Here is a 115,343-nt window from a genome sequence, read left to right as displayed (position 1 = left end):
CGCGCTCCCCCACCGATACCAGCATCTTTTTCAGGTCACCAAAATCGCCGATGCCCCAGTTGCTGTCAGAGCGCAGGGTGTAGAGTTGCACGCAGGCCCCCCACAGCTTTTTGCCTTCGAGCAACGCCTGCGGCTCATAACAACGTTTTGGCGCCACGATCAACCGGCAGTGAAAGCGCAGTTCGTCCTGGGTGAGCGTTAGGGTGTGGTAACCCTCCGGCAGCTTCGCCGGAAGGGTGAGTGCTTTGCCGCCGGTGGCGTGGCCCTTGTGCTGATGTCCCTCTTCGGTGGTCAGTAGCCAGGTAAACTCGCCACGTCCTTCCACCGCCAGCGACATCTTCTTGCCCGCAGTGAAGACTTTGACGTTCGGTACCGGCGTGGCCGACGCTTTCGCGTCGGTTTTGTGCATGGCATCCAGCAAACGTCTTTTGGTGTCGGCGCCAATAGACTGTGGTTTGCCGTGAGCATTAATGTAACTGAGGCTGATCCCCGCCGCCTGCGCGGCACTGTCCAGACGTTTACTCTCCATCGCGCTTCCTTAGCGTTTTGCCTGCCAGATACGAGCCTGATAATCACGGATTGAACGGTCAGAGCTGAACATTCCACAGCGGGCGGTGTTCAGAATGCACGCCCGGGTCCACGCTTCCTGGTCACGGTACAGCACGTCGACCTGTTTTTGCGCTTCCACGTAGGCCGTAAAGTCCGCCATCACCAGATACGGGTCGCCGCCGTGTTTGTCCATGCTGTGCAGCATCTGGTCAAACGCGTGCTTATCGCCATCGCTGTATTTACCGCTTTCCAGCTCTTTCAGCACCGCATCCAGCACTTTGTCCTTCTTACGCCATTTCACAGGATCGTAGCCTTTGGCCTTGAGGGCTTTCACCTCTTCAACCGTATGACCAAAGATAAAGATGTTCTCTTCTCCGACCTTCTCGGCAATCTCTACGTTCGCACCGTCGAGCGTACCGACAGTCAGCGCGCCGTTCAGCGCCAGCTTCATGTTGCCGGTACCGGACGCTTCTTTACCCGCGGTCGAGATCTGCTCGGAGATATCCGCCGCCGGGATCAGCATCTCTGCGGCAGAGACGCAGTAGTCCGGCAGGAACACCACCTTCAGCTTGTCGCCCACTTTCGGATCGTTGTTGATAGCCGCCGCCACTTTATTAATGGCGAGGATAATGTTTTTCGCCAGGTAGTAGCCCGGTGCCGCTTTCGCGCCGAACAGGAACACGCGTGGCACGCGGTCAGCCTGCGGATTCTCGCGGATCTCTTTGTACAGCGCGAGGATATGCAGCAGGTTCAGGTGCTGACGTTTATATTCATGCAGACGCTTAATCTGGATGTCGAAAATGGCGTTCGGGTTAATCTCTATACCGGTACGCGCTTTCACAAACGCCGCCAGACGCACTTTGTTATCCCGCTTGATGGCGCGGTACTGCTCGCGGAATTTCGCGTCGTCCGCGTATTTTTCCAGATTGATCAGCTGGTCCAGATCGTTGGCCCACTCTTTCTTCAGCGTTTTGTCCAGCAGAGCGGCCAGCAGCGGGTTGCACTGTTTGATCCAGCGACGCGGCGTGATGCCGTTGGTCACGTTATGGAATTTGGTCGGCCACAGCTGGTGATATTCCGGGAACAGATCTTTCACCACCAGATCCGAGTGCAGCGCCGCCACACCGTTCACCGCAAAGCCGCTCACCACGCACATATTTGCCATGCGCACCTGTTTGTCATGCACCACGGCCAGCTTCGCCCAGACCGCTTTGTTGCCCGGCCAGGTTTTATCCACCAGCGTTTTAAACTGGTCATTAATCTTGTTGATGATCTGCATATGGCGCGGCAGCAGCGTTTTCACCAGCTTCTCGTCCCAGCACTCCAGCGCTTCTGGCATCAGGGTGTGGTTGGTGTAAGCAAAGGTGCGGCTGGTGATCGCCCAGGCGTCATCCCAGCTCAGCTGGTGCTCGTCGATCAGCACACGCAGCAGTTCCGGGATCGCAATGGTTGGGTGCGTATCGTTAAGCTGAATCACTTCAAAGTCAGGCAGCTGTGCCAGCTTGCGGCCCGCCAGGTGGTGACGACGCAGAATATCCGCCACGGAGCAGGCGCACTGGAAGTACTGCTGCATCAGACGCAGTTTCTTGCCCGCCAGATGGTTGTCGTTCGGGTAGAGCACTTTGGTCAGCTTCTCGGCGTCGATGCCCTGCTGTTCAGCACGCAGGAAATCGCCGTCGTTAAATTTGGTCAGGTTAAACGGATGCGCATGCTTCGCCTGCCACAGACGCAGCGGTTGCGCCACGCCGTTACGGTAACCGAGCACCGGCAGGTCCCAGGCTTCGCCGATAAACGTATATGCTGGTTCCCAGAGACCCTGTTTTGATACTTTGCCGCCAATGTTCACCTGCACATCCAGCTGCGCGTTGTGGCGGAACCACGGGTAGGTGTTACGGTGCCAGTCGTCCGGCGCTTCCATCTGATGCCCGTCTGCAAATGACTGACGGAACAGACCGTATTGATAGTTCAGGCCGTAACCAATGGCCGACTGCCCAACCGTTGCCATCGAATCGAGGAAACAGGCCGCCAGACGTCCCAGACCGCCATTGCCCAGCGCCGGGTCAATCTCTTCTTCCAGCAGATCGGTCAGGTTAATGTCGTGTTCTTTCAGCACATCCCCTACCTCCTGATACCAGCCGAGGTTCAGCAGGTTGTTGCCGGTCAGACGACCGATCAGGAATTCCATTGAGATGTAGTTGACGTGGCGCTGACCTTTTACCGGTTTTGCCAGAGGTTGAGCATCCAGCTGCTCTGCGAGCGCACCGCTCACCGCCTGCCACCACTGGTGAGGCGTCATCTCGTTTGCAGCATGAAGGCCAAAACGCTGCCACTGACGCGTCAGGGCAGCCTGGAATTGAGCTTTGTTGAAGGTAGGCTGTGACATAGGGGATCGGCATCCTTTAGAAAGAAAACACAAGTTGGCGCTAGTGTGCCTGGCTCATTTCTCCTCTTCCTCCTCCTGCAGGGGATTAGGCAGGGAGGAGTAGCGGGGATGAGCATAAAAGTGTGATCGAGGCCACTCTGAGAGCATAGTCGGAGTGTGTCAGGAAGATAAAAAGATAACCGGGAAGCGTGTCAGGAAAATGAAATGCAGTTTCGGGTGAAATTAAAACGCGCTGAAATGATTACTTACGTAGAATAATATTTCTGCAATCGGGTCAGAACGAAGAAGATTATTAATTTCACTAAACTTTACCCCGCGTTTATTAAATTTGACGTCACTATACCTTTCTGAAACCAGTTTCAGCGTAGCCGCAGCACAGCCATACAAGCCAGCATTGACGCGGCATCACAGCCCTTTCCAGAAAGTTCCATCATCTGTCTGAATGTTTTGTGACAGAGTGCAAATTCAGAACCACCAAATCCAGACATAACTTGCAATAGTTCTCTTTCTGGCCGACCTTATATCTATTAATTACGAAGCGCAAAAAAAATAAATTCTCTCGTTCCCCACAGTGAAGTGAAACCTATGTTGATTCCGTCTAAATTAAGTCGCCCGGTTCGTCTTGACCATACAGTGGTCCGCGAGCGTCTGCTGGCTAAACTTTCCGGCGCGCATAATTTCCGACTGGCGCTGGTTACGAGCCCTGCAGGTTATGGAAAAACAACGCTCATTTCGCAATGGGCCGCGGGTAAGAGCGATCTTGGCTGGTACTCCCTTGACGAGGGTGACAACCAGCAAGAACGTTTTGCCAGCTATCTGATTGCCGCTATTCAGCAGGCCACCAACGGGCACTGCGTGGCCAGCGAAGTGATGGTGCAAAAGCGCCAGTACGCCAGCCTGTCCTCCCTTTTCTCTCAGCTGTTTATCGAACTGGCCGAGTGGCATCGCCCGCTTTACGTGGTCATTGATGATTACCATCTGATCACCAACCCGGTGATCCATGAGTCCATGCGCTTTTTCCTGCGTCATCAGCCGGAAAACCTGACCCTGGTGGTGCTGTCGCGTAACCTGCCGCAGCTGGGTATTGCCAACCTGCGCGTGCGCGACCAGCTGCTGGAAGTCGGTAGCCAACAGCTGGCCTTTACCCATCAGGAAGCCAAACAGTTCTTCGACTGCCGCCTGAACTCACCGATTGAGGCCGCCGAAAGCAGCCGCCTGTGCGATGATGTCGCCGGCTGGGCGACAGCGCTGCAGCTGATTGCCCTCTCCGCCCGGCAAAACAACAGCCCGGCGCATCAGTCTGCACGTCGTCTTGCGGGGATCAACGCCAGCCACCTTTCTGACTACCTGGTGGATGAGGTGCTGAACAGTGTCGATCCTTCGACCCGTAATTTCCTGCTGAAAAGCTCCCTGCTGCGTTCCATGAACGACGCCCTGATTGTGCGCGTGACCGGCTGCGAAAACGGGCAGCTGCAGCTTGAAGAGATTGAACGCCAGGGGCTGTTCCTGACGCGGATGGACGATCCCGGCGAATGGTTCAGCTATCACCCGCTGTTTGGCAGTTTCCTGCGCCAGCGTTGCCAGTGGGAGCTGGCGACTGAGCTGCCGGAAATCCACCGTGCCGCCGCCGAGAGCTGGATGGCGCAGGGCTTCCCGAGCGAGGCCATTCACCATGCGCTCGCCGCCGGTGATGCCAGCATGCTGCGCGATATCCTCCTCAACCACGCGTGGGGATTGTTTAACCACAGCGAACTGACGCTGCTGGAAGAGTCGCTGAAAGCGCTGCCATGGGAGAGCCTGCTGGAGAACCCGCGTCTGGTGCTGCTGCAGGCCTGGCTGATGCAAAGCCAGCACCGCTACAGCGAAGTGAATACCCTGCTGGCGCGTGCCGAGCAGGAGATGGAAAGCGATATGGATACCACCCTGCATGGCGAATTTAACGCCCTGCGGGCACAGGTTGCGATCAACGATGGCGATCCGGAAGAGGCTGAGCGGCTGGCGATGGTCGCGCTGGATGAGCTGCCGCTGGCCAACTTCTACAGCCGCATTGTGGCGACCTCGGTACATGGCGAGGTACTCCACTGCAAGGGTGAGCTGACGCGCTCCCTGTCGTTGATGCAACAAACCGAACAGATGGCCCGCCGTCATGATGTCTGGCATTACGCCCTGTGGAGCCTGATCCAGCAAAGCGAAATCTTATTTGCTCAGGGGTTCCTGCAGGCAGCCTGGGAGAATCAGGAAAAAGCGTTCCAGCTGATCCGCGAGCAGCATCTGGAACAACTGCCAATGCACGAGTTCCTGTTGCGTATTCGCGCCCAGCTTCTGTGGGCCTGGTCGCGCCTGGATGAGGCCGAGAGCTGTGCCCGTCAGGGTGTGGAAGTGCTCTCTGGCTTCCAGCCGCAGCAACAGCTGCAGTGCCTGGCGCTGCTGGTACAGTGCTCGCTGGCGCGCGGGGATCTGGATAATGCCCGCAATCACCTGAACCGTCTGGAAAATCTGCTCGGCAATGGTCAGTACCACAGCGACTGGGTTTCGAACGCCGATAAGGTGCGGGTGATTTACTGGCAGATGACGGGTGATAAGAAATCCGCCGCTAACTGGCTGCGCCAGACGCCAAAACCGGAGTTTGCCAATAACCACTTCCTGCAAAGCCAGTGGAGGAATATTGCCCGCGCGCAGATCCTGCTGGGTGAGTTCGAGCCTGCTGAGATTGTGCTGGAAGAGCTGAACGAGAACGCCCGCAGTCTGCGCCTGATGAGCGATCTCAACCGTAACCTGCTGCTGCTTAACCAGCTCTACTGGCAGGCCGGGCGTAAAAATGATGCCCAGCGCGTGCTGCTGGAGGCGTTACAGCTGGCAAACCGCACCGGGTTTATCAGTCACTTTGTGATTGAAGGTGAAGTGATGGCCCAGCAGCTGCGTCAGCTTATTCAGCTCAACACGCTGCCGGAGCTGGATCAGCACCGCGCCCAGCGTATTCTGCGCGAGATTAACCAGCACCATCGCCACAAGTTCGCCCACTTCGACGAGAACTTCGTTGAACGCTTGCTGAATCATCCGGAAGTGCCTGAGCTTATTCGTACCAGCCCGCTGACGCAGCGCGAATGGCAGGTGCTGGGGCTTATCTATTCAGGCTACAGCAATGAGCAGATTGCCGGTGAGTTGGCGGTGGCGGCAACCACCATCAAAACGCATATTCGTAATCTGTATCAGAAGCTGGGCGTGGCGCACCGTCAGGATGCAGTGCAGCATGCACAGCAGCTGTTGAAGATGATGGGGTACGGGGTGTAAGTCCTCTGCGGTCTGATGCCCTCACCCCGGCCCTCTCCCACAGGGAGAGGGAGAATGGCTTCTCAACATAACTCTAACTGCAAATTATTATCCTTAATCACCTGCAGCACCCCCGCCGGCGGCATCACGTCGGTGTAGACCGCATCCACCATGCTGATACTGCCCATGTTCACCATCGCGTTACGGCCAAATTTGGAGTGGTCCACCACCAGCATCACGTGACGTGAGTTTTCAATGATCGCGCGCTTGGTGCGCACCTCGTGATAATCAAACTCCAGCAACGACCCGTCGCTGTCGATGCCGCTGATCCCCAGAATGCCGAAGTCGAGACGGAACTGAGAGATAAAATCGAGCGTCGCTTCGCCAATGATGCCGCCGTCGCGGCTGCGCAGTTCGCCCCCGGCGAGGATGATGCGGAAATCGTCTTTCTGCATCAGGGTATTGGCCACGTTCAGGTTGTTGGTCACGATGCGCAGGTTTTCGTGATCCAGCAGCGCATGGGCGACCGCTTCTGGCGTGGTGCCGATATCAATAAACAGCGTCGCCCCGTTGGGGATCTGGGTGGCGACTTTGCGGGCGATGCGCTCTTTCTCTGCCGTTTGCGTGGCTTTGCGGTCATGCCACGAGGTGTTGACCGAGCTGGACGGCAGCGCCGCCCCGCCATGGTGGCGCAAAATACGGTTTTGATCGGCAAGATCGTTCAGGTCGCGGCGGATGGTTTGTGGGCTGACGGCAAACTGTTCCACCAGCTCTTCAGTACTGACGTATCCCTGTTTTTTTACCAGTTCGATAATGGCGTCATGACGTTGTGTTTGTTTCATGAAATATCCCTGGGAATTATGTTCGTTTTCGCGCATGGAGCGTGTCGGCAAACGCCATTGCCAGCCCGACGGCCAGCCCGGTGACGTGCGCACCATTGGCGATAGACATACCAAACAGATCAAACCATCCGGCAATTAGCCATATTAACGCAAAGGTTATCAATCCGCGCTGCAGATAGATGCCACTTTCGGGGTCGCGCTCGCCTCTGAGCCAGACATAGCCCATCAGGGCATACACCACGCCGGATAAGCCACCGAACCACGGGCCGCTGAATTTGTGCTGCACATAGCCGCTCAGCAGGGCGCTAATGATGGTGATAACAATCAGCTTGCCGCTGCCCAGACGCTTCTCCACGGCCCCGCCGAGATACCACCACCACAGCAGGTTAAAGAGAATATGCATCACCGAGAAGTGCATCAGCGCGTGGGTGAAATAGCGCCAGACGTCAAAATCCAGAGACGGATCGTATGGCCACGCAAGCGCGATCATCACGCTCTGGTCGCCCACCACGTTCATAATGATGAAGACGATAATGCAGGCCGCCATCAGCAGCAGCGTAAACGGACCTGCGCGTTCGCGAATGGTGGCAAGAAAAGGGAAGCGCCGGTAATGCAATCCGCTCCCCGTCTGCCCGGACTGCCAGCTCGCGGCCAGGTAGCGGGGATCGGCGGGGTTCTCAAGAAAGCGGGCCAGTTCCGCATTCACGCGATCGGCCTGGCTTTCGTCCGCCAGCCAGACATCGGTTTTCGTGTGCTGCTGAACGGTCAGGATGATGCCCTGGGTTGCCATGTAGTCGACAAACGCCTGGGCGACGCGCGGATTGGTAAAAGAGGTGATCATCAACATGGGCGGCGGTCGCTTATTTCCACACAAAAGGGGACAGTATAGCGGGATCAGCGCTCAAAAGCGTATTCCACTTCTGCCGGGAAATGACGATGCCAGGCATCGAAACCGCCGTCGACGCTGTAGACCGCATCATAGCCCTGCTGAATAAGGTACTGCGCCGCACCTTTGCTGCTGTTGCCGTGATAGCACATCACCATCACCGGCGTATCGAAGTCGTTATCGCGCATAAACGCGCCCAGCGTATCGTTGGTGAGGTGGAACGCACCCGGGGTGTGGCCCATCGCAAAACTCTGCGGATCGCGGATATCCACCAGCACCGCCGTTCCCTGGTGCATCTTCTGGTGGGCTTCTTCTACGTTAATACATTCAAACTGATCCATGGTGTTCTCTTTCTGTTGTTCAGGTTGGGTGCGCTCTGATGCCCTCACCCCAGCCCTCTCCCACGGGGAGAGGGAGAAAAGTTAGTCGCACTATTTTACCCCGTAGTGTACGTCCTGGCGGCGGGTAAACGCCATTATGTTATCCATATCACTCTAAATTGTTTTTTTGATGTTACCAAAAGCGCGTTCCTTTGCTATTATGAGCGATATCGAACATTTCTGAGCTTTAACGAAAGTGCGTGAGGGTGTTATGGAAACCAAAGATCTGATTGTGATAGGCGGTGGCATCAACGGTGCCGGTATTGCGGCAGACGCCGCAGGACGCGGATTATCCGTACTGATGCTGGAAGCTAACGACCTCGCCTGCGCGACGTCGTCCGCCAGCTCCAAACTGATTCACGGTGGCCTGCGCTACCTGGAGCACTACGAATTCCGCCTGGTCAGTGAAGCGCTGGCCGAACGTGAAGTGCTGCTGAAGATGGCACCGCACCTGGCCATCCCGATGCGTTTCCGCCTGCCCCATCGCCCGCATCTGCGTCCGGCGTGGATGATTCGAATCGGTCTGTTTATGTACGATCATCTGGGTAAACGCACCAACCTGCCGGGTTCAACCGGTTTGCGTTTTGGCTCAGAATCGGTCCTTAAGCCTGAAATCGTGCGCGGTTTCGAATATTCCGACTGCTGGGTGGACGATGCGCGTCTGGTGCTGGCCAACGCACAGATGGTTGAGAAGAAAGGCGGCGAAGTGAAAACCCGCACCCGCGCCACCGCTGCGCGCCGTGAAAACGGCCTGTGGATCGTCGAAGCGGAAGACGTGGATACCGGCGAGAAGTTCAGCTGGAAAGCGCGCGGTCTGGTAAACGCCACCGGCCCATGGGTGAAACAGTTCTTCGACGAGGGGATGCATCTGCCATCTCCGTACGGTATCCGCCTGATCAAAGGCAGCCACATTGTGGTACCACGCGTGCACACCCAGAAGCAGGCCTACATTCTGCAGAACGAAGACAAGCGCATCGTGTTTGTAATCCCATGGATGGACGAATTCTCCATCATCGGCACCACCGACGTGGAGTACAAAGGAGATCCGAAAAACGTCGAGATCGACGAGAGCGAAGTGAGCTACCTTCTGAAGGTGTATAACGCGCACTTCAAGAAACAGCTGTCCCGCGATGACGTGGTCTGGACTTACTCCGGCGTGCGTCCGCTGTGCGATGACGAATCTGACTCACCGCAGGCGATTACCCGCGACTATACGCTCGATATTCACGACGTGGACGGTCAGGCACCGCTGCTCTCCGTGTTTGGCGGCAAGCTCACCACCTACCGTAAGCTGGCTGAGCACGCGCTGGAAAAACTGGCGCCGTACTACAAAGGCATTGGCCCGGCGTGGACCAAAGGCGCGGTACTGCCTGGCGGGGAAATTGCCGGTAACCGCGATGATTACGCTGCGAAACTGCGTCGTCGCTACCCGTTCATCACCGAAGGCATGGCGCGCCACTATGCCCGTACCTACGGCAGCAACACGGAATTGATCCTGGGTGACGCGAAAGAGATTGCCGACCTGGGCGAACATTTTGGCCACGAGTTGTACGAAGCCGAACTGCGCTATCTGGTGGAACATGAGTGGGTTCGCCGTCTGGATGATGCCATCTGGCGTCGTACCAAAGAGGGAATGTGGCTGAACGCCGAACAGCAGTCTCGCGTGGCGCAGTGGTTGCTGCAGCATGCGGGAAAGCGTGAGCTGTCGTTGGCGTCGTGATGCGATCGGTGCGGGCTGATGCCCGCACCCTGCCCCTCTCCCACCGGGAGAGGGAACAAACACTAAAAACGGCAACCAGGGTTGCCGTTTTGCTTTTATAACCGCACCGGATCGATATGCCAGATCGTCTCGGCATACTCCTTGATGGTCCTGTCTGACGAGAAATACCCCATATTGGCGATGTTATGCATCGCGACGCTGGTCCACTTCTCCTGCTGACGATACAGCTCGTCCACCCTGTCCTGACAATCCACGTAGCTGCGGTAATCCGCCAGCACCTGATAGTGGTCGCCAAAGTTAATCAGCGAATCCACCAGGTCCCGATAGCGCCCAGGCTCGTCTGGGCTAAACACCCCGGTGGCGATTTGCGTCAGCACCTGACGTAGCTCCTCATCCTCTTCGTAATACTCACGCGGCGAGTAGCCCTTCTTGCGCAGCGCCTCCACCTCTTCCGTGGTATTCCCGAAGATAAAGATATTCTCCGCCCCCACGTGCTCCAGCATTTCGACGTTGGCCCCGTCCAGCGTACCGATGGTCAGCGCACCGTTAAGGGCAAACTTCATGTTACTGGTGCCGGACGCTTCCGTCCCGGCGGTGGAGATCTGCTCAGAGAGATCGGCCGCCGGAATGATCAGCTGCGCGAGGCTGACGCTGTAGTTCGGAACAAAGACCACCTTCAGCTTGTCGCCAATATCCGGATCGTTGTTGACCACCTTCGCCACATCGTTGATGAGGTGAATAATGTGCTTCGCCATGTAGTAGGCGGACGCCGCCTTACCGGCAAAGATCTTCACGCGCGGTACCCACTCCGCCGTCGGATCGGCCTTGATGCGGTTATAGTGGGTGATCACATGCAGCACGTTCATCAGCTGGCGCTTGTACTCGTGAATACGCTTGATCTGCACGTCGAACAGCGCTTTCGGGTTCGCCACCACGTTCAGATGCAGCGCCAGCCAGACTGACAGACGTTTTTTGTTCAACAGTTTGGCTTCCCGTACGGCCTTGTTCACCGCCGGGAAATCAATATGCTGTTCAAGCTCGCTCAGTTGGCTGAGATCGGTTCGCCAGGTGCGGCCAATGTGTTCATCCAGCACCTCAGAAAGCGGCTGGTTTGCCAGCGCCAGCCAGCGACGCGGCGTAACCCCGTTGGTCACGTTGCAGAAACGCGTCGGGAAGATCTTCGCAAAGTCCGCAAACAGCGACTGCACCATCAGGTTCGAGTGCAGCTCTGACACCCCGTTCACCTTGTGGCTGATCACCACCGCCAGCCAGGCCATGCGTACGCGGCGACCGTTCGATTCATCGATGATAGAAGCGCGACTCAGCAGGCCGGTATCGTTCGGATACTGCTCCTGCAACGTCTTGAGGAAGTAGTCGTTGATCTCGAAGATAATCTGCAAGTGACGCGGCAAAATTTTGCCGAGCATATCCACCGGCCAGGTTTCCAGCGCTTCGCTCATCAGCGTGTGGTTGGTGTAGGAGAAGACCTGACAGGTCACCTCGAACGCGTCGTCCCAGCTGAACTTATGCTCGTCGATAAGCAGACGCATCAGCTCCGGGATCGACAGCACCGGATGGGTATCGTTGAGGTGAATGGCGGTTTTTTCCGCCAGATTGGCGTAGGTCTTGTGCAGCTGATAGTGACGGCTGAGGATGTCCTGAATCGTCGCGGAGACGAGGAAATACTCCTGACGCAGGCGCAGCTCACGCCCGGAATAGGTCGAGTCGTCCGGGTAGAGCACGCGGGAGACGTTCTCGGAGTGGTTTTTATCTTCCACCGCCGCGAAGTAGTCGCCCTGGTTAAATTTACCCAGGTTGATCTCGCTACTGGCCTGCGCGTTCCACAGACGCAGCGTATTGGTCGCGTCGGTGTCATAACCGGGAATGATCTGGTCATAGGCGACAGCGAGGATCTCTTCGGTTTCCACCCAGCGGGACTTTTTCCCTTCCTGCTGAATACGCCCGCCAAACCGCACCTTGTAGCGCGTATTGTGGCGTTTAAACTCCCACGGGTTACCGTATTCCAGCCAGTAATCCGGGGACTCTTTCTGACGCCCGTCAACGATGTTCTGTTTGAACATACCGTAGTCGTAGCGAATACCGTAGCCACGGCCCGGCAGGGCCAGCGTCGCCAGTGAATCCAGGAAGCAGGCAGCAAGTCGCCCCAGACCACCATTACCGAGGCCAGGGTCGTTCTCTTCGTCAATCAGCTCTTCTAAATCCAGCCCCATCTCCTCCAGCGCGCTTTTTACATCGTCATAAATACCCAGCGACAACAGCGCGTTAGACAGAGTGCGGCCAATCAAAAATTCCATCGACAGGTAATAAACCTGACGCGTTTCCTGTGAGAGCTGGGCGCGGTTGGAGCGCAGCCAGCGTTCGACCATGCGGTCACGCACCGCAAACAGGGTGGCGTTCAGCCACTCGTGCTTGTTGGCGATAACCGGATCTTTCCCGATGGTGAACATCAGCTTATAGGCGATAGAGTGCTTTAACGCCTCAACGCTGAGCGTGGGTGAAGAGTAGCTAAAAGGAGCGTTCATATCAGTAACTTCGCCTCGTTACATCAAGCGTTGATAGAGATCGCGGTATGACTGCGCCGCAACGTGCCAGCTAAAGTCCATGGACATCGCCTGGCGTTGGACGTAACGCCACAGCGACGGACGGGACCACAAGACGAAAGCACGCCGAATCGCCCGTAGCAGCGACCAGGCATTACTGTCCTCAAAGACAAACCCGCTGGCGATACCGTCCGCCAGGTTTTCCAGCGAGCTGTCAGATACGGTATCCGCCAGCCCGCCCGTACGGCGTACCAGCGGTAGGGTGCCGTATTTCAGGCCGTAAAGCTGCGTCAGGCCGCAGGGCTCGAAACGGCTCGGTACCAGGATCACGTCCGCGCCGCCCATGATCCGGTGCGAGAACGCTTCGTGATAGCCAATCTGCACGCCCACCTGCCCCGGGTGTTCCGCCGCGGCCGCCAGGAATCCTTCCTGCAATACCGGGTCGCCCGCGCCGAGTAGCGCCAGCTGTCCGCCCTGCTCCAGCAGACCCGGCAGTGCCTCCAGCACCAGATCCAGCCCTTTCTGGCTCGTCAGACGGCTCACCACCGCGAATAACGGCACTTTGTCGTTAACCTTCAGCCCCATCGCAATCTGTAGCTGGCGTTTGTTTTCCGCTTTATCTTCCACGGAATCACGGCCATAGCGGGCCGCCAGCAGCAGATCGGTCTCGGGGCTCCAGATCTGCTCATCGACACCGTTGAGGATACCCGAAAGACGCCCTTCACGATGGCGCTGACGGAGCAACCCTTCCAGGCCGTAACCAAACTCAGGCTGCGTGATTTCACGGGCGTAGGTCGGGCTGACGGCCGTGATGTGATCGGCATAATAAAGCCCGGCTTTCAGGAACGAGATCTGCCCGTTAAACTCCAGCCCATGCATGTTATAGAACGACCATGGCAGATCGATTTCATTCATGTGATGGGCGTAGTACATGCCCTGATACGCCAGGTTATGCACCGTAAAGACCGACTTCGCCGGGTGGCCCCGCGCCGCCAGGTACGCCGGAGCGAGCCCCGCATGCCAGTCGTGGGCGTGCACAATGTCCGGGCGCCAGAACGGATCCAGCCCTACCGCCATTTCAGCCCCAACCCAACCGAGCAGCGCAAAACGCAGCACGTTGTCGGTATAGGCAAACAGGTTCGTATCGTGATACGGGCTACCTGGCCGGTCATATAAGTGCGGCGCGTCGATCAGGTAAATGCCCACGCCATTGTAATGTCCATACAGCAGGGTGATGCGTCCGGCAAAGGTGTCACGGCGCGTCACCACCTTTGCATCGGGAATGCCGCGCCGGATATCCGGGAAGGCGGGCAGCAGGACTCGGGTATCGACTCCGCCGGCGATTTGCGCCGCGGGTAATGCACCAAGAACATCCGCCAGGCCGCCCGTTTTTAACAACGGGAACATCTCAGAACATACGTGTAAAACCTGCATCATCGCTCCTGTTTGATCTGCAGTTTCCGCAACATTTCCCGTGTGACTAACACGATCCCCTCTTCAGAACGGTAGAAGCGACGTGCATCTTCTTCCGCGTTTTCACCAATCACCATTCCTTCAGGAATGACGCAGGCACGGTCGATCACGCAGCGACGCAGACGACACGAACGCCCGACCCAGACATCCGGCAGCAGCACCGCCGAATCGATATTACAGAATGAGTTTATACGCACGCGCGGGAACAGCACCGACTGCACCACCACCGAGCCGGAGATAATGCACCCGCCGGAAACCAGCGAGTTCAGCGTCATGCCGTGGCTGCCGGAGCGGTCCTGCACGAATTTCGCTGGCGGCAGGGATTCCATATGGGTACGGATCGGCCAGTTCTGGTCGTACATATCCAGCTCAGGCGTGACGGAGGCCAGATCGAGGTTGGCTTTCCAGTACGCTTCCAGCGTTCCCACATCGCGCCAGTAAGGTTCCGCATTCGGATCTGACTGCACGCAGGACAACGGGAAAGGATGTGCATAGGCCATGCCAGCTTTGGTAATTTTTGGAATGATGTCTTTGCCGAAGTCGTGGCTGGAGTGTTCGTCTTTGTCGTCTTCTTCCAGCAGCTCATAAAGGTAATCTGCATCAAAGACATAAATCCCCATGCTGGCGAGCGATTTGGTGTCATCTCCCGGCATGGTGGGCGGGTTGGCCGGTTTTTCAACGAAGTCGATAATTTTATCGTCCGCGTCCACGTGCATCACGCCAAACGCCGTCGCTTCAGCAACGGGCACCGGCAGACACGCCACGGTGCAGCGCGCCCCTTTTTCGACGTGGTCAATGAGCATGTGGGAGTAGTCTTGCTTGTAGATGTGGTCCCCGGCGAGGATCACGATGTACTCCGCGTTGTAGCGGCGAATGATATCGAGGTTCTGGGTCACCGCATCAGCGGTGCCGCGGTACCAGTTTTCACCGTGAACACGCTGCTGGGCAGGCAGGAGATCGACAAACTCATTCATCTCTTCGCTGAAGAATGACCAGCCGCGCTGAATATGCTGCACCAGGGTGTGCGACTGATACTGCGTAATGACGCCAATGCGGCGAATACCGGAGTTCAGGCAGTTGGACAGTGCAAAATCGATAATTCGAAACTTACCACCAAAGTGAACAGCCGGCTTGGCGCGCTTGATGGTCAAATCTTTCAGACGGGTTCCGCGCCCGCCCGCGAGGATCAGGGCAACCGTTTTTAAGGGGAGCTGGCGTGCCAACATTAAGGGATCGTTCTTCTCTAATCTAACCATGACTAACTCCTTTTTTATCATCTTTGGAATACGCACACTCCGTGCGCAGGCCCGTGCCAGACAGCCATTACTACCGGATTATCCGCTCCGGCAAAGGGGGGAACGGCGCGCCATTCCCCGTCAGGTAAAACAATCTCTGCGACGTCATCCGTCGCGTTCAGCGTAACCAGCCAGCGATCCGAAAGCAGGATCTGCAGGCGCGGTATGCCGTGTTGCCACTCTTGCGCGCTTAACGGTTGCGCGTCTTGATTCAGCCAGCGAACGTTGCCGTCGCCCTCCTCCCACCAGCGGTTGGCGGTGAGCGCGGGGATCTGCTGGCGAAGATGGATCAGCGCCGCGGTAAAGTGAATCAAACCGCTGTTCGCTTCTCCCCAGTCGAGCCAGGTTAAGGTGTTGTCCTGGCAATACGCATTGTTGTTACCGTGCTGGCTGTGGCCATGTTCATCCCCTGCCAGCAGCATCGGCGTGCCCTGCGACAACAGCAGCGTGGTCAGCAGCGCATGCACGCTGGCACGTCGCCGTTCGATAACGTCCAGGCTTCCGCCTAACCCTTCTATACCATGATTAAAGCTATGGTTATTGTTAGTGCCATCGCGATTCTCCTCGCCATTTGCCTCATTGTGTTTCTGATTGAAACAAACGCAGTCCCGGAGCGTAAAACCGTCGTGCGCGGTCACCAGGTTGACGGTGGCAGAAGGTCGTTTGCCATCGCGTTTAAACAGATCGCTGGAAGCGGCAAAGCGTCCGGCGAACTCCCCCAGAGACAGATTTCGCGCCAGCCAGAATCGGCGTACAGCATCGCGATAATGGTCGTTCCACTCGGCAAACAGCGGTGGGAAATTGCCCACCTGGTAGCCGCCTTCACCAATATCCCACGGCTCGGCAATCAGCTTCACCTGCGAGAGCACCGGACAGTTTCTTATCGCCTCAAACAGCGGCGCCTGCTGGCTGAACGCCGGCGTGCGTCCCATCACCGGTGCCAGGTCGAAACGAAAACCGTCAACATGGAACGTTTCCACCCAATATTTCAGGCATTCGTAAGCAAAATGCGTCACCGCCGGATGGCTGAGGTTGAGCGTGTTACCGCAACCGGTCCAGTTGTGGTAATCACCATCCTCTCTGATCCAATAATAGCTACGGTTATCAATTCCGCGCATGGAGAGCGTCGGGCCGTCGAGATCGCTTTCCGCGCTGTGGTTCAGCACCACGTCCAGAATCACTTCGATACCCGCCGCATGAAGCGCCTTCACCGCATCGCGAAACTCATCCCGCGCCTTGTCCGGGTTGACGGCATAGCGCGGGTCGAGCGCAAACATTGCCAGCGGGTTGTAGCCCCAGTAGTTGCTCAGCCCCAGCCGCTGCAGGCGAGGCTCGCTGGCGAAATGGGCGATGGGCAACAACTCAAGAGCGGTGATCCCGAGGTGTTTCAGATAGGCGATCATGGTCGGATGGCCGAGCGCCTTATAGGTGCCGCGCATCTCTTTGGGGATAGACGGATGGAGGTAGGTCAGCCCTTTTACATGGGCCTCATATATAACGGTGTTGCCCCACGGCGTGCCCGGCGGGGCATCGTCTTCCCAGTCGTAGTGGTCACCCACCACCACGCTTTTCGGGACGATATGGGCGCTGTCGCGGTGGTCAGGTTCCCCATAGCCGACGTGGAAAATCGGGTCATCTTTAAATTCGCCCTCCACGCGGTGGGCACAAGGATCAATCAGCAGCTTCGCCGGGTTAAACCAGTGCCCCTGAGAAGGCTCCCAGGGACCATGAACGCGAAAACCGTAGTGCATTCCAGGCCGCCCGCCGGCCAGGTAGCCGTGCCAGGTATCCCCGGTGCGTGCCGGTAAATCGTAACGATGTTCGTTACCTTCACCATCAAAAACACAGAGTTCGACCCGCTCCGCGTGAGCAGAAAAGAGGGTGAAATTGACCCCCTTTCCGTCATAACTCGCCCCGAGCGGTTCGGGTTTACCTGCCGTAAGCTGCGTCATTCGCCCTCCCGCACCAGCCAGATGGTACCGAGCGGCGGCAGCGTCAGGCTCAGAGAGTTGGGGCGCCCGTGGCTTTCGATGGCATCGCTCTGGACCCATCCGCCGTTACCGGCATTGCTGCCGTGGTAATGCATGGAATCGGTGTTGAGGATTTCGCGCCACTTACCGGCCTGATTAATGCCAAAGCGGTAATGATGACGGGGTACCGGCGTAAAGTTGCTGGCGACAATAATCTCGTTGCCCGCTTTATCCCGGCGCACAAAGACAAACACCGAGCGTTCGTTGTCGTCCACCACCAGCCACTCAAAACCGTAGGGATCGAAATCCAGCTCGTGCAGCGCTTTATGGTGGCGGTAGGTCAGGTTAAGGTCACGCACCAGTCGCTGTACGCCGTGATGCCAGTTATCGCCCCCTTCCAGCAGATGCCAGTCGAGGCTGGTATCGTGGTTCCACTCCCGCCCCTGGGCGAACTCGTTGCCCATAAACAGCAGTTTTTTGCCCGGGAAGGCGAACATCCAGCCGTAGTAGGCGCGCAGGTTGGCGAACTTCTGCCACGCGTCGCCCGGCATCCGGTCGAGGATGGATTTTTTACCGTGCACCACTTCATCGTGCGACAGCGGCAGCATGAAGTTTTCGGTGTAGTTGTAGAGCAGCCCGAAGGTGAGTTTGTCGTGATGGTACTGACGATAGACCGGGTCGAGCTTCATATAGTCGAGCGTGTCGTGCATCCAGCCCAGGTTCCACTTGTACCAGAAGCCCAGGCCCCCCATGGACGGTGGACGCGAAACACCGGCAAAGTCAGTCGACTCTTCCGCCATCGTCACCGCGCCCTCAACCTGCTCGCCAATAATGCGGTTGGTGCTGCGCAAAAATTCGATGGCTTCCAGGTTTTCACGACCGCCATATTCGTTCGGGATCCACTCCCCCTCTTTACGGCTGTAGTCGCGGTAAATCATCGATGCCACCGCATCCACGCGCAGGGCATCAATGCCAAAACGTTCGATCCAGTACAGCGCATTCCCGACGAGGTAGTTCGCGACTTCACGGCGACCGTAGTTGTAGATAAGCGTGTTCCAGTCCTGGTGATAGCCTTCGCGCGGGTCGCTGTGCTCGTACAGCTTCGTACCGTCAAACTCGGACAGACCAAAGTCATCAGACGGAAAATGGCCTGGCACCCAGTCGAGGATCACGTTCAGCCCGGCGGCGTGTGCGGCATTGATAAAATAGCGAAAGTCGTCGCGCGTGCCGAAACGGCGCGTCGGGGCATACAACCCGGTTGGCTGGTAGCCCCAGCTTCCATCAAATGGATGCTCATTAACTGGCAGCAGCTCAAGGTGGGTAAAGCCCATCCATTTGGCATACGGCACCAGCTGATCGGCAAGCTCCCGGTAGCTGAGCCAGAAGTTGTTATCGGTGTGGCGTCGCCAGGATCCGAGATGCACTTCATACACGGAGATGGGGGCATCGAAACGGTTGGCCTGTTTGCGCTCCTCGCTCTGCACCACTTTTTCCGGCAGCCCGCAAATCAGCGAGGCAGTATCCGGGCGCATCTGCGCTTCGAACGCGTACGGGTCCGCTTTAATGCGCAGCTTTCCGTGGGCGTCGATCATCTCAAATTTATAGAGCTGACCGTTTTGCGCGCCGGGGATGAACAGCTCCCAGATGCCCGTTTCCCGACGCAGGCGCATCGGATGACGGCGACCATCCCAGTAGTTGAACTGCCCGACAACGGAGACGCGCCGGGCGTTAGGTGCCCACACGGCAAACCGCGTGCCGGTGATGCCGTCCATCGTATCCGCATGGGCGCCCAGCGTTTCGTACGGGCGTAAATGGGTACCTTCAGACAGCAGCCAGGCATCCATCTCCTGTAACAGCGGACCAAAACTGTAGGGATCGTCGATCAGGTTTTGCTGACCGTGCCAGATGACGGCGAGTTGATAACGAAAAGGGTTTTTACGACGGGGCATGACGCCCGAGAAGAAGCCACGCGAGTCGAGGCATTCCAGATTGCCTACCTTGCGGCCGGTTTTAGGTTCGATAACCCACACTTCTGTGGCATCCGGTAACAGCGCACGGACTTCCAGTCCCGCCTCTGTTTGGTGCATCCCCAGCACAGAAAAGGGGTCGGCAAAATGACCCGCAATAAGCGCATTAATCACGTCTCTATCCACACGATCGGACATGGTATTCATCCTGTTTTTTATGTCGCCCTTTTTAAGCGCCTGGGACGACTTTAATGTGACCTGAACGGGCTTCCACTTAGTCCCGTCCTAACCTCAGGTAAGAAATGACTCTTCCTTAAAGCATAGCCAACGCTCTACATGACTCCTGATAAAAAATAAGACATACGCGTTTTACTCCATGTAGTACGCAAAAAAAGGGGGTGAAAATCACCCCCGGTAGTTAACAAATTATTACGCCAGTTGGCGCAGCATGCGGCGTAGCGGCTCGGCGGCGCCCCACAGGAGCTGGTCACCCACGGTGAACGCGGAGAGGAACTCTGGCCCCATGTTCAGCTTACGCAGACGCCCTACCGGCGTGGTCAGCGTGCCGGTGACGGCCGCTGGCGTCAGTTCGCGCATGGTGATATCGCGATCGTTTGGCACTACTTTCGCCCACGGGTTGTGCGCGGCGAGCAGCTCTTCCACGGTCGGAATAGACACATCTTTTTTCAGTTTAATGGTGAAGGCCTGGCTATGGCAGCGCAGCGCGCCGATACGTACGCACAGACCGTCAACCGGAATGGTGTTCGCGGTATTGAGGATTTTGTTGGTCTCAGCCTGACCCTTCCACTCTTCACGGGTCTGGCCGTTATCCAGCTGTTTGTCGATCCACGGGATCAGGCCACCGGCCAGCGGTACGCCAAAGTTATCCACCGGCAGTTCGCCGCTGCGGGTCAACTCGGTGACTTTACGCTCGATATCGAGGATTGCGGACGCCGGGTTTGCCAGCTCGGCCGCAACGCTGTGGTGCAGCTGGCCCATTTGGGTCAGCAGTTCACGCATATGACGCGCACCGCCGCCGGACGCGGCCTGGTAGGTCGCCACGGAGACCCACTCCACCAGGTCCTGTGCGAACAGGCCGCCGAGGGACATCAGCATCAGGCTGACGGTACAGTTACCGCCGACAAAGGTTTTCACGCCGTTGTTGAGGCCTTTGGTGATCACGTCCTGGTTCACCGGGTCGAGAATGATGATGGCATCGTCTTTCATGCGCAGCGAAGAGGCCGCGTCAATCCAGTAGCCCTGCCAGCCGCTTTCACGCAGCTTTGGATAGATTTCGTTGGTATAATCGCCGCCCTGGCAGGTCACAATAATGTCGAGTGCCTTCAGCGCTTCCAGATCGTAAGCATCCTGCAACGTCCCTGTGGTACCACCAAAGGACGGTGCAGCCTGGCCGAGCTGGGAAGTGGAGAAGAAGACCGGGCGGATAGCGTCGAAATCGCGCTCTTCAACCATGCGTTGCATGAGTACAGAGCCGACCATACCGCGCCAGCCGATAAAACCAACGTTTTTCATAGCATTTGTTTCCTGCAGAGGGTGTGTGCTGATTGTGCAAGCCAGTATTGAACTGGGATATGCTTCACATTACAAAATGCTGCCAAAGTCGCAAGCGAAATTAATCGATGATTGCCCGGCAATCAGAAAAAGAGCTAATCATCCTAATAACCATAGAGAAATTCAGGGCTAATTTACATGAGTGAAATCATTTCTGCGGCGGTTTTATTGATCCTGATAATGGATCCTCTGGGAAACCTGCCGATCTTCATGTCGGTGCTGAAGCACACCGAACCCAAGCGCCGACGGGCGATCATGATCCGCGAGCTGCTTATCGCCCTGCTGGTGATGTTTATCTTCCTGTTTGCCGGGGAAAAAATTCTTGCCTTCCTGAATCTGCGCGCCGAAACCGTTTCGATTTCCGGCGGGATTATTCTGTTCCTGATTGCCATTAAGATGATTTTCCCGAGCGCCGAAGGGGGCAGCAGCGGCCTGCCGGCGGGTGAAGAGCCGTTTATCGTACCGCTGGCGATCCCGCTGGTCGCCGGGCCGACCATTCTGGCCACATTGATGCTCCTGTCGCATCAGTATCCCAACCAGATGAGCCATCTGGTGATTGCCCTGCTGATTGCCTGGGGCGGAACGTTCATCATCCTGCTGCAGTCGTCGCTGTTCCTGCGCCTGCTGGGCGAGAAAGGGGTCAATGCGCTGGAACGTTTGATGGGGCTGATTCTGGTGATGATGGCGACGCAGATGTTCCTGGACGGGATCCGGGCGTGGATGAAGGGCTAGGTAAAAGCAAAACGGCAATCCTTGATTGCCGTTTTTAGTGTTTGCTCCCTCTCCCCGTGGGAGAGGGCGAAAATCGGGGTTAGCTCAGCAGCGTAAACGCAATCATCCCGACAATCGCGCCCGTGGTGCCGAGGATAGTTTCCATCAGCGTCCAGGTTTTCAGGGTTTGCGCTTCAGTGGCACCGGTAAATTTACCGAACAGCCAGAAGCCTGCGTCGTTCACGTGCGACACCACAATCGAGCCACCCGCGATACAGATAGACAGCGCCGCCATCTGCGCACCGGAGTAGTTAAGCTGTTCAATCACCGGCATCACCAGGCCAACCGCCGTTAAACAGGCAACAGTCGCAGAGCCCTGAATGATACGCACCGCCGCCGCCAGCACGAAGCAGGTCACCGCGATGGGCAGACCCATTCCGGTCAGCGCTTCACCCAGTGCCGGACCAACACCGGAATCCACCAGCACCTGTTTGAACACACCGCCCGCACCGATCACCAGCAGGATAATACCCGCTGGCTGCAGCGCAGCGCCGCAGATTTCCATCACGCGGTCTTTCGGCATCCCCTGACGCATCGCCAGGCCATAAATCGCCACCAGGCACGCCACCAGGATCGCGGTGAACGGGTGACCGATAAATTCGAACCATTCGTACGCGGTAGAGCCCACCGGTACAAAGCGCGCGGCAATGGTTTTCAGACCCACCAGCACCAGCGGCAGCAGGATCAGAGACAGGCTGAAGCCGAAGGACGGCATTTTACCTTCGCCCAGGTGCGGCTCGGTAATATCATCAGGAATATGCAGTTCAACGTAGCGGCTGATGAAGTTGCCCCACAGCGGACCGGCGATAATCATTCCCGGGATTGCCGCGCACAGGCCAATCAGGATCATCCAGCCAAAGTCAGCGTGCATCTGGGAAGCCAGCAGCATCGGTGCCGGTCCCGGCAGGAGAAACGCCGCCGCCGCCGCCACGCCCGCAAACAGCGGAATAACCAGCTTCACAAGGTTAGTACCGGTATGGCGCGCCATGGAGAACGCCACGCTAATCAGCAGCACCACGGCCACTTCAAAGAACAACGGTAGCGCGCAGATCAGACCGGCCAGGCCAATCGCATAGTGTGCACGACTGTGACCAAACGATTTCAGCATCTTGACGGCAATCTGGTCGACCGCGCCCGTCTCATGCAGGATCTTGCCAAACATCGCGCCCAGCGCGACCACAATAGCCAGGAAGCCCAGTGTGCCCCCCATCCCTTTTTCCATCGTCGCAGCGATCTTGTCGAGCGGCATACCGGAAAAGAGACCTGCACCAATAGAAACCACCATCAAAGCAACAAAAGCATGCATACGCGCTTTCATCACTAAAAACAGCAGCAGCAATACCGAACCCACTGCTGTCAACACTAGCGTTAATGTACTCAAAACTTACTGCCTTTTGTTAATGACCTCGATGGTGCTGGCAACAACACCCTCCAGTGACTGATCGATATCAACCACTAAGACGTCTTTTTCATCTTCACCCGGCTCCTGCAGCGCTTCGAACTGTGTGACCAGCATCTGGGTTTTGAAGAAGTGGCCTTTACGCGCCTTGAGACGGCTTTCAATGACCTCGAAATCGCCTTTCAGGTAGATGAAAGAGAGGTTCGGGTTGCCGTCGCGCAGCAGGTCGCGGTAGGTTTTTTTCAGCGCAGAGCAGACGATCAGGGAAACTTTATTGGTGCGCTGCATGGCAAACGCGGCATCGTTCAGCGCCTGTAACCACGGTTTACGATCGTCGTCGTTCAGCGGCTCGCCGGAAGCCATCTTCATGATGTTGCTGCGCGGATGGAGGAAGTCGCCATCAAGAAACGCCGCATTAAGTTGATGCGCCACTTCGCTTGCCACGGCAGATTTACCGCTACCGGAAACGCCCATCAGGACGTAAACGTGGTGATCATGATTAGTCGTGCTCAAAGGGTGTCCCTCAGTCAATTGTTACGGGTAACAGTTATCGGTAACATTGTCCTGCCGGGGCAAAAGAGAAGCAATATCCAAACGTGCGCGAAGTGAATAAGTGTGAGCTACTTCAAATTTGTCGGATTAAATAGATCCACCCGGTGACAAGGTGAAACCTAAATCTAACATTTTCGGGGTCACTGCTTCACCACGAATGCGCGCCAGCAAGCGTTCTGCGCCAATGCGGCCCATGCGTTCACGCGGTGTCAGGACGCTCGCCAGACGCGGCTCCATCACCTGACCGATGTCATGGCCGTGGAAACCGGCAATCGCCATATCATCGGGGATCTTCAGCCCCAGACGCTGGCATTCGAACGCTGCACCGACCGCAAGGTCATCGTTGGTACAGAAAATACCGTCCAGTTGTGGATACTCGCGCCGTGCCTGGCGCATCAGCTCAATACCCGACGTATAGGACGAGGACTGCTCCACCATCACGCTGTACGGGGTCAGATTTGCGTCAAGCATCGCCTGCTCGTATCCCTTCTGTTTGATGATAGTACGTTCATCAAGACGCGCACCCAGGTAGGCGATATGACGATGACCACGCGCGATGATCGCCGCCGTCATCTGCCGCGCCGCTTCGAAGTTGTCAAACCCCACGGCAATATCAAGGCACGGCGACTGGCTGTCCATCAGTTCCACCACCGGAATACCAGCCACTTCAATCATCTTCAGCGTACGGGGGGTATGAGTACGTTCAGTTAAAATCAGGCCATCGATGTTCCAGGAAAGCATCGATTCAAGACGTTCTTCTTCCAGTTCCGGTTTGTAGCCGTAGTGCGCCAGCATGGTCTGGTAACCAAACGCATCCGTGACGCTTTCAATACCGCGCAGCACTTCGGCAAAGACCTGGTTGGTCAAAGAAGGCAGGAGGACGCCCACCGCACGACTGGTGGCATTGGAGAGAATATCAGGTGCGCGGTTGGGGATATAACCCAGTTCATCGAGAGCAGCGGCAATCTTGCCACGCAACGCTACGGAAACCTGTTCCGGGTTACGTAAAAAACGGCTGACCGTCATTTTGGTCACACCAACACGATCGGCGACATCCTGAAGTACGGGGCGTTTCTTTTTCATCGTCCTGAGAAATCTTGAAGAGAGAGATTTGCTCAGTTTATCACGGACAAAGCCCATCCTTCCCCTGTCAAAGGGAAGGATGGGCATTTATTTATGATTTATTACACCGGTGGCAGATCAAACAGCAGAATTTCACTTTCGCTGTCGGCATGCACGGAGAGCGCTTGCTCATCCCAGATGGCCAGACCATCCGCCGTTGTCGCTTTGGTGCCGTTGATGGACACGTCACCTTTCACCACCTGGATCCAGACGCGGCGGTTTGCGGCAATCTGGTGCACAGACTGTTCGTCTTTCGCCAGTGCCCAGCGGTACAGCTCCATATCCTGATGCACTTTCAGCGAACCTTCACGCGCATCCGGGGAGAGCACCAGCTGTTTGCCCTGTTTGGCGTCAAAGCGGCGCTGTTCGTAGCGCGGCGTGATGCCGGTCTCTTCTGGAATGATCCAGATTTGATACAGGTGCAGTTTTTCCGTTTTGCTCGGGTTGTACTCGGAGTGACGTACACCGGTACCCGCGCTCATGATCTGGAACTCGCCCGCCGGAACCTGCTCTTTATTGCCCATGCTGTCCTGGTGCTCAACCGCCCCTTCCAGCACATAGGTCAGGATTTCCATGTCTTTATGCGGGTGGGTACCGAAGCCCTGGCCTGCATCAATCACGTCATCGTTAATCACGCGCAGTGCGGAGAAGCCCATGAAATTTGGGTCGTAGTAGTCGGCAAACGAGAATGAATGCCATGAGTCCAGCCAGCCATGATTCGCGTGACCACGTTCGTTTGCTTTGCGTAAGTAGATCATTGTTTTCACCCTCAGTTCGTTTCGATGGAGTAAGTGTGGACGCAAACCGCCTGGGATCATAGAGGGTGAAAATTGACTCCTCTGTTCAAAAATTATGAACAAGTACAGAGGAGCCTTTTTTGCTTATTTCGCAAGGGTTACCGTGGCAGGAGAAGCCTGTTCGAAGGCCCGTTCAAGGATTTCGAGGTTAGTCAGAACGTCAGATTCCTTGACGTAATTCGCCGCACCGCGGGTAAGGGTTGCATACAGCGCGTCGTAGACGCGGCCATAGTCGCCGGTTTCTGGCGTAAGCTCTTCTCTGACCGTCACACCTTCTGCGTTCACATACTCCAGTACGCCAACCGAATCATCCGCCGCAAAGCCCGGCTCACCCGGCATGATATTGGCCTTCAGGCTGGTCTCCTGCTGATCGATACCGTACTTGATAAACGAACCTTTCGTGCCGTGAACGATAAATTTCGGGTAGTCGATTTTCACCAGATGGCTGGTTTTGACGATGGCTTTCAGGTCGCCGTAGAACAGCTGCGCTTCAAAAGTATCGTCCGGGTTGGCTTTGTTACGCAGGCTACGGATGTCATACGCCACGTGGTCCGGGCGGCCAAACAGGGAAATGATCTGATCCATGGTGTGCACGCCCAGGCCATAAAAAGAGCCATCCTGCGGCAGGCCGGGTTTGGTCTCCGCCACCGGGCGGTAGTAGTCGAAGTGGCTTTCCATTTCCACGATGTCGCCGAGCTTGCCGCTTTCTATCGCCTTTTTCGCCGTCAGGAAACAGCTGTCAAAGCGGCGGTTCTGATACGGCGTGACGGTCAGCCCTTTGCTCTTCGCCAGCGCGAACAGGGTTTTCGCTTCGGCAATGGTCGGGGTGAAGGGTTTTTCGACCAGCACGTTTTTACCCGCGTCGAGCGCGCGTTTCGCATAGTCAAAATGGCTGTCGGCATGGGTACAGACGATGACCAGTTTAACCTGCGGGTCGTTAAGCACCTCATCCAGATCGCTGGTGAAATGGATGTGGGAATACTGCGGGGACTGCTCTTCTGGCTTCGCGCGGCGACGGTAGATATGCGCCACATGCCAGCTGTCTTTACGGTTGAGAACATACGGAAGGTGATAGCGGGTCGTACTTTTACCAAATCCAATAAATGCGCAATGTAGTGTCATGGCTCAGCCCTTTTGGAAGGTTACCGGGTCTTACCATAACAAAAAAAAAGCCAGCTAAAAGCTGGCTAAAGTAATACTGGAAGCAATGTGAGCAATGTCGTGCTTTCAGGTTCCCGTAGTGGTCTTCCTGAATGCAGAGCAATAATAATCATTCTCATTCGCACTTGTCCAATACTTTTTGCAAAAAATAGCGGTTGACTCAAATTTCAAAGTCACTGATGTTGGAAGGGATGTTTAACTGACTGAGGAACAAGGAATGAGTGAGATAGTGATACGCCATGCGGAACCGAAAGATTATGACGCCATTCGTCAGATCCACGCCCAACCGGAGGTGTACCACAACACACTACAGGTTCCTCATCCGTCTGAGCAAATGTGGCAAGAACGACTCACCGACCAGCCCGGCATTAAGCAACTGGTCGCCTGTATAGACGGTAATGTCACCGGGCATCTGTGCATCGCTGTCGCGCAACGCCCACGCCGCAGCCATGTGGCTGATTTTGGGATTTGTGTAGGCGCGCAGTGGCAAAACCGGGGCGTTGCCAGCGCACTGATGCGCACCATGATTGATATGTGCGATAACTGGCTGCGCGTTGACCGCATTGAGCTGACGGTGTTTGTCGATAACGAGCCGGCGATTGCGGTGTACAAAAAACACGGATTTGAGATTGAAGGCACAGGCAAGCGTTATGCCCTGCGCAACGGCGAGTATGTGGATGCGTATTATATGGCGCGAATGAAGTAGTTTGTTGCCCTCACCCTAACCCTCTCCCACCGGGAGAGGGAATTACACAACAGATTAATACCCCGCCGTTAAATCATCCACCGACCGCGGGTCTGATGCGCCAAACAGCGCCCCGTCCGGCCCCACCATAATGCTCTGGGTGCTGCCCATCGCCTCTTTCACCGCCACCTTCTGTCCGCGCTGCTCCAGCAGTTTGATCGTATCCGGGCTAAAGCCCTTTTCGACGCGCAACTCATCCGGCAGCCACTGGTGGTGGAAACGCGGGGCGTTGGTCGCTTCGGCGACGTTCATCCCAAAGTCGATACTGTTTACCACCATCTGCAGCACGGTGGTGATAATCCGGCTGCCGCCCGGGCTACCGGTCACCAGCCAGGTTTTACCATCTTTCACCATAATGGTCGGTGACATCGACGACAGCGGACGTTTCTTCGGCCCCACCGCGTTGGCATCGCCACCGACCAGCCCGTAGACGTTCGGCACACCCGGTTTGGCAGAGAAGTCATCCATCTCGTTGTTCAGCAGAATGCCGCTGTTGCCCGCCACAATCCCGGTTCCAAAGGTGGTATTGAGCGTATAGGTCACCGCCACCGCGTTACCGTCTTTATCCACCACCGAGAAGTGGGTGGTCTGGTTACTTTCATACGGTGCCAGCTTGCCAGGGCGGATCTCGCTCGACGGCTTAGCCTTATTGATGTCGATCTGATCGGCAATGGATTTGGCATACGCTTTGTTGGTCAGCGCCTGCCACGGCACCTTCACAAAGTCCGGGTCGCCAAGGTATTCCGAGCGGTCGGCATAGGCGCGTTTTTCCGCCTCGGCCATCACCTGCATGGCATCGGCACTGCCGAAGCCGAACTTGTGCATATCGAAGTTTTCCAGAATGTTGAGGATCTGCACGATGTGGATCCCGCCGGAGGACGGCGGCGGCATGGAGAAGACCTCATAGCCGCGGTAGGTTCCGCTAATCGGCTCGCGCTCCACCGCCTTATACTCCGCCAGATCCGCTTTGGTGATCAGCCCGCCGTTTTTTTGCATCTCTTCGGCAATCTGGTCGGCAATCGCCCCTTTGTAGAAGGCGTCCGGGCCATGCTCCGCAATCAGCTCCAGGCTTTTGGCAAGGTTCTTCTGCACCAGCTTATCGCCCTTCTTCAGCGGCTCTCCGTCTTTCCAGAAGATCGCCTTGCTGTTTTCATGGTTCGGAATGACTTCACTGCCGTAGGTTTTAAGGTCATCGGCCAGGGCGTCATTCACCACAAAGCCGTCGCGCGCCAGCTTAATGGCAGGCTGGACCACTTTGTTCAGCGGCATCGTGCCGTATTTTTCCAGCGCCAGCGAGAAGCCCGCAACGGTGCCCGGCGTGCCGGACGCAAGGTGCGAGGTCAGCGATTTTTTACTGTCCGGGTTGCCCTGATCGTCAAGGAACATATCGCGGGAGGCCTGAGCAGGCGCCATTTCGCGGAAGTCGATAGCCGTCGTCTTTCCGTCTTTGGTGCGCAGCATCATAAAACCGCCACCGCCCAGATTCCCCGCCTGCGGGTGTGTTACCGCCAGCGCATAGCCGACCGCCACCGCGGCATCCACCGCATTACCGCCCTGTTTGAGAATATCGACGCCCACTTTCGTTGCCAGCGCATCCACCGAGGCCACCATCCCGTGGGTTGCCCGCACGGGATGAAACACATCTTCCTCCACGCCATAAGAGACCGGAGGTGCCGCTGGCGGGTTAGCCGCCACGCTAAATGTACCGCCTGCCATCAGCGCAGCGATGGCGACCCAGCGCAAAAGGGTTGGTTTCATCATTATTGTTCTCCAGGTGAAGGGAGCCATATTCCCCGCTTAAGCCTGGTTCACAACTCCTAAAAAATCATCGTCATGGTGAATTCAGGGTAAACTTAAGAGAAACCTCACAGAAGGAGATGACAATGAAACGCTTACTTATTCTGACGGCGTTGCTCCCGTTTGCCGCACTTGCACAGCCACTCAATACGATGAATAACCCTAACCAGCCGGGCTATGTCATTCCGAGCCAGCAGCGTATGCAGACAGAGATGATGAGCCAGCAGCAACAGCAAAAAGGGATGCTGAATCAGCAGTTGAACACGCAGACCCGAATGCAGCAGCAGAGCCTGCAAAATCAGATGAACACTAACACCCAGCGCGTGCAGCAGGGGCAAATGCGCGAGCAGCCGCTGCCGAATAAAAACGGCGGGATGTTAGGGGGGATGAGTTCTTCAGGCAGCGGACAGCAGCATATGCTGCCGTCGCAGTCGAATGGCAGTATGCTTAATCCGCAGAACTAAAGTCCGGGCCGATCAGGTCAATCGCATCGGTACAGATGCTGTCCACCCCCCAGCGCAGCAGCTCAGCCGCACGCTGGGGTTTGTTGACGGTATACACCAGAATATGCAGCCCCGCCGCTTTCAGCATCTTCACCCGCGCCTCATCCAGCAGCGTATGATTGAGATGAATAGAGACACACGCTAAGCGGGTGGTCAGCTCACGCCAGTCCTCGCGCCACTCGTCCAGCAGCAGCCCGCGCGGCAGCTCCGGCACCGCAGCCTGTGCCGCTTCAAGGGCATCAATGTCAAATGACGACAGCAGCGGTGGCGTCATGCCTTCCCATAGCTCGCGCGCGGCCAGCGCAATCACGTTGCCCGTGAGCGGCCCGGTACCGGTCGTCGGTTTGATTTCGATGTTGGCCATCATCCCGTGTTGACGACAACGGTCGGCCACTTCCGCCAGCAGCGGCAGCGGTTCGCCTTTGTACTCGCCGCTGAACCAGCTTCCGGCATCCACCTTCAGCAGATCGCGCCACGGCAGTTCCCCCGCCACGCCCCAGCCGTTGCTGGTGCGTTCGAGGTTGTCATCATGCAGCAGGAAAATTTCGCCGTCTTTCGACAGCTTGGCGTCGAACTCAATCATCGTGTGGCCGTAGCGTGCGCCAACATCAATTGCCGCCAGGGTATTTTCCGGCGCCAGTTTACCGCCGCCACGGTGGGCGACGATGTGGGGATAAGGCCAGTTGCTCATACTCGTTGTCCTGTTTCACCGTCAAATAAGTGCAGGTGATTTTCCGGCAGATGCAGCCACAGCGTGCTGCCTGCTTTCGGGCGTTCCTGATGCGGCAGACGCACCACCATTTTTTGCTCGCCCCAGCGTCCGTGCGCCAGGTTATCTGCACCCAACATCTCCAGCGTGTCCATCACCAGCGGCACGCCGCCGTCCGCCTGAGAGGTTAAACCGATATGCTCCGGGCGGATACCGAGCGTCATCTTACGCCCGGCGTAGCCACGATAGTACCAGTTGATGGGTAATGCCATCCCGCTTTCCAGCTCAAAGTGGGTGCCCGCGCTGCTGATCCGCCCTTCCAGCAGGTTCATTGCCGGGCTACCGATAAAACTCGCCACAAAGCGGGTGGCCGGTTTCTCATAGACTTCCACCGGCGTGCCAATCTGCTCGGCGATGCCTTTGTTCATCACCATCACCCGCTGGGCGAGGGTCATGGCTTCGACCTGATCGTGGGTCACGTACAGGGAGGTGGTTTTCAGACGGCGATGCAGTTGCTGCAGCTCCAGACGCATCTGCACGCGCAGCTTGGCGTCGAGGTTAGAGAGCGGTTCATCGAACAGGAACACCGCCGGATCGCGCACGATGGCACGCCCCATCGCCACGCGCTGGCGCTGGCCGCCGGAGAGCTCACGCGGACGACGCTTAAGCAGGCCATCCAGCTCCAGAATGCGCGCCGCCTCTTTCACCCGCTCGTCGATATGGCCTTTGCCCATGCCGCGGATTTTCAGCCCCCAGGCCATGTTCTCTTCCACGCTCATGTGCGGATAGAGGGCGTAGTTCTGGAACACCATCGCGATGCCGCGGTCTTTGGGCTCCATCTCGGTCACGCGCTGGCGGTCAATCCAGATATCGCCGGAGGTGACGCGCTCAAGCCCGGCCACCATGCGCAGCAGCGTGGATTTGCCGCAGCCGGACGGGCCGACCATGACGATGAACTCCCCGTCCGCCACGTCGAGGGTGAGCGGCTGAATCACCTGGGTTTTGCCATCCCAGCTTTTGGTCACTGCCTGTAGTTTTAAACCTGCCATTTTATTTCTCGCTATCGACCAGGCCGCGGACAAAGGCACGCTGCATGGCTAAAACAATGACTACGGGGGGGATAAGGGTGAGCAGCATCGCCGCCATCACCTGGTTCCAGAGGGTGGTGCCTTCGCCGGTGGCGATCATGCCCTTGATGCCCGCCACGGCGGTGCCGAGGTTGACGTCCTGAATAATCAGCAGCGGCCACAGGTACTGGTTCCAGCCGTAGATAAAGGTGATCACAAACAGTGCCGCGAGGTTGGTTTTCGACAGCGGCAGCACGATGTCGCGGAAAAAGCGCATCGGTGAGGCACCGTCAATGCGCGCGGCTTCAATCAGCTCGTCCGGCAGCGTCATAAAGAACTGGCGGAACAGGAAGGTGGCGGTCGCAGACGCCATCAGCGGCAGGGTTAATCCCGCGTAGCTGTCGAGCATCTTCAGGTTGGCGATCACTTCCACCGTCGGGAAGATACGCACCTCCACCGGCAGCATCAGGGTGATGAAAATCATCCAGAAGAAGAGGTTGCGCAGCGGAAAGCGGAACCAGACGATGGCAAACGCCGAGAGCATCGACACCGTGATTTTGCCTACCGTAATGCCGAACGCCATGATGAAGCTGTTGAGCATCATCAGCCAGAACGGCGCGCTGTTGGCCCCCACGCCCTGGGTCCAGATGGTTTTCATGTTCTCGAAAAGATGCGTGCCTGGGATCAACGTCATCGGCGTATCAAACACCGCTTTGGTGTCCAGCGTGGCGGCGACAAAGGCCACGTACAGCGGAAAGAGGATGACGATAATCCCCAGAATCAGCATGGTATGGCTGAAAATCGTCAGCCCGCGACGGTTCTCAATCATTGGTAGCGCACCTTACTTTCAACATAGCGGAACTGCACCACCGTGAGGATGATGACGAGGAACATCAGCACAACGGACTGCGCGGCGGAAGCCGAGAGATCCAGACCGGCAAACCCTTCGCGGTAGATTTTATAAATCAGCGTCGTCGTGGCCTGCACCGGGCCACCGGCGGTGGCCGCGTCGATGACCGGGAAGGTGTCGAAAAAGGCATACACCAGGTTCACCACCAGCAGGAAGAAACTCACCGGGGCAATCAGCGGCAGCGACAGCCTGAAGAAGCGGCGGATCGGGCCTGCGCCATCAATCGCGGCGGCTTCCACCAGCGAACGCGGAATGGACTGCAGCGCGGCAAAGAAGAACAGGAAGTTGTAGCTGATCTGCTTCCACACCGAGGCGAACACCACCAGGAACATCGCCTGGCCGCTGTTCTGGGCGTGGTTCCAGTCGTAGCCCAGTTCGGCCAGGAAATGGGTAATCAACCCGCGACCGGGGTTAAACAGGAAGATCCACAGCACGGCGGCGACCGCTGGCGCCACGGCGTAGGGCAGCAGCATCAGGGTCTGATACAGACGGCTGCCGCGCACCACGTAATCCACCAGCGCGGCGAAGAACAGCGAGGCGACAAGGCCGCTCACGGTGACCAGTGCGCTGAACTTCATCGTCGTCCAGAAGGAGGCCAGGTAGTAGCTGTCGTGGAACAGCGCGGTAAAGTTGTCCAGCCCGACAAACTGGCTGGAGAGCCCGAAGGGATCAACGCTTTGTACCGAATACCACAGCGCTTCGCCCGCAGGCCAGATAAAGAAGATAACGGTGATGACCAGCTGAGGCGCGACCAGCAGGTACGGCAGCCAGCGGGAACGGAACACCGGACGGGATGATGACATAGGTTAGCTCAGGTTGGTTTCCCCTCACCCCGTCCCTCTCCCAAAGGGAGAGGGGGATATGTTCCCTCTCCTTTTGGGAGAGGGTTAGGGTGAGGGTAAAAGATTAAGACTTCGTGGACTGCTCAAAGCGGCGCAGCAGCTGATTCCCGCGCTCTACCGCTGAATCCAGCGCCTGCTGTGGTGTTTTCTTGCCGGTCCACACGCTTTCCAGCTCTTCATCGACGATGGTACGGATCTGCGGCATGTTGCCCAGACGCAGCCCTTTGGTGAACGGCAACGGCGGCTTGTTCAGCATCTGACGCGTCGCGATATCCGCGCCCGGATTCTTGCTGTAGAAGCCCTGCTCGCGGGTCAGGTCATAGGCAGCCTTGGTGATCGGCAGGTAGCCGGTTTTCTGGTGCCATTCGGCCGCGTTTTCAGGTTTCGCCAGGAAGTCGAGGAACTCGGCCACCCCTTTGTAGGTGCCGGCGTCTTTACCCTGCATCACCCACAGGCTCGCTCCGCCGATGATGGCGTTCTGCGGCGCGCCTTTCACGTCTGCGTCGTACGGCATCATGCCCACGCCGTAGTTGAATTTGGCATAGTGACGGATATCCGCCAGCGAGCCGGACGAGGCGGTGGTAATGGCGCAGTCACCGTTGTAGAACTTCTCGGTGGATTCGTCTTTACGGCCGAAGTAGCTGAAATCACCCTTCTTGTTCAACTCTTCCAGCAGCGCGATGTGCTTCACCTGCTCTGGCTTGTTGAACTCCAGTACCGCGTCGGTGCCGTCGAAACCGTTGTTTTTGGTGGCCACCGGCAGGCCGTGCCAGGCGCTGAAGTTTTCAATCTGGATCCAGCCCTGCCAGCCGCTGGCGTAGCCGCACTTCATTCCCGCCGCTTTCAGCTTCGCGGTGTACTCCGCCAGATCCTGCCAGGTTTTTGGCGGTTGCTCCGGGTCTAAACCGGCTTTCTTAAAGGCGTCTTTGTTGTAGTACAGCACCGGCGTCGAGCTGTTAAACGGCTGAGACAGCAGGTGACCGGTTTTAGAATCGGTGTAATAACCCGCTACGGTCGGTACAAACTGGGATTCGTCGAAGTTGATCCCCGCCTCTTTGAACACTTCATAGACCGGTTTGATGGCTTTGGAGGCCATCATGGTCGCGGTACCCACTTCATAAACCTGTAACAACGCAGGGGCGTTACCGGTACGGAAGGCGGCAATGCCCGCGCTCAGGCTTTGCTCGTAGTTACCTTTGTACACCGGCACAATTTTGTAATCCGGATGGGTGTCGTTGAAACGCTGCGCCAGGGAGTCAACCTCTTTACCCAACTCCCCTTCCATGGAATGCCAGAACGGAATGGTCGTCACAGCCATTGCGTTCGTCGCAAAAGCCAGACCCAGTGCCAGACCCAAAGCTGTGTGTCGTAACGATGTCATTGTCATCTCTCTTATTGTGCCGGATGCGCGATATCACGCGTTTTATGCTCGCGAGGTAACATGACATGCTCGAATGACAGAAAAATAACTTTTTGTTTACAGATAAGTGACAACAAAAGGTCAGCGGGATGATGGTTGTGTGAAGGGGTTTGGGTGGGTGGTTGGGTGTGGTGGGGTGCGGTCTGATGCCCTCACCCCGGCCCTCTCCCACAGGGAGAGGGAGAAAAGCGATCGGTTCCCTCTCCCTTGAGGGAGAGGGTTAGGGTGAGGGGGAAATGCAATTAACCGCCTAAATACGCACTCCGCACCGCTTCATTCGCCAGCAGCGCATCGCCGGTATCCTCAAGCACCACGTGGCCGTTCTCCAGCACGTAACCGCGGTCGGCGAGCTTCAGCGCCTGGTTGGCGTTCTGCTCGACGAGGAAGATGGTCATCCCCTCTTTACGCAACTGCTCGATGGTGTCGAAGATCTGCTGAATGATAATTGGCGCAAGACCCAGCGACGGTTCATCCAGCAGCAGCAGGCGCGGCTGGCTCATCAGGGCGCGGCCGATCGCCAGCATCTGCTGCTCACCGCCGGACATGGTGCCCGCACGCTGAATACGACGCTCCCACAGGCGCGGGAAGAGCTCATACACCCACTTGATGCGGGACTGATACTGGTCGCGGTCAGCGAAGAAGCCGCCCATCGCCAGGTTCTCTTCCACCGTCATACGCGAGAAGACGCGACGCCCTTCAGGGACTATCGCCACCGCTTCACGCATGATCCTGGCGGTCTGCCAGTCGGTGATGTCTTTGCCATCAAACACAATCCGCCCGCTGGTGGCGCGCGGGTCGCCGCACAGGGTACCGAGCAGCGTGGTTTTGCCCGCGCCGTTAGCCCCAATCAGGGTGACGATTTCGCCCTGATTGATATGCAGGCTGACGTCGTGCAGCGCCTGGATCTTGCCGTAGTGGGCGTTGACCTTGTCAAACGTTAACATCGCTTTTTCCATCTTATGCCTCACCCAGGTATGCGCGGATCACGTCCGGATTGTTGCGGATCTCTTCCGGCGTGCCGTTTGCCAGCGGCGTCCCCTGGTTCACCACGTAGATACGGTCTGAAATGCCCATCACCAGCTTCATATCGTGCTCAATCAGCAGGATAGTGGTGTCGTGATGATCGCGAAGTTCAGCAATCAGCTCGTCCAGCTCTTTGGTCTCTTTCGGGTTCAGACCCGCTGCGGGTTCATCGAGCATCAGGATTTCCGGCTGCGTTACCATGCAGCGCACGATCTCAAGGCGACGCTGGTCACCGTACGCAAGGTTACTTGCCTGGCGGTTGGCATGCGGCAGCAGACCGATACGGTCGAGCCAGGTCGCCGCACGATCCAGCGCTTCGCTCTGCGCCCGGCGAAAGGCCGGCGTTTTCAGCAGGCCGGAGAACAGACCGGTTTTCAGCTGCTGGTGTTGCGCCACCAGCAGGTTCTCAATCACCGTCATCTCGCGGAACAGACGCACGTGCTGGAAGGTACGCACCACGCCCATGCGGGCAATCTGCTGGCCCGGCAGCCCTTCCAGGTGCTGGTCGCGCAGCATGATGGTGCCGCCCGTCGGCTTGTAGAAACCGGTCAGGCAGTTAAAGACCGTGGTTTTTCCCGCGCCGTTCGGGCCAATCAGGGAGACGATCTCTTTCTTGTGCAGATCCAGATTCACATTGTTGACTGCCAGCAGGCCGCCAAAACGCATCATCAGACCGTTAACGGATAATAATGGCTGACTCATGCCTGCTCTCCTTTCGCTTGCCCGTTCTTCAGCTTCAGCTGTGGACGGGTCATCGGCAGCAGCCCCTGCGGACGCCAGATCATCATCAGCACCATCAAACCACCCAGCATCAGCATGCTGTATTCGTTAAAGTCACGCATCAGTTCGCGCGAGACCACCAGCAGAATGGCAGCGAGGATCACGGCGAACTGCGAGCCCATCCCGCCGAGCACCACAATCGCCAGCACAAAGGCGGATTCGGCAAAGGTGAACGATTCCGGGCTGACAAAGCCCTGACGCGCGGCAAACAGCGTGCCGGCAAAACCGGCGAACGCGGCGCTGATGGTGAACGCGGTCAGCTTAATGCGGGTCGGGTTGAGGCCCAGGGAGCGGCAGGCGATCTCATCTTCACGCAGCGCTTCCCACGCGCGGCCCAGCGGCATACGCAGCAGGCGGTTAATCACGAACAGCGTGATGACCACCAGCAGCAGCGCCACCATGTAGAGCCAGATAACGCGGTCGGACGGATCATACTTCACGCCAAAGAAGTTGCTGAAGGTATCCCAGCCGCCTTCACGGGCGGTACGGCTGAACTCCAGACCAAAGAAGGTTGGTTTCGGGATCTGGCTGATGCCGTTCGGGCCGCCGGTCACCTCGGTATTGTTGAGCAGCAGGATACGGACGATTTCGCCGAAGCCTAAGGTCACAATCGCCAGGTAGTCACCGCGCAGGCGCAGCACCGGGAAGCCAAGCAGGAAACCTGCAGCGGCAGAGACCAGCCCCGCCAGCGGCAGACAGGTCCAGAAGCCGAGACCGTAATAGTGGTTCAGTAGCGCAAAGGTATACGCGCCAATGGCGTAGAAACCGCCGTAGCCCAGTACCAGCAGGCCAGAGAGCCCCACTACCACGTTCAGGCCCAGACCCAGAATAACGTAGATCATGGTCAGGGTGGCGATATCTACCGTGCCGCGCGAGACCACGAACGGCCACGCCACCGCAGCCACCAGCAGCGCCACAAGGAACAGCTTCTGCTTCACGGTGGAGCCGTCGATAGCCGGCAGGACAAACTTCGGTCCCGAGACGCCTTTCAGCGTTTTCTGGAACAGCGGACGCAGCAGCTGGAACAGGAACACCACGGCGGTGCCGATAAAGACCCACTGCCAGCGAATGTCAGCGGCGGTGTCGACCACAAGCTTTGTGCCGTTCAGCTCTAACTGAACGCCCATAAAGACGCCCGCCAGCACGAAGAACATGGCGGCAGAGAGCAGCGCCATTGCAAAATGCATCGGTTTCATACTTTCTCTACCTCCGGACGACCCAGAATACCGGTAGGCATCACCAGCAGAACCAGAATCAGCAGGGCAAACGAGACCACATCTTTATACTCGGTACTCAGATACGCTGAGGAGAGCGCTTCTGCCACGCCCAGAATCAGGCCGCCAATCATCGCGCCAGGAATACTGCCAATACCGCCCAGTACTGCCGCGGTAAAGGCTTTCATCCCGGCCATAAAGCCGATGTACGGGTTAATCACGCCGTAGAACTGGCCGAGCAGAACACCCGCCACCGCCGCCATCGCCGCGCCGATCACAAAGGTCAGGGCAATAACGCGGTCAGTGTTAATCCCGAGCAGGCTCGCCATCTTCAGATCTTCCGCGCAGGCGCGGCAGGCACGTCCCATGCGGGAGTAGCGGATGAAGAGCGTCAGGGCGAGCATCGCAATAAAGGTCACCACCCAGATAACCAGCTGCATGGTGGTGATGGAGGCAGAGAAGTTTTCGCTGGCGCCGACGATCCACTGGCCGTTAAACAGGCTTGGCAACGCCACGTCGCGCGAGCCTTCGGTCAGGCTGACGTAGTTTTGCAGGAAGATAGACATCCCAATCGCGGAGATGAGGGCAATCAGGCGCTTGGAGCTGCGTACCGGCCGGTAGGCCACCCGCTCGATGCTCCAGCCGTAGGCGCTGGCAATCACAATCGCGCCGACAAAACCGGCGGCGACCAGCAGCCAGCTGCTGTCGATACCCATCATCATCAGCGCGGCGATGATCATAAAGGAGACGTAGCTACCGATCATGTACACCTCGCCGTGGGCGAAGTTGATCATGCCGATAATGCCGTACACCATCGTATAGCCAATGGCAATCAGCGCGTAGGTGCTTCCCAGCGTGACGCCGTTAAACATCTGCTGCAGGAAATAGAGAAACTGCTCGGACATATGCAAACCTTTTTATACCCGCCCGGCGGTCCGGGCGGCGGGATAATTATTTGGCGGCCGAAGACGAACCGTCGGCGTGCCACTTAAAGACACCAAATTCAAATCCCTTCAGATCGCCTTTCTCATCCCAGTTCAGCGGCCCAATCACGGTGTTCGCCCCGTGTGCTTTTAAATCTTTCACCAGATCCAGCGGTTCTTTGCTGCCGGTGCGATCCAGCGCGGTGGCCAGAGACTGCACGGCCGCGTAGGTGATCCAGACGTACGGACCACTTGGATCTTTCTTCTGCGCCTTGAGCGCCTCTACGATAGCTTTGTTCGCCGGATCCTGGTCATAGCGTTTTGGCATCGTCACCAGCATGCCTTCAGCGGCATCACCGGCGATGTTAGACAGGGAGGCGTTACCCACGCCTTCTGGCCCCATGAACTGGGTTTTCAGACCGACCGAGCGCGCCTGGCGCAGCATCTGGCCCATTTCCGGGTAATAACCACCGTAGTAAACAAAGTCGATATTCTCTTTTTGCAGACGGGCGATCAGCGCGGAGAAATCTTTCTCACCCGCGGTAATCCCGTCGAAGAAGACAATATTTGCGCCACCTTTTTTCAGCCCGTCCTGAACAGAACGCGCCAGGCCTTCGCCGTACTGCTGTTTGTCATGAATAATGGCAATGCGCTGCGGTTTAACCGTCTCGAGGATGTATTTCGCCGCGGTTGGCCCCTGGGAGGAGTCCAGACCGGCGGTACGCATAATGTGCTGGTAGCCGCGCTGGGTCAGCTCCGGGTTGGTGGCACCGGGGGTAATCATCAGAATACCTTCGTCTTCGTAGATATCAGACGCTGGCTGAGTGGATGATGAGCACAGATGGCCGATCACATACTGGATGCCATCGTTCACGATTTTGTTCGCCACCGCGACGGCCTGTTTTGGATCGCAGGCGTCGTCGTACTCCACGCCCACCAGCTTGTCGCCTTTGATGCCGCCTTTGGCGTTGATGTCTTTAATTGCCTGACGTGCGCCGTTGAACTCCATGTCCCCCCACTGGGCAACAGGCCCGGACATGGCACCGACCACCGCAACTTTAATCTCTTCCGCCATAGCTGCATGCGAGAGAGACAATGCAACCATGCCCGCGATTAACGTCTTCGCGTTCCTTTTCATCTCTGAATCCCCATTCGTGATGTCGTGTATATATTTTGTTTTATTATGGTTAAAAAGCATTCTGTACTTTTAATGCACAACGCTATTTTTACCAGTGCCTTTAATGGTTTAGCGCAGGTTTTTATCAAAAACCAGACTAAAATCTCTATTTTTCAGGCGATTAAGCAAAGATAATATTCTGAAATCAGGCAGAGATAAACAAATAAAAGTGCAGTTTGCAGCATAAAATAACGGTACAAAGCGCCGAATAAATCACTGCCATTCAGGTTAAAATTCTGCTTATTTTTCGATCCATGTGTTTTCAAACTGCACTTCGCGCTGGCAAAAAACTAATCCCCTGGCAAACGGGAATAAAAAGAGGAAGCCGCTGAGCGAATAAATTGAGTACACTGCCTCTACTCAATTTGATTTGGACAAGCAGCTAATGAAACTGACTATCGTTCGTCTGGTGACCTTTAGCGACCAGGATCATATCGACCTGGGCAAGATCTGGCCGGAATATTCCCCTTCGTCGCTCAACGTTGATGACACCCACCGTATTTATGCCGCGCGCTTCAACGAGCGCCTGCTGGCGGCTGTTCGCGTGACGCTGAGCGGCGCGGAAGGAGCGCTGGACTCTCTGCGCGTGCGTGACGTCACCCGTCGTCGCGGCGTAGGACAGTACCTGATTGAAGAAGTGATCCGTGAAAACCCCAGCATTACCTCCTGGTGGATGGCCGACGTAGGCGTGGAGGACCGTAGCGTGATGGCGGCGTTTATGCAGGCGTTAGGGTTTACGGCGCAGAAAAATGGATGGGAGAAGCGCTAGATTTGTGCGTCCTGATACCCTCACCCCGGCCCTCTCCCTAAGGGAGAGGGAGAAAACCGGGTAATCCCCTCTCCCCGTGGGAGAGGGTTAGGGTGAGGGCATCAACCCGCACCAGCATTATTTTGCGTCAGTAGCAGTACCGTTGGCATGCCAGTCAAACACGCCGAACTCGAAGCCCTTCAGATCGCCCTTCTCATCCCAGGAGAGCGGCCCCATCACGGTATCAACAGAGTTCGCTTTCAGCCAGGTGGCAATCTCAGCCGGATCGGCTGACTGGTTCAGACCCGCCTGCAGAGACTGCAGTGCCGCGTAGGTGGTCCAGACGAACGCGCCGCTTGGATCCTGTTTCTTCGCCTTGATAGCATCTACGATAGGTTTGTTCGCAGGAACCTGGTCGTAGTTCTTCGGCTTGGTCACCAGCAGGCCTTCCGCAGACTCACCGGCGATGTTAGACAGGGAAACGTTCGCCACCCCTTCCGGACCCATAAACTGGGTTTTCAGACCCGCAGCACGAGCCTGACGCAGGATCTGGCCCATTTCCGGGTGGTAGCCACCGTAGTATACGAAGTCGATATTCTCTTTCTTCAGACGCGCCACCAGGGTGGAGAAGTCTTTCTCACCGGCGGTGATACCATCAAAGAACACGACGTCAGCATTCGCTTTCTTGAGGTTATCCTGTACGGAGCGCGCCAGACCCTCACCGTACTGCTGTTTGTCATGCACAATCGCGATACGCTTCGGCTTCACTTTTTCGACAATGTATTTGGCGGCCGTTGGGCCCTGATCGGAGTCCAGACCGGTGGTGCGCAGGATCAGCTTATAGCCACGCGACGTCAGCTCCGGCGCCGTTGCGGCCGGGGTGATCATCAGGATACCTTCGTCTTCGTAGATATCAGACGCAGGCTGGGTGGAAGAGGAGCACAGGTGACCGATAACGTATTTGATGCCGTCGTTCACCACTTTGTTCGCCACGGCAACCGCTTGTTTCGGGTCACAGGCATCATCATATTTTACGATCTGCAGTTTTTCGCCCTTGATACCGCCCTTCGCATTAATATCGGCAACCGCCTGTTCTGCGCCCGTAAATTCCTGGTCGCCATACTGTGCTACCGGACCGGACATCGCGCCCACCACGGCCACTTTAATATCGGCCTGCGCCATGGTGCTGAATGCCAACGCGATACATCCTGCCAGTAACGCTTTACCCTTCATGTTCATCCTGAGATTCCCCATTATTATGGTTATTACGATTGTTGTGATGTTGTTGTGCAGCGCTTTATTTCAGTTATAGGTGTGCTGTTTGCGCTTTTTCAGCATACTCTGCTAAAACATACCCCATTTTTATGATTTTGGAATAGCAAATTTGAAATGAATATATGATAAGCCCGGCAGGAATTTCACCGGGCTTCTGGCTTTAACGAGTCAGCGACGCAGAAATAATGTCCAGCGCTTTACGGAACTGCACTTCAGGGATTGTGAGCGGGTAAAGGAAGCGGATGACGTTACCGTACACGCCGCAACTCAGAAGCAGAAGGCCTTCCTGCAGGGCTCGCTCCTGCACCTGACGGGTAAATTCCGGCGACGGTTGTCCGGATTGCGGATCGTTAAACTCCACCGCCACCATTGAGCCCTGCGCGCGGATATCCGCGATATACGGGCAGTGTTCCTTCGCTTTGTTCAGCACTTCCACCAGGTGATGACCCAGATGCGCCGAGCGGGTGCAGAGGTCTTCTTCATCAATCACGTCCAGCACGGCATGTGCGGCGGCGATCGCCAGTGGGTTACCGGCATAGGTACCGCCCAGTCCGCCAGGTGCAGGTGCGTCCATCACCTCGGCGCGGCCCGATACCGCCGAGAGCGGCATCCCACCCGCCAGGCTTTTCGCCATGGTGATCAGATCCGGCTTCACGCAGTGGTGTTCCATCGAGAACAGTTTCCCGGTACGTGCAAAACCGCTTTGCACCTCGTCGGCGATCAGCAAAATACCGTGGGTATCGCACAGGGCGCGCAGGGCCTGCATAAAATCCGCCGGTGCGATATTGAAACCGCCCTCGCCCTGAACCGGTTCAAGAATGATGGCTGCCACCTGGTCCGGGGCAATGTCCGCTTTGAAGATACGCTCCAGGCTTTTTAATGCCTCCACCGTACTGACACCGTGCAGTTCATTGGGGTATTGGGCGTGATATACCGAGCCAGGAAACGGCCCGAAGCCCAGCTTGTAGGGTGCGACTTTCCCGGTCAGCGCCATGGTCATAAAGGTGCGCCCATGGAAGGCGCCACCAAAGGTAATCAGGCCAGGGCGTCTGGTGTATGCGCGGGCAATTTTTACCGCGTTTTCGACGGCTTCTGCCCCCGTTGAGAAGAAAGCGGTTTTTGCCGGGCCGTCAATCGGCACGCGCCCGTTGATGCGCTCGGCAAGCGACACATAACCTTCGTACGGCACAATCTGGTACGCCGTATGGGTGAAGGCGTGAAGTTGTTTTTCAATGGCGGAAATGATTTTTGGATGGCGATGCCCGGTGTTCAGCACCGCTATTCCGGCGGCGAAGTCGATATACTCGTTGCCCTCGACGTCCCACACCGTGGCGTTTTCAGCTTTATCGGCATAGAAGTTACACATCACGCCGATGCCGCGCGGCGTCGCCTGTAAACGCCGGTCGTTCAGTTCGTTATTTTTCACCCTGTCCCCCTGAGAAAGTCGCCTGCTTAGCGCATCAGTAAGTGTTTGCCAGGGGGGAGAAATTCGCCAGAGTGGGCGTTAAAAAAACAAAACCCCCGGATTCGCATCCAGGGGCTCTCGTCATACTTCGCGGAAATTACGCTTCAATCGCGGCGCGAAGTTTTTTCATGGCGTTCTTTTCAAGCTGACGCACACGTTCAGCGGAGACGCCGTAGCGGTCGGCCAGCTCCTGCAGGGTGGACTTGTTGTCTTCGTCCAGCCAGCGGGCACGGATAATATCCTGGCTACGCTCGTCAAGGCCTTCCATCGCATAGCTCAGCTTGTTCGCGGCCTGATCTTCCCAGTTGTCCTCTTCAATACCGTCAGCAAAGTTAGAGGTCTTATCCTGCAGATACAGCACCGGCGCCATCGGCTGGCTGTCGGACGCATCGTCGTCAGAAGACATGTCAAAGGTCATGTCCTGCGCGGCCATACGGGATTCCATCTCACGCACGTCTTTGCTGGAAACACCCAGCTCGCGCGCCACCATTTCCACTTCATCCTGATTGAACCAGCCCAGACGCTGCTTGGTTTTACGCAGGTTAAAGAACAGTTTGCGTTGCGCTTTTGTCGTGGCGACTTTCACGATACGCCAGTTACGCAGCACGTATTCGTGAATCTCTGCTTTGATCCAGTGCACAGCGAAGGAGACCAGTCGTACACCCACTTCCGGGTTAAAGCGACGTACAGCCTTCATCAGGCCGATGTTACCTTCCTGAATCAAGTCCGCCTGCGGCAGGCCATAGCCCGCATAATTACGAGCAATGTGAACAACAAAGCGCAGGTGAGACAGGATCAGCTTTTTCGCTGCTTCCAGATCGCCCTGGTAATGCAGCTTTTCAGCAAGCTCCTTTTCTTCCTCGGCCGTTAACATCGGCCAGGTGTTCGCAGCCCGGATATACGATTCCAGGTTACCAACAGGGGCTAAAGCTAAAGTTTGCATTTCTTTGGTCATTCATTCCTCTCAATGTTTCTTCTGGTCCAGGTTGTCCCCATCAGGCAACAACCATGCCAAAGCGTTTGAGCAACGAGATTAGCATTCACTCTTTTATCAGACAGTGATTTTATCCACAAGTTCCAGGTGCAACGGTGAATAAATTACGCACAAAATGTGACATGGAGATGATAACAGGGGAAGAGACAACAGGGACGCTTTCCCTGCAGAGCGAACATCTCGGTGCAGGGAAAAATTATATCACGCTTTTCTTAGTCGGGAGTAAAGTGGCGTAAATGTTGAACCGTCGCCAGCCATGCTGCCACCCAGCCAATCATGGAGCAAACCAGCAGCAGTAACAGGCACTCATCGAACCCTAAGCCACTGATATCAAACTTAGTTCCGAAGACCTGCGCCACCTCGGTCACGGCGGAGGAGAGCCGCATCACCAAAATTTCTGACAATATCAGTGAAAGAAATGCGCCGGAAAAACCGAGCAATGCGCCGCCGTAGAGGAACGGACGCAGGATGAAGCCATCCGTCGCACCAATCAGCTTTTGCACGTTGATGGTGTCGCGGCGGGCGAAAATGCTCAGGCGCACGCTGTTACCGATGACGAGGAACACCGCCGCCACCATCAGCACACCAATCATCGCCGCCACACGACCCACCAGCCCGGTCAGGGCGGCAAGACGCGCAAACCAGCTGTCATCCATGCGCACTTCATCAATGCCTTTAATGGTAGAGATGCGATCGCGCAGCGTATTAAGCGAATCCGTCCCCTGGAAGTCGAGCTTCGGGATCACCACCGCCACGGCCGGTAGCGGGTTCTCTTCGAGCATATCCAGCGCACCGCCAAAGCCTGACCAGTTACGGAACTCACCCAGCGCTTCTTCGCGGGAAAGGTAGTTCACCTTCTCCACGCCCTTCTCGGCCTGGATTTGCCCGACCACCTGCGCCGCCGCGTTATCGTCGAGCGCCTTGTCCAGATAGACCGTGATCTGCGGAGACGGATAATACTGCGACGCCGCCTGATTCACGTTCTTATAGACCATATAGCACACGCTTGGCAGCGTCAGCGAGATGGCGATAACCATCACCGTCAGGAACGTCGCCAGCGGTTTACTTTTCAGATCCTGCAACGCGCCGTGGAAGGCGTAGCGTACCTGTTCATTGAACACGTTGGTTTTGCGGGAGTTTGGCTTCGGCGCGGCTTTTGCCCGCTTCGGCGCATTACGGTTACCGTCACCGCCACCCTGCGGCTTACGGAAACGGTCAAACCGGTTCCCGAACTGCCGAATCTGGTTCATTGCATCACGCTTGTTCACCGTGGCCTCCGTGCAAATGCCCGTCGCTCAGGGTCAGCATGCGGTACGAACGGCGGGAAATCAGCCCGATGTCGTGCGTCGCCATCAATACCGTCACCCCAACGCGGTTGAATTCCTCAAACAGACGCAAAATCCCTTCAGAGAGGGCGTCGTCCAGGTTACCGGTCGGTTCATCCGCCAGCAGTACCGCAGGTTTGTTCACCACCGCACGGGCAATGCCCACACGCTGCTGTTCACCGCCGGAGAGCTGGATCGGGAAGTTCTTCGCTTTGTCCAGCAGCCCGACCTTATCCAGCGCCGCAGAGACGCGACGGCGGATATCATCATAGCTGGCACCGGCAATAATCAGCGGGATCGCCACGTTATCGAAAACGGTGCGATCCATCAGCAGGTGGTGATCCTGGAAAATCATCCCGATCTGACGACGCAGGAACGGCACCTCACGGTTTTTCAGACGGCTTATCTCATGGCCGCTGAAAAAGATCTTCCCGGCGCTTGGCCGTTCAATCCCACAGATAAGCTTGAGCAGGGTACTTTTCCCCGCGCCGGAATGGCCGGTCAGGAATGCCATCTCGCCTGGCTGCAGATGGAAGGTCACCCCCTGCAGCGCTTGTCTCCCACCGAGATAGGCCTTGCTGACGTGTTCAAAGCGAATCATTGTTAGTCCTCTCGGGCAAATAGTGCCTCAATAAAGTCGTCCGCTTTAAACGGACGCAAATCCTCAATACGCTCGCCCACACCGATGTAACGAATAGGAATGCCGAACTGATCGGCCACAGAGAAGATCACCCCGCCTTTCGCGGTGCCGTCCAGTTTGGTCAGCGTGATCCCGGTCAGTCCTACCGCTTCATGGAACAGCTTCGCCTGGCTGACGGCGTTCTGTCCGGTGCTGGCATCGATGGTCAGCATAATTTCATGCGGTGCGTCTTCGTCCAGCTTCTTCATGACGCGGACGATTTTCTTCAACTCTTCCATCAGGTGCGATTTGTTCTGCAAACGCCCTGCGGTATCGGCAATCAGGACATCCACATTACGCGACTTCGCCGCCTGGATGGCGTCAAAGATCACGGACGCGGAATCCGCACCGGTGTGCTGCGCAATCACCGGAATGTTGTTGCGCTGGCCCCACACCTGCAGCTGTTCAACCGCCGCCGCGCGGAAGGTATCACCCGCCGCCAGCATTACCGATTTACCCTGCTGCTCGAACTGACGCGCCAGTTTGCCGATGGTGGTGGTTTTCCCGACACCGTTAACGCCAACCATCAGAATAACAAATGGCGTTTTGCCTTCAATATTAAGCGGTTCGTCAACTTTTGCGAGAATTTCACCCATCTCGTCTTTCAGCAAGCCGTACAGCGCTTCGGCGTCGCGCAGCTGTTTGCGGCTCGCCCCTTCGGTCAGGTTGGTAATGATCTTACGGGTGGTTTCCACCCCAACGTCCGCAATCAGCAACTGCTCTTCCAGCTCTTCAAACAGATCGTCGTCGATCTTTTTGCCGCGGAACAGACTGATAAATCCGGAACCTAAGTTTTCTTTGGTTTTTAACAGGCTGCGCTTCAGGCGGGCAAAGAAACCTTCTTTGGTCGGTTTTTCCTGCTCCTGAACGATCTCCTCTTCGGCCTGCTCTTCCACCGGCACGACGATAACCGCTTCTTCAGCCGCCTGAGCGGCCAGCGCCTGGGCTTCCAGCTCTTCGTCGGTCAGCTCCGGCTCATGTGCCGCTTCTTCTTCCACCGCGTCGACAATTTCCACGGTTTCCGCTTCGGCCTGCCACTCTTCAGGGGAAACGTCCTCCGCTTTTACCTCTTCCGGCAGCGGCAACGCTTCATGTTCGATAACGGCCTGCGGCGCTTCAGTAACCGCTTCAACAACAGGTTCGGGCTTTTCGCTCTCCTGAACCTGTTCGGTGACCTCAACCACCTCTTCAGCAAAGGCTTCAGTCTCTTCTTTGCTGTGCGCATGCTCTTCCGCTTCAACAACCGCGGCGGTTTCTACAGGCGTTTCAGGCTGAGACTGCTCTTCAACGGCTTGTTGTTCTTCGGTTTTCTGTTCTGTTTCTTGCTCTTTTTCACCGAAACCCAGCCAGGAAAAGAAGCCACGTTTTTTTTGTTTTGCCATCTGCGACTACACTCCTCGCGGCGCTATATACATGGAAGCTAAAAAAATGATGAAATAGTCTAACACTTTACTTAATTGACATCACCGCCCGCAATCGCAGGCCAATTGTTAACAGAGCTTTCCTGAGATGAAGAAACCCAACCGCGCCCCAGCCGGTCAAATTCGTATTATCGGTGGCCAGTGGCGAGGCCGGAAACTCCCGGTGCCGGACAGCCCCGGTTTACGCCCAACCACTGACCGCGTGCGTGAAACGCTGTTTAACTGGCTGGCCCCGTCAATGGTAGACGCCCACTGCCTCGACTGCTTTGCGGGCAGCGGCGCATTAGGGCTGGAAGCCCTCTCGCGCTACGCCGCCAGCGCCACGCTGCTGGAGATGGAGCGCGGCGTCGCGCAGACGCTGCAGCAAAATCTGGCGACGCTGAAAGCCAGCAACGCCAAAGTGGTGAACACCAATACGCTCAGCTTCCTCGCGCAGCCAGGCACGCCGCACAACGTGGTGTTTGTCGATCCGCCGTTCCGTAAGGGGCTGCTGGAAGAGACGTTATCCCTGCTGGAAAGCAACGGCTGGCTGGCGGATGACGCGCTGATTTACGTTGAAAGCGAAGTGGAAAACGGGCTACCGCCAGTGCCGGTTCACTGGGATTTACACCGCGAAAAAGTGGCGGGTCAGGTCGCTTATCGTCTGTATCATCGTCAGGCACAAGGAGAATCCAATGCCAGTACTGATTAATCTGGGACGTTTGCTGATGCTGTGCGTCTGGGCGTTTTTGCTGCTCAATCTGGTGCATCCGTTCCCGCGCCCGATGAATATCTTTGTGAACGTGGCGTTTATCTTTACCACGTTCATGCACGCCCTGCAGATGGTGATGCTGAAAAATGGCCTGCCAAAAGACGGCCCGCAGATGACCGGCTGGCAGCAGCTGCGCGTGTTTATTTTCGGCGTGTTTGAACTGCTGGTGTGGATGAAGAAGTTTAAGGCGCAGGTGAAGAAGTAAGGTGCGGTCTGGTGCCCTCTCCCACAGGGAGAGGGGATGATTACTGCGCCGGTTCAAACCCCTCAAACCGCGACCCTTTGTAACTCAGCATCCCTTTCTCACCGACTGTCAGCTGATGGTACTGCTGCGCCTCCAGGCGGAAGGTCATCTCCAGGCCGCCCGTTTCCGGCTTAAAGCTCGCTTCATAGCGCATGGTCGTTCCCGCAGGGGTGACCTGTTGCTGGCGCGAACGCCGTTCGTTAAGCGGTTTCTCGCGTTTGTTGCTGACCACCACGCGTTTTTGCATCAACGGCGCGGCGTCGTTATCCGCCTTCTCGCGGCGCTGCTGCACAAAACGGAACGAGGCGGCAATGACGATAATCGCCACCACGATAATGAAAAACAGCGGCATCTTGCTCATTCAACAATCCCATAAGATTATGCGGAATTCAGGATACCCTGACTCCCCCGGCATTGCCAAACGCCTGCCCGCATCACTACACTGAAGATGAAACTGATTATTCAGCCTTAACAGATACAGGGAGTTAATATGCTTTGGTCATTTATCGCTGTCTGTTTTTCCGCATGGCTTTATGTCGATGCTTCGTACCGCGGTCCGGCCTGGCAGCGCTGGTTGTTTAAACCCGTCACGCTGTTGCTGCTCCTGCTGCTTGCCTGGCAAGCGCCGATGTTTAACGCCGTCAGCTATCTGGTCCTCGCCGGGCTGTGTGCTTCCCTGATTGGCGATGCCTTAACCCTGCTGCCGCGTCAGCGTCTGCTGTATGCCGTGGGGGCGTTCTTCCTGTCGCATCTGCTCTACACCATCTACTTCGCCAGCCAGATGACGCTGTCCTTCTTCTGGCCGCTCCCGCTGGTGCTGCTGGTGATTGGCGCCCTGCTGATTGCGGTGATCTGGTCGCGGCTGGAAGAGATGCGTCTGCCTGTCTGCACGTTTATCGCCATGACGCTGGTGATGGTGTGGCTGGCCGGTGAACTGTGGTTCTTCCGTCCAACAGCCCCGGCGATGTCCGCCTTCTTCGGCGCGGCCCTGCTGTTAATCGGGAATATCGTCTGGCTGGGCAGCCACTATCGCCGTCGTTTCCGGGCTGATAACGCGATTGCCGCCGCCTGCTACTTTGCCGGGCACTTCCTGATTGTGCGTTCGCTGTATATCTAAATAAGCCTTGACTCTGGAGTCGACTCCAGAGTGTATGCTGCGGTTAATGAGAAAATTATCATTACCGGAGAGTGCCATGTCGACTCCAGAAACACCTAAAAAAGTCCCTCAATTTTCCGCACTTAAGCTCAGTCCGGTTCCGGCGAAGGACGACTGCTGCTGTGAAGGGACGTGCGAAACACAAAACGCGCAGCCGCTGCCTGAAAGTGGAAACCGCTACAGCTGGGTGGTTAACGGCATGGACTGCGCGGCCTGCGCCCGCAAAGTCGAAAATGCGGTAAAACAGATCCCGGGCGTCAGCCACGTTCAGGTGCTCTTTGCCACCGAAAAACTGCTGGTCAGCGCCGATAATGACGTCAGCCAGCAGGTAATGTCCGCCGTCAGCAAGGCCGGTTACTCCCTGCGTAGCGAAACGGCCCCCGCCGAAAAAACCGCTCCGCTGCGTGAAAATCTGCCCCTTATCGCGCTCGTGATTATGATGGCCCTGAGCTGGGGTCTGGAGCAGATCAACCACCCGTCCGGCAATCTGGCGTTTATCGCCACCACGCTTGTCGGGCTGTATCCCATTGCCCGCCAGGCGCTGCGGCTGATGAAAAGCGGCAGCTGGTTCGCTATCGAAACGCTGATGAGCGTGGCGGCTATCGGCGCGCTGTTCATTGGTGCCACAGCGGAAGCGGCCATGGTGCTGCTGCTGTTCTTAATTGGCGAACGTCTTGAAGGCTGGGCGGCAAGCCGTGCGCGTAAAGGGGTCAGCGCCCTGATGGCACTGAAGCCCGAAACCGCCACGCGAGTGACCGGAAGCGAACGCCAGACGGTGGCCATTAACGCGCTGCGTCCGGGCGATGTGATTGAAGTCGCTGCCGGAGGGCGCCTGCCTGCGGACGGTACCCTGCTCACCGCCACCGCGAGCTTCGACGAAAGCGCCCTCACCGGGGAGTCGATTCCGGTTGAACGCGCGGCCGGTGAAAAAGTGCCTGCGGGCGCCACCAGCGTCGACCGTCTGGTCCAGCTCACGGTGCTTTCCGAACCGGGTGACAGCGCCATCGACCGTATCCTGAAGCTGATCGAAGAGGCCGAGGAGCGTCGCGCCCCCGTCGAGCGATTTATCGACCGCTTCAGCCGGATTTACACCCCCGCCATCATGCTGGTTGCCCTGCTGGTCACTATCGTTCCGCCGCTGTTCTTTGGCGCGCCGTGGGAAGGCTGGATTTATAAAGGTCTGACCCTGCTGCTGATTGGCTGCCCGTGCGCGCTGGTGATCTCCACGCCTGCGGCGATTACCTCCGGGCTGGCAGCGGCGGCACGTCGCGGGGCGCTGATTAAGGGCGGCGCGGCGCTGGAGCAGCTGAGCCAGGTTCAGCATATCGCGTTCGATAAAACCGGCACGCTGACCGTCGGCAAGCCGCAGGTCACTGGCGTGTATCCGCAGGATATCGGTGAAGATGAACTGCTTACGCTGGCCGCCGCCGTTGAGCAGGGTTCCACTCACCCGCTGGCGCAGGCGATTGTGCGTGAAGCGCAGTCGCGCGGGCTGGCCATTCCGACGGCAACGGCACAGCGGGCGCTGGTCGGGTCCGGGATTGAGGCCGACATCGACGGTAAAAAGGTGCTGATTGTCGCGGCGGGTAAGTCTTCTAACCCAGAGGTTGAGGCGCTAGAACAGACCGGACAAACTGTCGTGACCGTCATGCAGGACGGCGTCGCGAAAGGGATGCTGGCGCTGCGCGACACCCTGCGCGATGACGCCAAAGAGGCCGTGACGGCGCTGCATCAGCTTGGCGTACAGGGCGTGATCCTGACAGGCGATAATCCGCGCGCGGCGGCGGCAATTGCCGGTGAGCTGGGGCTGGAATTCAAGGCCGGATTGCTGCCCGCGGATAAAGTCAGCGCGGTCACGGAACTGAACGCATTCGCCCCGCTGGCGATGGTCGGCGACGGGATCAACGATGCACCGGCGATGAAAGCGTCCACCATCGGCATTGCCATGGGCAGCGGCACCGACGTGGCGCTGGAGACCGCCGATGCCGCGCTCACCCATAACCGCCTGACCGGGCTGGCGCAGATGATTTCCCTGGCCCGCGCCACGCGCGCCAATATTCGCCAGAACATCAGCATCGCCCTGGGGCTTAAGGGGATTTTTCTCGTCACCACCCTGCTCGGCATCACCGGGCTGTGGCTGGCGGTGCTGGCGGATACCGGCGCGACGGTGCTGGTGACGGTCAACGCGCTCCGGTTGTTACGTCGCAAATAACACGCAATGCACGCCTGGCCGGGTAAGGTGTAACAGCCACCCGGCCTTCCTTTCCCACAAATCTAAACCATCGTTTCATAAATTTGCGCTTTTGTGAGGTGCTTCACCTCCGCTTTCCAGGCCATGGTCTAATTTTTAAGCGTACAAAAATAAAACACCGTTTTAACGCTTACCTCACTACCCTGGAGTTGACTCGATGAAAACGACCTTCAAGCCGTTACTGGCTGCCCTGTGTCTGTCTGCTTTTGCCTGCTCTGTCTCTGCGCAAACCATTAAAGCCGCCGACGTACATCCTGAAGGCTACCCGAACGTAGTGGCCGTGCAGCACATGGGGGAGAAACTCAAACAACAAACCGACGGCAAGCTGGAGATCAAGGTCTTTCCCGGCGGCGTGCTCGGGGATGAAAAGCAGATGATTGAACAGGCGCAGATGGGGGCGATCGACATGATCCGTGTCTCCATGGCGCCGGTGGCGGCGATCCTGCCCGATATCGAAGTCTTTACCCTGCCCTATGTGTTCCGCGATGAAGACCATATGCACAACGTCATCGACGGCGATATCGGCACGCAGATTGGCGACAAACTGACCGCCAACCCCAAATCGCGGCTGGTGTTTCTCGGCTGGATGGATTCCGGCACCCGTAACCTGATCACCAAAACGCCGATCGTCAAACCGGAGGATCTGAAAGGCAAAAAAATCCGCGTTCAGGGAAGCCCGGTGGCGCTGGCGACACTGAAAGACATGGGGGCTAACTCGGTGGCGATGGGGGTCAGTGAGGTCTACAGCGGCATGCAGACCGGCGTAATCGACGGCGCTGAGAATAATCCGCCGACCTTCATCGCCCATAACTATATGCCGATCGCCAAAAACTATACCCTCAGCGGCCACTTCATTACCCCGGAAATGCTGCTCTACTCAAAAGTGAAATGGGACAAGCTCAGCGCAGACGAACAGCAGAAAATCCTGACCCTGGCGCGCGAAGCGCAGTTCGAGCAGCGCAAGCTGTGGCAGGCCTATAACGCCGAGGCGCTGGCGAAGATGAAAGCCGGTGGCGTGCAGTTCCACGAGATCGACAAATCGGTATTTATCAAAGCCACAGAGCCGGTGCGCGCGCAGTATGGCGAAAAGCATCAGGATCTGATGAAAGCCATTGCTGACGTTCAGTAAACGGAGAGCGTATGTCCGAACTCTACCTGAAGTGGATGGACCGGCTGTATCTGCTCGCCATGGCCGTAGCGGGGTGTGCACTGCTGGTGATGACGGTGGTGATCCCGATTGGCATCTTCTCGCGCTATGTCCTGAATCGCGGTGAATCCTGGCCGGAGCCGATCGCCATTATCTGTATGGTGACCTTTACGTTTATCGGCGCGGCGGTGAGCTACCGTGCCGGATCGCACATCGCCGTAAACATGCTGACCGACCGATTGCCAGACATGCTGAAAACAGCGTGTGCGCGCGTGGTGGATCTGCTGATGCTGCTGATCTCGCTGATTATGTTCTGGTACAGCTACTGGCTGTGTGTCGAGCTCTGGGAGCAGCCGGTCGCCGAGTTTCCGATCCTGACGTCAGGGGAGAGTTATCTGCCGCTGCCAATTGGTTCGGCGGTGCTGATCCTGTTTGTCATTGAACGTCTGCTGTTTGGCTCACAGGAAAACCGTCCTGTGGTGCTGATCGGCAACCACAGTTGAGGGGTGAACAATGGATGCATTCGTTTTGTTATTCACCCTCGCCATTTTGCTGGCGCTGGGTATGCCGGTGGCGTTTGCCGTCGGCTTAAGCGCCGTCGCGGGCGCGTTGTGGATCGAGTTACCGCTCGAAGCGCTGATGATCCAGATCACCAGCGGGGTTAACAAATTTACCCTGCTGGCGATCCCGTTTTTCATCCTGGCGGGGGCGATCATGGCGGAAGGCGGCATCGCCCGTCGGCTGGTGAATTTCGCGTATGTCTTTGTCGGTTTTATTCGCGGCGGGCTGTCGCTGGTGAATATCGTGGCTTCCACCTTTTTCGGCGCGATTTCCGGTTCATCGGTGGCGGATACCGCCTCCATCGGCAGTGTGATGATCCCGGAGATGGAGAGAAAGGGGTATCCCCGCGAGTATGCGGCGGCGGTCACCGCCAGCGGGTCGGTGCAGGCGATTTTAATCCCGCCCAGCCACAACTCGGTGATCTACTCGCTGGCCGCAGGCGGTACGGTCTCCATCGCCACGCTGTTTATCGCCGGCGTGCTGCCGGGGCTGCTGCTGGGGCTGTGTCTGATGGCGCTGTGTCTGTGCTTTGCCCATAAGCGCGGCTATCCAAAAGGCGAAAAGATCCCCTTTAAACAGGCGCTGAAGATATTTCTCGATGCCCTGTGGGGGCTGATGACGGTGGTGATTATCCTCGGCGGCATATTGTCCGGGATATTTACCGCCACCGAATCGGCGGCAGTCGCCTGCCTGTGGGCGTTCTTTGTCACCATGTTTATCTATCGGGACTATAAGTGGAGCGAACTGCCGAAGCTGATGTGCCGGACGGTGAAAACGGTCACTATCGTGATGATCTTGATTGGCTTTGCGGCGGCGTTTGGCGCGGTGATGACCTACATGCAGTTACCTGTGCGCATCACGGCGTTCTTCACCTCGCTCTCGGATAACAAGTACGTGATCCTGATGTATCTCAACATCATGCTGCTGCTGATTGGCACCCTGATGGATATGGCGCCGATCATTCTGATCCTGACGCCGGTGCTGTTGCCGGTGACCAATGCGTTGGGGATCGACCCGGTGCATTTCGGGATGATCATGATGGTGAATCTGGGGATCGGGCTTATCACGCCGCCGGTGGGATCGGTGCTGTTTGTGGCCAGTGCGGTGAGCAAGCAGAAAATCGAACATGTGGTGCGCGCAATGCTACCGTTTTACGGCATGCTGCTGGTGGTGCTGGGAATGGTAACGTACATCCCGGCGATTTCGCTGTGGCTGCCGGGATTGCTGGGCATGCAGTAAGGGGGTTACCCCTTACGGATCAAATACCGGTACGGCAGCGCTTCGGTCTGCTGTGCCACCAGTTCATGCTCCATAAAGGTACAAAAACCGGGGATATCGCGGGTGGTTGCCGGATCGTCAGCGATAATCAGCAGCGTTTCGCCGGTTTGCATATTGCGCACGGTTTTGCGCACCATCATTACCGGCTCAGGGCAGCGGAGGCCCTGCGCATCAAGGGTGTGGTCTGGAGTGGAAAACAGATCGGTCATGGTGTTCTCGGTCAGATAAAAACGGCTGTAGTTTACGCCCCGTAGCCGGCAATGCAAACCAGGTTAACGGTTGCGTAAAAACTAACCATTGCAAAGTCCCGTCAAAGCAGTATCATGCTGCGGTTTTTATTGGGTTCCCTCACCCCAACGTATAAAAAGGTCACAATATGACGCCGTTTTCTGAATCGCAGCGCGTAAAAGCGTTGTTCTGGCTTTCGCTTTTTCATCTGCTGGTGATCACCTCCAGTAACTATCTGGTGCAGTTGCCGATCGCCATCTTTGGTTTCCATACCACCTGGGGCGCGTTCAGCTTCCCGTTTATTTTTCTCGCCACCGATCTGACCGTGCGTATTTTTGGCGCACCGCTGGCTCGCCGCATTATTTTTGCGGTCATGCTGCCGGCGCTGTTCGTGTCGTACGTTATTTCCTCCCTGTTTTACATGGGAAGCTGGCAGGGCTTTGAAGCGTTAACCCACTTCAACCTGTTTGTCGCCCGTATCGCCACCGCAAGCTTTATGGCCTATGCGCTGGGGCAGATCCTCGACGTGCACGTATTTAACCGCCTGCGTCAGAATCACCGCTGGTGGATGGCCCCCACCGCCTCGACGCTGTTCGGCAACGTCAGCGATACGCTGGCCTTCTTCTTCATTGCCTTCTGGCACAGCCCGGATGCGTTTATGGCCGAACACTGGATGGAAATTGCGCTGGTGGACTACTGCTTCAAGGTGCTTATCAGCATTGTCTTCTTCCTGCCGATGTACGGCGTGCTGCTGAATATGCTGCTGAAAAGACTGGCAGATAAATCTGAAATCACAGCATTGCAGGCTGGTTAAGGGTTCGCTTTATCAGTTGTGATAAGATGGACAAATGAGCCGTTATGGCCGTTTATCGAAAGGAAGAAGTCAATGCGCAATCTGGTTAAATATGTCGGGATTGGCCTGCTGGTTGTCGGCCTTGCAGCCTGTGATAACAGCGACACGAAAACGCCTGCTCAGGGCGCGTCTGCAGAGAGCAACGCAACCGGTCAGCCGGTGAACCTGCTGGACGGTAAACTCAGCTTCTCTCTGCCAGCGGATATGACTGACCAGAGCGGCAAGCTGGGTACCCAGGCGAACAACATGCACGTCTATTCCGATGCAACCGGGCAGAAAGCGGTGATTGTGATTGTGGGCGACGATACCAGCGAAGACCTGGCCGTGCTGTCCAAACGTCTGGAAGATCAGCAGCGCAGCCGCGACCCGCAGCTGCAGGTGGTGACCAACAAGTCCATCGAACTGAAAGGCCACACGCTGCAGCAGCTGGACAGCATTATCTCTGCAAAAGGTCAGACGGCTTACTCTTCCGTGGTGCTGGGTAAGGTGGATAACAAACTGCTGACCCTGCAGATCACCCTGCCAGCGGAAGATCAGCAGAAAGCGCAGACTGCCGCTGAAAACATCATCAACACCATCGTGATTCAGTAACGCGTCAGGATGATGACGTGGCCTCCGGTGCCTGCACCGGGGGCCATTTTTTTAGCCGCCACGTGAGCATCAGGGCCATCACCACCAGACCCGCAGCCGCAAGATAGATTACCGGCACGCCTGCCCAGGCCATGACCAGCCCTGCCAGCGGCCCGGTAATACCCAACGACATATCCATAAACACCGTGTAGGTTGCCAGCGCCGCCCCCTGATTCTGCGGCGGCACGGCTTTCACCGCCACCACGCCCAGCGCCGGGAAGACCAGCGAAAAACCGGCTCCGGCGAAGAACACGCCAATTTTTGCCATCCACGGCGCGGTCGCTATACCGGTCAGCAGCAGCCCGACAATCTCAACGGCAAAGCAGATCATCGCTACATTCAGCCCGCCCAGGCGGTTAATACCGTTCGGAAAGAGCAAACGGGCACCCACAAACGCACAGCTGAACAGGGTTAACGCAAAGGCCGCCCCATCCCAGCCTTTGGCGTCATAAAACAGGGTGATAAAGGTGGCGATCACCCCAAAGCCGGTGGTTGCCAGCGCCAGTGCCATACCATACGGCCAGACGCGCCCCAGCACTGCCCGGAACGGCAGCGGTTTACCTTTGCTGGCCTTCACTTTCGGACGCGGCAGGGCAAACAGGATCGCCACCAGCGCGACCACCATAATGGTGCCCGCCAGGCCGTACAGTCCGCCATACGCATAGCACATCACCCCAAGCGGGGCGCCAAGCGCCATTGCCCCGTAGGTGACAATGCCGTTCCAGGAGATCACCCGGCCAATGTGCGGTGCCCCGACCACGCCTACCCCCCACAGCGTCGAACCGGTTCCTGCCAGGCTTTGCCCAATCCCCAGGATCACCCGGCCCAGGCACAGCAGCAACAGGCTGACCAACGGCCAGTGGCTGGTCGTTGCCGCCAGCAGGTAGCTTAGGCCACTGAGAAAACAGCCGCATAATCCCGTAATCACAATGCTCTTCGGCCCGAACAGATCCGCGTAGCGACCCGCATGTGGGCGGCTCAACAGCGTGGCGAAGTACTGCAGGCTAATCACCAGCCCCGCCCAGAATGCGCTAAACCCCATCACGTCATGGACGTAGCCCGGCAAGACCGCCAGCGGCAGGCCAATCGTCAGGTAACTGGCAAAGTTAAAAATCACAACTGAGACAATGCGCAGATTAAGGCGCAATCCGCTTAATGCCGGTTCGGCGGCAGGTTCGGGCATGGGGTTTTACCTGGATTTTTGCAACAGTGTTTCACTATTACCACGACGCCAGCAGAAAATCAGCAGCGACTTTCAGATTAACGGTGCCAGACGAAGCGGATCCCGCGCACTACACTTAACGGGCAATCACATTAAGGAACACGCATGACCCCTAACCCGCCCGACAAAGCAGGACTCCACATCCTGTTAAAACTCGCCTCTCTGGTGGTGATCCTCGCCGGTATCCATGCTGCCGCCGATATTATTGTCCAGCTTCTGCTGGCGCTCTTTTTTGCCATTGTGCTTAACCCGCTGGTGACCTGGTTTTTGCGCCGGGGTATCAGCCGCCCGGTGGCCATAACCATTGTGGTTATCGTGATGCTGATTGCCCTCACCGCCCTTTTCGGCGTGCTGGCCGCCTCGCTGAGCGAGTTCTCCACGATGCTGCCGCAATACAACAAAGAGCTGACGCGCAAGATCGTGGCGCTTCAGGAGATGATGCCGTTTCTGAACCTGCATATTTCGCCGGAACGGATGTTGCGCCGGATGGATTCCGAAAAAATCATGACCTACGCCACCACGCTGATGACCGGCCTGTCCGGCGCCATGGCCAGCATTTTGCTGCTGGTCATGACGGTGGTGTTTATGCTGTTCGAAGTGCGCCACGTGCCCTATAAGCTGCGCTTTGCGCTGAATAATCCGCAAATTCACATCGCCGGTTTACACCGCGCGTTAAAGGGCGTCTCCAAATATCTGGCATTAAAAACCCTGTTGAGCGTCTGGACCGGCGTGATTGTCTGGCTGGGGCTGATGCTGATGGGCGTGCAGTTCGCGCTGATGTGGGGAGTGCTGGCGTTTTTGCTGAACTACGTGCCCAACATTGGCGCGGTCCTCTCCGCCGTGCCGCCCATGATTCAGGCGTTTCTGTTTAATGGCTTCTATGAGTGCATGCTGGTGGGGGCGCTGTTCCTCGTGGTGCATATGGTGCTGGGGAATATTCTTGAGCCACGGATGATGGGCCACCGGCTGGGGATGTCGACACTGGTGGTGTTCTTATCCTTACTGATTTGGGGATGGCTGCTGGGCCCGGTTGGGATGCTGCTGTCGGTACCGCTCACCAGCGTCTGTAAAATCTGGATGGAGACCACCAAAGGCGGCAGCAAACTGGCGATACTGCTGGGGCCGGGACGACCCAAGAGTCGGCTTCCCGGTTAATCGTCTGGGGTGAGACGGAACATGACTCTACGGGAAATTTTTAGGAGAAACGTTATTCGCAAGCCTGCGACAACACTGTACGATGTACGCTGTAACATCGCGCTTGCGAAGTAAAAATCACAGAAACAGGTTTATCGCGGACGCGCGTAGATGAAATTTACCCTCACCATTATCGACTGGCAGGCCAGAGCGCCAGGACTCAGCGATGCCGGCGCATGGCAGGCATGGTCGCGCCAGTCTGACGCCATCGATCCCGCCGCACCGCTTGCGAAACTGACCGAACTGCCGATGATGACCGCCCGCCGCCTCAATTCGGGCAGTAAGCTGGCGGTGGATATTGGCCTTGCGATGCTGCGCAAACATCGTATCGATGCCGTGGTCTACAGCAGCCGCCATGGTGAGCTGGAACGCAACTACCGTATTCTGCAAGCGCTGGCGACGGAGCAACCCGTCTCCCCCACCGATTTTGCAATGTCTGTGCATAACGCCGCGGTCGGCAATCTTACGATCACCGCAGGTCAGCCGATTGTCTCATCCTCGGTCTCCGCCGGGATGGACACCTTCCAGCAAAGTTTGTGCGAAGTGTTGAGTCTGCTTCACGCGGGCTATTCCCGCGTTTTGCTGGTGGATTTTGACGGCGTCCTGCCCGCGTTTTATCACGCCGGGCTCCCGCCGCAGATGCCCGTCTGGCCTTACGCCCTTGCGCTGGTGATTGAAGCCGGCGACGCGCTCTGCTGTGAAACCCATCGCGAAAGCACAGGGGAAGAGCCCGCACTGCCGCAAAGCCTCCAGTTCCTGCGACATTACCTGAGCGACGCGCGGCAATTTGCCCTGGCGGGCGAGCGTTTGCAGTGGCAGTGGACGCGCCAATGAGCCAGATCCTCTCCCGCCTCGATCGGTTTTGGCGCATGCTGATGACCGGGTTCTGCTTCGCCCTGTTTGGCCTCGGCGGGCTGCTGCTGTCGCTGGTCTGGTTTAACCTGCTGCTGATTTTTCAGCGCGATCGCACGGCACGCCGTCGACTGGCGCGACGCAGCATTTCCGCCAGTTTTCGGCTGTTCCTGGCGGTCGTTCGCGGAACCGGCGTGCTGGATTACCGCTTTAACAATCTGGACGTGCTGCGCGCCGAGCGCGGCTGCCTGGTGATAGCCAACCATCCTTCGCTGCTGGACTATGTGATCCTCGCCTCGGTGATGAACGAAACCGACTGTCTGGTGAAAAGTGCGCTGCTGCGTAACCCCTTTGTCAGCGGCGTGATCCGTGCAGCCGATTACCTGATCAACAGCGAAGCAGAAACACTGCTTCGTGCCAGCCAGCAGCGTCTGGCGCAGGGCGACACCCTGCTTATCTTTCCGGAAGGCACCCGCACCCGCGTGGGCGAAGCCATTACTCTGCAGCGGGGGGCGGCGAATATTGCCGTGCGGTGCAACAGCTCTCTGCGTGTGGTGGTGATCCACTGTAGCGAACGCATGCTGGATAAACAGAGTCGCTGGTACAATGTGCCGCCTAATAAACCCATTTTTACCGTGGATGTTCGCGAACGCATCAACATTCATGATTTTTACGATGCGAGCCAGCACGAACCTGCGCTGGCGGCAAGGCAGTTAAACCGGCATATGCAGCAGCAATTAACATCCGGTCTTCAATCTTTGTCAGGAATGAAAGATGCAAGCGCTCTATCTTGAAATTAAGAATCTCATTATCTCTACGCTGAATCTGGAAGAACTTACCCCAGAGGATATCGACACCGACGCTCCGCTGTTTGGTGACGGACTGGGTCTGGACTCTATTGATGCCCTGGAGCTGGGGCTGGCTGTGAAAAATCAGTACGGCGTAGTGCTTTCTGCCGAGAGCGACGAGATGCGTCAGCACTTCTATTCCGTTGCCACGCTCGCCGCTTTTATTCATCAACAACGCGCCTGAGAATGACCCGCTATGACAGAACAAGAAACCATTTATCAGGAAGTCTCTGCGCTTCTTATTAAACTTTTTGAACTCGACCCTGAGCTCATTACGCCGCAGGCCCGGCTTTACGAAGATCTGGATCTCGACAGCATTGATGCCGTGGATATGGTGGTTAACCTGCAGAAGAAGACGGGGCATAAAATTAAGCCTGAAACCTTCAAAGCGGTGCGTACCGTTCAGGACATCGTCGACGTTGTGGAACAACTCCAGCGCGACGCCTGACGTGCCTGCCATTCCACTCATCCCGATACTGACGGGGCTGATGCTGCTGGCCTGGCCATTTTTGATTGGCTATGGCCTTGCAAGCCACCATTTGCCGTGGATATTGCCCCTGATGGCGCTGGTGTTGCTGCTGCGTGTCTGGCAGACGCGCCAGCAGCGCGGCCCCTTACGCTACGTTTTCCTGAGCGTGACGCTGGCCGGGGCAGTGCTGTGCGTGGCGAGTCTTTTCCACGCTCACCTGTGGGTGCTGTTTTATCCGGTGGTCGTTAATCTGGTGATGCTGGTGGTCTTTGGGGGCTCGCTGTGGACGTCCATGCCGATGGTGGAACGGCTGGCGCGGATACGGGAGCCCCACCTGTCTCCTGCCGGGGTGCGTTACACGCGTAAAGTGACGAAAGTCTGGTGCGGCTTTTTTATCGGCAACGGCGCAGTCGCGCTGTTTACCGTGCTGTACGCCGACCTGCGCCTGTGGACACTGTGGAACGGGATGCTTTCCTACATCCTGATGGGAACGTTAATGGCGGGTGAATGGCTGGTGCGACAACGGGTAATAAAAAACGATGGATAAACCGCTTCCTCTGAGCCAGTGGCTAAACGCCCCGCGTCCTGATGAGACGCCTGTCGCCTGGCTTGACGATCGTATCTGGACGCTGGGCGATCTGCGCCACGATGTTACGCAGCTGGTCGACGCGCTGCGTCAGGAAGAGGGCGAGCGCTGGGCCCTCTGTTTTGAAAACGGCTATCTTTTTATCGTCGCCCTGCTGGCGGCGCTTCATGCGGGTAAAACCCCCGTGCTCCCCGGTCACAGCCGGGCGGCGCAGCTTAACGAACAGCGTGCCATGTTCAGCGGCGTCCTGAGCGACACCACGCTCGAGTTTTCAGGGCGACTGCGGTTGGTCACCGCCACTGCGCCAACAACCCCCCCCTTTTCCCCCTTGCCTGCCATTGACGATACGCAGGTGATCGAGCTTTTCACCTCTGGCTCCACCGGCGCGCCGCAGCGGGTGATTAAGCCGGTGATCGGCCTGGATCGGGAAGCCCGTCTGCTCGCTGATCGGTTTGGCGAACGGCTGGCAGGCTGTAGCGTCGTGGCCTCCGTGGTGTTGCATCATCTGTATGGCCTGACGTTTCGTGTTGTATTACCCATGGCGCTTGGCCTGCCGCTGCACGCCTCCCTGCTGCAGTACGCGGAACAGCTGTCAGCGCTGCCGCAGGACAAACGGTACCTCTTTATCAGCAGCCCGGCATTCCTCAAGCGGCTCGACACCTCGCTGGTGCCGCCTCCGGTTGCCCTGCTGCTCTCGGCCGGGGGCGAACTGCCCTGGCGCGATATCACGCCTTGTCATGACTGGCTGAACGTCTGGCCTGATGAAATTTACGGCAGTACCGAAACGGGCGTTATGGCCTGGCGTCACCGTCAGGATGAGACAACGCTCTGGCAGCCGTTTCCTGGCGTGACGTTCCACGGCGATCGGGTGACGTCGCCACTGCTCCGCGAGGCTGAAGGAATCGTGCTGGATGATATCCTGCATTTCGCGGCTGACGGGCAGTTCAACATCGTTGGACGCCGTGGCCGGGTAGTCAAAATTGAAGATAAACGCATTTCGCTTGATGAGATTGAGCAGCGGTTACTGGCGCTGGATGGCATCTGCGACGCCGCCGCGCTGGCGGTCACGCGCCGTGGTCGTCAGGCCATTGGCGTGCTGCTGGTACTCAGTGACGCGGCGCGTTTGCACAGAGACAACGGGGGTAAAAATGCCCAGGAATCCGCATGGCGTCGCGCCCTTCGCCCCTGTCTTGAACCGGTTGCCGTGCCCCGCTACTGGCGGATCGTCGATGAAATCCCGGTCAACAGCATGAACAAGCGCGTGACTGCACAGCTACAGGAGTTATTTCATGAAGATTCATGAAATCGAACGCCACCAGACTCATCCGGAGCATCTGGAGATCACGCTTTATCTTGATCCTGACCTGCTCTGGTTTAAGGGGCATTTTGCCGTCCAGCCGCTGCTCCCTGGCGTTGCACAACTCGACTGGGTGATGCATTACGCCATCACCCTGATGGCTCCGGGCTACCGTTTTCACAGCATTCAGAATGTGAAGTTTGCGGCCCCGCTGTTGCCGGACAACACGGTGACGCTGATCCTTGACTGGCACCCTGCCCGTCAGATGCTCAGCTTCAGCTACCAGCGTCATGCGGGCAGTGAACGCCATACCGCCAGCAGCGGGAAGATTCGCCTATGTCAGTAACGTTCCGCCCCTGCGTGTTGATCCCCTGCTACAACCACGGTGCGATGATGGCCGCGGTACTCGCACGTCTGGCACCGTTTGACCTCCCGTGCCTGGTGGTTGACGATGGCAGCGAAGAGAACACGCGCCACACCCTGGCGCAGTTAGCAGAGCAGCATCCGCAGGTTACACTGCTGCGTCTGGCGAAAAACAGCGGCAAAGGTGCGGCAGTGATGGCAGGGCTGAAAGCCTGTGCAGAGCGCGGCTTCACTCATGCAATCCAGGTGGATGCCGACGGCCAGCACGCCATTGAAGATCTCCCCCGCTTTCTGGCGCTGGCGCAACGTCACCCCGAGGCGCTGATTTCCGGTCAGCCCGTTTACGATGACTCCATACCCCGTTCGCGTCTCTACGGTCGCTGGATAACGCACGTCTGGGTCTGGACTGAAACGTTGTCCCTGCAGCTTAAAGACAGCATGTGCGGCTTTCGGGTCTACCCGATTGCGCCGGTGATGCAGCTTGCCGCACGTACCCCGCTCGGCAAGCGCATGGACTTTGATACTGAAGTCATGGTCCGCCTCTACTGGCAGGGCACGCCCAGCTATTTTCTGCCCACCCGCGTCACCTACCCGGCAGACGGCGTATCCCACTTCGATGCGCTAAAAGACAACGTGCGCATCTCGCTGATGCATACCCGTCTGTTCCTGGGGATGTTGCCGCGCATCCCCTCCCTGCTGATGCGCCGTCGGCCGCAGCACTGGGCGCAACAGCAGGAGGTCAAAGGGCTATGGGGCATGCGCCTGATGTTACGCGTCTGGCAGTTGCTTGGGCGCAAGGCCTTCACCCTCCTGCTGTGGCCGGTCACCGCCGTTTACTGGCTCACCGCCCGCCCGGCGCGTCAGGCGTCGCGGCAATGGCTGAGGCGGGTTAAACAGGTCATGGCACAGCGACAGATCCCACCGCCCCCCCGGCTGAACAGCTTTTTTCACTTCCTGCGTTTTGGTCATGCCATGCTGAACAAGGTGGCCAGCTGGCGCGGCGAGATGAAGCTGCATCGCGATCTGGTGTTTGCACCGGGTGCCCGCGAGGCGCTGGGGCTGGACGATCCACAGGGTAAACTGCTGCTGGCCTCGCATCTTGGCGACGTGGAAGCCTGCCGGGCGCTGGCGCAGCGTGAAGGGGGGAAAACCATCAACGCCCTGGTCTTTAGCGATAACGCCCAACGCTTTAAGCAGATCATGGAAGAGATGGCGCCGCAGGCGGGCATTCACCTGATGCCCGTCACTGACATCGGCCCGGAGACCGCTATCCTGATCAAAGAAAAGCTGGATCGCGGCGAATGGGTGGCCATCGTGGGCGATCGTATCGCCGTCACGCCACAGCGCGGCGGCAGCTGGCGCGTGATCTGGAGCGAGTTTATGGGCCAACCCGCGCCATTCCCGCAGGGGCCGTTTATCCTGGCCTCCATTCTGCGCTGTCCGGTGGTGCTGATTTTTGCCCTCAGCCACCAGGGGAGGCTGACCCTGCACTGCGAACCGTTTGCCGACCCGCTGCTGCTGCCACGCGGTGAACGCCAGCAGGCGCTGCAACATACCGTCGATCGCTACGCGCAGCGGCTGGAGCATTACGCCTTACTGTCGCCGCTCGACTGGTTTAATTTTTTCGATTTCTGGCAACTGCCCGAAATCAGCGAGAAGGAGTAAAGGGTGTTGACCGATCCCCGCTTTACGACGGAAGTTGAAATCACCGTCCCGTTCCACGACGTCGACATGATGGGCGTGGTCTGGCACGGCAACTATTTCCGCTACTTTGAAATAGCCCGCGAAGCGCTGCTCAATCAGTTTGACTACGGCTATCGCCAGATGAAAGCCTCCGGCTATGTCTGGCCGGTGGTCGATACGCGGGTGAAATACCGCGATGCGGTGACGTTTGAGCAACGCATCCGGGTCCGGGCGCAGATCGAAGAGTATGAAAACCGCCTGCGCATTGCCTATCAAATCTTCGACGCGCAGACCGGTAAACGCACCACCACCGGTTACACCATCCAGGTGGCGGTCGACGAGGCCACCCGCGAAATGTGCTTTGTCAGCCCGGGGATCTTGTTTGAACGTATGGGAGTCACGCCATGAAATGGTTGCCTTTGCTGGCACTGATATTCAGCCCGCTGGTCAGCGCCGTGACGCTGGATGAACTGCAACAGCGGTTCGCAGAGCAACCTGTGGTGCGCGCGCACTTCGAACAGGTTCGCACGATTAAAGACATGCCGCAGCCACTGCGCTCGCAGGGCGAGATGGTGATCGCCCGTGACAGCGGCCTGCTGTGGGATCAAAAGGCCCCGTTTCCCATGACGCTGCTGCTGGATGACAAACGGATGGTGCAGACCATCAACGGCCAGCCGCCGCAGACCATTACCGCCGACAATAATCCACAGATGTTCCAGTTCAACCACCTGCTGCGGGCGTTGTTCCAGGCCGACCGCAAGGTGCTGGAAGACAATTTCCGCATCGATTTTAAAGACCTGGGGGAAGGCCGCTGGTCGCTGGTGCTCACCCCTACAACAACGCCGCTGAATACCCTTTTCACCACCCTCGATTTGGGCGGTGCGACGTATCTGGAGTCTGTTCGTCTCAACGACAAACAGGGCGACCGCACGGATATCACCCTCTCCCGCCACCGACTGACACCCGCCAGCCTGACCGATGACGAACGCCAACGCTTTGCCGCACCGTAAATCGCTGCGCCCGGCGCTGCTGTGGGCCGCGGGATGCCTGATCCTGCTGGGCCTGCTGGTATCGCTGCTGCCCGGCGCGCGCCTGAATAGCAGCGTGCTGGCTATGTTGCCGACACAGACGCTGGGGGCGATCCCTCCGGCGCTTAACGACGGGTTTATGCAGCGGCTCGACCGTCAGCTTGTCTGGCTGGTCAGCCCCGGCAAAAAACCCGATCCGCGCGTGGCGCAGCAGTGGCTGATGCTGCTGCAACGCAGCGGTGCGCTGAGCGAAGTTAAAGGGCCCATGGACGCCACCGGGCAAAAAGCCTGGGGCGAGTTCTTCTGGCAGCACCGCAACGGGCTGATTGACCCCGCCACCCGCGCCCGCCTGCAAAACGGCGGTGAAGCACAGGCGCAGTGGGTGTTATCTCAGCTCTATTCGGCCTTTTCCGGCGTAAGCGGCAATGAGCTGCAAAACGATCCGCTGATGCTGATGCGCGGCGCGCAGCTCGCGCTGGCGCAAAACGGCCAGAAGCTGCGGCTGATGGATGGCTGGCTGGTGACACAGGATGACGCCGGAAACACCTGGTATCTGCTGCACGGCGAGCTGGCCGGATCCTCCTTTGATATGCAGCAAACCCACCGGCTGGTGACCACCCTGAACGCGCTGCAGGCGACGCTGAAAACGCATTACCCACAGGCGCAACTGCTGTCTCGCGGCACGGTGTTTTACAGCGATTACGCCAGCCAGCAGGCCAAACGGGATATCTCCACGCTGGGTGTCGCCACCCTTATGGGCGTGTTCCTGCTGATTGTGGCGACGTTCCGCTCCCTGCGTCCGTTGCTGCTGTGCGCGATCTCCATTGCCATCGGCGCGCTGGCGGGCACGGTCGCCACCCTGCTGTTCTTTGGCGAACTGCACCTGATGACGCTGGTGATGAGCATGAGCATCATCGGGATTTCAGCCGATTACACCCTCTATTACCTGACCGAACGGCTGGTGCACGGTGGCGAAAATTCACCGTGGCAAAGTCTGGATAAAGTGCGTCATGCCCTGCTGCTGGCGCTTCTGACAACCGTCGTGGCGTACCTGATTATGATGCTGGCCCCCTTCCCGGGGATCCGCCAGATGGCGCTGTTTGCCGCCGTGGGGCTGAGCGCCTCCTGTCTGACGGTAATTTTCTGGCACCCCTGGCTGTGCCGTGGAATGCCGGTACGCCCGGTTCCGGCCAGCAGAGCGATGTCGCGCTGGCTGGCCGCCTGGCGACGCAAAAAGACACTCGCGGTTGGCCTGCCCGTCACGCTGGCGCTTCTTTCCGCCGCAGGGATTAGCACCCTGAAGGTGGACGACGATATTGCTCAGCTGCAGGCGCTGCCAAAAACGATTCTGGCGCAGGAGAAAACCATCACCGCCCTGACCGGCCAGCGCGTCGATCAGAAATGGTTTGTGGTTTACGGCGCGTCAGCCCAGCAGACGCTGGAGCGGCTGGAGGCCTTTACCCCGGCGCTGGCGCAGGCGCAAAAAGCGGGTGAGCTGGCAAGCTGGCGAACCCTGCCGCTGAACTCCATGAAGCGGCAAAAAAGCGATCTTGCGCTGCTGCACCACGCTGCGCCTGCGGTAATGAACGTGCTGCACAGCGCCGGACTGAACGCTGTCTCACCGAATCTGACGCCGATGCCTGTCAGCGCGGAGGCCTGGCTTGCCAGCCCGGCCAGCGAAGGCTGGCGTCTGCTCTGGCTGACCCTGCCGGACGGCCAAAGCGGCGTGCTCGTCCCGGTGGACGGCGTCAAAAACAGCGCGGCACTGAGTGAACGGGCGGCGCAACATGAAGGGGTTGTCTGGGTCGATCGCAAGGCCCGTTTTGACAGCCTGTTTGCCCTCTACCGCACGCTGCTGACGGGGCTACTGTGCGTGGCGCTGGCGGTGATCGCCTGCGGCGCGATGCTCCGTCTTGGCTGGCGCCAGGGGCTTATCAGCCTGGTGCCGTCAGTGCTATCGCTCAGCTGCGGGCTGGCGGCGCTGGCCATCGCCGGGCATTCCGTCAATTTGTTTTCACTGCTGGCGCTGGTGCTGGTGCTCGGCATTGGCATCAACTACACGCTGTTTTTCAGTAACCCGCGCGGCACGCCGCTGACGTCGATGCTGGCTATCACCCTGGCGATGATGACCACGCTGCTGACGCTGGGCATGCTGGTGTTCAGCGCGACGCAGGCTATCAGCAGCTTTGGTATCGTGCTGGTAAGCGGTATTTTTACCGCCTTCCTGCTGGCCCCGCTGGCGATGCCAGCCAGGAACGAGAGAAAACCCTGATGAACGCTTTTTACCGCGCCGCCGCGCTGGCTGCGACGCTGCTGCTGGCAGGCTGCAGCCATTCGACCGATACTGAAGAAACTCGCCCGCAGGCCTGGCTGCAACCGGGCACGCAGGTGACGCTGCCACCGCCGGGCATTACGCCAGCCATCCGTTCTCAGCAGTTGCTGACCGGCCGGTTTAACGGCCAGACCCAGTCGCTGCTGGTTCTGCTGAACGCTGACGGGCAAAAAATGACGCTTGCCGGGCTCTCGTCGGTCGGGATCCGCCTGTTTCTCGCGACCTATGACAACACCGGGATCCATACCGAGCAGTCGGTTGTTATGCCCCAGCTACCGCCCGCCAGCCAGGTGCTGGCGGATGTGATGCTCAGCCACTGGCCGCTCAGCGCCTGGCAGCCGCAGTTGCCGAAAGGCTGGACGCTAAAGGATACTGGCACCCGACGCGAACTGCGTAACCCTGACGGCAAGCTGGTCACCGAGATTGTCTACCTGCAACGCAACGGTAAGCGCGAGCCGATCAGCATTGCGCAGCACGTCTTTAAATACCACATCACCATTCAATATCTGGGTGACTGAGATGATTTACATTTCCGCTGTTGGCATGGTCAACGCGCTGGGCAACTCGGCCGATGAGATCGCGGCCAACCTGAACGCCGGGGTAGCGCCGGGGATGCGTCACCGCGCCGGATGGCTGCAAGGCTTACCCGATGCCATGCTGGGCGGCGTTGAGGGTGAACTGCCGCCGATACCGGATAGCCTGGCTGCACACCGCAGCCGTAACAATCAGCTGTTGCTGGCGGCGCTGGCACAGATTCAGCCTGCCGTTGAGGCCGCCATTGCCCGCGTGGGCCGCGACCGCGTGGCGGTGGTGCTGGGCACCAGCACCTCAGGGCTGGATGAAGGTGATGAGTACGTGCGCCTCTCCCTGAACGGCGAACGCAGCCCGCAATGGCAGTACCCGCAGCAGGAGCTGGGCGACCCCTCCCGCTTCCTCGCCAACTGGCTGCAGCTGGATGGCCCGGCGTATACCATTTCGACTGCCTGCTCCTCCAGCGCCCGGGCGATCATCAGCGGGCAGCGTCTGATTGAGGCCGGACTGGTGGACGTCGCCCTTGTGGGCGGGGCAGACAGCTTAAGCCGTATGCCGGTCAATGGTTTTAACAGCCTTGAATCGCTCTCGCCCACGCAGTGCGAACCGTTTGGCCGCGACCGCCGGGGGATCACCATCGGTGAAGCGGCGGCCCTCATGGTGCTGACCCGCGAAGCGGATCAGGTGGCGCTGCTGGGGGCGGGCGAATCGAGCGATGCGTACCATATCTCTGCCCCACATCCCGAGGGGGAAGGCGCCATTCGCGCTATTACTCAGGCGCTGAAGGCGGCAGGCATGACGGCAGACGAGGTGGGCTATATTAATTTGCACGGCACCGCCACTCCCCTCAACGATCGGATTGAGGCGCACGTGATTAACACCCTCTTTGGCGACCGGGTACCGTGCAGCTCTACCAAACACCTCACCGGCCATACGCTTGGCGCGGCCGGGATCACCGAAGCCGCATTAAGCTGGCTGATCCTGACCCGTGACCTGCCGCTGCCGCCGCAGGATTTCTCCCGCTACGCGCCGGACGACACGCTGCCGCCCTGCGGCCTGCTGCATCAGCGTGCGCCCCTGAAAAAACCGGTGATTTTATCGAACTCATTCGCCTTTGGCGGAAACAACGCCAGCCTGCTGCTGGGGAGAGTGTCATGAGTTATTTATCCCCCGCCGACTACCTGCCTCACGACGCACCGATGATGCTGCTGGAGCGCGTTGAGCGTGTCACCGACAGCAGTGCGGTGTGCAGCGTCACGGTCAACGGGCGCGGTGTGCTTGCGCCGTTCCTGAACGTTGACGGCGATCTGCCAGGCTGGTTTGCGCTGGAACTGATGGCCCAGACCGTGGGCGTCTGGTCTGAATGGCACCGCCTGCAAAAAGGGCTGCCCCACAGTCCGCTGGGCATGGTGCTGGGTGCACGCGAGCTGGTGTGTAGCACGGGCCGCTTTGCCGCCGGCACCACGTTAACCATTACCATCGAGCGCCTGATGCAGGACGAACGCTTTGGCAGCTTTGAATGCACGATTCAGGCAGATAACGCCCCTCTTGCCACGGGCCGCGTGAATACGTTCCAGCCCAGCGAAGACGAATTAACCTCACTTTTCACCCAGGGAGCTTCATCATGACACGTTCTGTACTGGTCACGGGCGCCAGCAAAGGCATTGGCCGCGCCATCGCCCGTCAGCTTGCGGCTGACGGTTTCACCGTGGGCGTGCATTACCATCATGATGCTGACGGTGCGCGCGAGACGCTGGAGAGCATTGTTCAGGCTGGCGGAACGGGCCGTTTACTGACCTTTGACGTGGGTAACCGCGAGCAGTGCCGCGAGGTTCTGGAACAGGAAATCAGCACCTTTGGCGCATGGTATGGCGTGGTCAGCAATGCCGGAATCGCCCGCGATGGCGCGTTTCCGGCGCTCAGCGACGAGGACTGGGACAGCGTCATCCACACCAACCTCGACAGTTTTTATAACGTCATTCATCCCTGCATCATGCCGATGATCGCAACCCGCAAGGGCGGACGAATTATTACCCTGTCGTCCGTGTCAGGCGTAATGGGCAACCGTGGGCAGGTGAACTACAGTGCCGCCAAGGCCGGTATTATCGGCGCCACCAAGGCGCTGGCCATTGAACTGGCAAAGCGCAAAATTACCGTCAACTGCATCGCGCCAGGGCTGATTGATACCGGTATGATCGAGATGGAAGAGGCCGCGCTGAAAGAGGCCATGTCCATGATCCCGATGCAGCGCATGGGACAGGCCGACGAGGTAGCCGGTCTGGCGAGTTATCTGATGTCGGACCGGGCAGGCTATGTGACACGCCAGGTGATCTCGATCAACGGGGGGATGTTATGACGCGTCGGGTGGTGATTACGGGGATGGGGGGCGTGACCGCCTTTGGCGACGACTGGCCGACCATTGCACAGCGGCTGCTCGGCTACGAAAATGCCGTACGCACCATGACGGAGTGGCAAGAGTATGCCGGTCTGCAAACCCTGCTGGCCGCCCCTATCGAGGATTTCACCCTCCCGGCACACTATACCCGCAAGCGCATTCGCGCCATGGGTCGCGTGTCGCTGCTCTCTACCCGCGCCACCGAACTGGCACTTGAGCAGGCGGGCCTGATCGATGACCCGGTACTGACGCAGGGGCAAACCGGCATCGCCTATGGGTCGTCCACGGGTAGCACGGGCCCGGTCAGCGACTTCGCCTCCATGCTGATGGAAAAACACACCAATAACATCACCGGCACCACCTATGTGCAGATGATGCCGCACACCACCGCGGTCAATACCGGCCTGTTCTTTGGTCTGCGGGGGCGCGTCATTCCCACGTCGAGTGCCTGTACTTCCGGCAGCCAGGCGATTGGTTACGCCTGGGAAGCCATTCGCCATGGTTATCAGACCGTGATGGTCGCCGGGGGCGCCGAGGAGCTTTGTCCGTCAGAAGCGGCGGTATTTGATACGCTGTTCGCCACCAGCCAGCGCAACGACGCGCCGAAAACCACGCCGTCGCCCTTCGATACCGCGCGCGATGGGCTGGTCATCGGCGAAGGGGCAGGCACGCTGATTCTGGAAGAGCTGGAGCACGCCAAAGCACGCGGGGCGACCATCTATGGCGAAATCGTGGGCTTTGCCACCAACTGCGATGCGGCGCATATTACCCAACCGCAGCGTGAAACCATGCAGATTTGCATGGCGCAATCGCTGGCGATAGCAGGCTTACGCGCATCGGACATCGGATATATCTCCGCCCACGGCACCGCCACCGATCGCGGTGATATCGCCGAAAGCCAGGCCACTGCGGCCATCTTTGGCGACAACGTCCCCATCTCCTCGCTGAAAAGCTATTTTGGCCATACGTTAGGCGCCTGCGGTGCGCTGGAAGCGTGGATGAGCGTGCAGATGATGCGTGAAGGCTGGTTTGCCCCGACGCTCAATTTAAGACAACCGGATGAGCAATGCGGTGCTTTAGATTATATTATGGGGGAAGCCCGTCAGATTGACTGCGAGTATCTGCAAAGCAATAACTTCGCGTTTGGCGGCATCAATACCTCAATCATTATCAAACGCTGGGCGTAACTATGTACCAGTTTATACTGGGAAAAATCTCCACCCTTAGCGCGGACCCGCTGGCGTCAACGCTCGCAGATATGGCACCTCAGGGTGCGCGACACCGTTCCTGGCTGGCAGGCAGGACGCTGCTCGCCCGGGCATTGTCCCCGTCTCCGCTGCCCGATATCGTGTACGGTGAACAGGGGAAACCCGCCTTTGCGAAAGATCATCGGCTCTGGTTTAACCTGAGCCACAGCGGGGACGACATTGCCCTGCTGGTGAGCGATGAAGGTGAAGTAGGCTGCGATATCGAAGTGATACGCCCGCGTGAAAACTGGCAGGCACTGGCGAACGCGGTGTTCAGCGTGGCGGAACATGCAGAGCTGGAACGCGAAGCGCAGGAGGCGAAGCTCTCCGCGTTCTGGGGGATCTGGACGCGTAAGGAGGCGATTGTGAAGCAGCGAGGCGGCAGCGCCTGGCAGATTGTCAGCATCGACAGCACCTCACAGACCCACTCGGTCAGCCAGCTTCAGTTTGGCTCGCTGAGTCTCGCCGTCTGCACGCCCACCCCGTTTACCCTTACCCCCGGGGCGATTTTTCACCACCCGATGTCCGGGGCAGAAATATCACCAGCACGCCCAGCATAATCAACCCGACGCCCGCCAGCCCCTGCCACGAGAACGACTCGCCCCAGCCGGGCAGCAGGATCGCCGCGCCCCACACCAGAATATAACTGAGGCTCAGCAAGGCATACGCTTTGCTGAGTGCCATGCGATGCAGCGCCAGATACCAGCAGCCCATAGAGGCCACATAGCCCATCAGCCCCAGCAGTAGCGCGGCGGTACCGGACGAGAAATGCCAGAGGGCCCTGAAAAATGCCAACGCCTCGCCGACGGGCGGAAGCGCCTGCATGGCACTGCGCAGCAGCAGCTGCGCCACGCTGACTAACACCACGCTGCATAAGGCCCAGAACACCCCTTTCACAGGCTTCCTCCCAGCAACACTATCCCGGTGATGATCAACCCCACGCCCAGCCAGTGATGCCAGGCTACCTTTTCATGCCAGAGTCCCTTCGCCGCCAGTGTCACCCAGACAAAATTGAGGCTCAGCATCGGATAGGCCACCCCGACGGGAAGACGCTGCAACACCCCCAGCCAGACCAGCATGCCGCAGCCCAGCGCCAGCAAGGCGAGCCCCATCCACAGCATAATATGCACGCCACGCCGCCCGGTTGTCGCCGGACGGGTCGCCTGCTTCTGGCAGAGCTGTCCCGCGCAGGTCAGCAAACTTGCCAGCACCAGCCACCACCAGGTCATCATTGCGGAAGATACTGCAGGTAAGCCAGCCGCCCCTGGATATACAGGTGGTCAGGCGCTGGCAGGTTGGCTCGTTTCAGATCGTCGTTCTTCGACAGCAGGATCACCAGCGACACGCTCCCCTGCTGGCGATGCGTCGCCAGCCACTGCGCAAAGTCATCTTTATTGATAAAGCGGTCTTTCACATCCGGGTAATCCAGCCCGTAGCGCAGCTCACCGCTCTGACCAAACAGGATGATGTCGTTACGCTTCAGCTCCCACGCCAGCCCTGCCGCCACGCCGACGTTATCGGCCAGCACGAACCGGCTCTGCTGGAGCGGGTCGCGCACGGTATCCACCAGCGACTGCGGCTGTTTGGAATCCACCACCAGGTTGGGAATGGCAAAGCCAATCAGCAACGCCAGCCCGGCAGGGCACAGCGCCGCCAGCCACCAGCGTTGCTGGCTCCGTCTGAAGCTAAACCAGCCCACCACGGCCCAGACGAGGAAGGCCACCACCGCGCAGAAGACTTTATACAGTTCGACCGACGTCCAGACCGGATGCTTAGCCAGCCCCCACGGAGAGACCACCAGCGCCGCCACCACGCCGATGACGCCAAACGCCAGGTTAATCCCGCCGTTAATGCGTAACGCCCTGGCACCTTTTTCCGCCGCAAGGCAGGCATAGCGCGCCATCAGGATCGCCAGCGGGGCAAAACACGGCAGGATGTAGGTCGGCAGCTTACCTTTGGCGATGCTGAAGAACAAAAATGGCATCACCACCCATCCGAGCAGATAAAGTCCGCCGCCTGCAGGATGTTTTTCACGCCAGCCCAGACGTAGCGCACCGGGCAACAGCGCCAGCCACGGCAGGCAGCCCGCGACCAGGAATGGCAGGTAATACCAGAACGGGGCTTTGTGCTGGGCGTCGCTTTGGGCGAAACGCTGAATGTGTTCAACCCAGAAGAAGTAGCGCCAGAAATCGGGTTCACGCCGGGCAATCGCCAGCCCCCAGGGCAGGACAATGAGCACGCAGCTCAGGATAGCGAGCCCGCCAAAAATCAGCACCTCTTTCCAGCGCTTTTGGGCTATCACCCACGGCAGGACGCCAAGAACCGGCACCGCCAGGGCGAGGAAACCTTTGGTCATCACCCCCATACCGCAGGCCAGCCCCAGCAATATGTAGCCCCCCGCTTTGCCAGCCAGGGTGTGCGCCTGCGAGGCCAGCCAGAAACTGCACATCGCCGCCACCAGCCACAGGGTGATGATGGGATCGAGCACGGCATAGGTGCCAATGCCATACACCAGAAACAGCGTCAGGAAGATCAGGCCGGAGAACAGGGCAACGCGTTTATCACGCCAGAGTTGCCGGGCCATCCAGATGACCAGCAGCGCCGTCAGGCCGGTGGAAAAAATGGCCCCGGCGCGCACGGCAAAGTTCGTGTGGCCAAACAGCAGTTGCCCGAGGCTGTTGACCCAGTAACCGGCAATCGGCTTTTCAAAGTAACGCAGCCCCAGAAAATGGGGCACAATCCAGTCGCCGGAGGCGAGCATTTCACGGCTGATTTCCGCATAGCGCGTTTCATCAGGCTGCCATAACAGACGGATATCAACCGGAATGAGGTAGTAAACAATAAACAGGGCGAACAGCACTAAGCCATAACGGGCGACTTTCATGGTACCGGACTCACGGTTTGTTGATAGCCAAGCCAGCCTTCCCGGCCAGCCATGTCATTACGCACAATTTTGCCGACGGGCAGCGTACTGAGATCGTCTGGCAGCAGGTCGATCAACGGGCAGAACTGAATCCCCTCCTGCGCCGCCAGCGTCAACAGCGCATCGAAATCATGCTGATACGCAATCCCCTCCACCTCGGCGTGGATGGTGTAGACCGGGGTGCCGGTGTCGCGATGCATGCAGTCCAGAATGTAGCGGTTGAAGCCGTCGGCGGTCACCTCGCGCCCCACCACTTCATCCCAGGTGGGAAGCGTGACCGGGATTTGCACCGTGCCAACGCGGTTTTCACCGAGCTGCGGTAAAAACGGTCCGCTACCCCGGCAATCGCTGTTGTAGCGAAACGCGAACGTCTCTTTGGCTTTCACGACGCGTTGATCCGCACGCCATCCCGCCACGGCGGAGCAGCGCACCGGTTGACCGATAATGGCCTCCAGCTCCCGCAGACCACGCTCGATTTCCCGGGCCAGGCGAGGAATATCCCAGACGCCCGCCCAGGCCTGCCAGGCATGGTGATCCCAGGCATGCAGGCCGACCTCATGGTGCTGCGCCGCTTCACGGATGATGGCGTCGTTACCCGCGCCGATACGCCTGCCGGGCCATGCGGTACCGGCCAGCAAAATATCCCAGCCGTAGAGCGATGCTGCGCGCGAGCGCAGCATTTTGAACAGAAATGCCGGTTTAACCAGACGCCATAAATGACGTCCCATGTTGTCTGGCCCCACGCTGAAAAAGATGCTGGCACGCACATCGTGCTTGCTCAGCAGCGTCAGCAGTCCGGGAACGCCGTCACGCGTTCCCCTGAAGGTATCGACATCAATGCGTAAACCGACTTTTTTCATGAGGCCTGTTCCGACAGCTCCACGGTGCGCAGGAAGAAATCGAGCGTCTCATCAATGGTCTGCTCCATCTTCACCGTTGGCGTCCAGTTCAGGCAGCGCTTCGCATTGCGAATGCTCGGTTTGCGGTGCTCAACGTCCTGGTAGCCTTTGCCATAGTAGCTGCTGCTTTCCACTTCGCGGAATCCTGCAAACGGCGGGAACTGGTTACGCAGCGGATGGCGCTCAAAGCTGGCCAACAGCATTTCGGCCAGTTCACGAATGCTCGCTTCGTTATCCGGGTTGCCAATGTTGATAATCTCCCCGTTGCAGCGTCCATCCTTGTTTTCGATGATGCGGAACAGGGCTTCGATGCCGTCGCTGATGTCGGTGAAGCAGCGTTTTTGTTTACCACCTTCAATGAGCTTAATGGGCGAGCCTTCCACCAGGTTCAGGATCAGCTGGGTAATGGCGCGGGAGCTGCCAATGCGCGCCGCGTTCAGGTTATCCAGACGTGGCCCCATCCAGTTAAACGGCCGGAACAGGGTAAAACGCAGCCCTTCTTTCTCGCCGTAGGCCCAAATCACGCGGTCCAGCAGCTGTTTGGAGACGGAGTAAATCCAGCGCTGCTTGTTGATCGGCCCGACCACCAGGTTAGAGGTATCTTCATCGAAGTTTTTATCGGTACACATGCCGTACACTTCGGAGGTGGACGGGAAGATGATGCGCTTATCGTATTTCACGCAGTCGCGGATAATCTTCAGGTTCTCTTCAAAGTCCAGCTCGAATACGCGCAGCGGGTTGCGGGTGTACTCAATCGGCGTGGCAATGGCGACCAGCGGCAGCACCACGTCGCATTTTTTGATGTGGTACTCAATCCACTCGGAGTGAATGCTGATATCCCCTTCCACGAAATGGAAACGCGGGCAGTCAAGGAAACGGCTGATGGCATCGGAGCCAATGTCGAGGCCATAAATTTCGTAGTTATCGTCTTTCAGCAGACGCTCGGTCAGGTGGTTACCAATAAAACCGTTCACACCGAGGATCAACACGCGGGTGCGGCGCTTAATTGCCACCACCGGGGCGCTGGTGATCAAGGCGCCGGGAACCAGCCCCAGAGACTGCGCCAGCTGCGCGCCCTGAACATAAACGCCGTTGTCGGTCTGACCGGTCACGATCTCCAGCGCCTGCTCGCCGCAGCTGACAATCAGCGGAGAGACAGAGACGATGGTGCCCGGTTTCGCGACCGGGACGTCATCGCGCACGTTGGATTTCCAGACGATGAATTTGCTGACGCCGGCAAAGCTATACGCCCCCGGCCAGGGGTCGGTCACTGCGCGCACCAGGTTGTGCAGCTGGCGGGCGGGCTTGTTCCAGTCCAGACGGCCGTCTTCCGGCGTGCGGCGGCCAAAACAACTCGCCTTGCTCTCGTCCTGAGCGGTCTCGCTGAAGGTGCCGTTCAGGATGGTCGGCAGTGCATCGCGCAGCAAGCTTTGCGCCACCGAGCAGAGTTTCTGATGAAGCTGCAGCGCCGTCTCATCCGCGCCGATGGCCACACGCTGCTGCGCAATGATGGCACCCGCATCCGCGCGGTGCACCATGCGGTGCAGGGTCACACCGGTTTCAGTTTCACCATTCACCAGCACCCAGTTCAGCGGCGCGCGGCCACGGTAGGCGGGCAGCAGCGAGCCGTGAAGGTTAAATGCCCCTGTTTTCGCCAGGCTTAAGATCTCGTCACAGATCAAATTGCGGTAGTAGAACGAGAAGATGACATCCGGCGCGAGGGCGCGAATGCGATCCACCCACAGCGGGTGGTTGATATCGTCCGGCGCGTAGACCGGAATGCCGCGCTCGGCGGCAATACGCGCCACGGAGCCAAAGAAATTATTCTCTCCCGCGGCATCCGGATGCGTGAAGATGGCAGCGATATCATAACCCGCTTCAAGCAGGGCAAGCAGGCCCGCGCACCCCATATCGTGATAGGCAAAGACAACAGCTTTCATGGGTGTTTTTCCTCTTGAGAGACTTTGTGTTCCTGGCGGACAACACGTTGAATAAAGTAGCGCGGACGTGCGCGAACATCGTTATAGATACGGCCAATGTACTCACCGAGCAGCCCCATCCCGACAAACTGGGCGCCGATGAACATGAACAGCACGGCAAAGAGCATGAAGACCCCTTCCGCCGCCCACTGGGGGCCAAAGACCAGACGCAGGACGACCAGCAAAACGGAAAGCGCAAACCCGGCCAGCGCGATAATGCTGCCGAAGACGCTCAGCAGGCGCAGCGGCGTGGTGGTCAGGCAGGTGATGAGGTCGTACATCAGGTTGATAAGACGCATAAAGCTGTACTTCGATTCCCCGTGCTCACGCTCGGCGTGCAGCACCGGGATCTCCGTCGCCTTACGGGCAAAGGTATTCGCCAGAATCGGAATGAAGGTGCTGCGTTCATGGCAGTGCAGCATGGCGTCGACAATATGGCGGCGATAGGCGCGCAGCATGCAGCCGTAATCGCCCATCGCTTTGCCGGTGGTGCGCTGGATCAGGCGGTTGATGGTGCGGGAAGCCAGCTTGCGGAACAGGCTATCCTGACGATTCTGCCGTACCGTACCCACCACGTCGTACCCTTCATCGGCTTTGGCGACCAGCCGGGGGATCTCCTCCGGCGGGTTTTGCAGATCGGCATCCAGGGTGATGACCAGATCGCCCGTCACGTGGCTGAACCCGGCCATAATGGCCGAGTGCTGGCCGTAGTTGCGGTTAAGCAGCACCGCAACGACATGGCTGCCTTCGGCCTGCGCAGCCTCGGTCAACATCAGGGCGGAGTTATCGCTGCTGCCATCATCCACCAGCAGGATTTCATAGGCTTTGCCCAGCGTCTCACAGGCGGCGGTGGTGCGGCGGATCAATTCGGGCAGGCTCTCCTGCTCGTTATAAACCGGGATCACCACAGAAACTTTTTGTACAGGCGGTGCACTGAACATATCAATGTCCTGCAAGCTGATGGAGCGCGGTAATGACGCGGGTTGTGTCGTCATGAGTCATGTCCGGGAAAAGTGGGAGAGAACAAATACGCGCGCTGTTCCATTCAGAATGCAGGAGCGATACATCAGGAAAACGCTCGCGGTAGTATTTTTGCGTGTGTGCCGCGCGGAAATGCAGGCCAGTGCCGATGCCCTGCTCTTTCAGGGCCGCCATCAGGTTGTCGCGGGAGATCCCGCAGCGGGCTTCATCCACGCGGATAATAAACAGATGCCAGGCGTGCACATGCGGCCATGACGGAAGCGTTAGCGGCTGGAACGGCGTGTCGGCCAGCTCGCGCAGGTAGCGTTCGGCGATGTCCTGACGGCGTTTGTTGGCCTGTTTCAGTTTGCCCAACTGCACCAGCGCCAGCGCGGCGTTGATGTCCGCGAGGTTGTATTTAAAACCAGGCGCGATCACCTCGGCCTGCGGCGCGCGGCCGTGGGTCTGGCGGTCATAGGCATCGACGCCCAGACCGTGGAATTTCAGGCTGCGGATTTTTTGTGCCAGCTGTTCGTCATCCGTCACCACCAGACCGCCCTCGGCGCAGGTCATGTTTTTAATGGCGTGGAAGGAGAAAATTGCCGTGCCCTGCCAGCCCACGTGGCGATCTTTGTAGTACGTGCCCGCAGCGTGTGCCGCATCTTCAATCACCGGAATACCGTGACGCTCCCCCACGGCGCGAATGGCGTCGATGTCACATGGCGCGCCGGCGTAATGCACCGGGATAATGGCTTTGGTGCGCGGCGTTATGGCGGCCTCAACCGCGTCCGGGGTGACCATCAGCGTGTCTTTGTCCACATCGATCATCACCGGGGTTGCTCCCAGCAGAACAATCATATTCAGCGTGGAGACCCAGGTCAGGGAGGGGGTAATTACTTCATCGCCAGGGCCAATACCCAGCGCCATCAGGGTGACGTGCATCCCGGCGGTGGCCGAACTGACGGCAATGGCGTGGTGATTCCCGGTCAGTTGGCAGAATGCCTCTTCAAGCGCCTGATTTTTCGGCCCGGTCGTGATCCAGCCAGAGGTTAATACCTCCTGCAACGCCGTTATTTCCTCATTGCCCATGGACGGGCGGGAAAAAGGCAAAAAATCGCTCATCATTAATTTCCTTGCAATAAGAATGGCACGCTTTTGATATTAACCAATTACCGGTTCGTTTATTTCAACGGTTCATAAACTCATATCAAGGTAACGCGCATTTCTTAGGGAAAAATTAAGATGCGTATTTAAAGTGTTAAGGAGTGTATTTAATTAACTTTATAAACAAGAGGTTACATAATTATGAATTTTTTATTTTGTGATCACATTCAATTTTTGCAAAATGTAACGTTTAAACCAACCCTCAACAAACAAAAAAAATCCCGGTTATTTCTGTAAAAGCAGAAACAACCGGGAACTTTTCTTTTTAGTTAATTGTCGCGCTTATTTTAAATTATTCGGGAAGTCTTTTGGCAATTCACTGGCAGCACACGCAATTACGCTGTCATCGTTGGCTCCGCAGTCGCGCACAAAGGTAATAGTGGCAAACTCATCAATCACTTCCGTTGGATAGGCCGGGCCCGCATCGCGATAGCTGTTCATCAGCGGAATGTGATCGTTCTGGAAACAGACGGTTTTTTCCGGGTTGTTCATGACCCAACGTGGGAAGAAGATGGTGCCATGGAACAGTTTGTCGCCCAGGTTCACAATCAGGCTAACATCGGTGCCGGTGGGTTCGGTCCAGGAGATTTTATAAATACTCTCACCTACGCGAACAATGTATACCCGCTGATCTTTTACCCAACGATTACCCACCAGACCGCTGTGAATACGGTAGTCGATGGTCTTTTCATTCTTGATATAAATCTCGTAGTTCCAGCCGTTATCGTAGGTATAAACCAGATGTTTGCCGATGAAGCCGCTTAAGTCATGTTTGTCGAAGGTGCTCATAAGATGTCTCCTTTGTTTTGATGAGACGATCGTACCCCTTCAAAAAATGAATGAATAACGCTATGTTTGAATCAAATTCATCCAAATTTTAGATTAATTATGCACAAGACGACGCTCGAACAATGGTCTTTGCTGGAGAGAGTGGTGGACGCGGGCAGTTTTGCCAGAGCAGCGGAAGAGACGCACCGCAGCCAGTCTTCCGTCAGCTATAACCTGTCGCTGTTGCAGGAACGGCTGGGGGTGGCGCTTCTGGTGCAGGAAGGGCGCCGGGCGGTGTTGACCCCTGCCGGGGAACTGCTTCTCAACCAGGTCAAACCGCTGCTGAAAGCCTTTGCCTACGTTGAGACGCGGGCGGCTACCCTGCGCAACGGAATGCGCACGCGACTGGATCTGGTGGTGGACAATATCTTCCCCCGCCGGCGTCTGTTCGCCATCCTGCGTCAGTTCCAGCAGCAGTACCCGCAAACGCAGGTGCGCCTCACCGAAGTGCTGGAAAATACCCGCGCCGATGCCATTAACGATGAAGCCGATGTGATGATCCTCACCCGCCGCCAGGATATTACCGGGCTGGGCGAATGGCTGATGAATATCGACTTTGTCGCCGTGGCCCATCACCAGCATCCCCTCTTTCAGCTCGACGCACCGCTCAATGACGACATGCTCCGCCCGTGGCCGCTGATCCAGATTGCAGACAACCACTCTTCCGCGCGCGCTGCCGGAGGCTCATGGACCTTCTCCACCATTGACGCCGCCATTGAGGCGGTGATGTCGCAGGTGGGTTACGGCTGGCTGCCGGAGGAGCGCATTCAGGCTCAGCTGGATCAAGGGGTGCTGAAGATGCTGCCGCTCAGTCACGGCGTGCGTCGGGCCACGCCGCTGCACCTGATCGTTAAGCGCTCCCTTAACCCGCTGGACGAACAGGTTGAGACCCTGTTGCGCCTTTTTAGCCAGGAGCCGTCATCGTCACCTGCTACGCTTTAAGGTCCAAACGTTAAAACGATAAGGAGCAGAGGATGAAAATCGACTTTACGGGAAAAGTGGCGCTGGTTACTGCCTCCACCGGCGGGATCGGCTTCGCCATTGCCAGAGGGCTGGCCGAAAGCGGTGCGGAAGTGATCGTCAATGGCCGCAGTACGGAGTCGGTGAATAAAGGTATTCAGCAGCTGCAGCAGGTGGTGCCGGGCGTGCAGGTGCGTGCCGCGATAGCCGATCTCAGCACGCCGGAAGGGGTCGAGTCGCTGCTGAAGGTGGCGAGCAACGTCGACATTCTGGTCAACAATGCCGGGATTTACGGGCCGCAGGATTTTTACGCCACCGACGATGACACCTGGGAGCGTTACTGGCAGACCAACGTGATGTCCGGCGTGCGTCTCTCACGCGCGCTGCTGCCCGGCATGGTGCAGAAAGGCTGGGGCCGCGTGGTATTTATCTCCTCCGAGTCGGCCTGCAATATCCCGGCGGACATGATCCACTACGGCGTGACCAAAACGGCGCAGCTCTCGCTGGCGCGCGGACTGGCGAAGTTCGTGGCGGGCAGCGGCGTGACGGTCAACAGCGTATTGCCGGGGCCGACGATATCTGACGGATTCGCGGAGATGATGAAAGACGAGATCGAAAAAACCGGTAAGTCGCTGGAACAGCTGGCAAAAGAGTTTGTGATGGCCAACCGCCCCAGCTCGGTGATCCAGCGTGCGGCCACGGTTGAAGAGGTGGCCAATATGGTGGTGTATGTCTGCTCAGCGCAGGCCTCCGCCACCTCGGGCGCGGCGTTACGCGTCGACGGTGGCGTGGTGGACGACATTATCTGAGTCGTCAGGTCTCACTGCCTGCAACCCGGCGGGCAGTAATATAGCGCGCCTGCCAGTAGCTATCGTTCAGGGTGGACACCGTCACGCCCTGACTGCTTGAGGCATGAATAAACTGGCTACCGCCAATATAGACGCCCACGTGCTTTTGGTTCGGGCCGGTCCGGAAGAACACCAGATCCCCGGCCCGAAGCCGGTACTGTGCCACCTTCACGCCACGATGGATCTGCTCGCTTGTCGTACGCGGCAGACTGAGATGTGCGGCATCGCTGAACAGATGTTGCATCAGCGCGGAACAGTCCACCCCGCGATGCGTGGAGCCGCCCCACTGATAGTGCGTGCCTTTCCATTTCTGATACTGGTCAAGAATACGTGAGCGCAACGGAGCCGCTTGCGGGTGAAGCAGCGCCGATTTCGCCGGCGTTCCCGCGAGGTCGTGGTTCATCGATAGCATGGATGCGGGCAGTTGAAAACTGAACGCGGAAAACGAGGCAAAACTTAACGAAAGTATTGAAATAAGCGATCTGAACGTCATATCAAGAGAGAAAAAGTGAGTGAATTTTTCCTTACCGGTGGAGGCCAACGTTCCTCCCAAATATCTTTCGATGCGGCGATAATATCGACAGCTCACTTTTTACCCAATCTTTATCGGGTCTGTTTTTGGACTCCTCGGTTGGGTCGCAAGAATGAGAAAAAAAAGCGCATGGTTTAAGGACTGTGGCGCCAAAGCAGGTAAACTAATGAGCAGAATGTGTATTTCAGCTAAGACGTATTTATGACCAATATGATTGCCGACGAGGCCGTGGCCAAATCCAACGTGCTCTCAGTCTTCGACTTTGATGGAACGTTAACGCACCACGACAGCTTCATCCCTTTCCTGCGTTTTGCCTTCGGCAAACGTTATTTCGCAGGCCGTCTGGTGCGTATGGCGCTACCGACGCTGCACTGCGTGCGCCGCAAGCTAACGCGCGATGAGCTGAAAGAGGTACTGATTAAGACCTTCCTGACGGGCGTGGATGAGCACTGGCTACGACAGCAGGCGGAAGCGTTTTGCGAAAAATACTGGGACAAGCTGATGCGCCCCGAAGGGGTGCTGGCGGTGGCGGCTGAAGTGAACTCCGGTGCGGAAGTGACGATCTGCTCCGCCTCTCCTGCTCTGGTGCTCCAGCCGTGGGCTGACAAACTCGGCATCAAGCTGATTGGCACGCAACTGGAAGTGAAAAACGGCAAGCTGACCGGGCGCATTACCGGCAACAACTGCCGCTGCGCCCAGAAAGTTGCCAGACTGGAAAAGGTGTATGGCAATCTGAACGCGTACCACCTGCGCGCCTGGGGTGATACGCGTGGCGACCATGAACTGCTGGCGGCTGCGCAGGATCCACACTGGCGGCACTTCCATCATCCGCGCAAGCGCCGCAACTCACCGATTAAGGGTTAGGTGCGGTCTGGTGCCCTCACCCCGGCCCTCTCCCACAGGGAGAGGGAGAAGAGCGGTGCATCAGGCCTCACGTTTCCCAGGGAACATCACGCTCGCAATAATCCCCAGCGCCAGCACGCCTAATACCACGAACAGACTGGTCGTCGCGCCAATGCTGTAGCCGTGGTGCCAGAAGTGGTCCGTCGCATTCAAACCGAGCTTGAACGCCACGAAGAACAGCAGCAGGACCACCGCTTTCTCCAGATGAACCAGATATTGCTTCAGCGCTTCCAGTACGAAATAGAGCGTACGCAGGCCGAGGATGGCAAACATCATGGCGCTGTAGATAATCAGCGGCTCGCGGCTGACGGCGATAATGGCCGGTACGGAGTCAAACGCGAACATCACATCGGACAACTCCACGACCGCCACGCAAAGCAATAATGGCGTCGCGTAACGCTTCGCTTTTTTGACGCGCCCAACCATCACGTCCTGGTTTTCCGGTTTTTCCAGCTCCGCATCCACCTCTTTCTGCGTCAGAATGAAGGCGTGGCTGCTGATTTTCGGCCAGACAGGATAAAAACGCTTCACCAGCCGATAGGCCAGATGCCCGGAGTAATCTTCAACCTCGTCGCTCTCTTCGTTGCGCCTGAGCATCATCACCGCCGTCCAGCCAACAACCAGCGCGAAAATAACCTCCACGTACGGCCCCAGACTCAGCAGGCTGGTCCCAATGGCCACGAAGATACCGCGGAAGACAATGGCCCCCAGTACGCCCCAGTAAAGCACGCGGTGACGGTACTTATCTGGTACACCGAACCAGGCGAAAATCGCCATCATCACAAACAGGTTATCGACCGAGAGCACCTCTTCCAGCGCATAGCCGGTGAGGAACAGGCTCGCCATCTCGGCGCCGTGATGAACATACAGGAACCCGGCAAACGCCATCGCCATCGAGAACCAGAAAACGGACCACATCGCGGCACTTTTCAGCGAGACAGGCTTATCGTGACGGTGCATGAAGAGGTCGATAAACATCGCCCCAACAGCCATCACCACAAAGACAACAACGGTTTCCGTCGGGAAACCGAGATGAGCAGCAGACATACACAACCCTTTTTTAGAGGCAAAACACAAAAACCATGCAGACTGGCATATGCCAGCAGAGAAAAAGATGGAACGGTTTTACACCGGTTCCCCCCCTTCAAACCGCAGCTCTGTGGCTGCGCAAGGCGTGTACTTTACCTCACAATGTGGGGTGACGCATCTGCCGTTTAGGCGCTTTGCGTAACGCGCCTGATATGTGAGTCACCTCTTATTTACATAATTTAAACCTTCCATTCACTGGATAAAAATAACGCAACGTCGCTATAGTGGTTTTGTTAAATAAAACTGAGTTGTACCTGATAAAACCAAGAACAGACCCTGCGAGGACACAATGACAGAACAAACGCGTTATGGCGCTACCACCAGTGAGGGGATAGAAAAGGAGACGATGCGGAAGGTCATCTGGCGTATCCTGCCGTTTCTCATCGTCAGCTATCTGATCTCCATTATCGATCGCGGGAACATCGGCATGGCATCGCTGCAGATGAATGAGGATCTCGGTCTCAGCAAAGCGGCATTTGGTTTCGCCAGCAGTCTCTACTTTGTGGCCTATTTTTTGTTTGAAGTGCCAAGCAACCTGGCGATGCAAAAAGTCGGCGCACGACTGTGGATCCCGCGCATTATGATTAGCTGGGGCATTGTGTCCATGTGTATGTCGCTGGTTCAGAACACCACGTCGCTCTATATCGTCCGTTTTCTTCTCGGCGCCGCAGAGGCGGGCTTCTTCCCTGGCGTCGTGCTTTATCTGACCTGGTGGATCCCTTCCCGCTATCGCGCACGCATTATTGCCTCCTTTATGGTCGCCATCCCACTCGCCAACTTCATCGGCTCCCCGCTTTCCGGGTTGATACTGTCGATGGACGGCTGGCTGGGTCTGCGTGGCTGGCACCTGCTGTTTATCATTGAAGGTTTGCCCGCCGTACTGCTCGGCATTGCCGCCTGGTTTATTCTCCGCGATCGCCCTCATCAGGCGAACTGGCTCAGCAGTGAACAAAAGCAATGGCTGGAAACCACGCTGGAAAACGAGCGCAATCAGCAAAAGAATATTGGACATCAAACGACGTGGCAGTTATTGAAACATCGCCAAATCTGGCTGCTGGCGCTGATTTACGCTGGCGCATCGTCTGCTGGCACCACCATCAGCGTATGGTCTCCTCAACTGCTGAAATCCTTCCATCTCAATAATCTTGAGACAGGCCTGTTCAACGCCATCCCGTACGGTCTGGCATCCGTACTCATGATTGTATGGGGACGAAGTTCTGACCGAACCAACGAACGCCGCTGGCATACTGCGCTGACGCTTTTCATGATTGCCGCAGGCGTATTTGCCGCATTTGTCAGCGTCTCCCTTGCTGCCACCATTGTTATTCTCAGCATCATGCTCATCGGCGCTTATTCAATGAAAGGGCCTTTCTGGGCGCTGGCGTCCGGCTGGATGAGCAGTACCTCGGCGGCTGCAGGACTCGCCGCAATTGGCGCTATTGCTAACCTGATCGGCGGCGCGGTCATGGTCAATGCATACGGTATTATTAATGAGCGGACGGGCAGCTACACGCTGGCGATGCTTCCGCTGGCGGCGCTGTGTGTGGCGGGAGGTATCGCAGTACTCATTATGGGACGACAGGCCCGTAACGCTCAGCTACACGAAAATCAGGTCACGCATTAGCAATGACAAAAGCGGGACGCGTGTCCCGCTTTTCGTTAACGGTTTTCTTCCGCTGTGTCGCTCGTTTCCCCGTAGAACTGCTGACAGAAGGGCTTACTGGCCCCCATTTTCTGTGACAGGCGGCTGGCGGTGTCGTGCATCAACTGACGAATACCTTGCTCCCTGCGATCTTCCGTCAGTCGTGAGATGGGACCGGTCAGTGCCAGCGCCGCAATCAGTTTGTCATGAACGCCGAAGACGGGCATCGCAAACGCAGCGGTATGGGGATCGCGGGCACCTGCCGTGTAGAGCGGAAGCGCAGGCTCACCGCCCGGCAGGGGCTCATTGAGGCCCCAATGGCGTAGAACCTTACTGATAGCAGAATCGTCCAGCGGGAACTGGGTGCCGGGGAGATTGCTGTGACGGAGCCCATGTGACGCTTCTGCCCTAAACAGGCACAGACGTTGCCCGCCTTCTAATACATACCAGCTGGCGCTCTCCTGGGAAGCCAGAGACAAGGCCTGAAGTTCCGGCTGAACCACCCGGGAAAGATGGAAAGACTGTTCATACAGCTTACCGAGATAAAGCAGACGAGGGCCAAGCGCATAATTGCCGTCATCATGCCTGACGACATAGTTCATCCGTTCAAGAGAGTTCATTAAGCGGTAAACCGTGGTTTTGTGGTAACCCGATAGCTGCGCCAGGGCGGTTAACGTCAGGCTTTCATCGCCAGGACGGAAGCAATCCAGTAAAGCCAGCGCTTTTTCAACCGCTACAACGCCTTCATTCCCCATCATTATCTCCTTTTCAGCCCGGCAGAGAGTGTACCTCAAATTTTGTGAGTCACTTCGTGTTTACATCACAAACCCCTTCTCAGGTCTGGCTAAAAGGAAAGCAACACCGCTATAGTTGTTTTGTATTGTACACCTGCATTGTACACAGTAAAACAATATGGAGAGCGTCATGTCCGTTTCTGAAAAATCATTGATCAATCGCCAGTTCGAACGCGTTTCAGCTGAAGAGGTCCGCCAGGCCGCCGAATATCAGGCTGCCATACTGGCGGATGTCGCCGGGCGCCGCGGTACGCTGCATGGACGAATCAAACCGTTGGCATCGCACATGGCCGTTGCGGGTCCGGCAGTTACCGTTGAGGTGCGTCCCGGGGATAATCTGGCCATTCATGCCGCGATGGCCGTTGCCCAGCCCGGCGATGTGCTGGTCGTCGATGGCAAAGGCGATCTGAGCTGCGCGCTAATGGGTGAAATCATGGCAACCCAGGCTCAGGCGAGCGGTATTGCAGGGATCATTATCGACGGAGCGGTGCGTGACGCCGACACACTGAGCAAGGGTAACTATCCCGTTTTCTCTGCGGGTCTGAATCCCTGCGGCCCGACAAAGTCCATTTCTGGCCGGGTGAACCATCCCATTTCCGTTGCCGGGGCGACAGTGCAGGCCGGAGATTTGGTCGTGGCCGATATCGACGGCGTGGTGGTGATCCCACGCGAGGACGTTAAGCAGATAATCCGTCTGGCAAAAGAGAAGCTCGAGATGGAGACCAAACGTCTTGCTGCTATCCGTGAGGGCGATTTACGCCCACACTGGCTCAATGACGCGCTGCGTAAGGCGGGCATGCTGGCAGACGGGGAAACGCTGTAATGACAAATAAGAAGGTAGTCCTGGTAACCGGGAGCGACCTGGCAGAGCAAGCCATGGCGATATTGCACGACTTTGAGGTGGTGTTTGCGGGTCGTCAGCCCACGGAGGATGAGCTGACTGCACTGTGTGAACAGCATAATCCGGTGGCAATACTGGTACGTTACGGCAAGATTAGCGCGAAAATCATGGATGCAGCACCAGCCCTGCAGGTTATTTCCAAGCACGGAAGCGGGATCGATGTGATAGACCAGGTGGCAGCGGCTGAGCGTAATATCGCCGTCCGCTCTGCACCGGGAGCTAACGCGGCGGCGGTGGCTGAACACACCTGGGCGTTGATTCTCGCCTGCGCCAAATCGGTGGTATCTCTGGACACGCGACTGCGCGAAGGCCACTGGGATAAGGCCACGCATAAATCTATTGAACTGGAAGGGCTGACGCTGGGACTGATCGGTCTGGGAGCGATTGGCTCACGGGTGGCGAAGATAGGGCACGTCTTCGGAATGCGGGTTCTGGCTTACGATCCCTTCGCTAAAACAATGCCTGACGTGTGCCAGCGCACTGACACCCTGACCGACCTTCTTTCCCGTTCCGATGTGATTTCGTTGCATTGTCCGCTCACCGACGAAAATCGGGGCATGATCAATGCAGAGACGCTCGCATACGTTAAGCGAAACGCTATTCTGGTGAATACGGCACGCGGCGGCTTGATTGACGATCGTTCATTGCTCGCGGCGCTAAAGAATCGAACCTTGCACAGCGCGGGGCTGGACAGCTTTACCAGCGAACCCCTGACCGCTCCGCACCTCTGGCAGGGGGTCGAGAACGTCATTATCTCCCCTCATATTGGCGGCGTCAGCGCAGCGTCGTATATCAAAATGGGTACTGTGGCGGCCAGCAATATTGTAGACGTTGTGCGTGAAGCTGAAGAAACAACGCTTACCGCGAGCCGCTAATCCAAAATGGACTCCCTCAGGGCTTCTCTGCCAGCGCCTGCGCACACGCCCAGGCACTGGCCCACGCCCACTGGAAGTTATACCCACCGAGCCAGCCGGTCACATCCATCACTTCACCGATGAAGTAGAGCCCCGGCACGTTGCGCGCTTCCATGGTGCGAGAGGAGAGCTCATTCGTGTCGACGCCGCCCAGCGTGACCTCCGCCGTGCGGTAGCCTTCGGTGCCGTTGGGCTGCACACGCCAGTTTGTCAGGGTCTCTACCAACGTCTCCTGCTCGCGGCTGTTAAGCTGCTTAAGGGAAACATCCGGGATCTGCCCTAACCCCTGCAAACACTCCACCAGACGCTTTGGCAACTGCATCGCCAGGGTATTTTTCAGACTCTGATTCGGGTGCGCCGCACGCTGTTCATTGAGGAACGCATCCAGATCGCGCTCCGGCAGCAGGTTAACCGTGACGAACTCGCCCGGCTGCCAGTAGCTGGAGATTTGCAGCACCGCCGGCCCCGAGAGGCCACGATGGGTAAAGAGCAGGTTTTCGCGGAACACCGTTCCGTCTTCGGCGGTAATAACGGAAGGTACAGAAACGCCAGAAAGCGTCTGAAGCTGTTCCAGAAGCGGTTTGTGCAGAGTAAAAGGAACCAGTCCCGCACGCGTTGGCAGCACCTTCAGGCCAAACTGCTCGGCAATTTTGTAGCCGAATGGCGAGGCGCCCAGCCCCGGCATCGACAGACCACCGCTGGCAATGACCAGGTTATCGGCGCTAACGGTTTCACCGTTGAGCTGCAGCGTATAGCCCTGCTCGTCGCGCGCCACCTCCAGCACTTCCGTGCGCAGGCGCATCACCACGCCGCCCTTCTCGCACTCGGCCACCAGCATATCGACAATCTGCTGCGCGGAGTCGTCGCAGAACAGCTGTCCCAGCGTCTTCTCATGCCACGCGATGCCGTGCTTACCCACCAGCCCGATAAAGTCCCACTGGGTATAACGCGCCAGCGCAGATTTACAAAAATGGCGGTTCTGGCTCAGATAGGCCGCGGGTTCGACATACAGGTTCGTAAAGTTGCAGCGACCGCCGCCAGACATCAGGATCTTGCGCCCGGGCTTTTTACCGTTATCCAGCAGCAGCACGCGACGACCCGCCTGTCCGGCCATCGCCGCACAAAACATACCCGCCGCACCGGCGCCAATTACCACGGCATCAAACCTTTCCACGTCAAAACCCTCTTTGTTCACTGCCGCGGATTGTAAAGTTTCCTCTGTGGTCACACCAGCGTAAAAAGATATTACAAAGCCATTTCATTGAAATTTAAAGAATATCCTTTCAGGCACTTTTCCCAAATCAGGTGGTATGTCAAAAAAAGTCTATATTTCACTTTGCCCGCCGCGCATTTGTCCTGGATAATGCGCCGCGTTCATGTCCTCAAAATGGCGTAACGTCCTATGCTACATTTGTTTGCCGGCCTGGATTTACATACCGGGCTTTTATTATTGCTTGCTCTGGTTTTTGTACTGTTTTACGAAGCGATCAACGGCTTCCACGACACTGCAAACGCAGTAGCAACGGTTATCTACACTCGCGCAATGCGATCGCAACTGGCGGTCGTGATGGCGGCGGTATTTAACTTTTTTGGTGTCCTTCTGGGTGGACTGAGCGTTGCGTATGCCATTGTGCATATGCTGCCAACGGATCTGCTGCTTAACGTAAGTTCTGGCCATGGCCTCGCTATGGTGTTCTCAATGCTGCTTGCTGCAATTATCTGGAACCTCGGTACCTGGTATTTCGGCCTGCCTGCATCCAGTTCTCACACCCTCATCGGCGCCATTATCGGTATCGGGTTAACCAACGCCCTGATGACCGGCACTTCCGTCGTTGATGCGCTGAATATCCCGAAAGTATTGGGCATTTTCGGCTCTCTGATCATCTCGCCTATCGTCGGTCTGGTGGTTGCAGGTGGGTTAATCTTCATCCTGCGTCGCTACTGGAGCAACACGAAAAAACGTGCGCGTATCCACCTGACGCCAGCAGAGCGTGAGAAGAAAGACGGCAAGAAAAAGCCGCCATTCTGGACACGTATTGCCCTGATCATCTCCGCCATCGGCGTGGCCTTCTCTCACGGCGCGAACGACGGCCAGAAAGGCATTGGTCTGGTGATGCTGGTACTGATTGGTGTTGCGCCAGCGGGCTTCGTGGTCAACATGAATGCTTCCGGATACGAAATCACCCGTACCCGTGATGCCATCAACAACGTTGAAGTTTACTTCCAGCAGCATCCCGATCTGCTGAAGAAAGCAACCGGCGTTGACCAGCTGATCCCGTCTCCTGAAGCGGGTGCGACCACCGCACCAGGTGAGTTCCACTGCCATCCGGCTAACGCGATTAACGCACTGGAACGTGCCAAGGGCATGCTGGGCGATATCGAAAGCTACGACAAACTGGCCGTTGAACAGCGTGGTCAGCTGCGTCGCATTATGCTCTGCATCTCTGACGTGACCGACAAAGTCGCGAAGCTGCCAGACGTGAATGCTGACGACAAGCGTCTGCTGAAGAAACTGAAAAGCGACATGCTCAACACCATTGAGTACGCGCCAATCTGGATCATCATGGCTGTCGCGCTGGCACTGGGTATCGGTACGATGATTGGCTGGCGTCGTGTGGCAACCACCATCGGCGAGAAGATCGGTAAGAAAGGCATGACCTATGCGCAGGGCATGTCCGCGCAGATGACGGCGGCGGTCTCTATCGGTCTGGCAAGCTACACCGGTATGCCGGTCTCCACCACCCACGTACTCTCTTCGTCCGTGGCAGGTACCATGATTGTTGATGGCGGCGGTCTGCAACGCAAAACCGTGACCAACATTCTGATGGCCTGGGTGTTTACGCTTCCGGCATCTATCCTGCTCTCGGGCGGGTTGTACTGGATTGCGCTGAAGCTGATTTAATTGGCTGAAGGCGACAAAAAAGCGGGTCAGGAAACTGACCCGCTTTTTTTATGCTCAGTGCCAAATCATTAAGGCAATCATACTGACGACGACCAGGCCACACAGGGCGCTGGTCAAAATGAACTGGCGACGCAGGCGCTCGCAGCGGCGGATAAACTCTTCATCATGATGATCCCGGTAACGCTGGTAGTAGATATATCCCACCAGACGCATCTGCTTGCTGGGCTGTCCATGCGAGGTGAAGAACCCTCCACCGTCCACATACTGATAAAGCAACGGATCGCAACCACGAAGTACCACTAACAGCGCACGTAACGATGAGAAGTAGCGCGCCATATTCACTATGCAAACTACGCATAACGCCCAAAACAATGCGACGGTGCTAATCATACATCCTCCCCGGCGTCCGCCCACGAAGCAAGGCTTCTGAGCTACCGCACCCCAATGCCCTGACAGACAGTTCAGTGAAAGAATGACCAAAAGTCGATCCGGTTCGCGTTTTAATATCCGAACGGCTCATTAAATAGTGTAGGAGATCCGTTAATTTTTTTGCCACAAGGTTAATCGTTATCAACACCAAAGCTTGAAAATTTTGTTTAACTGGGCCGTAATGAAAGCATCAGACGACGGCTTTCTGTTTAGTCATCGATAACTTAAGGAAGGAGTAACACTATGGCTTACAAACACATTCTCATCGCGGTAGACCTCTCTCCGGAGAGCAAAGTGCTGGTTGATAAAGCAGTATCCATGGCACGTCCCTACAACGCGAAAGTTTCGCTGATTCACGTTGATGTGAATTACTCCGACCTTTACACCGGTCTGATCGACGTTAATCTCGGCGATATGCAGAAGCGCATCTCCGAAGAAACTCACCACGCCCTGAGCGAACTGTCCACCAACGCGGGTTACCCGATCACTGAAACCTTAAGCGGTAGCGGCGATCTGGGCCAGGTGCTGGTCGATGCGATCAAGAAATACGATATGGATCTGGTGGTTTGCGGTCACCATCAGGACTTCTGGAGCAAGTTGATGTCCTCAGCGCGTCAGCTGATCAACACCGTTCATGTGGATATGCTGATTGTTCCGCTGCGTGACGAAGAAGACGAGTAAGTGCATTAAATTCCCCTCACCCTAACCCTCTCCCACAGGGAGAGGGAAGGATCGAGCCCCTCGCCCCTATGGGGAGAGGGGTTGGGGTGAGGGGATATAAATATCAAACCGGTGCCCTTTGGTGGTCACCGCGTTGGTCGTCGCAACGTCCGCCAGCGGCGGCGCGTAGTCCGGGCGCTTCACCACCACCCGCTTCGTCGCGAGCTGACGAGCAGGCTCCAGCAGGCCGTCCGCATCCAGATCCGGCCCCACCAGCGACTGAAACACCCGCATCTCTTTTTTCACCAGCGCGCTTTTCTGCTTATGCGGGAACATCGGGTCGAGATAGACCACCTGCGGGCGCGGGGAGATATCGGTCAACGCCGTCAGGCTGGAGGCGTGGATCAGCTGTAAACGTTCCTGCAACCACGGGCCGATTTCCGGGTCCGCGTAGCCACGGGTCAGGCCGTCATCCAGCAACGCGGCCACCACCGGATTGCGCTCCAGCATTCGCACATGACAGCCCACCGAGGCCAGCACAAACGCATCACGCCCCAGCCCTGCCGTGGCATCCACCACGTCCGGAAGATAGCTTCCCTTGATACCGACCGCTTTGGCCACCGCTTCACCGCGGCCACCGCCAAACTTGCGCCGGTGTGCCATCGCGCCCCCGACAAAGTCGACAAAAATCCCGCCGAGTTTCGGTTCGTCGCGCTTACGTAATTCGAGATGCTCTGGCGTCATCACCAGCGCCATCAGGTTTTCTTCATCGTGCTCCAGCCCCCAGCGGGCCGCCAGAACAGATAAGGCGCCGTCTCCGGCGCCTGTTTCATCCACTAAGCAGATCTTCACGTAGCAATCAGCCTTTGATCCCGTAATGCTCAAGCATCGCATCCAGCTGCGGCTCGCGGCCACGGAAGCGTTTGAACAGCTCCATCGGCTCTTCTGAACCGCCGCGGGTCAGGATGTTATCGAGGAACGACTGACCGGTTTCGCGGTTGAAGATCCCCTCCTCTTCGAAGCGAGAGAAGGCATCTGCCGCCAGCACGTCGGCCCACAGGTAGCTGTAGTAGCCCGCCGCGTAGCCGCCCGCGAAGATATGGCTGAACGCGTGCGGGAAGCGACCCCAGGTTGGCCCTGGAATAACCGCGACCTGCTTTTTAATCTCAGCCAGGGTTTCGAGGATTTTTGCCCCCTGCTCCGGGCTAAACTCGGCGTGCAGGCGGAAGTCGAACAGGCCGAACTCCAGCTGGCGCAGAATAAACATCGCCGCCTGGTAGTTCTTGGCAGCCAGCATTTTATCCAGCAGCGCTTTCGGCAGCGGTTCACCGGTCTCGTAGTGGCCGGAGATAAACGCCAGCGCGTCCGGCTCCCAGCACCAGTTTTCCATAAACTGGCTTGGCAGCTCGACCGCATCCCACGGCACACCGCTGATACCGGCCACGCCTGCAGTTTCGATGCGGGTCAGCATATGGTGCAGACCGTGACCGAACTCATGGAACAGGGTGATCACTTCGTCGTGGGTGAACAGCGCAGGCTTGCCGTTTACCGGGCGGTTGAAGTTACAGGTCAGGTAAGCGACCGGCTTCTGCAGGGAACCGTCGGCTTTACGCATCTGGCCGACGCAGTCATCCATCCACGCCCCGCCGCGCTTGTTCTCACGGGCGTAGAGGTCGAGGTAGAAGCTGCCGCGCAGTTCGTTTTTCTCGTCATACAGCTCGAAGAAACGCACGTCCGGGTGCCAGACGTCGATATCGGTACGCTCTTTGGCGGTGATGCCGTAGATGCGTTTCACCACTTCGAACAGGCCGTTAACGGCTTTGTTTTCCGGGAAGTACGGGCGCAGCTGCTCGTCGCTGATGCTGTAGAGGTGCTGCTTCTGTTTTTCGCTGTAATACGCGATGTCCCACGGCTGCAGCTCATCCACGCCGAACTCCGCTTTGGCAAAGGCACGCAGCTGGGCCAGCTCTTTTTCACCCTGAGGACGGGCGCGTTTCGCCAGATCCGTCAGGAAATCGAGCACCTGCTGCGGGTTCTCGGCCATTTTGGTGGCGAGGGATTTATCCGCGTAGCTGTCAAAGCCCAGCAGCTGTGCCAGCTCGTGACGCAGGGCGAGGATTTCCGCCATCACCGGGCTGTTATCCCACTTCCCGGCATTCGGGCCCTGATCGGAGGCGCGGGTGCTGTAGGCGCGGTACATCTCTTCACGCAATGCCTGGTTGTCGCAGTAGGTCATCACCGGCAGATAGCTTGGGATATCCAGGGTTAACAGGAAACCGTCCTGCTCTTTCGCTTCGGCCTGGGCTTTTGCCGCCGCCAGTGCGCTTTCCGGCATACCCGCCAGCTCTGCTTCATCGGTGATCAGCTTCGTCCAGCCCATCGTGGCGTCGAGCACGTTGTTGCTGTACTGGTTACCCAGCTCAGACAGGCGCGCCGCGATTTCGCCATAGCGAACCTGCTTCTCTTTTGGCAGGCCAATCCCGGAAAGCTCGAAATCACGCAGGGCGTTATCGACGGATTTTTTCTGCGCGGTGTTCAGTTCAGCATAGTGGTCGCCGTCGCGCAGATCGCGATACGCTTTGTAGAGCCCTTCGTGCTGGCCGACCCAGGTGCTGTACTCGGAGAGCAGCGGCAGGGTTTGTTCGTAGGCTTCACGCAGCTCCGGGCTGTTTTTTACCGAGTTGAGGTGGCTTACCGGGGAGAAGATACGCCCCAGCACGTCATCCACTTCGGCCAGCGGCTGACACAGATTTTCCCAGGTGTACGGCCCACCCTGCGCGACCACGCTTTCTACCGCCGCGCGGCAGTTTTCCAGCGCTTGCGTAACGGCTGGAACCACATGCTCAGGGAGGATTTTAGAAAACGGTGGCAACGAAAAAGGCGTCAGTAATGGATTGGTCATAAACGCTGTCCTGTTGAATTTGATGAATGAAGCGCGCATCCGGCGCTGTGCATATGGTTCAGTAATGGGGTTAAGTGTAGAGGATTTCAATGCCGGGCGTTGCGCTTTCGCGGCCGTGGAAACTTTTCTGTATACTGTGGCGATACGCTCTATTTTGCCCGATGGCGCTACGCTTATCGGGCCACGTTGACTACCCGGAACACATTCATCCATGCTCAGTTATCGCCACAGCTTTCACGCAGGCAACCACGCCGACGTCCTCAAACACACCGTTCAGAGCCTGATCATCGAATCACTCAAAGAGAAAGAGAAGCCGTTTCTCTATCTGGACACCCACGCGGGCGCGGGCCGCTATCAGCTGAGCGGCGAACACGCCGAGCGTACCGGTGAATATCTGGAAGGGATCGCCCGTATCTGGCAGCAGGACGATCTGCCTGCCGAACTGGAGCCATACATTGGTGTGGTGAATCATTTCAACCGCAACGGCCAACTGCGCTACTACCCAGGCTCGCCATTGATTGCCCGTCAGCTGCTGCGTGAGCAGGACAGTCTGCAACTGACCGAGCTGCACCCAAGCGATTTCCCGCTGCTGCGTTCTGAGTTTCAGAAAGACAGCCGCGCCCGCGTGGACAAAGCCGATGGCTACCAGCAGCTGAAAGCCAAACTGCCGCCGGTCTCCCGTCGCGGCCTGGTGCTGATCGACCCGCCATACGAAATCAAAACCGACTATCAGGCGGTGGTGACCGGCATTAACGAAGGTTACAAACGTTTTGCGACCGGCACCTATGCCCTGTGGTACCCGGTGGTTCTGCGCGCGCAGATCAAGCGCATGATCAAAGATCTGGAAGCGACCGGCATCCGCAAAATCCTGCAGATTGAGCTGGCCGTCCGTCCGGACAGCGACCAGCGCGGCATGACCGCCTCCGGCATGATTGTCATTAACCCGCCATGGAAGCTCGAAGCGCAGATGAACAACGTTCTGCCGTGGCTGCATAAAACCCTGGTGCCTGCCGGGACAGGTCACGCCACCGTCAGCTGGATCGTGCCAGAGTAATCGCAGCCATCGGTGGAAACTATTGATTTCAGGTATACAATCGCGGCAATTCACGATTAAGGATAAAAGCTATGACTAAGCATTATGACTACATCGCAATCGGCGGCGGTAGCGGCGGCATCGCCTCCATCAACCGTGCGGCCATGTATGGCCAGAAGTGTGCGCTGATTGAAGCCAAAGCGCTGGGCGGCACCTGCGTCAACGTGGGTTGTGTACCGAAAAAGGTGATGTGGCATGCGGCGCAAATCCGTGAAGCCATCCATATGTATGGCCCGGATTACGGCTTTGACACCACGATCAACCACTTCGACTGGGAGAAGCTGATCGCCAGCCGTACCGCCTACATCGACCGCATTCACACCTCGTACGACAACGTGCTGGGTAAGAACAACGTTGACGTGATCCACGGTTTTGCCCGCTTCGTCGATGCCAAAACGATCGAAGTGAACGGGGAGACGATCACTGCCGATCATATCCTGATCGCCACCGGCGGCCGTCCGAGCCACCCGAACATTCCGGGTGCCCAATACGGCATCGACTCCGACGGGTTCTTCGAGCTGCCTGCCCTGCCTGAGCGCGTTGCCGTGGTGGGCGCGGGCTATATCGCGGTCGAGCTGGCTGGCGTGATTAACGGTCTGGGCGCTGAAGCGCACCTGTTCGTGCGTAAACACGCGCCGCTGCGCAGCTTTGACCCGTTGATCGTCGACACCTTAGTGGAAGTGATGAACACCGAAGGTCCAACCCTGCATACCAATGCCGTGCCAAAAGCGGTCATTAAAAATGCAGACGGCAGCCTGACCCTGGAGCTGGAAGATGGCCGCAGCCAGACCGTCGATTGCCTGATCTGGGCGATTGGCCGTGAACCGGCGAATGACAACTTCAACCTCGGCGTGACCGGCGTGAAAACCGACGAAAAAGGCTATATCGTCGTCGATAAATTCCAGAACACCAGCGTGCCGGGCATTTACGCGGTGGGCGATAACACCGGCGCGGTTGAACTGACCCCGGTAGCCGTTGCGGCAGGCCGTCGCCTTTCCGAGCGCCTGTTCAACAACAAGCCGGACGAGCATCTGGATTACAGCAACATTCCGACCGTGGTCTTCAGCCACCCGCCAATCGGCACCGTCGGCTTGACCGAGCCGCAGGCGCGCGAGCAGTATGGCGACGACCAGGTGAAAGTGTATAAATCGGCGTTTACCGCGATGTATACCGCCGTCACCTCGCACCGTCAGCCGTGCCGCATGAAGCTGGTCTGCGTCGGCCCGGACGAGAAGATTGTCGGTATCCACGGCATTGGCTTTGGCATGGATGAGATCCTGCAGGGCTTTGCGGTGGCGCTGAAGATGGGCGCGACGAAGAAAGACTTCGATAACACCGTGGCGATCCACCCGACGGCGGCGGAAGAGTTTGTGACGATGCGATAATGCCGGACGGCGTTACGCCATTTTTTCCAGGATCGTTTTTTTGACGTCGCGGACAAATGCCTCAATCTGAGGCATTTTTTCTGCCCAATCCACGGTGACCAACCCGAGATACTCAGCACGCGCCTCCGCCAGCAGTTTCGCATGAGCTTTAGGCAGTTGCGGCAGCAGCCAGGCCGCCGCCTCGTCTTTGGAGGCGATCTGACCGGTCTCAACGCTATACCCGATACGTGCCAGCGTCAGAAGGATATGCCTCTCGTCACCCTCCAGATCGTCGGCCCTGTTCCACAGCGCGAGGGTCTGGCGAAACGTATGCTGCAGATCGCGTTCAGGAACCGCCTCAAACAGCGTGCTGGCCGCTTCTCCCCGCAGGGGGAGGCTGTTCTGACGCGCTTTGGTCAGTAAAATCGCCAGATCGGGGTCGGGCTGCGCCGGTTCGTATTCGCCGTTTGCAATCTCGTCCCGTAGCCACTCCCCAAACTGCAGTTCCCGCATGGGCGGAAATTGCCATGGCACAATCTGCGACCAGACAACCACCGTCACCTCCAGCGCCCGGTAAATTTCCGACGTCCCGGGCCAGGCCGAAATGGCCAGCAGCTTCTGCATTAAGGTATGCCGTTGTTCATCCCGCAGCGGCGAACGCACCGTGACCAGCAGATCAATATCGCTCAGCGGTTTCAGACCACCGTCCATCGCCGAACCGTATAAATGAATCGCCATCAGCTCGCGCCCGAGAATGCTTTCGATAAGGGCGCAGGCGGTCTGGATCTGTTTTTGTGCACAGGGGAGCACGTTCATCTTACCTCTTCGTCTGAGGACAACTGCTGATTAAACCGGGTCATCTCTTCCAGCACACGCCCGACGAGGATCTCAATCTCCTGCCAGGTTCGTTCGTCGTGACAGGCTATTTCCAGGGCTTCACAGGCTTCCTGCAACGCTGTCATGTTCATCATGCGCGCGCCGCCGTTGATACGGTGCGCCATACGCCCCACCTTATCGCGATTTTTCTGTGCGAGCCACTGCGTCAGCTGGCTGGCATCCTGGCGGTTAACCTCCACCATTTCGGCCTGCAGCGCCCGCGTAGCATCACTCACAAGATCAGGTTTTGCGCTGCCGACGGCAAAATAACGATCCAGCAGCGTCTGCAGTTTCTCCGCCGTCAGTGGTTTTTCCAGATATTCATTCATACCGGCAGCGATACAGCGCTCTGCCGCTTCGGCACCGCTGATCGCCGTCAGGCCAAAGATCGGGACAGGCGGCAGGCCGGAAAGCTGCTCGGTATGGCGGATCTGCTGTGCCAGCTCATAGCCGTCCATCTCCGGCATGGTACAGTCGGTGATAATCACATCGTAGCGGTCAGGATGTTGCTGCCACATCGACAGCGCCTCCGCCCCCTGTGTCGCCAGCGACACCCGGTGTCCCCAGGACTCCAGCCGCTGCTGCAGCGCCCGGCGTGCTGGCGGATAGTCGTCCACGCCAAGAATATGCAGGCTGCGCATCTGTTCGACCGGCGCAGGGGTCAATACTTTGCTGGCCGCTGGCACGGCGTTAAAGTGAAGGCTCACCACGCAGCCCTCATGCGGTTCACTGTCGATACGCACCTGCGCACCCGCGGCCTGCGCCATATACAGACAGGCCGGCAAACTGAATCCGGTGTCGGTCCACTCTGATTTCAGCGTCACGTGATGCGCACGTCCGGCAATCTCCTCCAGCATCTCCCCATCTATGCCCTCGCCCTGATCGCATACCTCGATGACCAGCGGAATGGCCGTGGCATCTGGATCTCTGCTGCCCTCGTACACCTCAACGTCAATCTCCTGGCAATTTGCATGCTTAATGGCGTTACGCAGCAGACTGGAGAGAATACGAATAATCAGCAGCGGATCGGTGGTAAAGCGCTCGGTAGAAAGCTCGATCAGTACATTCAGGGTGATGCCTTTCGCTTCTGCCTGTTGCCGGTAAAGCGCCACGGTACTGTGGATTAACTGCGGCAGATGCGTGTTGCGCGTCGTTCCGTTCAACTGCGGGTTATCGGCGCGGAAGACATCGAACATATCGCCGATAAGCGAAAGCAGATTGAGGGAAGATTCCCAAATCAGATTCAGGTTTTCATTATGCTCATGCCGCGCATCCAGCGCCTGAAGCTCCATCTCCAGCAGGCCGGTGATCACGCTGAGGGGCGTACGCACTTCATGCCCCATCGTCTGCATAAATGCGTTTTTGCTGCCTATCGCCTGCTCCAGATTACTTTTGGTCTCCGAGAGCTGAGCAATCAGTTGCTCTTTCTCGGTGACATCCAGCCAGCCGCCAATCAGACCGCCAATCTCCCCCTGACTGTCGTGCCACGGCACCACCCAGCCCTGCAGGTAGCGTGTCTGATCGTTGATCGTAAAGCTGTCAGACCAGTTCTGCGGTTGACCATCCTGCAGCGCCTGCTGGTATTTTGCGTCCAGGTTCGCCAGCACCGTGGGTTCAGCAATGTCGATCGCCGTCACCGGCTGCCCCTGGAAGGCATCGCCCGGCTGACCGATGGCATCCGCCCAGGCCTGGTTGTAGCGCAGCAGATGGCCGTTGCGATCGCGAACGTAGAGCGCCACGGGCGAGGCGTCGATCAGCGCCTGGGTAAAACGTAACTGCTCGGTAAGCTGGTGCTGCAGGACGTTGCCACGGCGCAGCGCGGCGCGCAGATACTGTATCCACAGCCAGCACCCGGTCACCACCAGCAGAAGCAACACGCCCCACACCAGGGAATTGAGTAATGAACTTTGGGCCCAGGTTTCGCTATTATCGATGGCCGCTTGTCGCCAGTCTCCCGCCAGCTGCATCAATCCCTGCGGTTGCATATCCGCCAGCGCTTTATTGAGGATATTAATCGGCTGACTGGTGTCGGTCTGCGCGGCAATAACCACATCAATGGGAGGCACGGGTACCGTCACTGCCAGATGAAAACGGGTGGGATGGTGGCGCGTCACCAGATAGTTGGCGATAAACTGCGGCGCAATTACCCCGCGCACATCGCCTTTTTTCAGCCGTGCGAGCGCATCGTCCATATCCGTCAACGACACCAGCTTGATCGTGGGATACCAGGTTTCCAGCCATGGGAGCAGCGGGTCGTCGGCCATAATTGCCAGCTTTTCGCCCTTCAGCTGGGAAAAATCGTCCGGTCGTTTGATCTCCTGATCCATCACCACCACGGTGGGCGTAGTAAGCAACGGCGGGGTCATCGCCACGGAGGCGGCTGTTTTTTGCGATACGTCAGCCAGTTGTCTGAGCACCAGCGCATCCGGGTTGTCCCGCTTTAGCGCGTTAAGTTCGGCGTCGCTATTAGCGGTCAATATTGTGAAGTGAATATCATACTGCTCGCTGAACTGGTTGAGCAGGTCAACCACCAGACCCGCTGGCGATCCCTCCTCCAGAAACGACAGCGGACGCTGGCGGCTGTCCAGGATCACCTGAATCTGACTGTGCTCCCGCAGCCAGTTCTCTTCCTCCTGATCCAGCGCCAGCGGATTGGTGGTGATGACAAAGCTCCGGTTAAGCCCCCAACTGGTGGTGATACGCAAACGGCTGGCTAACGGGATATGTTTAAACACCGTGTCGATGGCTTCCGCCAGCTGCGGCAACTGACGATCCACACCAAAGCTCATGTTCAGATTGGGCAGCGCCGGACTGTAACGCCAGCGTAGCCCCTGAGCCTGATGATACTGGGTGAGGTACTCCGCGCTGGCCCGGTTAATCCACAGCGCGTCTATCTGCTTAAACGCCAGCGCGCTGACGGCCGAAGGATACCAGGACTGGAAGCGGAGCGTGCTGCCGGGATAGTAACGCCGCAGGGCCGGACTGGCGTTGGTATCAGCCATCAGACCTAACGTTTTTGGGCTCTCTTCGGGCGCGTCGTCGGCCCGCTCGCGGGGGGTCATTAAGACCGCCTTATCCAGCAGCCATGGCGGTGTGGTCACCAGATCGGGGTTTGGCCACAGCTCCGGGTTCCACATCGCCACCATCTGAATTTCATGGCGACGCAGCGCCTGGAACGCATCACGACTCTGGCTGTAATAGTGGAGTTTAACGTTGATCTTCAGGCTATCTTCCAGCAGCGCCAGATAATCGGCCGCAATCCCGTTGAAAATCCCGTGCCCCATCCCTTCGCTGAGAGGCGGATGCGGCTGCCCCCAGACGCCCACATGAAGCGTCTGATTGTTATTCAGCCATTGCTGAACATCATCGCTGAACTGGACATGCGGCGCATTGACCTGTACGCGGCGCTGCAGGGTCAGTTCCTGGGCCTGAATCTGCCCGATACTGCAAAGCAGCAAAAAAAGGCTAATTAACCGGGCAGTAATAAAGCGCATCGTTTGAGTCGTTCCCTGAAAGATGAGAGCTGGAAATAGGCAGACGGGTGCAGCCTTAATTTTAGCAACCGCGCGTCGTTCTGCATTGTCTGGATACCCGTCATAATGTGCGGGAATTTTAGCAATAGGCGGGTCAGCCCGGACTAAGGTCGGTCTTGTTTTTAAAAAATTAACGCCCGGGCCCGAATATAAGACCGGACTTGTTGCGAGTCTGTTTTCCCCCGGTAAAAATGCCCGGGATTTGCTATATATAAACAGGTTAATCCGTGATGAGTAAAATGATAGATGACCGCAGCAATAATAACGCTGACGCCAGAACGGATGAGGCAATTAACGGTCAATTTCCGGCGCTGGTGGAGATCACGCCCGGAGATATTCTGATCCAGGGAGAGGAGAACCTTTTTCCTGACCACAGCAGTAAGCAACTGCTGATCAAAGGAACACCGGAGGAGCAGTTCAATCTTTCCGACCTGTTACCGGCAGATGCCGACCCAGGAGAGTGGATGAAAGCGAGAGGCTCCGTCACCCTGGACGGCGTGCAGTATGAGGTTTATCACCATCCGGGGACGGAAACAGAGCTGCTGGTACAGACAGGGGTGCAGGTCACGCAGCTCGCGTAATCGTCATCCAAAGGTAAACCCACAACATAATTGAAGGATTTATGATGAGGCGTTCAATTCTGGCTCTGACTCTTGCAACACCCATTTCCTTTTCTGCCCTCGCAGATTCCGGAGAGGCTCTGTTTACCCCGGAAAAAGTCAGCAGTGAAATAGGTCTGGGCAGCCTGAGCGGCAAGACAAAAGAACGGGTTTACGAGCCGGACTCCGGCGGCCATAAAAACAGCCAGCTCAACTGGAAATACAATAATGCGGCCATAATTAAAGGCTCCATTGACTGGGATCTTCTGCCATGGGTATCGCTCGGCGCTTCAGGCTGGACTACCCTCGCCAGCCGCGGCGGTTATATGGATGATACGGACTGGCAGGACCTCGATCAGGATGCCTGGACCGATCAGAGTAAACACCCTGACACCCGCCTGAACTACGCAAACGAATTTGATGTAAATATCAAGGGATGGCTGCTAAACGAACCCGCTTATCGGGTCGGGGTGATGGCCGGTTATCAGGAGAGCCGCTATAGCTTTAAGGCCTCCGGTGGTTCTTACCACTATACCGATGAGGATACGGGATTACCTGACATCGGTGATTTTCCGGCCGGGGTGACCGTCATCGGTTACAAACAGCGTTACAAAATGCCGTACATTGGCCTTGTCGGTCATTACCGTTACGAACGTTTTGAGTTTGGTGGCAGCTTTAAATACAGCGGGTGGGTACGCTCGTCAGATAATGATGAACATTATCTGACCGATACCACCTTCAGATCGAAGGTTAAAAACCAGAACTATTACTCAATTGCCGGGAACGCCGGTTATTACGTGACGCCCAATGCCAAAGTGTACATTGAGGGAACCTGGAACCGTACCACCAACAAAAAAGGCAGCTTGTCCGCCTATGATTACAGCACCGGCGAAACACAGCGTGCAGACAATAGCAGTGGTATTGAAAACTGGAACGTCATGACCACCGTCGGCCTGAAGTACCTTTTCTAACCACACCGTGCCGGGCGCGTTGCCCGGCTCAGACGCCATTATCCCGGATAACCTCAACCTGCACCTCGCCTGCGCGAAAACCGTCGGCGAGGAAGAATGGGATGGGCAATCGCCATTGTCCATCACGCACCACCGCCGTATAGCGATAGCGCTCTCCCTTAATGCGTAATGCGACAGCCTGCTTTTCACCGCCGGCTTTCTCGCTCGGCCCCGCCAGTACGGTAAACCCGGCGTTGCTGCCCACGTGGAAGTGCTCAGTCTGCCAGCGAACAGGCGGATGTGCAGGCCAGGGTTGAGCATGGTGAAACGCGAAGATCTCATCATGATTCAGAATGCTCTGCCGCACCGTGGGCCAGAGCGCCACCTTGAGGAAATACTGGTCGGTGAAACGGGCGCTCCCCCGGTAGTTCGCCACAAACTGACGCATCATACCTTCCACGTTCGGGATCGTGCCGCCACAGCCGCCCCACATCCCGGCCAGCAACAGTTCGGTATGGGTGAAGTAGTCGCGCATATGGTGGAAATAAAACGGCGAGCGCAGCCAGGCATCCACGCAAACCTGCTCCCGTTCAGAGAGCAGGGAGTCCGCGTCACGCACTAAAAAACGCTCGACCTGCGGGTCATCCATCACCAGAAAACGCCACAGCGTTGGGTAGATGTGCTTTTCCTGGCTCATATCCACCAGCGCGGCCCCCGCCTGCGTCAGCCGCTGCCAGACGTGCTGCGGCACGGAGTCATCCAGATACACGCGACAGCGCCAGGCCGGAAACAGCGCTGCGGCGGCCTCAATGTTTTTAATTAAGGTTTCGCAGTAGCGCGGCTGATCGCCGTACAAACTGAACGCGATGATGTTCTTTTCCGGGCAATCTGCCTGGAAAGGTGGCGGTGGCGTCTGGGGCAGTGGCCAGACGGTACCCTGACGAAAACGCCGGTCAGAGAGGGTTAATGACTCCAGACCACAGGCGCGCATTTCATCCGTTTTGCCCATATGACCGCACAATTCCGCCAGGCCATCGAGCCAGGTTTCTGACGCTTCATGACGGCGCGGCGACTGATAAATTTTGCGATAGACCTTATACGCCTTGTCATGTTTCCCCTCACGCATCAGGCTCAGGGCGTAATCGCTCTGTACCGACATATTATGCGGCAGAACGGCCAGCGCTTTTTCGCAGCAGCGGGACGCCGTTGCATAGTCCGCCACGGCCATTGCATGACGGTACTGTTCCGCCAGCGCAGTAAATGTCTGACGCATTGCTTCGTGTTTTGCAGCAGAGGAATGAGGATGAAAGGATCGGCGCATCGTCCAGGCTCAATAATTAAATAAACGTGCGTATTATTTTCCCGGTCGCCGGTCACGTTAGCGACAAGACCGGTCTTGATGTGCCCGGCAATCCGTAATGGCGTAACATGTAAGGAGCAAAAAGCAGGCAGAAATGCAGGCTTATATTAGTATTGAGAGGATCGCGTAGAAATAATACTGTTCCTGACCTGACATTGCGCTTTTCGTTATTAACGACTACCAGAATAATAACCAAGCCTTGTCTTATAACAATACATTTACCGTTTAATCAGAATATCACTATCAGTATCTTATTCTCAGGAGCGTTATAAAAGTTATGCGCCACTACCTTTGCCGTTTTTTGCTTCTGGTTTTATTTTTATTCGTGATGCCCGCCGCACACAGCGAAGAATATAAGATTCTGATGCGCACCCCGATTGAGGGCATGAATCGTCTGCCGCTTACCGAAGAGCAGGCAACGCTGCTAAAGCATGTACAACATTTGACGGTGGGCATCACACGCTATGACGCGCCCCCTTTCGGTATGCGCAATATGCGCCATGAATATGAGGGGCTGAGCGCCGACTATCTCGGCCTGGTGTCCTGGCAGCTTAATCTGCCGGTGCAGGTTAAAATGTACGACTCGCAGGAAGATCTGTGGCAGGCGCTGGCGCGCGGTGATATCGATCTTATCCCCTCGGTCTCCGCCTTTGACGCCAACGACGCCTTTGTCTTCTCAACGCCCTATGCCAGCGATAAACCGGTGCTGGGGGCTAACGACCGGGATACCCAGCCTCTCGCCGACGATCTGGCGAATACCGACGTCGCGATGGTCCGGGACTACCTGCCTCTGGCACAGGTGAAAGCGGCCTATCCCAACGCGCGCTTTCGCCTGTTTGACAGCTATCAGGAAGCGCTGAGCGCCGTGGCCTTTGGGCATTCACGCGCCTATCTGGGAAACAGCTATTCGCTGAGCCGAAACTATTTAAACAATATTCATATCGAGCGCTTCTCGCGGCTGCCCAACCGTGAGGTGGGGTTCGCCCTGAGCCAGAATAACCCGCAGCTCAACCAGTTGATTAACGCCACCATCCGCGCGGTACCCGAAGAGGAAAAGCTGGATCTCTATCGCCGCTGGCAGCCCGATCGGGTCGATATTGCGCAGGGAACCAAGTCGCTGGTCTTTACCGACCAGGAGAAAGCGTGGATCGCCCACCATCCGGTGGTGAACGTACTCATCTACAGCCAGGATAATGCCGCGCCGGTCTCCTTTATCGACAACAAGGGGATGCTGCGCGGGGTGGTGGCGGATCTCTTCTCCGTGGTGTCGCTGCGCACCGGCTTGCGCTTTAGCTTTGAGACCGGCAATACCACCGATGATTTGATAGCCCAGGTCAACCACGGGCAGGCTGACATGCTCGCGTCAGTGACGCCGAGCGAGGCGCGCAAGGGTCAAATCCTCTTCACGCGGCCCTACTTACGCAGCGCGTTTGCCCTTGCGACATCCACCTCACGTAACGACATTAACACGCTGGCCGACCTGCGCGGCAAACGCCTGGCGCTGGTGAAAAACATCGGCGTGGAACAACAGGTGCGCGAGCGATACCCGGAGATCAAGATTGTCCACGTGGGCAATGAATCGCAGCTGCTCGCCAGCATCACCAACGGCGATGCCGACGCGGCAATCGGCATTCTGGTGATGACGGATTACCAGATCTACACCAACTTTCAGGATAAGCTGAAGGTGGTTTCGATTGTTGGCGACTCCCCCGCCTGGATCTCTTTTGGCGTTGGCCTGGCAAGCCCTGAGCTGCAGAGCATTCTGGATAAAGTCCTGCTGAGTATCTCACCCATTGAGATGGAAAATCTGGCAAACCGCTGGCGGCCCAACGAGCTGGTGGTGGTCGACAGCTTCTGGTATCGCTATCGCGAAGTGCTAATTGCCACGGGTGTCTTCAGCGCCGTTCTGGTGCTGTTAGCGCTGGGATGGGCGCTCTATTTACGTCGACAGATTGTGCGCAAAGCAGCGCTGCGCAGGCAACTGAACGAGCAACTCACACAGCTGCGCGAGATGCTTACCGAACGTGAGTCGTTGCTGGCGGAGCTGAGCGAGGCGAAAGATCGCGCCGAAGACTCTAACCGGGCAAAATCGGTGTTCCTGTCAACCATGAGCCATGAGATCCGCACCCCGATGAACGCCATTATCGGCATGCTGGACATCGTCCTGAAAAAAGGGCGCAAGGGCGAACACGATCTTCAGGCGCTGGAAGTCGCCTACGACTCGGCAGAGGGTCTGGTGGGGTTGATTGGCGATATCCTGGATATCTCCCGTATCGAGGGCGGGCATCTCGATTTCAACCCGGAACCCGTGCAGTTTGGCAAACTCATCGACAACATGATGCGGGTGTTCCAGGGGGTGGCGATTGAAAAGAATATCCAGTTGAATAAAGTCTTCCCGACGGACGCGCTGTACGAGGTCTACGCCGACCCGCTGCGCATTAAGCAGGTGCTCTCCAACCTGCTGAGCAACGCCATTAAATTTACCGACCGCGGTAGCGTGACCCTGACTTTATCGCAACGCGAGGAGCCCGGCACCGATAACGTGATGTTTGTTATCGAGGTGCAGGACAGCGGTGTGGGTATTGATGCCAGCCAGCAGGCCGCGCTCTTTAAGCCGTTCAGCCAGGCGGACAATCGTCGGGCGGGCACCGGCCTTGGGTTATATATCAGCCGAACCATCTGTGAAAGCATGAATGGCACGCTCACGCTGGCCAGCGAAAAGCATGTTGGCACCACCGTCAGGGCCACCTTCTCCCTGCCTAAAGTCACCCGTGCCGTTACGCCGCCTGCCCGGCGTGATGAGGAGGAGGAAACGTTACCGGCGCTTAACGTGCTGGTGGTGGATGACAATCCCGCAAACCGGATCCTGTTGGCCAAACAGCTGGCCTGGCTGGGGCAGCACGCGCATCTGGCTTCCGGTGGCGATGAGGCACTTAAAATCTGGACCGACACCGCGTTTGATGTGGTGATCACCGACTGCAATATGCCGGGCATCAACGGTTATCAGCTAACGGGAATGATGCGTAACGCTGAGCGTGAGCAGGGTCGGGCACCGACATGGATTATTGGTTTTACCGCCAATGCGATGCATGAGATTAAGGAACGGTGTGTGCAGGCGGGCATGAACGATTGTCTGTTTAAGCCGTGCTCGATAAGCGACCTGGCGACGGCACTGCGTAACAGTACTTCTTGCCGGGTGGCGCTGCGCTGACCCGGCCTACAATCGACAATAATATCAATTAATTGCACGATTTATTGTAGGCCCGTGCAAGCGTAGCGCCGCCGGGCAACACTCACAGCAGTTGGTCGTGCCAGAGGAACAGCTCCGGGTCGGTCTTCACGCCCAGCTTTTTCATTGCGGATTTCTTCTGGCCGCTAACCGTTTTACGGCTCCGGCTGAACTTCTCAGAAATTTGCAGCACCGACATACCGGAAAGGAAAAGGCGTAACACCTCCAGCTCCCGCGCAGAGAGCTGATCCAGACGGCCAATGCCGTCGATCACATGCTGCTCATCTTCAGCGTCACCGGGTGCAGACGGCTCGGAGATAAGATAAAACTCCTTCTCCATGCTTTCGGAAAGGCAGATATGCCCTGCCGCCACGCGGCGCACCGCCTCCACCACTTCCGAGGCATCACGACTTTTACCGATATGCCCGCGCACACCGGCCTTCAGGGCCATACGGACAATGGCGGTATTTTCCAGCGTCGATGAGATCAAAATTTTCAGCCAGGGAAAATTGCTCATCAGCTGCTTAATCATCGGTAATCCGTCGATGTCTTCATCCCCGAGTAAATAGTCGAGGATCAGCACATCAATCCGGTTGGTACGTAAAAAATTAATCAGGTCGATACGGCTGGCAAAACTGCCCTTCAGTTCGAAATCCGGCTCCTGGCTGAAAATAATCTCCAGCCCTTTGCGGACAATCGGATGATCGTCGAGTAAGGCGATATAAATTTTCTTTCCTGAATAGTGATTCATCTGCACTCTCTTTCTGTGCCTGCTGTGTGGTTCATTATAAAAATGGCTGATTAGGGCTTACTCAGCCACTGCAATAATGTTCCCGCACTGGCATAACTACGAAAAATAGCAGCGTAAGCGTCAAAGCGGTTGGTCGCTTCCGCAACCTGGTTACCGTAATAATCACTTTCTGCACTCAGCACATCCAGCAGGGTTCGTCTGCCAAGGTGGTACCACTGATCGAAGAAATCATGGCGAATGCGATCGGATTCAAAAGCTAAGTCATGGTACAACTCAGCACGCTCCAGCATGCTACGGGCATCCTGATCGGCCGCCCGTACGCGGTTATCCAGATCGCGTAACTGTTTTTCAATGGTTTCTCTGCTGGCGTCCGCACGACGCGCGGCAGAGAGTGCTGCGGCTCGCTGAGAACCGCCGCGGAAAATCGGCCAGCTCACGTTCACGCCTGTCTCCCAGGACTGTTCACGTCCGAGCTCGTCGCGCCCGGTGCTTTTACCCACATTCCAGGTCACTGTCGGGTAAGAGGCCGAGCGCGCGACATCCGCATCCGCCAGCGCCGACGCGGTCTCCGCCTGAGCCTGACGAATCGTCGGATGCGTGTCGATGGCTGAAAGCTGTGTCGTCAGTTCACCCGGTTTCAGGTTCCAGGTCGTCGCCGCAGGCAGGGGCACTTTTTTGTCCCCCAGCAGGCGGTTAAGGGTAATTTCAGTATCTCGCGCACGTGAGACGGCCGTGTCCAGCGACGATTGCGCCTGGAGCAGCCGCCCCCGGGCCTGAGTCAGCTCGCTGCGACGGCCCTGATCAACCTTCACGATCCCGTCCAGCATCTCAACCAGCTCGTTCATCCGCGCCACATACTTTTGGCTCAGACTGATAATCTGGCGCTGCTTGCTCAGTTCGACGAGCGCGCTGCTGACCTGCCAGGCGATATCTTCCGCCTGGGCATCGACGTTATTTTTCGCCGCGTCATGCAGGGCTTCACGGCTTTTAATGGTGTTACTGGTGCGGCCAAAATCGAGCAGTGTGGTCGCCATATTCACGGTGACCGCCGGTCGGCTGTCGCTGTAGCGACGCTCACCACCACCAAACTGATAACTTTTGGAACGGGTACCGACATCAATTTGCGGCCAGCGCTGACCTTTCGCTTCGTCAACATTCGCTTCTGCCGCTTCAGTATTATAATTCGCGCCACGCACTTCGGGGCTGATACTCAGCGCGGTATTCACCGCATCATTAAACAGGGCGCGAATTTCCCTTTCGCTGGGTGCGTGGGCCGTATTATCACGTTTCGGCGCGGCGGCCACGTGTGTCACCGGCGCCTGCTCCACTAACGGCGCAGCGGGTGCGGGCGGTGTGGAGGCCATCACCATGCGAGATTTTACCACAGGGTCTACAGGCGCAAAGGCTAATAAGCCGTCACTGTTTGCTGCACTTTTAGCCGATGCCAGGCAAGCCGCGGCCGTCAACAGCGCCGCCAGACGGCGCTGCATAAAAATAGAGTTACTTTTCATATTAACGCTCGCGGAACGCTTCCTTCGCTTTGAAGATAGGTTTCAACAGGTAATCGAGAATGGTTTTTTCACCGGTGCGGATTTCAACCGTGGCAATCATGCCGGGAATAATCGGCAGGGATTTACCGCCCGCCGTCAGCGTGCTGCTGTCGGTCAGGACCATCACCCGGTAGTAGGTGTCGTCAGGGCGACCGGCGGCGGCTTTGGCGTCATCCTTCAGCGTGTCCGGGCTGACCAGAGACACGTGCCCTTTCAGGCCACCGTAGATGCCGAAATCGTAGGCGGTGATCTTCACCATCGCCGGTAATCCCGCATGCAGGAAAGCGACGTCTGACGGTTTGATTTTCCCTTCCACCAGCAGCTGGTCTTCCAGCGGCACGATTTCCATAATGTGTTCACCCGGCTGGATAACGCCGCCGATGGTGGTGACTCGCACGTTTTTCACGGTGCCTTTTACCAGCGCGGTGATGGTAGTCCGGCTCACCACGTCGGCACGTCCTGTCAGGCTCTCTTCGGCCTGCACCAGATCCAGCTCCTGGCGAATCAGCTCGGCGTTGGCATCCGCCTGATAGCGGTTACGACGCTCGACGATTTGCGATTGCAGGTCATTCGCCTGACGACGCATACGCAGCAACTCCACTTCCGAGAGCAGGCCGCGCGCGGCCAGCGGCTCGGACATGGCAATTTCGTTTTGCGCCAGGCGGTAGCTTTTCTCGAGCGAAGCCACGCCCTCTTCCAGCGCCTGTTTGCGGCTGTTATAGGCGCGGGTTTCCAGGTCCACTTCGGAAGGGTACTGTTTCACCCGGTCGCTAAAGGTCAGCGGCAGGCCGTAGGCCTCTGCACGCAGGCGGTTAACGGTCGCTTCCAGCGCCACCACTTTACGCAGCGTCTCCTGATAGCTGGACTGGGCGCGAGTCGGGTCGATTTTCAGCAGTACCTGCCCCGGCTCGACAATGTCGCCCTCACGGACGTGCAGCTCTTCGAGAATACCGCCCTCCAGGCTCTGGATAATTTGCTCGCGGCTTTTCGAGACGATTTTCGCGTCACCTTTGGTGATCTCTTCCACTTTGGCGAAATGCGCCCAGGTTAAAAACCCGGCGAACACCACCAGAATCAGCCATAACACCAGGCGTGACTTTGGCGTGGTCTGCGAGAATAGCGCTTCCTGGATATCGCTCATCCAGGCGGCATCACGCGCGGACAATGCCTTGTTATTGTTACGCTTTAAGAATTTCATGCGCTGGCCTCCACGGGCTGTTTTCCAGTAGCGGCTTTTGCAGGGGCACTGTCGTTTGCCGGTGTGCCGTTCAGTGCGGCCAACACCTGCTGTTTAGGACCATCGGCCACAATTTTGCCGTCATCAATAATCACCATGCGATCTACCAGCGCCAGCAGTGACGGGCGATGGGTCACCACCACCAGCGTGTGCCCGGCGGTCGCGACTTTCAGGTGTTGTAAGAACAGGGCTTCCGTCTGGGAGTCCATCGCACTGGTCGGTTCATCCAGCAGCAACAGATTCGGTCTCGCCAGCAGCGTACGGGCCAGTGACACCAGCTGACGCTGCCCACCGGAGAGACTGTTCCCCTGCTCGCCCACCGGCATGTGGATCCCGCGCGGATGACGCGCGGCAATCTGATCCAGCCCCGTGAGACGCAGCACGTGCAGGAATTCATCGGAGGAGGCGTTCTGACGGCCAATCATGATGTTTTCACGCAGGGTGCCGTAAAACAGACGCGCTTCCTGGCCGACAAAGCCCACGTTGTTACGCCAGTCGGAGGGCTCAATTTGGTTCACATCCAGACCACTGCTGAAGAGCTGCCCTTTCACCGGGGTATAGAGACGCGCAATGATGCGCAGCAGGGTCGATTTACCGCTGCCGATTTTGCCGACAATCGCCACGCGCTCGCCCGGTTTGATCGTCAGGTTGACCCCTTTGAGGATCTCCGGGTTCGGCTGCATCGGCGGTGCCGGATAGGAGAAGGTCACGCCTTTCAGCTCAATATCGCCATTCAGCTCAGGCTGTTTGATGTAATCAATGTCGCTGCTGCGATCGGTCGGGTGTTCCATCAGTCTGTTCAGCGAGCTCAGCGCAGCTTTCGCCTGCTGGTAACGCACCGCTAAACCAATCACCTGGCTTAATGGCGCGGTTACGCGACCCGCCAGCATCACGGTCCCGATCAGCGCACCCTGGGTCAGGTTACCGGCATCGATCAGGTATACGCCGGTGACAATCAGCATCACCGTCTGCAACTGCTGCAGAAAACTCACCGAGTTCATTGCCAGCGTCGAGTAATGTTTTGACGCCGCCGCGCTGGAAGATTGCATGGCGCTGAATTTCTGCCAGCGGCTCTGCATCCAGGATTCACCGCCAACCGATTTCAGGGTTTCCATGCCCTCAATGGATTCAATCAGCACGCCCTGCTTTAACGAGGCCTCCTGCAGGCTGGCTTTCATTACTTTCGCCAGCGGCCACTGGATCAGCAGGCTGACGATCAGGATCATCGGCAACATCAGCATCGGGATAAAGGCCAGCGAACCGCCGATGGCAAAAATAATGCCGATAAACAGCAGCACGAACGGCAGATCGGCAATGGTCGCAAGGGTGGCGGAAGAGACGAAGTCACGCACGGATTCAAACTCGCGCAGCTGGTTGGCAAACGAGCCGGAAGAGGCCGGTTTATGCTCCATTTTTACCGCCAGCGACTGACGAAACAGAACGCTGCCGACAATCAAATCCGCTTTCTTTCCGGCGGTATCAAGCAGATGCGCACGCACCGTACGGGTGATGGCTTCAAATACCATCGCCACCAGTACACCAATTGCCAGCGACCAGAGCGTGGTAAAGGCCTGGTTAGGGATAACGCGGTCATACACGTTCATGGTAAAGAATACCGTGGCCAGCGCGAGCACGTTCACCAGCACCGACGCCAGCGCGGCGCTGCGGTAGTAGCTGCGATAGCGCCACAGGGTACTGAACAGCCAGTGACCTTTTGGTTGCGGCGGCGCGATATCGCT

At 57.4% G+C, this 115,343-nt stretch carries 103 protein-coding genes and 1 pseudogene (2 of these 104 running past the window's edge); 46 read left to right on the top strand and 58 right to left on the bottom strand.

Annotated features, from left to right (window positions below):
- Together malQ and malP are read right to left on the bottom strand one after the other, a co-directional pair.
- Nucleotides 1-529: the 5' portion of a 4-alpha-glucanotransferase gene (gene malQ, locus NQ842_RS02635; RefSeq protein WP_257256476.1), read on the bottom strand. Its footprint begins 1,553 nt before the window's first position; only the first 529 of its 2,082 coding nucleotides appear in the window; it begins with the start codon at nucleotides 527-529; its stop codon lies off the left edge, out of view.
- Between the two features lie 9 nt (nucleotides 530-538).
- Nucleotides 539-2,932, bottom strand: a complete 2,394-nt coding sequence (malP, locus tag NQ842_RS02630) for a maltodextrin phosphorylase (RefSeq protein ID WP_257256475.1) — start codon at nucleotides 2,930-2,932, stop codon at nucleotides 539-541.
- Between the two features lie 585 nt (nucleotides 2,933-3,517).
- Here malP and malT point away from each other — a divergent pair.
- Complete coding sequence (gene malT / locus NQ842_RS02625; protein ID WP_046889450.1) at nucleotides 3,518-6,223, top strand: HTH-type transcriptional regulator MalT; 2,706 nt, start codon at nucleotides 3,518-3,520, stop codon at nucleotides 6,221-6,223.
- A 62-nt stretch (nucleotides 6,224-6,285) separates the two neighbouring features.
- Here the strand turns inward: malT and NQ842_RS02620 are convergent, their stop codons facing one another.
- From NQ842_RS02620 to glpE, 3 genes are read right to left on the bottom strand one after another with little or no spacing between them, the layout of a single operon-like run.
- Nucleotides 6,286-7,044 (bottom strand): DeoR/GlpR family transcriptional regulator, encoded by a 759-nt coding sequence (locus NQ842_RS02620; RefSeq protein WP_014833567.1) that lies wholly within the window; start codon nucleotides 7,042-7,044, stop codon nucleotides 6,286-6,288.
- A 16-nt stretch (nucleotides 7,045-7,060) separates the two neighbouring features.
- Nucleotides 7,061-7,891 carry a rhomboid family intramembrane serine protease GlpG gene (gene glpG, locus NQ842_RS02615; RefSeq protein ID WP_050860010.1) on the bottom strand — a complete coding sequence of 277 codons (831 nt, stop codon included), beginning with the start codon at nucleotides 7,889-7,891 and terminating at the stop codon, nucleotides 7,061-7,063.
- Nucleotides 7,892-7,938: 47 nt separating this feature from the next.
- Nucleotides 7,939-8,271: a thiosulfate sulfurtransferase GlpE gene (gene glpE, locus NQ842_RS02610; protein WP_014833569.1), complete on the bottom strand. Its 333-nt coding sequence runs from the start codon at nucleotides 8,269-8,271 to the stop codon at nucleotides 7,939-7,941.
- A gap of 250 nt (nucleotides 8,272-8,521) precedes the next feature.
- Between glpE and glpD the strand changes: the two genes are divergently transcribed.
- Complete coding sequence (gene glpD / locus NQ842_RS02605; protein ID WP_257256474.1) at nucleotides 8,522-10,030, top strand: glycerol-3-phosphate dehydrogenase; 1,509 nt, start codon at nucleotides 8,522-8,524, stop codon at nucleotides 10,028-10,030.
- 95 nt (nucleotides 10,031-10,125) lie between these two features.
- On the opposite strand, the gene glgP is transcribed toward glpD, so the two are convergent.
- The 6 genes from glgP to asd form a co-directional block, all read right to left on the bottom strand.
- Nucleotides 10,126-12,573, bottom strand: coding sequence for a glycogen phosphorylase (gene glgP, locus NQ842_RS02600; RefSeq protein ID WP_046889452.1), 2,448 nt, complete (start codon nucleotides 12,571-12,573; stop codon nucleotides 10,126-10,128).
- Nucleotides 12,574-12,591: 18 nt separating this feature from the next.
- Nucleotides 12,592-14,025 (bottom strand): glycogen synthase GlgA, encoded by a 1,434-nt coding sequence (gene glgA, locus NQ842_RS02595; RefSeq protein ID WP_014833572.1) that lies wholly within the window; start codon nucleotides 14,023-14,025, stop codon nucleotides 12,592-12,594.
- Entirely contained in the window at nucleotides 14,025-15,320 is a 1,296-nt protein-coding gene (gene glgC, locus NQ842_RS02590; protein WP_013099110.1) for a glucose-1-phosphate adenylyltransferase, read from the bottom strand. Before glgC ends, glgA begins: the two co-directional genes overlap by 1 nt.
- A gap of 17 nt (nucleotides 15,321-15,337) precedes the next feature.
- Nucleotides 15,338-17,311, bottom strand: a complete 1,974-nt coding sequence (glgX, locus tag NQ842_RS02585; RefSeq protein WP_014833573.1) for a glycogen debranching protein GlgX — start codon at nucleotides 17,309-17,311, stop codon at nucleotides 15,338-15,340.
- A complete protein-coding gene (gene glgB, locus NQ842_RS02580) occupies nucleotides 17,308-19,494 on the bottom strand; it encodes a 1,4-alpha-glucan branching enzyme (RefSeq protein ID WP_050860015.1) in 2,187 nt (728 codons plus the stop codon). Before glgB ends, glgX begins: the two co-directional genes overlap by 4 nt.
- Nucleotides 19,495-19,725: 231 nt before the next feature.
- Nucleotides 19,726-20,829 (bottom strand): aspartate-semialdehyde dehydrogenase, encoded by a 1,104-nt coding sequence (gene asd / locus NQ842_RS02575; RefSeq protein WP_014833575.1) that lies wholly within the window; start codon nucleotides 20,827-20,829, stop codon nucleotides 19,726-19,728.
- A gap of 177 nt (nucleotides 20,830-21,006) precedes the next feature.
- On the opposite strand from asd, the gene yhgN reads away from it, so the two are divergent.
- Nucleotides 21,007-21,600: an NAAT family transporter YhgN gene (gene yhgN / locus NQ842_RS02570; RefSeq protein ID WP_014833576.1), complete on the top strand. Its 594-nt coding sequence runs from the start codon at nucleotides 21,007-21,009 to the stop codon at nucleotides 21,598-21,600.
- A gap of 79 nt (nucleotides 21,601-21,679) precedes the next feature.
- Here yhgN and gntU read toward each other — a convergent pair whose 3' ends face one another.
- From gntU to NQ842_RS02545, 5 genes are all read right to left on the bottom strand, one after another.
- A complete protein-coding gene (gntU, locus tag NQ842_RS02565; RefSeq protein ID WP_014833577.1) occupies nucleotides 21,680-23,020 on the bottom strand; it encodes a gluconate transporter in 1,341 nt (446 codons plus the stop codon).
- Nucleotides 23,021-23,023: 3 nt separating this feature from the next.
- Nucleotides 23,024-23,551: a gluconokinase gene (gene gntK / locus NQ842_RS02560; protein ID WP_014833578.1), complete on the bottom strand. Its 528-nt coding sequence runs from the start codon at nucleotides 23,549-23,551 to the stop codon at nucleotides 23,024-23,026.
- A gap of 126 nt (nucleotides 23,552-23,677) precedes the next feature.
- Nucleotides 23,678-24,673 (bottom strand): gluconate operon transcriptional repressor GntR, encoded by a 996-nt coding sequence (gene gntR / locus NQ842_RS02555; protein WP_014833579.1) that lies wholly within the window; start codon nucleotides 24,671-24,673, stop codon nucleotides 23,678-23,680.
- Between the two features lie 101 nt (nucleotides 24,674-24,774).
- Nucleotides 24,775-25,470 (bottom strand): pirin family protein, encoded by a 696-nt coding sequence (locus NQ842_RS02550; RefSeq protein ID WP_014833580.1) that lies wholly within the window; start codon nucleotides 25,468-25,470, stop codon nucleotides 24,775-24,777.
- Between the two features lie 123 nt (nucleotides 25,471-25,593).
- Nucleotides 25,594-26,631, bottom strand: a complete 1,038-nt coding sequence (locus NQ842_RS02545) for an oxidoreductase (RefSeq protein ID WP_046889457.1) — start codon at nucleotides 26,629-26,631, stop codon at nucleotides 25,594-25,596.
- A 256-nt stretch (nucleotides 26,632-26,887) separates the two neighbouring features.
- Between NQ842_RS02545 and yhhY the strand changes: the two genes are divergently transcribed.
- On the top strand, nucleotides 26,888-27,376 hold the full coding sequence (gene yhhY / locus NQ842_RS02540) for an N-acetyltransferase (protein WP_014833581.1): 489 nt from the start codon (nucleotides 26,888-26,890) through the stop codon (nucleotides 27,374-27,376).
- A 54-nt stretch (nucleotides 27,377-27,430) separates the two neighbouring features.
- Here the strand turns inward: yhhY and ggt are convergent, their stop codons facing one another.
- The gene (gene ggt, locus NQ842_RS02535) at nucleotides 27,431-29,176 is read right to left on the bottom strand and encodes a gamma-glutamyltransferase (protein WP_257256473.1); all 1,746 of its coding nucleotides are present in this window, start codon (nucleotides 29,174-29,176) and stop codon (nucleotides 27,431-27,433) included.
- Between the two features lie 122 nt (nucleotides 29,177-29,298).
- Between ggt and NQ842_RS02530 the strand changes: the two genes are divergently transcribed.
- Complete coding sequence (locus NQ842_RS02530; protein ID WP_046889458.1) at nucleotides 29,299-29,676, top strand: DUF2756 family protein; 378 nt, start codon at nucleotides 29,299-29,301, stop codon at nucleotides 29,674-29,676.
- Here the strand turns inward: NQ842_RS02530 and ugpQ are convergent.
- The 10 genes from ugpQ to livK all read right to left on the bottom strand — a co-directional run bounded on the left by ugpQ (nucleotide 29,660) and on the right by livK (nucleotide 39,741).
- A complete protein-coding gene (gene ugpQ / locus NQ842_RS02525; protein WP_063427076.1) occupies nucleotides 29,660-30,406 on the bottom strand; it encodes a glycerophosphodiester phosphodiesterase in 747 nt (248 codons plus the stop codon). The genes NQ842_RS02530 and ugpQ overlap by 17 nt on opposite strands.
- Complete coding sequence (locus NQ842_RS02520; protein ID WP_047360482.1) at nucleotides 30,403-31,473, bottom strand: sn-glycerol-3-phosphate import ATP-binding protein UgpC; 1,071 nt, start codon at nucleotides 31,471-31,473, stop codon at nucleotides 30,403-30,405. The genes ugpQ and NQ842_RS02520 overlap by 4 nt, the downstream gene beginning before the upstream one ends.
- A gap of 1 nt (nucleotide 31,474) precedes the next feature.
- Nucleotides 31,475-32,320, bottom strand: a complete 846-nt coding sequence (gene ugpE / locus NQ842_RS02515) for a sn-glycerol-3-phosphate ABC transporter permease UgpE (RefSeq protein ID WP_013099125.1) — start codon at nucleotides 32,318-32,320, stop codon at nucleotides 31,475-31,477.
- A complete protein-coding gene (gene ugpA / locus NQ842_RS02510) occupies nucleotides 32,317-33,204 on the bottom strand; it encodes a sn-glycerol-3-phosphate ABC transporter permease UgpA (protein WP_257256472.1) in 888 nt (295 codons plus the stop codon). Before ugpA ends, ugpE begins: the two co-directional genes overlap by 4 nt.
- Before the next feature lie 103 nt (nucleotides 33,205-33,307).
- Nucleotides 33,308-34,624 carry a sn-glycerol-3-phosphate ABC transporter substrate-binding protein UgpB gene (ugpB, locus tag NQ842_RS02505; RefSeq protein WP_046889461.1) on the bottom strand — a complete coding sequence of 439 codons (1,317 nt, stop codon included), beginning with the start codon at nucleotides 34,622-34,624 and terminating at the stop codon, nucleotides 33,308-33,310.
- Between the two features lie 281 nt (nucleotides 34,625-34,905).
- Nucleotides 34,906-35,619 (bottom strand): high-affinity branched-chain amino acid ABC transporter ATP-binding protein LivF, encoded by a 714-nt coding sequence (gene livF, locus NQ842_RS02500; protein WP_043951706.1) that lies wholly within the window; start codon nucleotides 35,617-35,619, stop codon nucleotides 34,906-34,908.
- Nucleotide 35,620: 1 nt separating this feature from the next.
- Complete coding sequence (gene livG, locus NQ842_RS02495; RefSeq protein ID WP_014833589.1) at nucleotides 35,621-36,388, bottom strand: high-affinity branched-chain amino acid ABC transporter ATP-binding protein LivG; 768 nt, start codon at nucleotides 36,386-36,388, stop codon at nucleotides 35,621-35,623.
- Nucleotides 36,385-37,662: a branched chain amino acid ABC transporter permease LivM gene (gene livM, locus NQ842_RS02490; RefSeq protein WP_014833590.1), complete on the bottom strand. Its 1,278-nt coding sequence runs from the start codon at nucleotides 37,660-37,662 to the stop codon at nucleotides 36,385-36,387. The genes livG and livM overlap by 4 nt, the downstream gene beginning before the upstream one ends.
- Nucleotides 37,659-38,585, bottom strand: a complete 927-nt coding sequence (livH, locus tag NQ842_RS02485) for a high-affinity branched-chain amino acid ABC transporter permease LivH (protein WP_013099131.1) — start codon at nucleotides 38,583-38,585, stop codon at nucleotides 37,659-37,661. The genes livM and livH overlap by 4 nt, the downstream gene beginning before the upstream one ends.
- 46 nt (nucleotides 38,586-38,631) lie before the next feature.
- Complete coding sequence (gene livK / locus NQ842_RS02480; protein WP_014833591.1) at nucleotides 38,632-39,741, bottom strand: high-affinity branched-chain amino acid ABC transporter substrate-binding protein LivK; 1,110 nt, start codon at nucleotides 39,739-39,741, stop codon at nucleotides 38,632-38,634.
- Between the two features lie 424 nt (nucleotides 39,742-40,165).
- On the opposite strand from livK, the gene panM reads away from it, so the two are divergent.
- Nucleotides 40,166-40,549, top strand: a complete 384-nt coding sequence (gene panM / locus NQ842_RS02475; RefSeq protein ID WP_221345845.1) for an aspartate 1-decarboxylase autocleavage activator PanM — start codon at nucleotides 40,166-40,168, stop codon at nucleotides 40,547-40,549.
- Nucleotides 40,550-40,666: 117 nt separating this feature from the next.
- Here the strand turns inward: panM and livJ are convergent, their stop codons facing one another.
- The 6 genes from livJ to ftsY all read right to left on the bottom strand — a co-directional run bounded on the left by livJ (nucleotide 40,667) and on the right by ftsY (nucleotide 47,648).
- Nucleotides 40,667-41,767, bottom strand: a complete 1,101-nt coding sequence (livJ, locus tag NQ842_RS02470) for a branched chain amino acid ABC transporter substrate-binding protein LivJ (protein ID WP_014833593.1) — start codon at nucleotides 41,765-41,767, stop codon at nucleotides 40,667-40,669.
- A 196-nt stretch (nucleotides 41,768-41,963) separates the two neighbouring features.
- A complete protein-coding gene (locus NQ842_RS02465; protein WP_046889464.1) occupies nucleotides 41,964-43,229 on the bottom strand; it encodes a 4-aminobutyrate--2-oxoglutarate transaminase in 1,266 nt (421 codons plus the stop codon).
- A 136-nt stretch (nucleotides 43,230-43,365) separates the two neighbouring features.
- Entirely contained in the window at nucleotides 43,366-44,223 is an 858-nt protein-coding gene (gene rpoH, locus NQ842_RS02460; RefSeq protein WP_008500093.1) for an RNA polymerase sigma factor RpoH, read from the bottom strand.
- A 251-nt stretch (nucleotides 44,224-44,474) separates the two neighbouring features.
- Nucleotides 44,475-45,530 carry a permease-like cell division protein FtsX gene (ftsX, locus tag NQ842_RS02455; protein WP_046889465.1) on the bottom strand — a complete coding sequence of 352 codons (1,056 nt, stop codon included), beginning with the start codon at nucleotides 45,528-45,530 and terminating at the stop codon, nucleotides 44,475-44,477.
- A complete protein-coding gene (gene ftsE / locus NQ842_RS02450) occupies nucleotides 45,517-46,188 on the bottom strand; it encodes a cell division ATP-binding protein FtsE (protein ID WP_008500091.1) in 672 nt (223 codons plus the stop codon). Before ftsE ends, ftsX begins: the two co-directional genes overlap by 14 nt.
- Before the next feature lie 2 nt (nucleotides 46,189-46,190).
- On the bottom strand, nucleotides 46,191-47,648 hold the full coding sequence (ftsY, locus tag NQ842_RS02445; RefSeq protein WP_046889466.1) for a signal recognition particle-docking protein FtsY: 1,458 nt from the start codon (nucleotides 47,646-47,648) through the stop codon (nucleotides 46,191-46,193).
- Between the two features lie 127 nt (nucleotides 47,649-47,775).
- Here ftsY and rsmD point away from each other — a divergent pair, with 127 nt between their 5' ends.
- Together rsmD and NQ842_RS02435 are read left to right on the top strand one after the other, a co-directional pair.
- The gene (gene rsmD, locus NQ842_RS02440) at nucleotides 47,776-48,378 is read left to right on the top strand and encodes a 16S rRNA (guanine(966)-N(2))-methyltransferase (RefSeq protein WP_014833597.1); all 603 of its coding nucleotides are present in this window, start codon (nucleotides 47,776-47,778) and stop codon (nucleotides 48,376-48,378) included.
- Complete coding sequence (locus NQ842_RS02435; RefSeq protein WP_013099143.1) at nucleotides 48,362-48,643, top strand: DUF1145 family protein; 282 nt, start codon at nucleotides 48,362-48,364, stop codon at nucleotides 48,641-48,643. Before rsmD ends, NQ842_RS02435 begins: the two co-directional genes overlap by 17 nt.
- 40 nt (nucleotides 48,644-48,683) lie before the next feature.
- Here the strand turns inward: NQ842_RS02435 and NQ842_RS02430 are convergent, their stop codons facing one another.
- Nucleotides 48,684-49,043, bottom strand: a complete 360-nt coding sequence (locus NQ842_RS02430) for a DUF2500 domain-containing protein (RefSeq protein WP_046889467.1) — start codon at nucleotides 49,041-49,043, stop codon at nucleotides 48,684-48,686.
- Nucleotides 49,044-49,172: 129 nt separating this feature from the next.
- On the opposite strand from NQ842_RS02430, the gene NQ842_RS02425 reads away from it, so the two are divergent.
- From NQ842_RS02425 to NQ842_RS02405, 5 genes are all read left to right on the top strand, one after another.
- Nucleotides 49,173-49,799 (top strand): lysoplasmalogenase, encoded by a 627-nt coding sequence (locus NQ842_RS02425; RefSeq protein ID WP_014833599.1) that lies wholly within the window; start codon nucleotides 49,173-49,175, stop codon nucleotides 49,797-49,799.
- Nucleotides 49,800-49,875: 76 nt separating this feature from the next.
- Nucleotides 49,876-52,050 (top strand): Zn(II)/Cd(II)/Pb(II) translocating P-type ATPase ZntA, encoded by a 2,175-nt coding sequence (gene zntA, locus NQ842_RS02420; protein WP_257256471.1) that lies wholly within the window; start codon nucleotides 49,876-49,878, stop codon nucleotides 52,048-52,050.
- A 196-nt stretch (nucleotides 52,051-52,246) separates the two neighbouring features.
- Entirely contained in the window at nucleotides 52,247-53,218 is a 972-nt protein-coding gene (locus NQ842_RS02415; RefSeq protein ID WP_257256470.1) for a TRAP transporter substrate-binding protein, read from the top strand.
- 11 nt (nucleotides 53,219-53,229) lie between these two features.
- The gene (locus NQ842_RS02410) at nucleotides 53,230-53,739 is read left to right on the top strand and encodes a TRAP transporter small permease (RefSeq protein WP_257256469.1); all 510 of its coding nucleotides are present in this window, start codon (nucleotides 53,230-53,232) and stop codon (nucleotides 53,737-53,739) included.
- Between the two features lie 10 nt (nucleotides 53,740-53,749).
- Nucleotides 53,750-55,036, top strand: coding sequence for a TRAP transporter large permease (locus tag NQ842_RS02405; protein WP_014833602.1), 1,287 nt, complete (start codon nucleotides 53,750-53,752; stop codon nucleotides 55,034-55,036).
- A gap of 5 nt (nucleotides 55,037-55,041) precedes the next feature.
- Here the strand turns inward: NQ842_RS02405 and tusA are convergent, their stop codons facing one another.
- Entirely contained in the window at nucleotides 55,042-55,284 is a 243-nt protein-coding gene (gene tusA, locus NQ842_RS02400; protein WP_014833603.1) for a sulfurtransferase TusA, read from the bottom strand.
- 167 nt (nucleotides 55,285-55,451) lie between these two features.
- Between tusA and NQ842_RS02395 the strand changes: the two genes are divergently transcribed.
- Nucleotides 55,452-56,117 (top strand): 7-cyano-7-deazaguanine/7-aminomethyl-7-deazaguanine transporter, encoded by a 666-nt coding sequence (locus tag NQ842_RS02395; protein ID WP_013099151.1) that lies wholly within the window; start codon nucleotides 55,452-55,454, stop codon nucleotides 56,115-56,117.
- A 72-nt stretch (nucleotides 56,118-56,189) separates the two neighbouring features.
- The gene (locus tag NQ842_RS02390) at nucleotides 56,190-56,747 is read left to right on the top strand and encodes a DcrB family lipoprotein (protein ID WP_013099152.1); all 558 of its coding nucleotides are present in this window, start codon (nucleotides 56,190-56,192) and stop codon (nucleotides 56,745-56,747) included.
- 4 nt (nucleotides 56,748-56,751) lie between these two features.
- Here the strand turns inward: NQ842_RS02390 and NQ842_RS02385 are convergent.
- A pseudogene (locus NQ842_RS02385) lies at nucleotides 56,752-58,004 on the bottom strand (MFS transporter).
- Between the two features lie 109 nt (nucleotides 58,005-58,113).
- On the opposite strand from NQ842_RS02385, the gene NQ842_RS02380 reads away from it, so the two are divergent.
- The 18 genes from NQ842_RS02380 (at nucleotide 58,114) to acpT (ending at nucleotide 73,393) form a co-directional block, all read left to right on the top strand.
- A complete protein-coding gene (locus NQ842_RS02380; protein WP_013099154.1) occupies nucleotides 58,114-59,163 on the top strand; it encodes an AI-2E family transporter in 1,050 nt (349 codons plus the stop codon).
- Nucleotides 59,164-59,313: 150 nt separating this feature from the next.
- On the top strand, nucleotides 59,314-60,036 hold the full coding sequence (locus NQ842_RS02375; RefSeq protein ID WP_014833605.1) for a beta-ketoacyl synthase chain length factor: 723 nt from the start codon (nucleotides 59,314-59,316) through the stop codon (nucleotides 60,034-60,036).
- Nucleotides 60,033-60,848 carry a 1-acyl-sn-glycerol-3-phosphate acyltransferase gene (locus tag NQ842_RS02370; protein WP_014833606.1) on the top strand — a complete coding sequence of 272 codons (816 nt, stop codon included), beginning with the start codon at nucleotides 60,033-60,035 and terminating at the stop codon, nucleotides 60,846-60,848. Before NQ842_RS02375 ends, NQ842_RS02370 begins: the two co-directional genes overlap by 4 nt.
- Complete coding sequence (locus NQ842_RS02365) at nucleotides 60,829-61,086, top strand: phosphopantetheine-binding protein (protein WP_010436544.1); 258 nt, start codon at nucleotides 60,829-60,831, stop codon at nucleotides 61,084-61,086. The genes NQ842_RS02370 and NQ842_RS02365 overlap by 20 nt, the downstream gene beginning before the upstream one ends.
- Before the next feature lie 12 nt (nucleotides 61,087-61,098).
- Complete coding sequence (locus NQ842_RS02360; protein WP_014833607.1) at nucleotides 61,099-61,350, top strand: acyl carrier protein; 252 nt, start codon at nucleotides 61,099-61,101, stop codon at nucleotides 61,348-61,350.
- The gene (locus NQ842_RS02355) at nucleotides 61,322-61,918 is read left to right on the top strand and encodes a hypothetical protein (RefSeq protein WP_046889474.1); all 597 of its coding nucleotides are present in this window, start codon (nucleotides 61,322-61,324) and stop codon (nucleotides 61,916-61,918) included. Before NQ842_RS02360 ends, NQ842_RS02355 begins: the two co-directional genes overlap by 29 nt.
- Nucleotides 61,911-63,260, top strand: a complete 1,350-nt coding sequence (locus NQ842_RS02350; RefSeq protein WP_257256468.1) for an AMP-binding protein — start codon at nucleotides 61,911-61,913, stop codon at nucleotides 63,258-63,260. The genes NQ842_RS02355 and NQ842_RS02350 overlap by 8 nt, the downstream gene beginning before the upstream one ends.
- A complete protein-coding gene (locus tag NQ842_RS02345) occupies nucleotides 63,247-63,600 on the top strand; it encodes a hydroxymyristoyl-ACP dehydratase (protein ID WP_014833610.1) in 354 nt (117 codons plus the stop codon). Before NQ842_RS02350 ends, NQ842_RS02345 begins: the two co-directional genes overlap by 14 nt.
- On the top strand, nucleotides 63,591-65,282 hold the full coding sequence (locus NQ842_RS02340) for a glycosyltransferase (protein WP_257256467.1): 1,692 nt from the start codon (nucleotides 63,591-63,593) through the stop codon (nucleotides 65,280-65,282). Before NQ842_RS02345 ends, NQ842_RS02340 begins: the two co-directional genes overlap by 10 nt.
- Nucleotides 65,283-65,285: 3 nt before the next feature.
- Nucleotides 65,286-65,708: a thioesterase family protein gene (locus NQ842_RS02335; protein WP_023620066.1), complete on the top strand. Its 423-nt coding sequence runs from the start codon at nucleotides 65,286-65,288 to the stop codon at nucleotides 65,706-65,708.
- The gene (locus NQ842_RS02330) at nucleotides 65,705-66,310 is read left to right on the top strand and encodes an outer membrane lipoprotein carrier protein LolA (RefSeq protein WP_046889478.1); all 606 of its coding nucleotides are present in this window, start codon (nucleotides 65,705-65,707) and stop codon (nucleotides 66,308-66,310) included. Before NQ842_RS02335 ends, NQ842_RS02330 begins: the two co-directional genes overlap by 4 nt.
- Nucleotides 66,279-68,600, top strand: coding sequence for an MMPL family transporter (locus NQ842_RS02325; protein WP_257256466.1), 2,322 nt, complete (start codon nucleotides 66,279-66,281; stop codon nucleotides 68,598-68,600). The genes NQ842_RS02330 and NQ842_RS02325 overlap by 32 nt, the downstream gene beginning before the upstream one ends.
- On the top strand, nucleotides 68,600-69,178 hold the full coding sequence (locus tag NQ842_RS02320) for a DUF3261 domain-containing protein (protein ID WP_182380996.1): 579 nt from the start codon (nucleotides 68,600-68,602) through the stop codon (nucleotides 69,176-69,178). Before NQ842_RS02325 ends, NQ842_RS02320 begins: the two co-directional genes overlap by 1 nt.
- A gap of 1 nt (nucleotide 69,179) precedes the next feature.
- Nucleotides 69,180-70,349 carry a beta-ketoacyl-[acyl-carrier-protein] synthase family protein gene (locus NQ842_RS02315; protein ID WP_047360468.1) on the top strand — a complete coding sequence of 390 codons (1,170 nt, stop codon included), beginning with the start codon at nucleotides 69,180-69,182 and terminating at the stop codon, nucleotides 70,347-70,349.
- Entirely contained in the window at nucleotides 70,346-70,819 is a 474-nt protein-coding gene (locus NQ842_RS02310; RefSeq protein ID WP_163281438.1) for a 3-hydroxy-fatty acyl-ACP dehydratase, read from the top strand. The genes NQ842_RS02315 and NQ842_RS02310 overlap by 4 nt, the downstream gene beginning before the upstream one ends.
- Nucleotides 70,816-71,547, top strand: coding sequence for a 3-ketoacyl-ACP reductase FabG2 (locus NQ842_RS02305; protein ID WP_163281439.1), 732 nt, complete (start codon nucleotides 70,816-70,818; stop codon nucleotides 71,545-71,547). The genes NQ842_RS02310 and NQ842_RS02305 overlap by 4 nt, the downstream gene beginning before the upstream one ends.
- Nucleotides 71,544-72,773, top strand: a complete 1,230-nt coding sequence (locus NQ842_RS02300) for a beta-ketoacyl-ACP synthase (RefSeq protein ID WP_257256465.1) — start codon at nucleotides 71,544-71,546, stop codon at nucleotides 72,771-72,773. The genes NQ842_RS02305 and NQ842_RS02300 overlap by 4 nt, the downstream gene beginning before the upstream one ends.
- 2 nt (nucleotides 72,774-72,775) lie before the next feature.
- Nucleotides 72,776-73,393, top strand: coding sequence for a 4'-phosphopantetheinyl transferase AcpT (gene acpT / locus NQ842_RS02295; RefSeq protein WP_014833620.1), 618 nt, complete (start codon nucleotides 72,776-72,778; stop codon nucleotides 73,391-73,393).
- Here the strand turns inward: acpT and arnF are convergent.
- The 8 genes from arnF to NQ842_RS02255 form a co-directional block, all read right to left on the bottom strand.
- Nucleotides 73,326-73,730, bottom strand: coding sequence for a 4-amino-4-deoxy-L-arabinose-phosphoundecaprenol flippase subunit ArnF (arnF, locus tag NQ842_RS02290; RefSeq protein ID WP_043951708.1), 405 nt, complete (start codon nucleotides 73,728-73,730; stop codon nucleotides 73,326-73,328). The genes acpT and arnF overlap by 68 nt on opposite strands.
- Entirely contained in the window at nucleotides 73,727-74,065 is a 339-nt protein-coding gene (gene arnE, locus NQ842_RS02285) for a 4-amino-4-deoxy-L-arabinose-phosphoundecaprenol flippase subunit ArnE (protein WP_047360463.1), read from the bottom strand. Before arnE ends, arnF begins: the two co-directional genes overlap by 4 nt.
- A complete protein-coding gene (gene arnT, locus NQ842_RS02280) occupies nucleotides 74,062-75,717 on the bottom strand; it encodes a lipid IV(A) 4-amino-4-deoxy-L-arabinosyltransferase (protein ID WP_257256463.1) in 1,656 nt (551 codons plus the stop codon). The genes arnE and arnT overlap by 4 nt, the downstream gene beginning before the upstream one ends.
- A complete protein-coding gene (gene arnD / locus NQ842_RS02275; RefSeq protein WP_163281443.1) occupies nucleotides 75,714-76,616 on the bottom strand; it encodes a 4-deoxy-4-formamido-L-arabinose-phosphoundecaprenol deformylase in 903 nt (300 codons plus the stop codon). The genes arnT and arnD overlap by 4 nt, the downstream gene beginning before the upstream one ends.
- Nucleotides 76,613-78,595, bottom strand: a complete 1,983-nt coding sequence (gene arnA, locus NQ842_RS02270) for a bifunctional UDP-4-amino-4-deoxy-L-arabinose formyltransferase/UDP-glucuronic acid oxidase ArnA (protein WP_063412037.1) — start codon at nucleotides 78,593-78,595, stop codon at nucleotides 76,613-76,615. Before arnA ends, arnD begins: the two co-directional genes overlap by 4 nt.
- A complete protein-coding gene (gene arnC / locus NQ842_RS02265) occupies nucleotides 78,592-79,575 on the bottom strand; it encodes an undecaprenyl-phosphate 4-deoxy-4-formamido-L-arabinose transferase (RefSeq protein WP_046889490.1) in 984 nt (327 codons plus the stop codon). The genes arnA and arnC overlap by 4 nt, the downstream gene beginning before the upstream one ends.
- Before the next feature lies 1 nt (nucleotide 79,576).
- A complete protein-coding gene (arnB, locus tag NQ842_RS02260; RefSeq protein ID WP_046889491.1) occupies nucleotides 79,577-80,716 on the bottom strand; it encodes a UDP-4-amino-4-deoxy-L-arabinose aminotransferase in 1,140 nt (379 codons plus the stop codon).
- Nucleotides 80,717-81,040: 324 nt separating this feature from the next.
- Nucleotides 81,041-81,547 carry a phenolic acid decarboxylase gene (locus NQ842_RS02255; protein WP_014833628.1) on the bottom strand — a complete coding sequence of 169 codons (507 nt, stop codon included), beginning with the start codon at nucleotides 81,545-81,547 and terminating at the stop codon, nucleotides 81,041-81,043.
- Nucleotides 81,548-81,646: 99 nt separating this feature from the next.
- Between NQ842_RS02255 and NQ842_RS02250 the strand changes: the two genes are divergently transcribed.
- Together NQ842_RS02250 and NQ842_RS02245 are read left to right on the top strand one after the other, a co-directional pair.
- A complete protein-coding gene (locus tag NQ842_RS02250; protein WP_047360458.1) occupies nucleotides 81,647-82,528 on the top strand; it encodes a LysR family transcriptional regulator in 882 nt (293 codons plus the stop codon).
- Nucleotides 82,529-82,560: 32 nt separating this feature from the next.
- A complete protein-coding gene (locus NQ842_RS02245; RefSeq protein ID WP_046889492.1) occupies nucleotides 82,561-83,355 on the top strand; it encodes an SDR family NAD(P)-dependent oxidoreductase in 795 nt (264 codons plus the stop codon).
- A 4-nt stretch (nucleotides 83,356-83,359) separates the two neighbouring features.
- Here the strand turns inward: NQ842_RS02245 and NQ842_RS02240 are convergent, their stop codons facing one another.
- Nucleotides 83,360-83,887, bottom strand: a complete 528-nt coding sequence (locus NQ842_RS02240; protein WP_043951711.1) for an NlpC/P60 family protein — start codon at nucleotides 83,885-83,887, stop codon at nucleotides 83,360-83,362.
- 240 nt (nucleotides 83,888-84,127) lie between these two features.
- On the opposite strand from NQ842_RS02240, the gene NQ842_RS02235 reads away from it, so the two are divergent.
- The gene (locus NQ842_RS02235) at nucleotides 84,128-84,790 is read left to right on the top strand and encodes an HAD family hydrolase (RefSeq protein ID WP_014833632.1); all 663 of its coding nucleotides are present in this window, start codon (nucleotides 84,128-84,130) and stop codon (nucleotides 84,788-84,790) included.
- A 60-nt stretch (nucleotides 84,791-84,850) separates the two neighbouring features.
- Here NQ842_RS02235 and NQ842_RS02230 read toward each other — a convergent pair whose 3' ends face one another.
- Nucleotides 84,851-85,876 (bottom strand): TerC/Alx family metal homeostasis membrane protein, encoded by a 1,026-nt coding sequence (locus tag NQ842_RS02230; protein WP_014833633.1) that lies wholly within the window; start codon nucleotides 85,874-85,876, stop codon nucleotides 84,851-84,853.
- A 331-nt stretch (nucleotides 85,877-86,207) separates the two neighbouring features.
- Here NQ842_RS02230 and NQ842_RS02225 point away from each other — a divergent pair, with 331 nt between their 5' ends.
- Entirely contained in the window at nucleotides 86,208-87,542 is a 1,335-nt protein-coding gene (locus tag NQ842_RS02225) for an MFS transporter (protein WP_043951712.1), read from the top strand.
- Nucleotides 87,543-87,577: 35 nt separating this feature from the next.
- Here NQ842_RS02225 and NQ842_RS02220 read toward each other — a convergent pair whose 3' ends face one another.
- The gene (locus NQ842_RS02220; RefSeq protein WP_014833635.1) at nucleotides 87,578-88,315 is read right to left on the bottom strand and encodes an IclR family transcriptional regulator; all 738 of its coding nucleotides are present in this window, start codon (nucleotides 88,313-88,315) and stop codon (nucleotides 87,578-87,580) included.
- Between the two features lie 169 nt (nucleotides 88,316-88,484).
- On the opposite strand from NQ842_RS02220, the gene NQ842_RS02215 reads away from it, so the two are divergent.
- On the top strand, nucleotides 88,485-89,177 hold the full coding sequence (locus NQ842_RS02215) for an RraA family protein (RefSeq protein ID WP_257256462.1): 693 nt from the start codon (nucleotides 88,485-88,487) through the stop codon (nucleotides 89,175-89,177).
- Nucleotides 89,177-90,130 carry an NAD(P)-dependent oxidoreductase gene (locus NQ842_RS02210; protein ID WP_232943877.1) on the top strand — a complete coding sequence of 318 codons (954 nt, stop codon included), beginning with the start codon at nucleotides 89,177-89,179 and terminating at the stop codon, nucleotides 90,128-90,130. The genes NQ842_RS02215 and NQ842_RS02210 overlap by 1 nt, the downstream gene beginning before the upstream one ends.
- A 16-nt stretch (nucleotides 90,131-90,146) precedes the next feature.
- Here the strand turns inward: NQ842_RS02210 and NQ842_RS02205 are convergent, their stop codons facing one another.
- Entirely contained in the window at nucleotides 90,147-91,343 is a 1,197-nt protein-coding gene (locus tag NQ842_RS02205; RefSeq protein ID WP_257256461.1) for an NAD(P)/FAD-dependent oxidoreductase, read from the bottom strand.
- A 228-nt stretch (nucleotides 91,344-91,571) separates the two neighbouring features.
- Here NQ842_RS02205 and pitA point away from each other — a divergent pair, with 228 nt between their 5' ends.
- Nucleotides 91,572-93,071: an inorganic phosphate transporter PitA gene (gene pitA / locus NQ842_RS02200; RefSeq protein WP_014833639.1), complete on the top strand. Its 1,500-nt coding sequence runs from the start codon at nucleotides 91,572-91,574 to the stop codon at nucleotides 93,069-93,071.
- Between the two features lie 54 nt (nucleotides 93,072-93,125).
- Here pitA and uspB read toward each other — a convergent pair whose 3' ends face one another.
- Nucleotides 93,126-93,461 carry a universal stress protein UspB gene (uspB, locus tag NQ842_RS02195; protein WP_003861224.1) on the bottom strand — a complete coding sequence of 112 codons (336 nt, stop codon included), beginning with the start codon at nucleotides 93,459-93,461 and terminating at the stop codon, nucleotides 93,126-93,128.
- Nucleotides 93,462-93,743: 282 nt separating this feature from the next.
- Between uspB and uspA the strand changes: the two genes are divergently transcribed.
- Nucleotides 93,744-94,181 carry a universal stress protein UspA gene (uspA, locus tag NQ842_RS02190; RefSeq protein ID WP_003861223.1) on the top strand — a complete coding sequence of 146 codons (438 nt, stop codon included), beginning with the start codon at nucleotides 93,744-93,746 and terminating at the stop codon, nucleotides 94,179-94,181.
- 66 nt (nucleotides 94,182-94,247) lie between these two features.
- Here the strand turns inward: uspA and rsmJ are convergent, their stop codons facing one another.
- Nucleotides 94,248-95,012 carry a 16S rRNA (guanine(1516)-N(2))-methyltransferase RsmJ gene (gene rsmJ, locus NQ842_RS02185; RefSeq protein WP_257256460.1) on the bottom strand — a complete coding sequence of 255 codons (765 nt, stop codon included), beginning with the start codon at nucleotides 95,010-95,012 and terminating at the stop codon, nucleotides 94,248-94,250.
- Between the two features lie 7 nt (nucleotides 95,013-95,019).
- On the bottom strand, nucleotides 95,020-97,062 hold the full coding sequence (gene prlC / locus NQ842_RS02180) for an oligopeptidase A (protein WP_257256459.1): 2,043 nt from the start codon (nucleotides 97,060-97,062) through the stop codon (nucleotides 95,020-95,022).
- A gap of 211 nt (nucleotides 97,063-97,273) precedes the next feature.
- On the opposite strand from prlC, the gene NQ842_RS02175 reads away from it, so the two are divergent.
- Together NQ842_RS02175 and gorA are read left to right on the top strand one after the other, a co-directional pair.
- Entirely contained in the window at nucleotides 97,274-98,116 is an 843-nt protein-coding gene (locus NQ842_RS02175) for a 23S rRNA (adenine(2030)-N(6))-methyltransferase RlmJ (RefSeq protein WP_046889498.1), read from the top strand.
- Nucleotides 98,117-98,187: 71 nt separating this feature from the next.
- A complete protein-coding gene (gene gorA / locus NQ842_RS02170) occupies nucleotides 98,188-99,540 on the top strand; it encodes a glutathione-disulfide reductase (protein ID WP_063412042.1) in 1,353 nt (450 codons plus the stop codon).
- 12 nt (nucleotides 99,541-99,552) lie between these two features.
- Here gorA and NQ842_RS02165 read toward each other — a convergent pair whose 3' ends face one another.
- On the bottom strand, nucleotides 99,553-100,335 hold the full coding sequence (locus tag NQ842_RS02165) for an aminoglycoside adenylyltransferase family protein (protein WP_192544996.1): 783 nt from the start codon (nucleotides 100,333-100,335) through the stop codon (nucleotides 99,553-99,555).
- A complete protein-coding gene (locus NQ842_RS02160; RefSeq protein ID WP_257256458.1) occupies nucleotides 100,332-103,889 on the bottom strand; it encodes a response regulator in 3,558 nt (1,185 codons plus the stop codon). Before NQ842_RS02160 ends, NQ842_RS02165 begins: the two co-directional genes overlap by 4 nt.
- A gap of 269 nt (nucleotides 103,890-104,158) precedes the next feature.
- On the opposite strand from NQ842_RS02160, the gene NQ842_RS02155 reads away from it, so the two are divergent.
- Together NQ842_RS02155 and NQ842_RS02150 are read left to right on the top strand one after the other, a co-directional pair.
- On the top strand, nucleotides 104,159-104,509 hold the full coding sequence (locus NQ842_RS02155) for a hypothetical protein (RefSeq protein ID WP_014833646.1): 351 nt from the start codon (nucleotides 104,159-104,161) through the stop codon (nucleotides 104,507-104,509).
- A 44-nt stretch (nucleotides 104,510-104,553) separates the two neighbouring features.
- Nucleotides 104,554-105,498 carry an omptin family outer membrane protease gene (locus tag NQ842_RS02150; RefSeq protein ID WP_063412045.1) on the top strand — a complete coding sequence of 315 codons (945 nt, stop codon included), beginning with the start codon at nucleotides 104,554-104,556 and terminating at the stop codon, nucleotides 105,496-105,498.
- Nucleotides 105,499-105,526: 28 nt separating this feature from the next.
- Here the strand turns inward: NQ842_RS02150 and NQ842_RS02145 are convergent, their stop codons facing one another.
- Nucleotides 105,527-106,750, bottom strand: a complete 1,224-nt coding sequence (locus NQ842_RS02145; RefSeq protein WP_118283899.1) for a tetratricopeptide repeat protein — start codon at nucleotides 106,748-106,750, stop codon at nucleotides 105,527-105,529.
- Between the two features lie 451 nt (nucleotides 106,751-107,201).
- On the opposite strand from NQ842_RS02145, the gene NQ842_RS02140 reads away from it, so the two are divergent.
- Entirely contained in the window at nucleotides 107,202-110,048 is a 2,847-nt protein-coding gene (locus tag NQ842_RS02140; protein ID WP_228485929.1) for a transporter substrate-binding domain-containing protein, read from the top strand.
- Between the two features lie 82 nt (nucleotides 110,049-110,130).
- Here the strand turns inward: NQ842_RS02140 and NQ842_RS02135 are convergent, their stop codons facing one another.
- The 4 genes in view from NQ842_RS02135 to NQ842_RS02120 are tightly spaced (at most 50 nt apart) and all read right to left on the bottom strand, a layout consistent with a single transcriptional unit that may run on beyond the window.
- Complete coding sequence (locus NQ842_RS02135) at nucleotides 110,131-110,817, bottom strand: response regulator transcription factor (RefSeq protein WP_014833650.1); 687 nt, start codon at nucleotides 110,815-110,817, stop codon at nucleotides 110,131-110,133.
- 50 nt (nucleotides 110,818-110,867) lie between these two features.
- Nucleotides 110,868-112,328 carry a TolC family protein gene (locus NQ842_RS02130; RefSeq protein WP_047360445.1) on the bottom strand — a complete coding sequence of 487 codons (1,461 nt, stop codon included), beginning with the start codon at nucleotides 112,326-112,328 and terminating at the stop codon, nucleotides 110,868-110,870.
- 1 nt (nucleotide 112,329) lies between these two features.
- Entirely contained in the window at nucleotides 112,330-113,565 is a 1,236-nt protein-coding gene (locus NQ842_RS02125) for an HlyD family type I secretion periplasmic adaptor subunit (protein ID WP_248063613.1), read from the bottom strand.
- Nucleotides 113,562-115,343 carry the 3' portion of a type I secretion system permease/ATPase gene (locus tag NQ842_RS02120; RefSeq protein WP_257256457.1) on the bottom strand. It continues 477 nt past the right edge of the window, so only the last 1,782 of its 2,259 coding nucleotides appear in the window; the start codon falls outside the window, past its right edge; the stop codon is at nucleotides 113,562-113,564. The genes NQ842_RS02125 and NQ842_RS02120 overlap by 4 nt, the downstream gene beginning before the upstream one ends.

Origin of the sequence: Enterobacter cloacae complex sp. R_G8 (genome assembly GCF_024599795.1) — a bacterium.
In the GTDB taxonomy this organism is placed as follows: Bacteria; Pseudomonadota; Gammaproteobacteria; order Enterobacterales; family Enterobacteriaceae; genus Enterobacter; species Enterobacter dissolvens.
Note: the sequence above shows the minus strand (reverse complement) of the source record. Positions and strands in the feature narration are given on the sequence as shown.

Coding starts and splice junctions, on each gene's coding strand:
- livK (WP_014833591.1), bottom strand. CDS start 39,741: ATGAAAAGGAACGCGAAGACGTTAATCGCGGGCATGGTTGCATTGTCT.
- NQ842_RS02235 (WP_014833632.1), top strand. CDS start 84,128: ATGACCAATATGATTGCCGACGAGGCCGTGGCCAAATCCAACGTGCTC.
- arnD (WP_163281443.1), bottom strand. CDS start 76,616: ATGAAAAAAGTCGGTTTACGCATTGATGTCGATACCTTCAGGGGAACG.
- livM (WP_014833590.1), bottom strand. CDS start 37,662: ATGAAACCGATGCATTTTGCAATGGCGCTGCTCTCTGCCGCCATGTTC.
- glgC (WP_013099110.1), bottom strand. CDS start 15,320: ATGGTTAGATTAGAGAAGAACGATCCCTTAATGTTGGCACGCCAGCTC.
- NQ842_RS02305 (WP_163281439.1), top strand. CDS start 70,816: ATGACACGTTCTGTACTGGTCACGGGCGCCAGCAAAGGCATTGGCCGC.
- gntR (WP_014833579.1), bottom strand. CDS start 24,673: ATGAAAAAGAAACGCCCCGTACTTCAGGATGTCGCCGATCGTGTTGGT.
- livF (WP_043951706.1), bottom strand. CDS start 35,619: ATGGAAAAAGCGATGTTAACGTTTGACAAGGTCAACGCCCACTACGGC.
- pitA (WP_014833639.1), top strand. CDS start 91,572: ATGCTACATTTGTTTGCCGGCCTGGATTTACATACCGGGCTTTTATTA.
- NQ842_RS02415 (WP_257256470.1), top strand. CDS start 52,247: ATGAAAACGACCTTCAAGCCGTTACTGGCTGCCCTGTGTCTGTCTGCT.
- glpG (WP_050860010.1), bottom strand. CDS start 7,891: ATGTTGATGATCACCTCTTTTACCAATCCGCGCGTCGCCCAGGCGTTT.
- acpT (WP_014833620.1), top strand. CDS start 72,776: ATGTACCAGTTTATACTGGGAAAAATCTCCACCCTTAGCGCGGACCCG.
- NQ842_RS02155 (WP_014833646.1), top strand. CDS start 104,159: ATGAGTAAAATGATAGATGACCGCAGCAATAATAACGCTGACGCCAGA.
- NQ842_RS02395 (WP_013099151.1), top strand. CDS start 55,452: ATGACGCCGTTTTCTGAATCGCAGCGCGTAAAAGCGTTGTTCTGGCTT.
- NQ842_RS02425 (WP_014833599.1), top strand. CDS start 49,173: ATGCTTTGGTCATTTATCGCTGTCTGTTTTTCCGCATGGCTTTATGTC.
- NQ842_RS02135 (WP_014833650.1), bottom strand. CDS start 110,817: ATGAATCACTATTCAGGAAAGAAAATTTATATCGCCTTACTCGACGAT.
- NQ842_RS02545 (WP_046889457.1), bottom strand. CDS start 26,631: ATGACACTACATTGCGCATTTATTGGATTTGGTAAAAGTACGACCCGC.
- arnT (WP_257256463.1), bottom strand. CDS start 75,717: ATGAAAGTCGCCCGTTATGGCTTAGTGCTGTTCGCCCTGTTTATTGTT.
- NQ842_RS02310 (WP_163281438.1), top strand. CDS start 70,346: ATGAGTTATTTATCCCCCGCCGACTACCTGCCTCACGACGCACCGATG.
- uspA (WP_003861223.1), top strand. CDS start 93,744: ATGGCTTACAAACACATTCTCATCGCGGTAGACCTCTCTCCGGAGAGC.
- NQ842_RS02300 (WP_257256465.1), top strand. CDS start 71,544: ATGACGCGTCGGGTGGTGATTACGGGGATGGGGGGCGTGACCGCCTTT.
- NQ842_RS02365 (WP_010436544.1), top strand. CDS start 60,829: ATGCAAGCGCTCTATCTTGAAATTAAGAATCTCATTATCTCTACGCTG.
- panM (WP_221345845.1), top strand. CDS start 40,166: ATGAAACTGACTATCGTTCGTCTGGTGACCTTTAGCGACCAGGATCAT.
- ugpB (WP_046889461.1), bottom strand. CDS start 34,624: ATGACATCGTTACGACACACAGCTTTGGGTCTGGCACTGGGTCTGGCT.
- NQ842_RS02250 (WP_047360458.1), top strand. CDS start 81,647: ATGCACAAGACGACGCTCGAACAATGGTCTTTGCTGGAGAGAGTGGTG.
- NQ842_RS02340 (WP_257256467.1), top strand. CDS start 63,591: ATGTCAGTAACGTTCCGCCCCTGCGTGTTGATCCCCTGCTACAACCAC.
- NQ842_RS02390 (WP_013099152.1), top strand. CDS start 56,190: ATGCGCAATCTGGTTAAATATGTCGGGATTGGCCTGCTGGTTGTCGGC.
- glgX (WP_014833573.1), bottom strand. CDS start 17,311: ATGACGCAGCTTACGGCAGGTAAACCCGAACCGCTCGGGGCGAGTTAT.
- rpoH (WP_008500093.1), bottom strand. CDS start 44,223: ATGACCAAAGAAATGCAAACTTTAGCTTTAGCCCCTGTTGGTAACCTG.
- uspB (WP_003861224.1), bottom strand. CDS start 93,461: ATGATTAGCACCGTCGCATTGTTTTGGGCGTTATGCGTAGTTTGCATA.
- NQ842_RS02405 (WP_014833602.1), top strand. CDS start 53,750: ATGGATGCATTCGTTTTGTTATTCACCCTCGCCATTTTGCTGGCGCTG.
- NQ842_RS02320 (WP_182380996.1), top strand. CDS start 68,600: ATGAACGCTTTTTACCGCGCCGCCGCGCTGGCTGCGACGCTGCTGCTG.
- glgP (WP_046889452.1), bottom strand. CDS start 12,573: ATGAACGCTCCTTTTAGCTACTCTTCACCCACGCTCAGCGTTGAGGCG.
- malP (WP_257256475.1), bottom strand. CDS start 2,932: ATGTCACAGCCTACCTTCAACAAAGCTCAATTCCAGGCTGCCCTGACG.
- NQ842_RS02215 (WP_257256462.1), top strand. CDS start 88,485: ATGTCCGTTTCTGAAAAATCATTGATCAATCGCCAGTTCGAACGCGTT.
- arnE (WP_047360463.1), bottom strand. CDS start 74,065: ATGATGACCTGGTGGTGGCTGGTGCTGGCAAGTTTGCTGACCTGCGCG.
- glgB (WP_050860015.1), bottom strand. CDS start 19,494: ATGTCCGATCGTGTGGATAGAGACGTGATTAATGCGCTTATTGCGGGT.
- glpD (WP_257256474.1), top strand. CDS start 8,522: ATGGAAACCAAAGATCTGATTGTGATAGGCGGTGGCATCAACGGTGCC.
- arnA (WP_063412037.1), bottom strand. CDS start 78,595: ATGAAAGCTGTTGTCTTTGCCTATCACGATATGGGGTGCGCGGGCCTG.
- NQ842_RS02360 (WP_014833607.1), top strand. CDS start 61,099: ATGACAGAACAAGAAACCATTTATCAGGAAGTCTCTGCGCTTCTTATT.
- NQ842_RS02210 (WP_232943877.1), top strand. CDS start 89,177: ATGACAAATAAGAAGGTAGTCCTGGTAACCGGGAGCGACCTGGCAGAG.
- zntA (WP_257256471.1), top strand. CDS start 49,876: ATGTCGACTCCAGAAACACCTAAAAAAGTCCCTCAATTTTCCGCACTT.
- NQ842_RS02410 (WP_257256469.1), top strand. CDS start 53,230: ATGTCCGAACTCTACCTGAAGTGGATGGACCGGCTGTATCTGCTCGCC.
- livJ (WP_014833593.1), bottom strand. CDS start 41,767: ATGAACATGAAGGGTAAAGCGTTACTGGCAGGATGTATCGCGTTGGCA.
- NQ842_RS02345 (WP_014833610.1), top strand. CDS start 63,247: ATGAAGATTCATGAAATCGAACGCCACCAGACTCATCCGGAGCATCTG.
- NQ842_RS02430 (WP_046889467.1), bottom strand. CDS start 49,043: ATGAGCAAGATGCCGCTGTTTTTCATTATCGTGGTGGCGATTATCGTC.
- NQ842_RS02325 (WP_257256466.1), top strand. CDS start 66,279: ATGACGAACGCCAACGCTTTGCCGCACCGTAAATCGCTGCGCCCGGCG.
- NQ842_RS02160 (WP_257256458.1), bottom strand. CDS start 103,889: ATGCGCTTTATTACTGCCCGGTTAATTAGCCTTTTTTTGCTGCTTTGC.
- NQ842_RS02130 (WP_047360445.1), bottom strand. CDS start 112,328: ATGAAAAGTAACTCTATTTTTATGCAGCGCCGTCTGGCGGCGCTGTTG.
- NQ842_RS02245 (WP_046889492.1), top strand. CDS start 82,561: ATGAAAATCGACTTTACGGGAAAAGTGGCGCTGGTTACTGCCTCCACC.
- glpE (WP_014833569.1), bottom strand. CDS start 8,271: ATGGATCAGTTTGAATGTATTAACGTAGAAGAAGCCCACCAGAAGATG.
- NQ842_RS02150 (WP_063412045.1), top strand. CDS start 104,554: ATGAGGCGTTCAATTCTGGCTCTGACTCTTGCAACACCCATTTCCTTT.
- glgA (WP_014833572.1), bottom strand. CDS start 14,025: ATGCAGGTTTTACACGTATGTTCTGAGATGTTCCCGTTGTTAAAAACG.
- NQ842_RS02165 (WP_192544996.1), bottom strand. CDS start 100,335: ATGAACGTGCTCCCCTGTGCACAAAAACAGATCCAGACCGCCTGCGCC.
- ftsY (WP_046889466.1), bottom strand. CDS start 47,648: ATGGCAAAACAAAAAAAACGTGGCTTCTTTTCCTGGCTGGGTTTCGGT.
- ugpE (WP_013099125.1), bottom strand. CDS start 32,320: ATGATTGAGAACCGTCGCGGGCTGACGATTTTCAGCCATACCATGCTG.
- NQ842_RS02375 (WP_014833605.1), top strand. CDS start 59,314: ATGAAATTTACCCTCACCATTATCGACTGGCAGGCCAGAGCGCCAGGA.
- NQ842_RS02380 (WP_013099154.1), top strand. CDS start 58,114: ATGACCCCTAACCCGCCCGACAAAGCAGGACTCCACATCCTGTTAAAA.
- NQ842_RS02145 (WP_118283899.1), bottom strand. CDS start 106,750: ATGCGTCAGACATTTACTGCGCTGGCGGAACAGTACCGTCATGCAATG.
- NQ842_RS02255 (WP_014833628.1), bottom strand. CDS start 81,547: ATGAGCACCTTCGACAAACATGACTTAAGCGGCTTCATCGGCAAACAT.
- arnB (WP_046889491.1), bottom strand. CDS start 80,716: ATGAGCGATTTTTTGCCTTTTTCCCGCCCGTCCATGGGCAATGAGGAA.
- ugpA (WP_257256472.1), bottom strand. CDS start 33,204: ATGTCATCATCCCGTCCGGTGTTCCGTTCCCGCTGGCTGCCGTACCTG.
- NQ842_RS02370 (WP_014833606.1), top strand. CDS start 60,033: ATGAGCCAGATCCTCTCCCGCCTCGATCGGTTTTGGCGCATGCTGATG.
- malT (WP_046889450.1), top strand. CDS start 3,518: ATGTTGATTCCGTCTAAATTAAGTCGCCCGGTTCGTCTTGACCATACA.
- NQ842_RS02550 (WP_014833580.1), bottom strand. CDS start 25,470: ATGATCTACTTACGCAAAGCAAACGAACGTGGTCACGCGAATCATGGC.
- NQ842_RS02520 (WP_047360482.1), bottom strand. CDS start 31,473: ATGGCAGGTTTAAAACTACAGGCAGTGACCAAAAGCTGGGATGGCAAA.
- NQ842_RS02435 (WP_013099143.1), top strand. CDS start 48,362: ATGCCAGTACTGATTAATCTGGGACGTTTGCTGATGCTGTGCGTCTGG.
- NQ842_RS02330 (WP_046889478.1), top strand. CDS start 65,705: ATGAAATGGTTGCCTTTGCTGGCACTGATATTCAGCCCGCTGGTCAGC.
- NQ842_RS02530 (WP_046889458.1), top strand. CDS start 29,299: ATGAAACGCTTACTTATTCTGACGGCGTTGCTCCCGTTTGCCGCACTT.
- livH (WP_013099131.1), bottom strand. CDS start 38,585: ATGTCCGAGCAGTTTCTCTATTTCCTGCAGCAGATGTTTAACGGCGTC.
- NQ842_RS02315 (WP_047360468.1), top strand. CDS start 69,180: ATGATTTACATTTCCGCTGTTGGCATGGTCAACGCGCTGGGCAACTCG.
- ggt (WP_257256473.1), bottom strand. CDS start 29,176: ATGATGAAACCAACCCTTTTGCGCTGGGTCGCCATCGCTGCGCTGATG.
- yhgN (WP_014833576.1), top strand. CDS start 21,007: ATGAGTGAAATCATTTCTGCGGCGGTTTTATTGATCCTGATAATGGAT.
- NQ842_RS02220 (WP_014833635.1), bottom strand. CDS start 88,315: ATGGGGAATGAAGGCGTTGTAGCGGTTGAAAAAGCGCTGGCTTTACTG.
- NQ842_RS02350 (WP_257256468.1), top strand. CDS start 61,911: ATGGATAAACCGCTTCCTCTGAGCCAGTGGCTAAACGCCCCGCGTCCT.
- ugpQ (WP_063427076.1), bottom strand. CDS start 30,406: ATGAGCAACTGGCCTTATCCCCACATCGTCGCCCACCGTGGCGGCGGT.
- NQ842_RS02140 (WP_228485929.1), top strand. CDS start 107,202: ATGCGCACCCCGATTGAGGGCATGAATCGTCTGCCGCTTACCGAAGAG.
- asd (WP_014833575.1), bottom strand. CDS start 20,829: ATGAAAAACGTTGGTTTTATCGGCTGGCGCGGTATGGTCGGCTCTGTA.
- livG (WP_014833589.1), bottom strand. CDS start 36,388: ATGAGTCAGCCATTATTATCCGTTAACGGTCTGATGATGCGTTTTGGC.
- NQ842_RS02240 (WP_043951711.1), bottom strand. CDS start 83,887: ATGACGTTCAGATCGCTTATTTCAATACTTTCGTTAAGTTTTGCCTCG.
- rsmD (WP_014833597.1), top strand. CDS start 47,776: ATGAAGAAACCCAACCGCGCCCCAGCCGGTCAAATTCGTATTATCGGT.
- tusA (WP_014833603.1), bottom strand. CDS start 55,284: ATGACCGATCTGTTTTCCACTCCAGACCACACCCTTGATGCGCAGGGC.
- NQ842_RS02125 (WP_248063613.1), bottom strand. CDS start 113,565: ATGAAATTCTTAAAGCGTAACAATAACAAGGCATTGTCCGCGCGTGAT.
- gorA (WP_063412042.1), top strand. CDS start 98,188: ATGACTAAGCATTATGACTACATCGCAATCGGCGGCGGTAGCGGCGGC.
- NQ842_RS02230 (WP_014833633.1), bottom strand. CDS start 85,876: ATGTCTGCTGCTCATCTCGGTTTCCCGACGGAAACCGTTGTTGTCTTT.
- prlC (WP_257256459.1), bottom strand. CDS start 97,062: ATGACCAATCCATTACTGACGCCTTTTTCGTTGCCACCGTTTTCTAAA.
- yhhY (WP_014833581.1), top strand. CDS start 26,888: ATGAGTGAGATAGTGATACGCCATGCGGAACCGAAAGATTATGACGCC.
- NQ842_RS02620 (WP_014833567.1), bottom strand. CDS start 7,044: ATGAAACAAACACAACGTCATGACGCCATTATCGAACTGGTAAAAAAA.
- ftsE (WP_008500091.1), bottom strand. CDS start 46,188: ATGATTCGCTTTGAACACGTCAGCAAGGCCTATCTCGGTGGGAGACAA.
- NQ842_RS02175 (WP_046889498.1), top strand. CDS start 97,274: ATGCTCAGTTATCGCCACAGCTTTCACGCAGGCAACCACGCCGACGTC.
- arnC (WP_046889490.1), bottom strand. CDS start 79,575: ATGTTCAGTGCACCGCCTGTACAAAAAGTTTCTGTGGTGATCCCGGTT.
- NQ842_RS02225 (WP_043951712.1), top strand. CDS start 86,208: ATGACAGAACAAACGCGTTATGGCGCTACCACCAGTGAGGGGATAGAA.